90 protein-coding genes, 1 tRNA gene and 4 pseudogenes are annotated in these 98,500 nt (G+C 65.1%); 27 read left to right on the forward strand and 68 right to left on the reverse strand.

Annotation, left to right across the window (positions count from 1 at the left end; translation table 11 throughout):
• Positions 1 to 1,545: energy-dependent translational throttle protein EttA (gene ettA / locus L810_RS28820; protein WP_042976600.1), on the forward strand; the 1,545-nt coding region annotated here is incomplete at its 5' end.
• Between the two features lie 136 nt (positions 1,546 to 1,681).
• Here ettA and L810_RS28825 read toward each other — a convergent pair.
• The 4 genes from L810_RS28825 to L810_RS28840 all read right to left on the reverse strand — a co-directional run bounded on the left by L810_RS28825 (position 1,682) and on the right by L810_RS28840 (position 5,018).
• A complete protein-coding gene (locus L810_RS28825; protein WP_021161781.1) occupies positions 1,682 to 2,305 on the reverse strand; it encodes an HAD family hydrolase in 624 nt (207 codons plus the stop codon).
• Entirely contained in the window at positions 2,302 to 2,853 is a 552-nt protein-coding gene (locus L810_RS28830; RefSeq protein ID WP_021161782.1) for a cysteine hydrolase family protein, read from the reverse strand. The genes L810_RS28825 and L810_RS28830 overlap by 4 nt, the downstream gene beginning before the upstream one ends.
• 77 nt (positions 2,854 to 2,930) lie before the next feature.
• Positions 2,931 to 4,745: an aminopeptidase P family protein gene (locus L810_RS28835; RefSeq protein ID WP_042976603.1), complete on the reverse strand. Its 1,815-nt coding sequence runs from the start codon at positions 4,743 to 4,745 to the stop codon at positions 2,931 to 2,933.
• An 18-nt stretch (positions 4,746 to 4,763) separates the two neighbouring features.
• Entirely contained in the window at positions 4,764 to 5,018 is a 255-nt protein-coding gene (locus tag L810_RS28840; RefSeq protein WP_021161784.1) for a hypothetical protein, read from the reverse strand.
• A 171-nt stretch (positions 5,019 to 5,189) separates the two neighbouring features.
• On the opposite strand from L810_RS28840, the gene L810_RS28845 reads away from it, so the two are divergent.
• The 7 genes from L810_RS28845 (at position 5,190) to L810_RS28875 (ending at position 11,309) form a co-directional block, all read left to right on the forward strand.
• The gene (locus L810_RS28845; RefSeq protein WP_021161785.1) at positions 5,190 to 5,951 is read left to right on the forward strand and encodes a response regulator transcription factor; all 762 of its coding nucleotides are present in this window, start codon (positions 5,190 to 5,192) and stop codon (positions 5,949 to 5,951) included.
• A 26-nt stretch (positions 5,952 to 5,977) separates the two neighbouring features.
• Complete coding sequence (gene hemA / locus L810_RS28850; RefSeq protein ID WP_021161786.1) at positions 5,978 to 7,276, forward strand: glutamyl-tRNA reductase; 1,299 nt, start codon at positions 5,978 to 5,980, stop codon at positions 7,274 to 7,276.
• Positions 7,277 to 7,369: 93 nt separating this feature from the next.
• Positions 7,370 to 8,452, forward strand: coding sequence for a peptide chain release factor 1 (gene prfA, locus L810_RS28855; protein WP_021161787.1), 1,083 nt, complete (start codon positions 7,370 to 7,372; stop codon positions 8,450 to 8,452).
• 7 nt (positions 8,453 to 8,459) lie between these two features.
• Positions 8,460 to 9,302: a peptide chain release factor N(5)-glutamine methyltransferase gene (gene prmC / locus L810_RS28860; RefSeq protein WP_021161788.1), complete on the forward strand. Its 843-nt coding sequence runs from the start codon at positions 8,460 to 8,462 to the stop codon at positions 9,300 to 9,302.
• A 67-nt stretch (positions 9,303 to 9,369) separates the two neighbouring features.
• Entirely contained in the window at positions 9,370 to 9,681 is a 312-nt protein-coding gene (gene grxD / locus L810_RS28865) for a Grx4 family monothiol glutaredoxin (RefSeq protein WP_021161789.1), read from the forward strand.
• Between the two features lie 20 nt (positions 9,682 to 9,701).
• Positions 9,702 to 10,298 (forward strand): UbiX family flavin prenyltransferase, encoded by a 597-nt coding sequence (locus L810_RS28870; protein ID WP_021161790.1) that lies wholly within the window; start codon positions 9,702 to 9,704, stop codon positions 10,296 to 10,298.
• Between the two features lie 219 nt (positions 10,299 to 10,517).
• A complete protein-coding gene (locus L810_RS28875) occupies positions 10,518 to 11,309 on the forward strand; it encodes a DODA-type extradiol aromatic ring-opening family dioxygenase (protein WP_042976606.1) in 792 nt (263 codons plus the stop codon).
• Positions 11,310 to 11,420: 111 nt separating this feature from the next.
• On the opposite strand, the gene L810_RS28880 is transcribed toward L810_RS28875, so the two are convergent.
• Positions 11,421 to 13,019 (reverse strand): APC family permease, encoded by a 1,599-nt coding sequence (locus L810_RS28880; RefSeq protein ID WP_021161792.1) that lies wholly within the window; start codon positions 13,017 to 13,019, stop codon positions 11,421 to 11,423.
• Positions 13,020 to 13,439: 420 nt separating this feature from the next.
• On the opposite strand from L810_RS28880, the gene L810_RS28885 reads away from it, so the two are divergent.
• Entirely contained in the window at positions 13,440 to 13,643 is a 204-nt protein-coding gene (locus L810_RS28885; RefSeq protein ID WP_006477070.1) for a cold-shock protein, read from the forward strand.
• Between the two features lie 99 nt (positions 13,644 to 13,742).
• Here L810_RS28885 and L810_RS28890 read toward each other — a convergent pair whose 3' ends face one another.
• The 3 genes from L810_RS28890 to L810_RS28900 all read right to left on the reverse strand — a co-directional run bounded on the left by L810_RS28890 (position 13,743) and on the right by L810_RS28900 (position 17,234).
• On the reverse strand, positions 13,743 to 14,993 hold the full coding sequence (locus L810_RS28890) for an Hsp70 family protein (RefSeq protein WP_021161794.1): 1,251 nt from the start codon (positions 14,991 to 14,993) through the stop codon (positions 13,743 to 13,745).
• Between the two features lie 186 nt (positions 14,994 to 15,179).
• Positions 15,180 to 15,785 carry a nitroreductase family protein gene (locus L810_RS28895; protein ID WP_021161795.1) on the reverse strand — a complete coding sequence of 202 codons (606 nt, stop codon included), beginning with the start codon at positions 15,783 to 15,785 and terminating at the stop codon, positions 15,180 to 15,182.
• Between the two features lie 165 nt (positions 15,786 to 15,950).
• Positions 15,951 to 17,234 carry an MFS transporter gene (locus tag L810_RS28900; RefSeq protein ID WP_021161796.1) on the reverse strand — a complete coding sequence of 428 codons (1,284 nt, stop codon included), beginning with the start codon at positions 17,232 to 17,234 and terminating at the stop codon, positions 15,951 to 15,953.
• Between the two features lie 220 nt (positions 17,235 to 17,454).
• On the opposite strand from L810_RS28900, the gene L810_RS28905 reads away from it, so the two are divergent.
• Both L810_RS28905 and L810_RS28910 read left to right on the forward strand, forming a co-directional pair.
• The gene (locus L810_RS28905) at positions 17,455 to 18,075 is read left to right on the forward strand and encodes a TetR/AcrR family transcriptional regulator (RefSeq protein WP_021161797.1); all 621 of its coding nucleotides are present in this window, start codon (positions 17,455 to 17,457) and stop codon (positions 18,073 to 18,075) included.
• A gap of 76 nt (positions 18,076 to 18,151) precedes the next feature.
• Positions 18,152 to 18,724 carry a DUF1415 domain-containing protein gene (locus L810_RS28910; RefSeq protein WP_021161798.1) on the forward strand — a complete coding sequence of 191 codons (573 nt, stop codon included), beginning with the start codon at positions 18,152 to 18,154 and terminating at the stop codon, positions 18,722 to 18,724.
• 62 nt (positions 18,725 to 18,786) lie between these two features.
• Here the strand turns inward: L810_RS28910 and L810_RS28915 are convergent, their stop codons facing one another.
• The 4 genes from L810_RS28915 to L810_RS28930 all read right to left on the reverse strand — a co-directional run bounded on the left by L810_RS28915 (position 18,787) and on the right by L810_RS28930 (position 22,031).
• Positions 18,787 to 19,677: a class I SAM-dependent methyltransferase gene (locus L810_RS28915; RefSeq protein ID WP_021161799.1), complete on the reverse strand. Its 891-nt coding sequence runs from the start codon at positions 19,675 to 19,677 to the stop codon at positions 18,787 to 18,789.
• A gap of 89 nt (positions 19,678 to 19,766) precedes the next feature.
• Positions 19,767 to 20,900, reverse strand: a complete 1,134-nt coding sequence (locus L810_RS28920; RefSeq protein WP_021161800.1) for a methyltransferase — start codon at positions 20,898 to 20,900, stop codon at positions 19,767 to 19,769.
• Positions 20,901 to 21,056: 156 nt separating this feature from the next.
• A complete protein-coding gene (locus L810_RS28925) occupies positions 21,057 to 21,389 on the reverse strand; it encodes a YegP family protein (RefSeq protein WP_021161801.1) in 333 nt (110 codons plus the stop codon).
• A gap of 147 nt (positions 21,390 to 21,536) precedes the next feature.
• Positions 21,537 to 22,031 (reverse strand): LEA type 2 family protein, encoded by a 495-nt coding sequence (locus tag L810_RS28930; protein WP_042976607.1) that lies wholly within the window; start codon positions 22,029 to 22,031, stop codon positions 21,537 to 21,539.
• Positions 22,032 to 22,671: 640 nt separating this feature from the next.
• Between L810_RS28930 and L810_RS28935 the strand changes: the two genes are divergently transcribed.
• Entirely contained in the window at positions 22,672 to 24,840 is a 2,169-nt protein-coding gene (locus tag L810_RS28935; protein ID WP_021161803.1) for a M1 family metallopeptidase, read from the forward strand.
• Between the two features lie 154 nt (positions 24,841 to 24,994).
• Here the strand turns inward: L810_RS28935 and L810_RS28940 are convergent, their stop codons facing one another.
• Entirely contained in the window at positions 24,995 to 25,915 is a 921-nt protein-coding gene (locus L810_RS28940) for a LysR family transcriptional regulator (RefSeq protein ID WP_021161804.1), read from the reverse strand.
• Between the two features lie 161 nt (positions 25,916 to 26,076).
• Here L810_RS28940 and L810_RS28945 point away from each other — a divergent pair, with 161 nt between their 5' ends.
• Positions 26,077 to 27,054: a quinone oxidoreductase family protein gene (locus tag L810_RS28945; RefSeq protein ID WP_021161805.1), complete on the forward strand. Its 978-nt coding sequence runs from the start codon at positions 26,077 to 26,079 to the stop codon at positions 27,052 to 27,054.
• A 24-nt stretch (positions 27,055 to 27,078) separates the two neighbouring features.
• Positions 27,079 to 27,228 (forward strand): annotated as a pseudogene (locus L810_RS45830) (DUF1427 family protein); the annotation flags it as partial.
• 16 nt (positions 27,229 to 27,244) lie between these two features.
• On the opposite strand, the gene L810_RS28950 reads toward L810_RS45830, so the two are convergent.
• Positions 27,245 to 28,270, reverse strand: a complete 1,026-nt coding sequence (locus L810_RS28950; RefSeq protein WP_042976619.1) for a transporter — start codon at positions 28,268 to 28,270, stop codon at positions 27,245 to 27,247.
• A 204-nt stretch (positions 28,271 to 28,474) separates the two neighbouring features.
• On the reverse strand, positions 28,475 to 29,440 hold the full coding sequence (locus tag L810_RS28955) for a hypothetical protein (RefSeq protein WP_021161808.1): 966 nt from the start codon (positions 29,438 to 29,440) through the stop codon (positions 28,475 to 28,477).
• 121 nt (positions 29,441 to 29,561) lie between these two features.
• Here L810_RS28955 and L810_RS28960 point away from each other — a divergent pair, with 121 nt between their 5' ends.
• The 4 genes from L810_RS28960 to L810_RS28975 all read left to right on the forward strand — a co-directional run bounded on the left by L810_RS28960 (position 29,562) and on the right by L810_RS28975 (position 36,573).
• The gene (locus L810_RS28960; RefSeq protein WP_021161809.1) at positions 29,562 to 30,407 is read left to right on the forward strand and encodes a M15 family metallopeptidase; all 846 of its coding nucleotides are present in this window, start codon (positions 29,562 to 29,564) and stop codon (positions 30,405 to 30,407) included.
• A gap of 301 nt (positions 30,408 to 30,708) precedes the next feature.
• Positions 30,709 to 34,653 (forward strand): type VI secretion system membrane subunit TssM, encoded by a 3,945-nt coding sequence (tssM, locus tag L810_RS28965; RefSeq protein WP_021161810.1) that lies wholly within the window; start codon positions 30,709 to 30,711, stop codon positions 34,651 to 34,653.
• The gene (gene tagF / locus L810_RS28970; protein ID WP_021161811.1) at positions 34,650 to 35,639 is read left to right on the forward strand and encodes a type VI secretion system-associated protein TagF; all 990 of its coding nucleotides are present in this window, start codon (positions 34,650 to 34,652) and stop codon (positions 35,637 to 35,639) included. The genes tssM and tagF overlap by 4 nt, the downstream gene beginning before the upstream one ends.
• A 4-nt stretch (positions 35,640 to 35,643) precedes the next feature.
• Positions 35,644 to 36,573 carry an OmpA family protein gene (locus tag L810_RS28975; RefSeq protein ID WP_021161812.1) on the forward strand — a complete coding sequence of 310 codons (930 nt, stop codon included), beginning with the start codon at positions 35,644 to 35,646 and terminating at the stop codon, positions 36,571 to 36,573.
• An 85-nt stretch (positions 36,574 to 36,658) separates the two neighbouring features.
• Here L810_RS28975 and tssA read toward each other — a convergent pair whose 3' ends face one another.
• From tssA to L810_RS29020, 9 genes are all read right to left on the reverse strand, one after another.
• Positions 36,659 to 37,780, reverse strand: coding sequence for a type VI secretion system protein TssA (tssA, locus tag L810_RS28980; protein ID WP_021161813.1), 1,122 nt, complete (start codon positions 37,778 to 37,780; stop codon positions 36,659 to 36,661).
• Positions 37,781 to 37,819: 39 nt separating this feature from the next.
• A complete protein-coding gene (gene tssH / locus L810_RS28985; protein ID WP_021161814.1) occupies positions 37,820 to 40,489 on the reverse strand; it encodes a type VI secretion system ATPase TssH in 2,670 nt (889 codons plus the stop codon).
• 404 nt (positions 40,490 to 40,893) lie between these two features.
• Positions 40,894 to 41,994: a type VI secretion system baseplate subunit TssG gene (tssG, locus tag L810_RS28990; RefSeq protein WP_021161816.1), complete on the reverse strand. Its 1,101-nt coding sequence runs from the start codon at positions 41,992 to 41,994 to the stop codon at positions 40,894 to 40,896.
• Positions 41,958 to 43,793, reverse strand: a complete 1,836-nt coding sequence (tssF, locus tag L810_RS28995; protein ID WP_021161817.1) for a type VI secretion system baseplate subunit TssF — start codon at positions 43,791 to 43,793, stop codon at positions 41,958 to 41,960. The genes tssG and tssF overlap by 37 nt, the downstream gene beginning before the upstream one ends.
• A gap of 77 nt (positions 43,794 to 43,870) precedes the next feature.
• Complete coding sequence (gene tssE, locus L810_RS29000) at positions 43,871 to 44,356, reverse strand: type VI secretion system baseplate subunit TssE (protein ID WP_021161818.1); 486 nt, start codon at positions 44,354 to 44,356, stop codon at positions 43,871 to 43,873.
• 62 nt (positions 44,357 to 44,418) lie between these two features.
• Complete coding sequence (locus L810_RS29005) at positions 44,419 to 44,922, reverse strand: Hcp family type VI secretion system effector (protein WP_006477093.1); 504 nt, start codon at positions 44,920 to 44,922, stop codon at positions 44,419 to 44,421.
• Positions 44,923 to 44,992: 70 nt separating this feature from the next.
• On the reverse strand, positions 44,993 to 46,483 hold the full coding sequence (gene tssC, locus L810_RS29010) for a type VI secretion system contractile sheath large subunit (protein WP_006477094.1): 1,491 nt from the start codon (positions 46,481 to 46,483) through the stop codon (positions 44,993 to 44,995).
• Between the two features lie 15 nt (positions 46,484 to 46,498).
• On the reverse strand, positions 46,499 to 47,014 hold the full coding sequence (gene tssB / locus L810_RS29015; RefSeq protein WP_006484395.1) for a type VI secretion system contractile sheath small subunit: 516 nt from the start codon (positions 47,012 to 47,014) through the stop codon (positions 46,499 to 46,501).
• A 46-nt stretch (positions 47,015 to 47,060) separates the two neighbouring features.
• Complete coding sequence (locus tag L810_RS29020; RefSeq protein WP_042976611.1) at positions 47,061 to 47,699, reverse strand: tetratricopeptide repeat protein; 639 nt, start codon at positions 47,697 to 47,699, stop codon at positions 47,061 to 47,063.
• Positions 47,700 to 48,072: 373 nt separating this feature from the next.
• Between L810_RS29020 and tssJ the strand changes: the two genes are divergently transcribed.
• From tssJ to icmH, 3 genes are all read left to right on the forward strand, one after another.
• On the forward strand, positions 48,073 to 48,684 hold the full coding sequence (gene tssJ, locus L810_RS29025) for a type VI secretion system lipoprotein TssJ (protein WP_042976613.1): 612 nt from the start codon (positions 48,073 to 48,075) through the stop codon (positions 48,682 to 48,684).
• 102 nt (positions 48,685 to 48,786) lie between these two features.
• Positions 48,787 to 50,133 (forward strand): type VI secretion system baseplate subunit TssK, encoded by a 1,347-nt coding sequence (tssK, locus tag L810_RS29030; RefSeq protein WP_011350756.1) that lies wholly within the window; start codon positions 48,787 to 48,789, stop codon positions 50,131 to 50,133.
• Complete coding sequence (gene icmH / locus L810_RS29035; RefSeq protein ID WP_021161821.1) at positions 50,130 to 50,912, forward strand: type IVB secretion system protein IcmH/DotU; 783 nt, start codon at positions 50,130 to 50,132, stop codon at positions 50,910 to 50,912. Before tssK ends, icmH begins: the two co-directional genes overlap by 4 nt.
• 92 nt (positions 50,913 to 51,004) lie before the next feature.
• Here the strand turns inward: icmH and L810_RS45835 are convergent, their stop codons facing one another.
• The 10 genes and pseudogenes from L810_RS45835 to tssI form a co-directional block, all read right to left on the reverse strand.
• Positions 51,005 to 51,700, reverse strand: a complete 696-nt coding sequence (locus tag L810_RS45835; protein ID WP_021161822.1) for a DUF7716 domain-containing protein — start codon at positions 51,698 to 51,700, stop codon at positions 51,005 to 51,007.
• On the reverse strand, positions 51,697 to 52,062 hold the full coding sequence (locus tag L810_RS29045; protein ID WP_021161823.1) for an immunity protein Imm33 domain-containing protein: 366 nt from the start codon (positions 52,060 to 52,062) through the stop codon (positions 51,697 to 51,699). The genes L810_RS45835 and L810_RS29045 overlap by 4 nt, the downstream gene beginning before the upstream one ends.
• On the reverse strand, positions 52,059 to 52,499 hold the full coding sequence (locus tag L810_RS29050) for an SMI1/KNR4 family protein (RefSeq protein ID WP_021161824.1): 441 nt from the start codon (positions 52,497 to 52,499) through the stop codon (positions 52,059 to 52,061). Before L810_RS29050 ends, L810_RS29045 begins: the two co-directional genes overlap by 4 nt.
• A gap of 52 nt (positions 52,500 to 52,551) precedes the next feature.
• A complete protein-coding gene (locus L810_RS29055) occupies positions 52,552 to 53,040 on the reverse strand; it encodes a DUF4265 domain-containing protein (protein WP_021161825.1) in 489 nt (162 codons plus the stop codon).
• Positions 53,041 to 53,143: 103 nt separating this feature from the next.
• Complete coding sequence (locus L810_RS29060) at positions 53,144 to 53,920, reverse strand: hypothetical protein (protein ID WP_042976615.1); 777 nt, start codon at positions 53,918 to 53,920, stop codon at positions 53,144 to 53,146.
• 92 nt (positions 53,921 to 54,012) lie between these two features.
• Positions 54,013 to 54,336 carry a DUF7716 domain-containing protein gene (locus tag L810_RS29065; protein WP_021161827.1) on the reverse strand — a complete coding sequence of 108 codons (324 nt, stop codon included), beginning with the start codon at positions 54,334 to 54,336 and terminating at the stop codon, positions 54,013 to 54,015.
• A gap of 451 nt (positions 54,337 to 54,787) precedes the next feature.
• Positions 54,788 to 55,024, reverse strand: a pseudogene (locus L810_RS49805) (RHS repeat-associated core domain-containing protein); the annotation flags it as partial.
• Between the two features lie 103 nt (positions 55,025 to 55,127).
• Positions 55,128 to 55,463 (reverse strand): hypothetical protein, encoded by a 336-nt coding sequence (locus L810_RS47590; RefSeq protein WP_155644055.1) that lies wholly within the window; start codon positions 55,461 to 55,463, stop codon positions 55,128 to 55,130.
• Entirely contained in the window at positions 55,453 to 60,138 is a 4,686-nt protein-coding gene (locus L810_RS29070; RefSeq protein WP_021161830.1) for an RHS repeat-associated core domain-containing protein, read from the reverse strand. The genes L810_RS47590 and L810_RS29070 overlap by 11 nt, the downstream gene beginning before the upstream one ends.
• 53 nt (positions 60,139 to 60,191) lie before the next feature.
• Positions 60,192 to 63,371, reverse strand: a complete 3,180-nt coding sequence (gene tssI / locus L810_RS29075; RefSeq protein ID WP_021161831.1) for a type VI secretion system Vgr family protein — start codon at positions 63,369 to 63,371, stop codon at positions 60,192 to 60,194.
• 363 nt (positions 63,372 to 63,734) lie between these two features.
• Here tssI and L810_RS29080 point away from each other — a divergent pair, with 363 nt between their 5' ends.
• Positions 63,735 to 64,535, forward strand: a complete 801-nt coding sequence (locus tag L810_RS29080; protein WP_021161832.1) for a transporter substrate-binding domain-containing protein — start codon at positions 63,735 to 63,737, stop codon at positions 64,533 to 64,535.
• A gap of 59 nt (positions 64,536 to 64,594) precedes the next feature.
• On the opposite strand, the gene L810_RS29085 is transcribed toward L810_RS29080, so the two are convergent.
• A complete protein-coding gene (locus L810_RS29085; RefSeq protein ID WP_027788527.1) occupies positions 64,595 to 64,798 on the reverse strand; it encodes a hypothetical protein in 204 nt (67 codons plus the stop codon).
• A 354-nt stretch (positions 64,799 to 65,152) separates the two neighbouring features.
• A complete protein-coding gene (locus tag L810_RS29090) occupies positions 65,153 to 65,695 on the reverse strand; it encodes a DUF6622 family protein (RefSeq protein ID WP_021161834.1) in 543 nt (180 codons plus the stop codon).
• A gap of 414 nt (positions 65,696 to 66,109) precedes the next feature.
• Between L810_RS29090 and L810_RS29095 the strand changes: the two genes are divergently transcribed.
• The 3 genes and pseudogenes from L810_RS29095 to L810_RS49300 form a co-directional block, all read left to right on the forward strand.
• A complete protein-coding gene (locus tag L810_RS29095) occupies positions 66,110 to 67,195 on the forward strand; it encodes a sensor histidine kinase (protein WP_081712921.1) in 1,086 nt (361 codons plus the stop codon).
• A gap of 1 nt (position 67,196) precedes the next feature.
• Complete coding sequence (locus tag L810_RS29100) at positions 67,197 to 67,931, forward strand: LytR/AlgR family response regulator transcription factor (protein WP_021161836.1); 735 nt, start codon at positions 67,197 to 67,199, stop codon at positions 67,929 to 67,931.
• An 18-nt stretch (positions 67,932 to 67,949) separates the two neighbouring features.
• Positions 67,950 to 68,039, forward strand: a pseudogene (locus tag L810_RS49300) (transposase); the annotation flags it as partial.
• A gap of 547 nt (positions 68,040 to 68,586) precedes the next feature.
• Here the strand turns inward: L810_RS49300 and L810_RS29105 are convergent.
• Genes L810_RS29105 through L810_RS29115 form a run of 3 tightly spaced genes read right to left on the reverse strand, consistent with a single transcriptional unit; the run spans position 68,587 to position 75,784 of the window.
• Positions 68,587 to 73,200: a DUF6531 domain-containing protein gene (locus L810_RS29105; protein ID WP_021161837.1), complete on the reverse strand. Its 4,614-nt coding sequence runs from the start codon at positions 73,198 to 73,200 to the stop codon at positions 68,587 to 68,589.
• A 7-nt stretch (positions 73,201 to 73,207) separates the two neighbouring features.
• On the reverse strand, positions 73,208 to 73,630 hold the full coding sequence (locus tag L810_RS29110) for a DcrB-related protein (RefSeq protein WP_021161838.1): 423 nt from the start codon (positions 73,628 to 73,630) through the stop codon (positions 73,208 to 73,210).
• Positions 73,631 to 73,651: 21 nt separating this feature from the next.
• Positions 73,652 to 75,784 carry a type VI secretion system Vgr family protein gene (locus tag L810_RS29115; protein WP_021161839.1) on the reverse strand — a complete coding sequence of 711 codons (2,133 nt, stop codon included), beginning with the start codon at positions 75,782 to 75,784 and terminating at the stop codon, positions 73,652 to 73,654.
• 377 nt (positions 75,785 to 76,161) lie between these two features.
• Here L810_RS29115 and L810_RS48540 point away from each other — a divergent pair, with 377 nt between their 5' ends.
• Positions 76,162 to 76,524: a hypothetical protein gene (locus tag L810_RS48540; RefSeq protein ID WP_021161841.1), complete on the forward strand. Its 363-nt coding sequence runs from the start codon at positions 76,162 to 76,164 to the stop codon at positions 76,522 to 76,524.
• A 362-nt stretch (positions 76,525 to 76,886) separates the two neighbouring features.
• Here L810_RS48540 and L810_RS29125 read toward each other — a convergent pair.
• The 7 genes from L810_RS29125 to L810_RS29155 form a co-directional block, all read right to left on the reverse strand.
• A tRNA-Thr gene (locus L810_RS29125) sits at positions 76,887 to 76,962 on the reverse strand.
• A gap of 18 nt (positions 76,963 to 76,980) precedes the next feature.
• Positions 76,981 to 77,508: a ClpXP protease specificity-enhancing factor gene (locus L810_RS29130; protein ID WP_021161842.1), complete on the reverse strand. Its 528-nt coding sequence runs from the start codon at positions 77,506 to 77,508 to the stop codon at positions 76,981 to 76,983.
• A gap of 71 nt (positions 77,509 to 77,579) precedes the next feature.
• Positions 77,580 to 78,191, reverse strand: a complete 612-nt coding sequence (locus L810_RS29135; protein ID WP_006400565.1) for a glutathione S-transferase N-terminal domain-containing protein — start codon at positions 78,189 to 78,191, stop codon at positions 77,580 to 77,582.
• A gap of 93 nt (positions 78,192 to 78,284) precedes the next feature.
• Entirely contained in the window at positions 78,285 to 79,043 is a 759-nt protein-coding gene (locus L810_RS29140) for a cytochrome c1 (RefSeq protein ID WP_021161843.1), read from the reverse strand.
• A 21-nt stretch (positions 79,044 to 79,064) separates the two neighbouring features.
• Positions 79,065 to 80,447, reverse strand: a complete 1,383-nt coding sequence (locus L810_RS29145; protein WP_124589816.1) for a cytochrome b — start codon at positions 80,445 to 80,447, stop codon at positions 79,065 to 79,067.
• A complete protein-coding gene (gene petA, locus L810_RS29150; protein ID WP_021161845.1) occupies positions 80,444 to 81,064 on the reverse strand; it encodes a ubiquinol-cytochrome c reductase iron-sulfur subunit in 621 nt (206 codons plus the stop codon). The genes L810_RS29145 and petA overlap by 4 nt, the downstream gene beginning before the upstream one ends.
• 218 nt (positions 81,065 to 81,282) lie before the next feature.
• Positions 81,283 to 82,029, reverse strand: a complete 747-nt coding sequence (locus tag L810_RS29155) for a Nif3-like dinuclear metal center hexameric protein (RefSeq protein WP_021161846.1) — start codon at positions 82,027 to 82,029, stop codon at positions 81,283 to 81,285.
• Between the two features lie 21 nt (positions 82,030 to 82,050).
• On the opposite strand from L810_RS29155, the gene L810_RS29160 reads away from it, so the two are divergent.
• Positions 82,051 to 83,256 (forward strand): Do family serine endopeptidase, encoded by a 1,206-nt coding sequence (locus L810_RS29160; RefSeq protein WP_021161847.1) that lies wholly within the window; start codon positions 82,051 to 82,053, stop codon positions 83,254 to 83,256.
• Between the two features lie 204 nt (positions 83,257 to 83,460).
• Here L810_RS29160 and tatC read toward each other — a convergent pair whose 3' ends face one another.
• The 22 genes and pseudogenes from tatC to L810_RS49305 all read right to left on the reverse strand — a co-directional run.
• A complete protein-coding gene (gene tatC, locus L810_RS29165) occupies positions 83,461 to 84,249 on the reverse strand; it encodes a twin-arginine translocase subunit TatC (RefSeq protein ID WP_021161848.1) in 789 nt (262 codons plus the stop codon).
• Positions 84,250 to 84,290: 41 nt separating this feature from the next.
• Positions 84,291 to 84,821 carry a Sec-independent protein translocase protein TatB gene (gene tatB, locus L810_RS29170; protein WP_021161849.1) on the reverse strand — a complete coding sequence of 177 codons (531 nt, stop codon included), beginning with the start codon at positions 84,819 to 84,821 and terminating at the stop codon, positions 84,291 to 84,293.
• 26 nt (positions 84,822 to 84,847) lie between these two features.
• Entirely contained in the window at positions 84,848 to 85,078 is a 231-nt protein-coding gene (gene tatA, locus L810_RS29175; protein WP_021161850.1) for a Sec-independent protein translocase subunit TatA, read from the reverse strand.
• A gap of 93 nt (positions 85,079 to 85,171) precedes the next feature.
• Entirely contained in the window at positions 85,172 to 85,537 is a 366-nt protein-coding gene (locus tag L810_RS29180) for a histidine triad nucleotide-binding protein (RefSeq protein ID WP_021161851.1), read from the reverse strand.
• Between the two features lie 31 nt (positions 85,538 to 85,568).
• Positions 85,569 to 85,961, reverse strand: coding sequence for a DUF4870 family protein (locus L810_RS29185; protein WP_011350734.1), 393 nt, complete (start codon positions 85,959 to 85,961; stop codon positions 85,569 to 85,571).
• 69 nt (positions 85,962 to 86,030) lie between these two features.
• On the reverse strand, positions 86,031 to 86,396 hold the full coding sequence (locus L810_RS29190; protein WP_006485344.1) for a phosphoribosyl-ATP diphosphatase: 366 nt from the start codon (positions 86,394 to 86,396) through the stop codon (positions 86,031 to 86,033).
• Positions 86,393 to 86,809: a phosphoribosyl-AMP cyclohydrolase gene (hisI, locus tag L810_RS29195; RefSeq protein ID WP_021161852.1), complete on the reverse strand. Its 417-nt coding sequence runs from the start codon at positions 86,807 to 86,809 to the stop codon at positions 86,393 to 86,395. Before hisI ends, L810_RS29190 begins: the two co-directional genes overlap by 4 nt.
• Positions 86,809 to 87,582 (reverse strand): imidazole glycerol phosphate synthase subunit HisF, encoded by a 774-nt coding sequence (gene hisF / locus L810_RS29200; protein WP_011350732.1) that lies wholly within the window; start codon positions 87,580 to 87,582, stop codon positions 86,809 to 86,811. Before hisF ends, hisI begins: the two co-directional genes overlap by 1 nt.
• 106 nt (positions 87,583 to 87,688) lie before the next feature.
• Positions 87,689 to 88,444 (reverse strand): 1-(5-phosphoribosyl)-5-[(5-phosphoribosylamino)methylideneamino]imidazole-4-carboxamide isomerase, encoded by a 756-nt coding sequence (hisA, locus tag L810_RS29205; protein WP_021161854.1) that lies wholly within the window; start codon positions 88,442 to 88,444, stop codon positions 87,689 to 87,691.
• Between the two features lie 163 nt (positions 88,445 to 88,607).
• On the reverse strand, positions 88,608 to 89,249 hold the full coding sequence (gene hisH / locus L810_RS29210) for an imidazole glycerol phosphate synthase subunit HisH (protein WP_014898304.1): 642 nt from the start codon (positions 89,247 to 89,249) through the stop codon (positions 88,608 to 88,610).
• On the reverse strand, positions 89,246 to 89,866 hold the full coding sequence (locus tag L810_RS29215; RefSeq protein WP_021161856.1) for a MarC family protein: 621 nt from the start codon (positions 89,864 to 89,866) through the stop codon (positions 89,246 to 89,248). Before L810_RS29215 ends, hisH begins: the two co-directional genes overlap by 4 nt.
• Positions 89,867 to 89,932: 66 nt before the next feature.
• Positions 89,933 to 90,520 carry an imidazoleglycerol-phosphate dehydratase HisB gene (gene hisB, locus L810_RS29220; RefSeq protein WP_011350728.1) on the reverse strand — a complete coding sequence of 196 codons (588 nt, stop codon included), beginning with the start codon at positions 90,518 to 90,520 and terminating at the stop codon, positions 89,933 to 89,935.
• Between the two features lie 65 nt (positions 90,521 to 90,585).
• Positions 90,586 to 91,659 carry a histidinol-phosphate transaminase gene (gene hisC / locus L810_RS29225; RefSeq protein WP_021161857.1) on the reverse strand — a complete coding sequence of 358 codons (1,074 nt, stop codon included), beginning with the start codon at positions 91,657 to 91,659 and terminating at the stop codon, positions 90,586 to 90,588.
• A 145-nt stretch (positions 91,660 to 91,804) separates the two neighbouring features.
• Positions 91,805 to 93,121, reverse strand: coding sequence for a histidinol dehydrogenase (hisD, locus tag L810_RS29230; RefSeq protein ID WP_021161858.1), 1,317 nt, complete (start codon positions 93,119 to 93,121; stop codon positions 91,805 to 91,807).
• Between the two features lie 24 nt (positions 93,122 to 93,145).
• A complete protein-coding gene (gene hisG, locus L810_RS29235) occupies positions 93,146 to 93,799 on the reverse strand; it encodes an ATP phosphoribosyltransferase (protein ID WP_027788540.1) in 654 nt (217 codons plus the stop codon).
• An 8-nt stretch (positions 93,800 to 93,807) separates the two neighbouring features.
• Positions 93,808 to 95,157: a UDP-N-acetylglucosamine 1-carboxyvinyltransferase gene (murA, locus tag L810_RS29240; RefSeq protein ID WP_021161860.1), complete on the reverse strand. Its 1,350-nt coding sequence runs from the start codon at positions 95,155 to 95,157 to the stop codon at positions 93,808 to 93,810.
• Between the two features lie 14 nt (positions 95,158 to 95,171).
• Positions 95,172 to 95,411, reverse strand: coding sequence for a BolA family protein (locus L810_RS29245; RefSeq protein ID WP_006477131.1), 240 nt, complete (start codon positions 95,409 to 95,411; stop codon positions 95,172 to 95,174).
• 56 nt (positions 95,412 to 95,467) lie between these two features.
• Positions 95,468 to 96,223 carry an ABC transporter permease gene (locus L810_RS29250; RefSeq protein WP_021161861.1) on the reverse strand — a complete coding sequence of 252 codons (756 nt, stop codon included), beginning with the start codon at positions 96,221 to 96,223 and terminating at the stop codon, positions 95,468 to 95,470.
• Positions 96,220 to 97,146, reverse strand: a complete 927-nt coding sequence (locus L810_RS29255) for an ABC transporter ATP-binding protein (RefSeq protein ID WP_021161862.1) — start codon at positions 97,144 to 97,146, stop codon at positions 96,220 to 96,222. The genes L810_RS29250 and L810_RS29255 overlap by 4 nt, the downstream gene beginning before the upstream one ends.
• A 192-nt stretch (positions 97,147 to 97,338) precedes the next feature.
• Positions 97,339 to 97,614, reverse strand: a complete 276-nt coding sequence (locus L810_RS29260) for an STAS domain-containing protein (protein ID WP_021161863.1) — start codon at positions 97,612 to 97,614, stop codon at positions 97,339 to 97,341.
• On the reverse strand, positions 97,611 to 98,240 hold the full coding sequence (locus L810_RS29265) for an MlaC/ttg2D family ABC transporter substrate-binding protein (RefSeq protein ID WP_042976633.1): 630 nt from the start codon (positions 98,238 to 98,240) through the stop codon (positions 97,611 to 97,613). Before L810_RS29265 ends, L810_RS29260 begins: the two co-directional genes overlap by 4 nt.
• 111 nt (positions 98,241 to 98,351) lie before the next feature.
• Positions 98,352 to 98,500, reverse strand: a pseudogene (locus L810_RS49305) (MlaA family lipoprotein); the annotation flags it as partial.

The raw sequence follows: 98,500 nt of genomic DNA on the forward strand, positions 1-98,500 counted from the left end.
GGCTCGGGCAAGTCGACGCTGATCCGCATCATGGCGGGTGTCGACAAGGACATCGAAGGCGAAGCCACGCCGATGCCGAACCTGAACATCGGCTATCTGCCGCAGGAACCGCAGCTCGACCCGACGAAGACCGTGCGCGAAGCCGTCGAGGAAGGCCTCGGCGACCTGTTCCAGGCCAACAAGAAGCTGGAAGAAATCTACGCGGCGTACGCCGAGCCGGACGCCGACTTCGACGCGCTCGCCGCCGAGCAGGCGAAGTACGAAGCGATCCTCGCGTCGAGCGACGGCGGCAGCCCCGAGCAGCAGCTCGAAGTGGCCGCCGACGCACTGCGCCTGCCGTCGTGGGACGCAAAGATCGAGCACCTGTCGGGCGGTGAGAAGCGCCGCGTCGCGCTGTGCAAGCTGCTGCTCGAAAAGCCCGACATGCTGCTGCTCGACGAACCGACCAACCACCTCGACGCCGAATCGGTCGACTGGCTCGAGCAGTTCCTGGTGCGCTTCCCGGGCACCGTCGTCGCGGTCACCCACGATCGCTACTTCCTCGACAACGCAGCCGAATGGATTCTCGAACTCGACCGCGGCCACGGCATTCCGTGGAAGGGCAACTACAGCAGCTGGCTCGACCAGAAGGAAGAGCGGCTGAAGCAGGAAGAAGCGTCGGAATCGGCACGCCAGAAGGCGATCAAGAAGGAACTGGAGTGGGTGCGCCAGAACCCGAAGGGCCGCCAGGCGAAGTCGAAGGCGCGTATCGCGCGCTTCGAGGAGCTGAGCAGCCAGGAATACCAGAAGCGCAACGAGACGCAGGAAATCTTCATTCCGGCCGGCGAACGCCTCGGCAATGAAGTGATCGAGTTCAAGAACGTCAGCAAGTCGTTCGGCGACCGCCTGCTGATCGACAACCTGAGCTTCAAGATCCCGGCCGGCGCGATCGTCGGCATCATCGGCCCGAACGGCGCCGGCAAGTCGACGCTGTTCAAGATGCTGACCGGCAAGGAACAGCCGGATTCGGGCGAAGTCGTGATGGGCCCGACGGTGAAGCTCGCGTACGTCGACCAGAGCCGCGACGCGCTCGACGGTTCGAAGACGGTGTTCGAGGAAATCTCGGGCGGCGCCGACGTGCTGACGGTCGGCAAGTACGAAACGCCGTCGCGCGCGTACATCGGCCGCTTCAACTTCAAGGGCGGCGACCAGCAGAAGATCGTCGGCAACCTGTCCGGCGGTGAACGCGGCCGCCTGCACCTCGCGAAGACGCTGATCTCGGGCGGCAACGTGCTGCTGCTGGACGAACCGTCGAACGACCTCGACGTCGAAACGCTGCGCGCGCTGGAAGACGCGCTGCTCGAATTCGCGGGCTCGGTGATGGTGATCTCGCACGATCGCTGGTTCCTCGACCGGATCGCGACGCACATCCTAGCATTCGAAGGCGATTCGCAGGTCACGTTCTTCGACGGCAACTACCAGGAATACGAAGCCGACAAGCGTGCGCGCCTCGGCGAGGAAGCCGCGAAGCCGAAGCGTCTGCGCTACAAGCCGATCAGCCGCTGAGCGGCGCGGCCCCGGCGCCCGGCACTGCGGCAACGCAGGAACGGGCGCCGAGGCTGGTCTCGCTCCGGAAGCGGAACAACAAAAAACGGGCCGCTGGCCCGTTTTTTTATCCGGCGGCTGGCTGCCCGCTTGCCGCTTACGCCAGCGCGCCCAGGTCGCGCAGCCGTGCCTCGGTCGCCGCCGCACTCGTGTGATGAATGCCGTGCCAGCCGAGCGCCGTCGCGGCCGCGGCGTTCTTCGCGTTGTCGTCGATGAACACGAGTTCGTGCGGCGCGATGCCCGGCAAGTGCGGCTCGATCCGCGCATGCATCTCGCGGTAGATCGCCGGATCGGGTTTCACGAGCTTCACACGGCCCGACACGACGATGTCCCTGAAACGCCGCAGCACCGGGAAGTTGTCCCACGCATACGGAAACGTCTGCGCGGACCAGTTCGTCAGCCCGAACAGCGGCATCCCCTGCGCGTCGAGCCGGTCGACGAGCGCGGCGCCTTCGTCGAGCACGCCGCCGATCATCTCGTGCCAGCGCGCATAGAACGCGCGGATCAGCCCCTCGTGCGCCGGAAACTTCGCGACGAGTTCGGCCGTCCCCTCTTCGATCGTCTGCCCGCCGTCCTGGCGGACCACCCAGTCCATCGTGCACACATGCGTGAAGAACCAGCGACGCTCGGCGTCGTCGGGAATCAGTTCCCGGTAAAGGTACTCGGGGCTCCAGTCGATCAGCACGCCGCCGAAATCGAATACCACGGCCTTGATCGTCATGCGAACTCCGTCGCAAGGACGTCCGCGAGCGGGCGCGGCGTCACCGGGTTGCCCGACAGCGAATTGTTTTCCCATACGAAGTGATGATGCGCGACGATCTGCGCGGCCGACAGGTGCGTGCGCTCGTTCGTGGTGTGCAGGTCGGACACGACGGTCGTCCGGTAGCCGAGCAGCGCTGCGCGGCGCGCGGCCGAATCGACGCAGAACTCGGTCGCATAACCGCAGATCAGCACCGACCGAATGCCGTGGCGCTCGAGTTGCGCCGCAAGCGGCGTATCGTGAAACGAATCGCTCATCTGCTTGCGCACCCGCCAGTCGCCGTTCCCGACGACCAGCCCCGCGTGCAGCTCCCAACCCGGCGTGCCGGGCACGACGTCGTCGTCCGCGTCGCCGTCGTGCTGCACGAAGCACACGGGCGCGTTCGCCGCACGCGCCGCCGCCGTCAACCGGTTGATGCCCGACACCACGTCATCGAGCCGGTACGCGGGCCTCGCCCGCTCCACCAGCCCGCGCTGCATGTCGACCACGATCACTGCAGTGTCCGCCATTGCTTGCCCTCGTCGTTATTGTCCGGCCGTCGTTCGACCGCTATCCAATCGTTACTCGGCCGCTACCGCGCGTTGCATCAGATCGGCTGCGTGCGCGCGTCGAGCCACGCCTTCGCGTCGCCGCTCAGGTGCCGGCCGACGCGCTCGCGCACCGTTGCGTGATATGCGTTCAGCCACGCGCGTTCTTCTTCATGCAGCATCTCGATCAGCACGCAGCGCGTGTCGATCGGGCACAGCGTCAGCGTCTCGAACGCGAGGAAATCGCCGAACTCGGTCTGCCCGGCCGCGCGGTTCACGACCAGGTTCTCGATCCGGATGCCCCACTGGCCGGGACGGTACACGCCCGGCTCGATCGACGTGATCATGCCCTCTTCCATCGCCGTGTACGGCTCGGCCGGCGCGTAGTGCGAGATCACCTGCGGGCCTTCGTGCACGTTCAGGAAGTAGCCGACGCCGTGCCCCGTGCCGTGCCCGTAGTCGAGCCCGGCCGCCCACATCGGCGCGCGCGCGATCGCGTCGAGCATCGGCGAGCGGATACCGCGCGGGAATCGGGCACGCGACAGCGCCATCATCGATTTCAGCACGATCGTGAAATCGCGCCGCTGCAGGTCGCTGACGGTGCCGACCGGCACGACGCGCGTGATGTCGGTCGTACCCGTCACGTACTGGCCGCCCGAATCGATCAGCAGCAGCCCGTCGCCGGCGATCGTCGCGTGCGACTCCGGCGTCGCGCGGTAATGCGGCATCGCGCCGTTCGCGTTGAAGCCCGCGATCGTCGCGAAGCTCGGCGACACGTAGCCGGGGCGTCGCGCGCGCGCGGCAGTGAGCTTCTCGTCGATCGTCAGCTCGGTGATCGTCTCGCGGTTCACGGCCTGTTCGAACCAGGTGAAGAATTCCGCGAGCGCGGCGCCGTCGTGCTCCATCGTCACGCGCACATGCTCGATCTCGGTGGATGTCTTGCGCGACTTCGCGAACGTCGACGGATTCACGGCCTCGACGAGCTTCACGCCGGCCGGCACGGCCTCGAGCGTGCCGAACGTCACGCGGCGCGGATCGATCAGCAGCGTCGCGCCGTCGGGCAGTGCCGCGAGCGCGGCGCGCGCGGCGTCGTAGGCGCGAACGTCGACGCCGTCCTGCGCGAGCGACGCGGCCAGTGCCGGCGACACCTTGCCGTCGGCGACGAACAGCGTCGCGCGATCGGCGCCGATCATTGCGTGCGCAACGAATACGGGATTGAAGTTGACGTCGGCGCCGCGCAGGTTGAACAGCCATGCGAGATCGTCGAGCGTCGAGACGAAATGCCACTGCGCGCCCTGCGCACGCATCGCGCGGCGCACTTCGGCCAGCTTGCTCGCGCGCGTCGTGTCGGCCTGCGGCGCCGCGTGCTCGAACACCGCATCGCCGGGCAGCCCCGGCCGCTCGGGCCAGATCGCGTCGAGCAGGTCGAGATCGGTGCGCAGCGCGATGCCGCGCGCGTTCAGCGCGGCCGTCAGCCCGCGTGCGGCCGCGACGCCGAGCACGGCGCCATCGACGCCGACGGTTGCACCCGCCGCCACGTTCTGCGCGAGCCAGTCGACGTGCGGCGCGCTCTGCTGCCCGCCCGTCATCTTCATCAGTTGCACGCCCGTGCCGGCCAGTTCGGCGTCGGCCTGCACCCAATAGCGGCTGTCGACCCACAGCCCCGCGAAATCCGCGGTTACGACCAGCGTGCCGACCGAGCCCGTGAAGCCGGACAGCCAGCGGCGGGCCTGCCAGCGCTCCGGCAGATACTCGGACAGATGGGGATCGGCGGACGGCACGAGATAGGCGGCCAGGTTCTCGCGGACCATCGCGCCACGCAGCAGCGCGAGACGGGCCGGCACCGGCGAGACTTCGGGAAGACGGGCATTCATGATTTCACCTGAGAGCATTCAGCGACGGGCCGACAGCGCAACCGTCACGGCTACTGCGAGGAACGCGACGCCGGTGCAGACCGGCCATTCGAGCGTCTCGCCATCGTAAAACAGTCCAGAGAGATTGCCGGCCATGCGGGCCGCGGCCGCGCCGACGATACCGGCGAGCACCGCGATCCACCACGCCGGCCGGGCCGTGCGCCGCATCGGATGCAGCCATCGGCCGAACAGCCCGACGGCCGCTCCCAGGACAAGGATTCCAAACCAGTTCATTCAACGCCTTCGATAAATTCGGATTCGTCCCATAGGCGTGAACGTTGCCAGCGGCTAGCATCGATTCATCCATCGAACCCAAGACCAGCCGGGTGCCGCGAACGTTCGAGTGTAGGGGCCGACTCGACGTTATGGCAAGCGCGCACCAGCTGCCGTATTGAAGAAATTCTCATGCGAATCGCTCTGATCGATCCGGACGCGCGCCATGCCGCGCTCCTGAACCGCCTGCTCTTTGCGGGCGGTCACGTATGCCACGCGTTTCCGTCCAGTACGGCGTTCTTCGAGTGGCTCGCCGCCAATACCTGCGACATGCTGATCACCGGCCACTGGGCCGGCGACCAGCCGGCCGAGGAAGTCATTCCGCGCGCGCAGGCAGTCCTGCCCGGGCTGCCGGCGATCGCCGTGATGCAGATGCCGCGCGAAAGCGAGATCGTATCGTGCCTGCACGCGGGCGCCGACGATTGCCTCGTGCGCCCGGTGAGCGGGCCCGAGCTGCTCGCGCGCGTCAACGCGCTGAGCCGGCGCGCCGGCGTGCGCCGGCCGCCGGCCCGCTCGCGCGAAATGTATGGCGAATACGCTTTCGACGCCACGCACTGCCTCGTTCGCTTCGGCAACGCAATCGTTTCACTCACGCCGAAGGAGTTCCGTTTTGCGCAGTTGCTGTTCGCGAACCTGTCGCGGCCCGTGTCGCGCGCCCATATTCTCGAAACGGTGTGGGCGCGCCGCCGCGACACGAAGTCGCGCACGCTCGATACCCACGCGTCCCGGCTGCGCAGCAAGCTGCACCTGCTTCCGGAGCGCGGCTACCGGCTTCTGCCGCTCTACGGCTATGGCTATCAGCTCGACCGCGTGCCGATCGAGCCCCCAAATTCCCGGCCCCGCCACGCCGATGCCCGGTATGCCGCGAGTGAGGAAATCGCTGAAACGCTATAATATGGGGCTAAACGATAGCCCTCGATATGCAACTCCTCACGATCGGAATCAATCACCACACTGCGCCTGTCGCCTTGCGCGAACGCGTGGCGTTTCCGCTCGAGCAGATCAAGCCGGCTCTCGTCACGTTCAAGAACGTGTTTCTCGGCCCCCAGGCGCCCAACACGCCCGAAGCGGCGATCCTCTCCACCTGCAACCGAACCGAACTGTATTGCGCGACCGATGATCGCGCCGCACGCGAAGGCGCGGTCCGCTGGCTGTCGGAGTATCACCGGATTCCGGTGGACGAGCTCGCACCGCACGTCTATGCGCTGCCGCAGTCGGAAGCAGTCCGGCACGCGTTCCGCGTCGCATCCGGCCTCGATTCGATGGTGCTGGGCGAAACCCAGATTCTGGGCCAGATGAAGGATGCCGTCCGCACCGCGACGGAAGCCGGTGCGCTCGGCACCTACCTGAACCAGCTGTTCCAGCGCACGTTCGCGGTGGCGAAGGAAGTGCGCGGCACGACCGAAATCGGCACGCAGTCGGTGTCGATGGCCGCCGCCGCGGTGCGCCTCGCGCAGCGGATCTTCGAAAAAGTGTCCGATCAGCGCGTGCTGTTCATCGGCGCCGGCGAGATGATCGAGCTGTGCGCGACGCACTTCGCCGCACAAGGCCCACGCGAACTCGTCGTCGCGAACCGCACGGCCGAACGCGGTCAGCGCCTGGCCGAACGCTTCAGCGGCCGCGCGATGCCGCTCTCGGATCTGCCGACCCGCATGCACGAATTCGACATCATCGTGTCGTGCACGGCGTCGACGCTGCCGATCATCGGCCTCGGCGCAGTCGAGCGCGCGGTGAAGGCACGCCGCCACCGGCCGATCTTCATGGTCGACCTCGCGGTGCCGCGCGACATCGAGCCCGAAGTCGGCAAGCTGAAGGACGTGTTCCTCTATACCGTCGACGATCTCGGCGCGATCGTGCGCGAAGGCAACGCATCGCGCCAGGCTGCGGTTGCGCAGGCCGAATCGATCATCGAAACGCGCGTGCAGAATTTCATGCAATGGCTCGACACGCGCAGCGTCGTGCCGGTGATCCGTCACATGCATACGCAGGCCGACGCGCTGCGCCGGGCCGAAGTCGAGAAAGCGCAGAAACTGCTCGCGCGCGGCGACGATCCGGCTGCCGTGCTCGAAGCACTGTCGCAAGCGCTGACCAACAAGCTGATCCACGGCCCGACGAGCGCGCTCAATCGCGTGAACGGCGCCGATCGCGATTCGCTGATCGACCTGATGCGCGGCTTCTACCAGCACGCGCCGCGCTCGAACGACCAATCCGGCCACTAGCGCCGCCCGGTCGCCCTGCCGCCGGCCGGTCGTTGTCCCGCCGCCGGCCTATCCTTTCCGAATACCCCTTGCCCGGGAGCGCCGCTCCACACCATGAAGACGAGCATGCAACGCAAGCTCGACCAGCTTTCCACACGGCTGGCCGAACTGAACGACCTGCTGAGCCGCGAAAACGTCACGGCCGACCTCGACCAGTACCGCAAGCTGACACGCGAACATGCGGAACTCGGCCCGGTCGTCGAACAGTACGCGCTGTGGCGCCAGGCGCGCAACGACGAGACGGCCGCGCAGGAGCTGCTCGGCGATCTGTCGATGCGCGACTTCGCGGAAGACGAAATCCGCAGCGCGCGCGAGAGCATGACCCGCCTCGAGACCGAGCTGCAGAAGATGCTGCTGCCGAAGGATCCGAACGACGACCGCAACATCTTCCTCGAAATCCGTGCGGGCACGGGCGGCGACGAATCCGCGCTGTTCGCCGGCGACCTGCTGCGCATGTACCTGCGCTTCGCGGAACGCCAGCGCTGGCAGGTCGAAATGATGTCGGAGAGCGCATCGGATCTCGGCGGCTACAAGGAAGTGATCGTGCGGATCGCGGGCCAGGGCGCGTATTCGCGCCTGAAGTTCGAATCGGGCGGCCATCGCGTGCAGCGCGTGCCGGCAACCGAGACGCAAGGGCGCATCCACACGTCCGCGTGCACGGTCGCGGTGATGCCGGAAGCCGACGAAATCGGCGAGGTCGAGATCAATCCGGCCGACCTGCGGATCGACACGTTCCGCGCGTCCGGCGCGGGAGGCCAGCACATCAACAAGACCGATTCGGCGGTGCGCGTCACGCACATCCCGACCGGGATCGTCGTCGAGTGCCAGGACGACCGTTCGCAGCACAAGAACAAGGATCGCGCGCTGAAGGTGCTCGCCGCGCGCATCAAGGACAAGCAGTATCACGAGCAGCACGCGAAGGAAGCCGCGACGCGCAAGAGCCTGATCGGCTCCGGCGACCGCTCGGAACGGATCCGCACGTACAACTTCCCGCAGGGCCGGATGACCGACCACCGGATCAACCTGACGCTGTACCGGCTCGAGGCGATCATGGACGGCGACCTCGACGAACTGATCAGCGCGCTGGTCAGCGAGCACCAGGCCGAACTGCTCGCGTCGCTCGGCGACGCCGACTGAGGTCACGATGCCCGACACGACCGCCGACGAACTGCTGCGCGCGTCCGCGCTCGACGCGGTCGATGCGCGCGTGCTGCTCGCGCACGCGCTTGGCTGGACCCGCACGCAACTGATCACGCGCGGCGACGCGCCGCTCGACGCGACCGCGGTCGAACGCTACCGCACGCTCGAGGCGCGCCGCATGGCCGGCGAGCCGGTCGCGCAGCTCGTCGGGATGCGCGAATTCTTCGGCCGGCCGTTCGACGTGACGCCCGACGTGCTGATCCCGCGCCCTGAAACCGAACTGCTCGTCGAAGCCGCACTCGATGCGATCGACGGGCTGCCGCATCCGGCGGTGCTCGATCTCGGCACGGGCAGCGGCGCGATTGCCGTCTCCATCGCCGCCGAGCGGCCCGACGCCCGCGTGTGGGCGCTCGACCGTTCGCCGGCCGCACTCGAGGTCGCGCAACGCAACGCAAGCAAGCTGCTCGACGCGCACCGCCCCGGCGGCCCGCTGCACTGGCTGCAGAGCGACTGGTACGCGGCGCTCGATCCTGCGCTCGCCTTCGACACGATCGTCAGCAATCCGCCGTACATCGCGCAGCACGATCCGCACCTCACGCAGGGCGACCTGCGTTTCGAGCCGCGCGGCGCACTCACCGACGATGCCGACGGCCTCAGCGCGATCCGAACGATCGTCGCGGGCGCCGGCACTTACCTGAAACCGGGCGGCACGCTCTGGATCGAGCACGGTTACGACCAGGCCGAGGCCGTGCGCGCCATACTCGCATCGCACGGCTTCGTCGCGGTCGAATCGCTCGCCGATCTGGCCGCAATCGAACGCACGACAGGCGGCCGCCTGCCGGGCTGATGCCCGGCCCGTCCGGTTGAAATCCGCTATCATTTCGATCTAACGCCCCGCAAACGCAAGGTCAGTCATGGACACCCAACAACGTATCAAGCAAATCGTCGACGAAAACCAGGTCGTGCTCTTCATGAAGGGCAACGCGCAATTCCCGATGTGCGGCTTTTCGGGCCGCGCCATCCAGGTGCTGAAGGCCTGCGGCGTCGATCAGTTCAAGACGGTCAACGTGCTCGAAGACGACGAGATCCGCCAGGGCATCAAGGAATTCTCGAACTGGCCGACCATCCCGCAGCTCTACGTGAAGGGCGAATTCATCGGCGGCTCGGACATCATGATGGAGATGTACCAGTCGGGCGAACTGCAGCAACTGTTCGCCGCCGCGTAATACGCCCCGCCCCCTTTTCGATGGCATCTCCCAGCGCGCCGCCACGCCGGCTGATCGTCGCGATCACCGGCGCCACCGGCGCGATCTACGGCGTACGGCTGCTCGACCTGCTGCGCGCCGCCGGCGGCGTCGAAACGCACCTGCTGATTTCGAACGCCGGCTGGCTCAACATCCAGCACGAACTGAAGCTGTCGAAGGCCGAAATCGAAAGCCGTGCGGACGTCGTGCACTCGGTGCGCGACGTCGGCGCGACGATCGCATCGGGGTCGTTCGCGACCGACGGGATGGTGATCGCGCCCTGCTCGATGAAGACGCTCGCGAGCGTCGCGCACGGGCTGTCCGACAACCTGATCACGCGCGCGGCCGACGTCACGTTGAAGGAGCGCCGCCGCCTCGTGCTGATGGTGCGCGAAACGCCGTTCAACCTCGCGCATCTGCGCAACATGACCGCCGTGACCGAAATGGGCGGCATCGTCTTCCCGCCGCTACCCGCGTTCTACGCGATGCCGAAGACGATCGAGGAACTCGTCGACCAGACCGTCACCCGCGTGCTCGACCTGTTCGCGCTCAGTACACCGATGACGGCGCCGTGGGCCGGCATCCGGCCGGCGCAGTAAGCCGCTCGCCGCGGCGCTTCTGTGCCGTTCTTCGCGCATCTTCGTCGATTCACCTGCCTTCCGGTCTGATTCGGCCATCTCAAGCCCCCGTCCGCCCTCGCGTTCGTGAAATTGGCCCGATTATCAACCAATACGACTCAATCAAATTCCACGCGACGGATTTATCAATGCCCGGTGCGCGCCTATAGTCACAGGCAAATCCCTTTGCAGGCCACCACCATGAACCGCTTGCCTTCGCTTTACCTGTCCCACGGCGCCCCGACGCTGCCGATCGACCCGACGCTGCCGTCCGGCGCGTTCACCCACCTTGGCGCCGAATTGCCGCGCCCGCGCGCGGTACTGATGCTGTCCGCGCACTGGGGCACGCAGCGTCCCGTTGCCAGCGTCGCCGCGCATCCCGAAACGATCCACGACTTCTACGGCTTTCCGCAGGCGCTGTACGACATCCGCTACCCGGCGCCCGGCGCGCCCGACGTCGCCGAGCGCGCGGCCGGACTGCTGAATGCGGCCGGCATCGCCACCGCGACGACCGAGCACGGCCTCGACCACGGCGCGTGGGTACCGATGCTGCTGATGTTCCCGGAAGCCGACGTGCCGGTGGCACAGCTGTCGATCCAGCCGCGCGCGGATGCGGCGCACCACTTCGCGCTCGGCCGCGCGCTGCGACCGCTGCGCGACGAAGGCGTGATGGTGATCGGCTCCGGCCAGATCACGCACAACCTGCGCGCCGCCGATTTCGGTGCGGCACCGGAAGATGCGGACCCGCGCGTCGCGGAATTCACCGACTGGTTCGAGGCGAAGCTGGCCGCGCGCGACGTCGACGCGCTGCTCGACTACCGTCGGCAGGCGCCGCATGCCGCGCTGATGCATCCGACCGACGAGCATCTGCTGCCGGTGTTCACGGCGCTCGGCGCGGCGGACGACGACTACCAGCTTGGCATCCAGTCGCTCGGTACGTACCAGCGAGTGCTCGCGATGACGAACTACGTGTTCGCGAGCGCGGCCGCCTGAGCGTCGCGCGACAACCGTCGACCGCCAATAAAAAGCCCGCCCGAGCGATGCTCGGGCGGGCTTTTTTTCCGCTGCTGGCTGCCGCCGCCGAATCCGGCGACAGGTCACGCGTCAGGCACCGACCCCCTCGAGGATCTCGTCGTGCGATTCACGCTCGTCGAGATACTGGGTCCGGTAGCCGGTATTCACGCCCCAGAAGTAGAACACCAGCGAGATTGCGGCGACGATCAGCATGTCCCAGCCGTACGGCAGCACGCCGTAACCGCCGAACTCCTTGCTGCCGATCAGCGACAGCACGGCCATCGTCGGCAGGTACGCGACCAGCCACCATGCGGCCTTCAGGTCGGCACCCCAGCCGGTCCAGCCCGACTTCGCCTGGAAGTAGAAGTACACCGGCAGTGCGACGATCATCAGCAGGATGATCTCGCCCGTCAGCGGCCACTTCGCCCAGTAGAGGATCAGCGACGCGCAGACGAACGCGAACGGCGCGATCAGCTTCATCAGCGGAATCGACAGCGGACGCTCGATGTCGGTCGCCGAGCGGCGCAGCGCCATCAGGCTGATCGGGCCGGTCAGGTACGAGATCACCGTCGCGACCGAGATCACCGCCGCGAGCGAGCTCCAGCCGCGGAAGAAGAACAGGAAGATGAACGAGACCAGCAGGTTGAACCACATCGCCTGGCGCGGCACGCCGTAGAGCGGGTGCACGTTGCCGAACATCTTCGGCATCGTGTTGTTGCGCTCCATCGCGTAGATCATGCGGGTGGTGGTCGCCATGTACGTCGTGCCGGTGCCGCTCGGGCTGACGAACGCGTCGACGTACAGCAGGATCGCGAGCCAGTTCAGGTTCAGCGCGATCGCCAGTTCGGCGAACGGCGACTTGAAGTTGAAGTGCGACCAGCCCTGCGCGACGTCAGCCGGATTCACCGAGCCGATGTACGCCATCTGCAGCAGTACGTAGATCACGAGCGCGATCAGGATCGACGTGATCACCGCGAACGGCACGCTGCGCGACGGGTTGCGCGCTTCGCCCGCGAGGTTCACCGGGCTCTGGAAGCCGTTGAACGCGAACACGATGCCGCTTGTCGCGACCGCGGTCAGCACCGCCGACCAGCCGTACGGCGCAAAGCTTGCATTGGATGCGGTGCCGAGGTTTTCCGGATGGTAGCTCGTCAGCATCAGGCCGAGGATCGTGAGGCCGGGGATCAGGAACTTGAAGATCGTGATCGTGGTGTTCGCCCGGGCAAACGCCTTCACGCCCCAGTAGTTCAGCAAGAAGTAGATGACGACCAGCACGGCCGACAACAGCAGGCCGGGTGTCGTCAGCTCGCCGTTCACGAACAGCGCATGCGCCCACGGATACGGCCACGTGCTCATGTACTGGATCGACGCTTCAGCCTCGATCGGGATCACGGATACGATCGCGATCCAGTTCGCCCACGCGCTGATGAAACCGACCAGCGAGCCATGCGAGTAGCGCGCGTAGCGCACCATGCCGCCCGACTCGGGGAACATCGCACCCAATTCCGCATACGTCAGTGCAATCGCGAGAATCACGACCGCGCCGATGATCCATGCGCAGATCGCTGCCGGACCGGCGATCTTTGCGGCCTTCCAGGCGCCGAACAGCCAGCCCGAGCCGATAATCGAACCCAGCCCCGTCAGCATCAATGCAAACGGGCCGATGTTCCGTTGAATAGAACTCTTCACATCCTCTCCTGTGTCTCAAAAAGCATGGTCGGCCCGCGGTCCGGGATCGGCTCGGACTGCACCGCGCACGCATTCTTGGGGGGACGCGTCACCCGATCAGGGCAACCCGTCCGCGCGGCGCGTAGTTTAACGGTTGCACCTCGGGCGTGGCGCCAAAATCGTTCGGCCCCTACAAAAAATTCGCATCGTTTGCAAGCTTTGTAAACCTGATCTCCGCAATAACCCTGAGTCCATGGAAATACGGTTGACCACGCGGGTGATAAGCCGTATAAAGGACTTCGCAGGATTTCAAGTGGCGAGTGAATTGGTTCTTTCGTAGTTCGCCCATCAACGGTACTCCGGTTGGTCCTATTACCCCTTCCTTGATTTTCCGCACACCATGGGCTTCGGCCCCGTTTTATCTTTTTAGGAACAAGTAACATGGCAACCGGTACCGTCAAGTGGTTCAATGACGCAAAGGGCTTCGGCTTCATCACCCCGGAAGGCGGCGGCGACGATCTGTTCGCGCACTTCTCGGAAATCCGCGTCGAAGGCTTCAAGACGCTGCAAGAAAACCAGAAGGTTGAATTCGAAGTGAAGACGGGCCCGAAGGGTCTGCAAGCTGCGAACATCCGTCCGGTCTAAGCTTGGCGCGATAATTCGTGTAAAAAAGCCCCGCTTCGGCGGGGCTTTTTGTTTTTCGGCGCCGGTCGCCCGGCATGACGGCCTTTCAGCCGCCCGCATTCAGCCGAACAATCGCTGCGCGTGAATGCCGAGCCCCGTCGCGACACTCGCGAGGCGGTCGCCGAACACCGGCTGCGCATCCGGGAATGCACCTGCGAGCGCCCCCGACAGGAATGCGAGCCCCGTCGAGCCGCCGGTGAAATACAGTGCGCCGACATCGCGCGGCGCGACACCCGCAAGCCGCACCGTCTCGCGCGCGGCATCGACGATGCGGGCGGTGTCGTCGTGGCTCGCATCGACGAGGCGCTCGGCATCGAACGCGATCTGCAGATCCTCTTCCACGTCGTTCAGGTCGATCATCGTCTCCCCGCCCGCCGCGACGCCGATCTTCGCTTCCTCCGCGCGCGCCATCAACGCATGCCCGAGCCGCTGCTCGACCACGGTCGTGAGCCGGTCGTACTGCTGCACATCGCGGTACAGGTGCTTCATCAGCTTCAGCTCGCCGAGCCGCTTCGGCGTGTAGACCGTGTTGATCAGGTGCCAGGTCGCGAGATCGAAGTAGATCTTGTTCGGCAACTCGCGCCCTTCGGGATCGAGCGAACGGTAGCCGAATGCGGGCAGGATCGCGGCCAGCTCGACACGCCGGTCGTAGTCGGTACCCGCGACGTGCACGCCGTGGTGGGCCAGCACGTCGTCCTTGCGCTCGAGCCGCGCCATCCGCTCGGGCCCGACGCGCACCAGCGAGAAGTCGGACGTGCCGCCGCCGATGTCGGCAACGAGCACGAGGCGCTCCGCCTGCTGACGCGATTCGTAGTCGAACGCGGCCGCGATCGGTTCGTACTGGAACTGAACGTCCGTGAAGCCGACCGATCGCGCGGCAGCCTCGAGCTGGTCCTGTGCAAGGCGGTCGGCGCGCGGATCGTCGTCGACGAAGAACACGGGCCGGCCGAGCACCGCACGACCGATCGGCGCAGCCGCGCGGGTTTCGGCCTTGCGCTTCAGGTGCGTCAGGAAGCGCGCGATGATGTCGGTGTACGCGATCGCGCTGCCGTCGCCGAGATCGGTCGTCGTTTCCGCGAGCGGCGAGCCGAGAATGCTCTTCATCGAGCGCATCAGCCGGCCGTCGAAACCGTCGATGTAGGAAGCCAGCGCCGCACGGCCGTATTCGACCGTCTCTTCGTCGTTGTTGAAGAAGATCGCGGTGGGCAGCGTCAGGTGGTCGCCCTCGACGGGCGCGAGGCGCATGCCATCGCCGTCGGGCAGCGCCACGGCGGAATTGGACGTGCCGAAATCGATCGCGCAGTAAGTCATGGGAAATTGCCGCAGCAGGGCCGGCGCGAAAACGGAAAGGACGGGCTTTTTAACATGAAGCCCGCGGGATCACAACCGGGGCCGGCCACCGGTACCGCGCAGCGGGCCCCGGTGGCGACGGCGCGCAGACGGGCGCGCCGGGAAGACAGGCGGACGGGATGCGCGACGCAGCCCCCTCCGGGCAGGTCAGGCCGCCGCGTCGAAGCCCTTCTTCCACGCGCCCGCATAGACGACCTCGCCGATCGCATGACGCGTGCGCGGCGCCTTCTCGCGATCGCGCAACACGGGATCGAGCTTGTCGACGTTGCCGTAGTGACCGAGCGAGATGATCGCGGGAATCGCAACGTCGGCCGGGATCGCAAACGCGTCCCGGAACGCCTTCGCGTCGAAGCCGCTCATCTGGTGGGCGGCCAGGCCCAGCGCGTGCGCCTGCAGCACCAGCGACATCGCGGCGGCGCCCGCGTCGTACAGCGCGGTCGGTGCCGGTTCCCCCTTCGGCGTGAGCGTGTGCGCGGTCACGGCGATCAACACGGGCGCCGGCGCATTCCAGCCCTGGTTGAACGGCACCAGCGTCGCGAACGCGCGCTTGAATGCGTCTTCGTCCTGCGTGCGGTCGAATACGATGAAGCGCCACGGCTGCGCGTTGTACGCAGACGGTGCCCAGCGGGCAGCCTCGAGCACCGCATGCAGATCGCCGGCGCTGACAGGTTCATCCGAATACGCGCGCGGGCTCCAGCGGCCCGCGATCAGATCGTGAATCGAAACAGTGGTGGGAGCAGGTTTGACGGACATGCGGATCCTCGCTGACATCGATGAAGGGGCGCGAACGCCTGGCGAACCGCAAGCATACCCGCTTGAGCCGATCCGCGCCCGATCCTGCCGCGCTATGCAAATCTCCGTGCGTGCAATGGCCGGCCGCCCGCCGCGCGGGCCGGCCGGACTGCCGGCTTGCCACGATCAGGCCGCCTGCGCAGCCGCGCGCGACGGGCCGCGGTTGATGCGCAGCACGATCAGCGCGCCGACGATGCAGAGCCCGCCCGAAATCATCGACGCGATCGTATAGGTGCCGAGGCTCGCGCGCAGCAGCCCCGCGCCGAGCGCCGCGAACGCCGCGCCGAGCTGGTGGCCGGCGACGATCCAGCCGAACACGACCGGCGCCGCGGCCTTGCCGAACACGTCGGTCGCGAGGCGCACGGTCGGCGGCACGGTCGCGATCCAGTCGAGCCCGTAGAACATCGCGAACAGCGGCAGCCCGAAGAAATCGATCCCGAACGCGTGCGGCAGGTAGATCAGCGACAGCCCGCGCAGCCCGTAGTACCAGAACAGCAGCACGCGATTGTCGTAGCGGTCGGACAGCCAGCCCGACAGCGTCGTGCCGAACAGGTCGAACACGCCCATCGCCGCGAGCAGCGATGCGCCCTGCACTTCCGTCATCCCGTAGTCGCTGCACATCGCGATCAGGTGCGTGCCGACGTAACCGTTGGTGCTTGCGCCGCAAATGAAGAAGCTGAAGAACAGCAGCCAGAAATCGCGCGAGCGGCTGGCCGTCAGCAGCGTACGGAACGCGACCGCGAGCGGGTTCTCCTTGGTCGCATCGGGCGCGGGCGGCGCATCGGCCGGCTCGCCGTACGGACGCAGCTGCACGTCGGCCGGCCGCTCGGGCAACAGGAACGCAACGAGCGGAATCACGATCGCGGCCGCCACCGCGACGACCAGCACGACCGGCCGCCAGCCATGGCGCTGCGCGATCGCCGCGAGCATCGGCAGGAACACGAGCTGGCCGGTGGCCGTGCTCGCGGTCAGGATCCCCATCACGAGGCCGCGCCGCGCATGGAACCAGCGCGTGACGAAGGTCGCGGACAGCGTCAGCGCGACGACACCTGTCGAGCAGCCGACCATCAGGCCCCAGATCACCACCATCTGCCAGCTCTGCGTCATCATCGACGACAGCGCGACGCCCGCGCTCATCGTCACGAGCGCGGTGAGGATGGTCGGGCGCAGCCCGAAGCGCTGCATCGCGGCGGCCGCGAACGGGCCGGTCAGGCCATACAGCGCGATGTTCACCGAGATCGCCAGCGAAATCGCCGCGCGGCTCCAGCCGAGCTCGCGTTCGAGCGGCACCATCAGCACGCTCGGCGTCGCGCGTGTGCCGGCGGCCGCCAGCAGGATCAGGAATACCACCGCCGCCGCGAGCCATCCGTAGTGGAAGCGCCCGCCGATTCGTGTCACCGCCCAGTTCATCTTCGCGTTCTCCAGTTGGCGGCGCCGGCACTTCCGCGCCCGCTCCGCCCCACCCAGCCAGGCCACCTCCGCCGCACGCTGCATCGGCTGACCCGGGCCGACGCTTGGCATTTGTCTGTCGACCCGGTCGGCATTGTTACCGACCGGTCACAAGTGTGTTGCGATCGTAGTGACCAATCGGTAACATGTCAAGCAATCCAATATGCAGTCGAGGGTCATCATGTCGGGCATCGAGATCGCCAAGCCGCCGGCGCGCCGTACGCGCCGGCCGATCGACGGCGCCACCGCGCAGGAGCACCTGCTGCGCGCCGCCGAGGAGCTGTTTTACAGGGAAGGCGTTCGGACGGTGGGCGTCGAGGCGGTCGTGGAACGCGCGGGCGTCAACAAGATGAGCCTGTATCGGCAGTTCTCGTCGAAGGACGACCTGATCCTCGCGTATCTGGAGCGGATGGATGCGTGTTTCTTCGAGCGTCTCGACACAAGCACCGCGAAGCATCCGGGCCAGCCGAAGGCGCAACTGATCCAGTATTTCGTCGACCTGGCCGAGCGCGCGACGCAGAAGGACTATCGCGGCTGCCCGTTCGTCAACGTCGCGGCGGAGTTTCCGGATGCATCGCACCCGGCGCGCGAGCGCGTCGCGCAGAACAAGGAACAGTTGATGAAGCGGCTCGTCGCGCTATGCGAAGGCGCCGGCGCGCGGCAACCGCAGGCGCTCGCCGATGCGCTCGCGCTGGTGATCGAGGGTATCTACGCGGCGAGCCAGACCTACCGGCACGGCGAAACGCCGATCGGCACCGCACCCGCGCTCGTCACGCAATTGATCGAAGCCGCGTGCGCGTGACGGGCCGCGCGCGTCCGCACCCTGCGCACCCGCTACAATGCGGCCCTCGCCGCCCTTCCGCCCGACTGGTTTCACGATGACCGACACCCGCCCCGAATCGCACGACGACATCCTCGCCGCCACGCGGCACTGGCTCGCGCGCGCGGTGATCGGGCTCAATCTGTGCCCGTTCGCGAAAAGCGTCTACGTGAAGGAACAGGTGCGCTACGCGATCAGCGAAGCGACGACGCTCGAAGACGCGCTCGCCGAACTCGAAACGGAACTGCGCGCGCTCGACGCGGCCGACCCGCAGCAGGTCGACACGACGCTATTGATCTTCCCGCATGCGTTCGCCGACTTCGTCGACTACAACGATGCGCTGTTCTTTGCCGACCGCCTGGTGCGGCAACTGCGGCTCGACGGCGTGCTGCAGATCGCGAGCTTCCATCCGCTCTACCGGTTCGAAGGCAGCGAGCCCGACGACATCGAGAACTACACGAACCGCGCGCCGTATCCGATCCTGCACCTGCTGCGCGAGAACAGCATCGCGCGCGCGGTCGACGCGTTCCCGGACGCGTCCGCGATCTACGAAAGAAATCAGGAAACACTGCGCCGCCTCGGCCACGACGGCTGGCGCGAATGGATGCGCCGGCCGGGCGACGACGTCTGACGCGGCGTGCAACGTGCGGCGTGCAACGTGCGCCGCGCCGCGTGCCGCCGCCCGCCCGTGCGTCAGCCTTCAGCCGGCTCCGCAACCTCGCCGCCCGCCGCCGCGGCTTCCGGCACGAAGAAACGTGCGTTCAGCTCGGCAAGCCCGAACATCCCCAGGATCTCGTTCAGCCGCTCGCCGGGCCGCCGACGCGGCAGGTTCTTGTACTGCGCGATGATCAGCTCGTTCTTCATCGAATGCTCCCAGCCGACCAGCTCGGTCACGCTGACCTGGTAGCCGTGCGCTTCGAGCTGCAGGCAGCGCAGCACGTTGGTGATCTGGCTGCCGAATTCGCGCGTATGCAACGGATGCCGCCACACTTCCGTCAGCGCGTTCGCGAGCGATTTGCCCTTGTTCTTGCGCAGCACGCCCGCGACTTCCGCCTGGCAGCACGGCACGAGCACGATGTGCTGCGCGCGCTTCGCGAGCGCGAAGCGGATCGCGTCGTCGGTCGCCGTGTCGCACGCATGCAGCGCGGTGACGACGTCGACCGTTTCGGGCAGCTTCGGCGACGTGATCGAATCGGCGACCGACAGGTTCAGGAACGACATGCCGCCGAACCCGAGCCGCGCGGCCAGCTCGGCCGAACGCGTGACCAGCTCCTCGCGGGTCTCGATCCCGTACACGTGCGACGCAAATGCCGCCGTGCCGTGCCCCGGCTGCTGCTTGAAGAACAGGTCGTACAGGATGAAGCCGAGATACGACTTGCCGGCGCCATGATCGACGAGCGTCACGCTGCCACGGTCGGCCTGCACGCCGGCAAGCAGCGGCTCGATGAACTGGAACAGGTGATAGACCTGTTTCAGCTTGCGGCGGCTGTCCTGGTTCAGCTTCCCGTCGCGGGTGAGGATGTGCAGTTCCTTCAGCAGCTCGACGGACTGCTCCGGGCGGATTTCGTGGGTCTTGTTCGACATCGTGATGCGGCGCCGGGCCACGGTCGGCAGACCACGGCCCGGCGGCGGGAATTCGTGAGGAATGGCGATAGTTTACCGAAAATGCGCGGTCAGGCTCGTGCGCCGAGCCGCCAGAGCGACGTGACCTCGGCGCGGCGTGCCGCATGCAGCGGATCGTCTGCGTCGGCGGACTTCGGGTGTGCGGGGCGGATGTCTTCGCGGCCGAGCACGACGAGGCCGGCTTCGTCGATCCACTGCAGCAGGGTGTCGCGCGGCCGCAGGCCGAGATGCTCGGCGAAATCGGACAGGATCAGCCAGCCTTCGCCGCCTGGCTCGAGATGGTCGGCGAGCCCCGCGAGGAAACCGCGCAGCATGCGGCTGTCCGGATCGTAGACCGCGTATTCGATCGGTGCGCTCGGACGGGCCGGCACCCATGGCGGGTTGCAGACGACGAGCGGTGCGCGGCCGGCCGGAAACAGATCCGCCTCGACGACCTCGACGCGGCCCGCGTGGCCCAGCCGCTCGACGTTCTCGCGCGCACAGGCGAGCGCCCGCGGATCCTGATCGGTCGCGACGATGCGCTCGACGCCGCGCGACGCCAGCACGGCCGCGAGCACGCCGGTGCCCGTGCCGATGTCGAACGCGAGCGACGTCGCCGGCAGCGGCGCGCGCGCGACGAGTTCGACGTATTCGCCGCGTACCGGCGAGAACACGCCGTAGTGCGGATGGATCGGCGCGCCGCCCAGCGCCGGGATCGGCACACCCTTCTTGCGCCATTCGTGCGCGCCGACGAGGCCGAGCAGCTCGCGCAGCGACACGACCGACGGTTCGCCGCCCGGGCCGTACGCTTCCTCGCATGCGGCGCGTACGTCGGGCGCGCGGCGCAGCGGGATCGTGTAGTCGGCATCGAGCGGGATCAGCAGCATCCCGAGCGTGCGGGCGCGCTGCGATTGCGCAAGACGATGCAGGTTGAATGCGTCGACGCCCACCGCGGCCTTCGCCTTCTTCGGCTTGCGCTCGACGCGGCGCGCCATCGCCTGCACGAGCTGGCGCGCATTCTGGAAGTCGCCCTGCCAGACGAGCGCGGTGCCCTCGCAGGCCAGGCGGTAGGCCGCGTCGGCGGTGAGACGGTCGTCGGCGGGCACCGCGCGCTTCGGCGGCTGCACGCCGGCTTCGGAGCGCCAGCGCACGGCATGTTCGGCGCCGTCGGCGTCGGTCCAGTGGAAAACGGGGAAATCGGTCACGCGAGCTCGGCTACGGTTGGCTTCAGACAGGCGGCGCTACAGGCATGCGCCGCGCGGACCACACCATACCGCGCTTTGCCCGCGCGGCAAAGCGCGGGCGACCGCCCCGACTGCCACCCGCGCGATGCTCGCGGCGTATTGGCGCTATCGGGCCGCTCAGCTCTGGTCGTCGAGCGCGGCATCCGGCGCGTTCTGCTTCACCGACGCGATGCCGTTCTCGCGGCTCGCTTCGGCCTTGTACAGCTCGCTCGTGCCGATGATCTCGTGATTGCCGGCCTTCAGGTTGAACATGAACTGGCCGTTGGTCGCGGTCTTGCGCTCGTAGCGCGCGTCGTCCGGCGCGTTCTTGCGCACCGACGCGACGCCGTTTTCCGCCGACGCCTTGGTCTTGTACAGCTCGCTGCGCAGAATGATCTCGCCGTTGGCGGCCTTCAGGTGGAACAGGAACTGCCCGTCGCTCGCTTTCTTGATGACGAATTTCGCTGCCATGGTGCCCTCTCGAAAAAGTCGCCCGGCCCTCCGGACTGAGGCAGTCTAAACGCGATTGACGCGCAAAACGTAAGGCATTCGAAGCCCGATCGTCAGGAATCGTCAGACGGCGCCGCGATCGCGACGCTTCGTCCGGCCCGGCATCGTCTACCCGCCCCACCCGGGCGTCGCCGGCATGCGCAGCGTGCCCGCATCGCTGAAGCGCACGGTGCCGAGCACGCCGCCCGCGAGCCGGCCGCGCAGCGCATACGGCAACTCGCCGCTGGCAGCCGCGCCGGGCAGGTTCCACGCCTGCCGCGCGGCGGCGAACGCCGACACGGAAACCGGCACGTCGAGCACGGCCTCGCCGAAGCGCGGCACGACGCCCGAGCGGTCGCTCACGCCGCTCGCGAACGGCGTGCCGTTCAGGTCGAGCGCCACCGAGATGCCGTCGTATTCGATCGGCGTGTCGTTCGGGTTCTGCACGCGCAGCTTCAGGTTGAAACGCATCTCGAGGCCCTGCCCGACGAGCGGGTCGAGCCCGGCGACCGACACGCGCACGGAATCGCGCGTGAGCCCCGCGCAGCCGCCGAGCAGGAGCACGGCGGCGAACAGCAGCAGCACGGCGCGCAGCGGCGCGATTCGGAACAGGGTTCGTGGCATGGGGGCCTCCTCGCGGCAATCGGTGAGCGGATCGTCGCTGCATTGTACCGAGTGCGCCCCCGCACACCGGATTTCGTAGTTTTCGCGGCCTCGCCGGATCGTTAATAGATTAAAACTACGAAAATACCAGCCAAACGGAAAGCGCATTAATGCTTTCCAGCATTCAATGAAGCGCGGCGAATTCAATAGATGCAATTTCTAAATTTTTCGTTTCCTTTACCTAAAACCATCAAGTATATTTACGCATCCTTCGAGCAAGCCGACAAAGCTTGAAGCCGCATGACGGCGATTTTACGGAACGGCGACACGCCTTCCGGCCATCCTGCGGCCCGGCCCGGCCAGCCCCGTAGGTCGTCGGTTCAAGGGAATCGCGCGCCCGCGCAGGGCGTGCGGCTCCGTGTCGTGCGCGCGAAATCAACTCAGTACAACACGCGCCCGGCCATTTTGAACCGGCAAGTTAACCGACATCCGGAAATCCAGAGGGGGCAGTAAACCATGATTACCTTCACGTAGTCAGCCGCCGCGTTTTCGAATAATCCGTCATTGGCATTTTCATCGCTGTTGATTAACGGCGAGGGGATTGTTTTTGCCGGCGTTTTCGCAGCACTGAACGATTCTTTCAACAATCGAGGTTTCAGTCATGTCGATCGATATTCGCAAGATGCGTTATCTGCCGCTCGTCGCCGCGCTCGCACTCGCCGGGTGCGGCGGTGACGACGGCGGTGCAGGCTCCGCTTCCGCGCTCAGCTCCGCCGGCGCACCGCACTCGGGCTCGTCGCCCACCGTCAACGCGCCGCCGAGCGCATCCAACGTCGACAAGAGCGTGTCGCCTGTCGAGTTGCCGGACACCGTGGTGCCCGTGAACTACCGGCTGTGGTTCCGCCCGAACGACGCGCTGAACGCGTTCGACGGCCGCGCCGACGTCGAGATCAAGGTGCTGAAGCCGGTCAACAACATCGTGATCGCCGGCCACCGGATCAAGTTCACGAACGGCCGCATCACGCTGCAGCCGGGCAACATCCAGCTGATCGCGACGCCGCAGGACAAGGGCGACTTCTACCAGCTGCGCCCCGTGAGCGGCACGATCTCGCCGGGCAACTATTCGCTGCACATGGAGTGGTCGGGCATCATCAACTTCAAGTCGTATGACGATCCGGGCACGAAGACGGGCGGCAGCTGCGGCGACGATCCGTATCCGGGCTGCTCGGCCGCGGAAGGCGTGTTCCGCGTCGACCTGAAGGGCACCGACGGCAAGACGAGCGGCGCGATCCTCACGCAGGGCGAAACCAACCTGTCGCGCCAGTGGTTCCCCGGCTGGGACGAGCCGGCGTTCCGCCCGACCTATGAAGTGACGGCCGAAGTGCCGTCGAACTGGCGCGTCGTGTCGAACGCGGCCGAGAAGCCGTCGACCAACGTCGGCGGCGGCTACAAGCTCGTGCAGTTCGAGAAGACCCCGCCGATGCCGTCGTACCTGCTGTTCTTCGGCGGCGGCCAGTTCGACACCTATGAAGACGACTTCACGAGCCCGCTGCCGGGCGGCAAGGGCGGCCTGCACCTGCGCGTGTTCACGCCGCCGGGCATGAGCGACTGGGCGAAGCCGGCGATGGACCGCACCAAGCAGGCACTCGACTTCTACTACCGCTACACGGGCATTGCGCTGCCGCTCACGAAGTTCGACACGGTGGCCGCGAACGATGCGTTCAAGGAGCAGAAGGACCTGAACTTCGGCGGGATGGAGAACTGGGGGTCGATCCTCGAGTTCGCCGACGACATCCTGCCGCAGCCGGGCCAGCCGATGTCGCACTACGGCAACGAGGTGCTGACGCACGAAGTCGCGCACCAGTGGTTCGGCGATCTCGTCACGACCGACTGGTGGGACAACGTGTGGCTCAACGAGTCGTTCGCGACGTTCTTCGAGACGAAGACGACGATCCAGTTCTTCCCCGACGAGTTCAGCTGGCTCGACCAGGTGAAGAACAAGTACCGCGTGATCAATCGTGACATCGGCCCGAACGCCTTCCCGGTCGCGCCGAACTTCAACGGCTGGGCCTCGAACGACTTCGTGCTGAGCGCCAGCGCGTTCACGTACGACAAGGGCGGCCACGTGCTGAAGACGCTCGAGAACTATCTCGGCGAACAGACGCTGCGCAAGGGTCTGCAGCAGTACCTCGTCGACTACTCGTTCGGCAACGGCACACCGAAGCGGCTGTGGGATGCGCTGTCGAAGGAAAGCGGCCAGGCGATCGGCGCGATCGGCGACAGCTACGTCCGCCAGACCGGCGTGCCGCTGATCTCGCTCGACACGCAGTGCGACCTGACGAAGAACCAGACGGTCGTCACGCTGAAACAGCAGCCGTTCCCGAACAAGAACGCGTATCCGGGCCTGCAGTGGACGGTGCCGATCACGCTCGCGTACGGCCAGGGTCTCGCGAAACGCACGACGCTCGCGCTGAAGGATACGCAGACGCAAACGCGGATCGACGGCTGCACGGGCGTGGTGGCCGACCCGAGCGGGCTCGACTACTACGTCGTGAACTACAGCGACGCGGCCTGGAGCGGGCTGCTCACGCAGGTCAACGGCTCGACCGATCCGGTGCTGCTCGCGAACCTGAAGAGCGAAGCCGCGCTGCTCGTCGCGAACAACCTCGCGCCGGCATCGCGCTCGACGTCGATCGGCTCGGTCGCATCGCCGGCCGCGATGAAGCTGCGCCAGACGCCGACCTTCGGCGGCATCGAACCGGTGACGAAGGAACGCCCGGCACTGCAATACCAGGGCATCTTCAAGCCGCGCAAGGTAGTCACGCAGTAACGGTGCGTGCCCGGCCGGTGCCGCGCAGCCTGCGGCGGCCGGCCGGCGTACCGGTTTCTCCGACCTTTGACGGGCCTCGCGTGCGAGGCCCTTTTTCATGCCCGGCGTGCTTCGGGCCCGGCGACACGCCGCCGGCCGTCGCCCGCCGTCGTCGTCACGCCCACGCGGCATCCCACGCCGGCTGCGCGAACCACGTCGCGAGGAACGCAACGAGCCGCGACGCGCGTGCGGTGCCGCGCGCCGGCTGGCGCAACACGTGGATCGTCGCCGGCTCGGGCGCCGCCGCGAACTGCGGCAGGACCGCGCGCAAGCGGCCGTCGCGCAGCGCGTCCCCCGCGAGCCAGGTCGGCAGGTGCGCGAGACCGAGCCCGTCGATCGCGGCTTCGAGCAACGCTTCCGAATGATTGCTGCGAAACCGTGGCTGCGCCGGCGCGTGGCGGCGCTCGCCGAAGCGCCACGCGCCCGGCGGCGGCACGCCGTGCCAAGCGAGGCAGTCGTGTCCGGCGAGTGCGTCGGGCGTATCCGGCTCGCCGCGCCGCGCCAGATACGCCGCGCTCGCGCACAGCACGCGCCGCTGCGGCGCCAGCACGGTTGCGACGAGGCGCGTGTCCTCGAGCGGGCCGATACGCACCGCGAGATCGACGTCCGAGCCGAGCCGCGCGCCCTGCAGGTCGACCATGCTGTCGGTCAGCACGAGGTCGACCTGCAGCGCCGGATGACGCTGCATGAACGCGGCCAGCGCGGCCACCAGGTGCCGCCGGCCGAACGGCGCCGGACAGTCGACGCGCAGCAGCCCGCTCGGCTCGTCGTGCTGGCTGTGCAGGTCTTCCTGCAGGCCGCGCAGCTCGGCCAGCATCCGCGTCGCGCGCCCGTACAGCAACTGCCCGGCCTCGGTGGGCCGCAGCGCATGCGTGGTGCGATGCAGGAGGCGGATGCCGAGCTGTGTCTCGAGCCGGTCGATGCGCCGCGTGACCGACGACGCGGCGACACCCAGCCGGCGGGCGGCCGCCGAGAAGCTCTGCTGGTCGACCACGTCGACGAACAGCGCCAGATGCGGGGAAAGGAAATCGTCCATTCGGTGCCTTCGGATTTGGCTATGCGTTTATCGCAAAACAATCATCTGCCTTTGCGGGTTTCCGCGTCAAACCGGGCCGACTAGACTGCGTTCATCCATTTCATTCGCTGCACGCACCGCCCCACCGGGCCGCGCGGCAGCCAACCGCCACGGAGATCACCATGCGCAGCATCCGCTTCGACGCCCCCGCCGCCGACATCGAGTCGCTCGACGCGCGGGTCAGGGAAATCGACACGCCCGTACCGGGCGACGGCCAGATGCTGATCGAGGTGCACGCGGCCGGCGTGAACCCGAGCGACGTGAAGGCCGCGCTCGGCCGCATGCCGCACGCGGTGTGGCCGCGCACGCCCGGGCGCGACTGGGCCGGCATCGTGCGCAGCGGCCCGGAAGGCTGGATCGGCGCGCCAGTGTGGGGTTCGGGTGGCGATCTGGGCGTCGGGCGCGACGGCTCGCATGCGCAATGGCTCGTGCTCGACGCGGCACTGGTGCGCCGCAAGCCCGCCGTGCTGACGCTCGACGAAGCGGCCGGCGTCGGCGTGCCGTTCGTCACAGCCTACGAGGGCTTGCGCCGCGCCGGCATGCCGACGGCCGGCGACGTCGTGCTCGTGTTCGGCGCGAACGGCAAGGTGGGCCAGGCCGCGATCCAGCTCGCGACCGCGCACGGCGCAACCGTGATCGGCGTCGAGCGCAGCGCCGGCGGCTATCGTGGCCACGCATCGAGCGACGTGCACATGATCGACGCGTCGAAAGAACCGGTGGCCGACGCGGTGCGCGCGGCGACCGGCGGACGCGGCGCGGACATCGTCTACAACACGGTCGGCAGCCCGTACTTCGAAGCGGCGAACGCGTCGATGGCGATCGGTGCGCGGCAGATCTTCATCTCGACGATCGAGCGCAGCGTGCCGTTCGACATCTTCGCGTTCTATCGCGGCCAGCACACGTTCGTGGGCATCGATTCGCTGCAGCTCGGCGGCGCCGCGGTCGCGCAGATCCTCGACACGCTCGCGCCCGGCTTCGGCAACGGCACCCTGCGCCCGTTCCCGATCGGCGACGACTACGTTTATCCGCTCGAGCGCGCGCACGATGCGTATCGCGCGGTGCTGGCCGGTGCGCGCGAGCGCGTCATCCTCAAACCCTGACGCCGGATCACACGGGAGACCGCCATGACGGATTACGTGACCTCGCTCGCGGTGGGCCTAGGCGTCGGCGTGTTGTATGCGCTGCTGCACGTGCGCTCGCCGGCCCCGCCGCTCGTCGCGCTCGTCGGGCTGCTTGGAATGGTGATCGGCGAACGCGCGATTGCGCTGTTGCGCTGACGGGTCGATGCCGCTAGCGGTCGTCGCGCCGGCGGAATGCCCACCACGCGGCGAGTGCCGTGAAGCCCGCCACGAGCAGCACCATCAGCCAGAAGCCGTGCTTGTTCTCCGAGAACGGCACGCCGCCGACGTTCATCCCGAAGAAGCCGGCGACGATGTTGATCGGCAGCGCGATCACGGTCACGAGCGTCAGCGTGAACAGCGTCCGGTTGTTCTGCTCGTCGAGACGCGAGCCGATCTCTTCCTGAAGCAGCTTGATCCGCTCGTTGAGCCCGGCCAGGTCGGCGAGCACCAGCGAAAACTCTTCGGTCGACTCGCGCAGCTCCTGCACGTCTTCCGTATGCAGCCACGCGGGCGGCTTCGCGAGCAGCCGGAAGATCGACCCGGGCTCGGGCGCGAGCATGCGCTGCAGGCGCGTCAGCGTGCGGCGCATCGCGCCGAGCTCGATGCGGCTCGACGTGAGCCGCTGCGACAGGAAGCGGTCCTCGATGCGATCGACGTCGACGCTCGTGCGCCGCATGATCTGGATCAGCAGGTCGGCCTGGTCGCGCAGCAGGTGCACGAGCAGCTCCGCCGGCGACCGGAACTGCTCGCCGTCGCGCACGCACGCGCGCAGCGTGTCGACCGAGCGCAGCGGCTTGAGCCGCGCGGTGACCATGATGCGCCGCTCGACGTGGACGAACAGCGTCGCGATTTCCGACGGCGTCAGTTCGAGGTTGAACATCACGTCGTTGACGATCGCCCGCAGTGCACCGTCCTCCTGCTCGATGCGCGTCGAGCGCGACCCTTCGTGGAGGAATTCGAAGAAGCTGTCGGGCAGATCGAGGTGCGTGCGCATCCAGCGCTCGCTCGCGCCGTGTGCGAGATTGAAGTGCAGCCAGACGAAATCGTCCGACGCGCCATCGTGCTCGCGGCACGTGCGCAGCCACGCGGCGGCCGTGTCGGCGTCGAGCGTCGCGCCGGATCCGCCCGGATCGAAGCGGAATCCGCACACCATGCCGGACGTATCGGCGCCGTAAGTCTGTACGATCAGGTCCATCGTGTCGAAGGTCGTGCGGCGCGCGGCGCGCCGCGCATCGCGGGTCGCGAACCCGCGCCGGAAAAGGAAAGGAAACGTATGCCCGACGGGCATGACGCGCCGGTGACAGCGCCACGCCGCATCATACCGGCCGATTCCGCACCCCAAAAGCAACGCGCCGCCCAACGGGCGGCGCAGGTGCGGCAGGCCGGCACACGAGACGCGTTACTGCCGCGTCTCCGACTGCGCGGCACTCGGGCACGCGGGATCCTTGCCCCAGTGACCTTCGCAGACGCGCCAGCGGCACAGTTGATCCTCGAAGAAACCGCGCTCCGAACATTCCTTCACGCGCGACGCCAGCGAGCCGGCCGTCGCGGCCGTCTTGGTCGGCACGGCCTGCGCCTTCTGCGCGGCGAGTTTCTTGTCGGCGGGCTTCGTGCGCGCGACGAGCGCCGCGAGCAGATCCGCATCCGGATCGTCCTTCCCGGCCGCCTTCGCACTTGCGGTGCGGGTCGACGTCGCGTCGCGACGCTTCTTCGCCTGCGCGAGCTCGGCCTGCTGTTCCTTGCGATGCTTGCGGGCCTCGGCCTTTGCGTCAGCCTTGGTTTCGGCCTTCGTGTCGGTCTTGCCGTGCGCCGCGACCTTCGCGTTCTTCGCTGCGTCGGCCTTCGCGGTCTTGGTCGCAGCAGCGGCGGCGGCGGCCGCCGCACCGGCCGTGGCCGTGCCCGATGCATCATCGGCGCCGTTGGCGAGCGCACGCGACAGGCGGCTGTTGTCCGCGGCGGACGCGGACGATGCGGAAGCAACGGTTCGGGAAGCTGCGTCGTCGTTGACGATCGTGGCCGGCTGCGCGGCGGATGCCGCATTTTGCGCGACCTGCACGGCAGCGTCGCTGGCCGCGGCGGCCTTCGCCGGCGCGGCGGCCGCGGGTGCGGCCTCGGCCGTGACGGCAGCGGCCTGCTCGTTCGAATGCTGCATGCGCCATGCGCCCCAGCCACCGACGGCAACCACCAGTGCAACGACGGCTGCGATCGGCGCCTTCAGCGAACGGCGCGGCGGTTCGGCCGGCGGCGTGACACGTCCTTCCAGATTCGCGAGAATGCGCGACTGCTGAGCTCCGTCGCCTGCCGGTTTGGTATCGGACAGCAGGCTGGGCGGAGATTTCGAATTTGAATTTTCCGGCGCACTCATTCAGCGTCTCATTGAATCCTGGTTTAATTCACCGCGATAATATAGCCCGGCCTCTCGAAGCAGCCTGATTCTAAGAGCAAGCATTGCAAAACACAATCAATTCCAATTTCCGGGGATTTCGTTGATTGCCGTCGCACTCGTCGCCTATTTCGCCCTTGCCGTAGCAGTTGCGGCACTGTTGCTTTTACCGGGTATCCGCGCGACCGTTTTCGAATCCGTCGCCCAGTTTCACGGCCGTCTTACACGCCGTGCGAACGATCGCGCCGCGCGTACGCGAAGTCAGATTGTTAAATCGGCAAGCGTTACGCGCGGTGCTTTAAACGATGTGCAAAATTTACTGGTTCGACGGCGCTTGATGATTATGGTATCGGCAGGTATTCTTGCGACGCCGCCATTGGTCGCCATTGCGTTACGCGGCCGGCAATTGTTCCAGTACGACGACACGGCGCGCGTGCCCGACGAGAAGATCGCCGCCCTGCTGCAGGGCGAACAGCTCGTACCGCCCCCGCCGCTGCCGCCGGAAGTCTTCGCCACCAAGGAAGTCGAACAGGTACGTCCGGCGCTGAAGGATGCAAGCCGTGACTGGAACCTGCTGGATCCGGATTTCCGTACGCGTTTGCTGCTGGTCTACAAGATCATGCACGAACAATATGGATATGAAATGGCGTTGCTGGAAGGTTACCGGAGCCCGGAACGGCAGAACCGGCTGGCGGCAATGGGCGGCAACGTGACCAACGCGGCGGCCTTCCAGAGTTATCACCAATTCGGGCTGGCGGCCGACAACGCATTCCTGCGCGACGGCAAGCTGGTCATTTCCGAGAAAGATCCGTGGGCGATGCGCGGCTACCAGTTGTACGGCCAGGTCGCCGAACAGGTTGGCCTGACCTGGGGGGGCCGCTGGAAAATGATGGATCTCGGGCACGTGGAATACCATAAACCCGGTTTTAAACTGGGACGCGGCAGCTAGCCAGGGCTGCCGGACAGGAAATAATGAGGGCGGCATGGGGCTTTTTAATATCCCGGCAGGAAACGATATGGGCGGCGCAAAAAATCATGCATTCCGGTGCGCGATTTTTTCCGGCCGCCGCTTCCGTTTTAAATCTCACAGCGTCCTTTCGTTAATGCGCGCGCCTTCTCCGATGCCGCGGGCGCATTGATGCCAGCCCCCTTCATCCCGTTTGACAGCATGGCGACACATCGCGGCGCCACCCTTGCCGCTCGACGCGCCTGCGTCGCCTCACCGAATCGCACCGGAACCTGAACGTCCTATGCAACGCATCCTCAACGTGCTGACTCATCCGCGTACGCTCTCGATCGTCGGGATCGTCGCGCTAGCGGCCATCCTCTTCATCGTCGCCGACATGCTCCAGCTGCCGCTCCTGTGGGCGGCGATCGCGTTCGCGGCGATCCTCGCGCTGTGGCTCGTCGTCGCGCTGTGGCGCCGCTGGCGCGTGAAGCGCGCGAACCAGCAGCTCGGCCAGGTGCTGGAAGAGCAGGCGGAAACCGGCAAGATCGCCGCGCCCGCCGCCGCCGCGCTCGCCCCCGACGCGAAGACGGCCGATCTCGACGTGCTGCGCACGCGGCTGTCGGACGCGGTGAAGACGATCAAGACGTCGAAGATCGGCCAGGTGTCGGGCGGCTCCGCGCTGTACGAACTGCCGTGGTACATCGTCATCGGCAACCCGGCCGCGGGCAAGAGCAGCGCCGTGCTCAATTCCGGCCTGCAGTTCCCGTTCGCGGACAAGAACAGCGCGGTGATCCACGGCATCGGCGGTACGCGTAACTGCGACTGGTTCTTCACGACCGAAGGGATCCTGCTCGACACGGCCGGCCGTTATTCGGTGCACGAGGAAGATCGCAGCGAATGGCTCGGCTTCCTCGGCCTGCTCAAGCGCTATCGCCCGAAGGCGCCGATCAACGGCATCATCGTCACCGCGAGCATCGCCGAACTCACCGGCAACCGCCCCGAATTCGCGATCAACCTCGCGAAAAACCTCCGCCAGCGCGTTCAGGAGCTGACGGAGAAGCTCGAGGTGTTCGCACCGGTCTACGTGATGTTCACGAAGGCCGACCTGATCACCGGCTTCACCGAATTCTTCAGCAGCAGCGACAAGCACGAGTACGACCGCGTGTGGGGCGCCACCCTGCCCTACGAACCCGACGACAAGCGCGACGTGGTCGCGCAGTTCGACACGCACTTCGAGGAACTGTACGAAGGGCTGAAGGAAATCAGCGTCGCGCAGCTGTCGCTGTCGCGCGGCAACCAGCTGTCGCCGGGCCAGCTGAGCTTCCCGCTCGAATTCTCGACGATCAAGCCGTCGCTGCGCGCGTTCCTCGCGACGCTGTTCGAGAACAACCCGTTCCAGTACAAGCCGATCTTCCGCGGCTTCTACTTCACCAGCGCATTGCAGGAAGGCGAAACCAACAGCGCGGCCGCGCAGCGCATCGCGCAGCGCTTCGGCCTCGACGGCAGCGCGCTGCCGAAGCCGCACAGCGCGTTCTCGAAGAACGGCTTCTTCCTGCGCGACCTGTTCTCGAAGGTGATCTTCGCGGACCGCCAGACGGTGCGGCAGTTCGCGAGCCCGACCAAGACCCGGTTGCGCTACGCGACCTTCTTCGGTTTCGTCGCGGCGCTCGCGCTCGCGCTGGGCGGCTGGACCTGGTCGACGATCGGCAACCAGCAGCTCGTCGCGAACGTGCAGGCCGACCTCGACAACGTCACGCGCCTGCAGCAGGGCCGCAACGACCTGCAGTCGCGCCTGCAGGCGATGGACATCCTCGAGGACCGGATCGAGCAGCTCGAGCAGTTCCGCCGCGACAAGCCGGTCTCGGTGTCGCTCGGCCTGTACCAGGGCGACCGTCTCGAGCAGCACCTGCTGACCGAGTACTACAACGGCGTGCGCCAGATCCTGCTGGCCCCCGTGTCGCAGAATCTCGCGTCGTTCATGAAGGACGTGAACGCGCACCCCGAGCAGCTCGTGCCGATGACGCGCCCGCCCGAATCGGGCGCCGTGCAGGGTGGCGCGATTCCGGTCTCGACGAACGCGGCAGGCGCCGCGCCGCAGGCCGGTGCCGCACTGGCCGCGTCCGGCACCGCGCCGGCCGCAGCGCAACAGCCGGCCGCTCCGCAGGGCGGCCTCTACAGCGACGCGTCGCCGACCAACGTGCAGGACGCGTACAACGCGCTCAAGACGTACCTGATGCTGTCCGACAAGCGTCACGTCGAACAGGCGCACCTGACCGACCAGCTCGCCCGCTTCTGGCGCGGCTGGCTCGAGACGAATCGCGGCAACATGCCGCGCGACGAGATGATCAAGAGCGCGGAGCGCATGATCTCGTTCTACCTGTCGCGCGTGAACGACGACGACTGGCCGATGATCGACGCGAACCTCGCGCTCGTCGACCAGACCCGCGAGAACCTGCGCCGCGTCGTGCGCGGCATGCCGGCCCGCCAGCGCGTGTACGAGGAAATCAAGGCACGCGCGTCGACCCGCTTCGCGCCGATGACCATCGCGCGCATCGTCGGCGACGGCAACCAGGGGCTCGTGGCAGGCAGCTACGCGATTCCGGGCACGTTCACGCGCGAAGCGTGGTTCGACTACGTGCAGCCGGCGATCCGCGACGCGGCAACCAAGGAACTGCAGGCGAAGGACTGGGTGCTGAACACGTCGACGCAGGACGACCTGACGCTCGAGGGCAGCCCCGAGCAGATCCAGAAGACGCTCGTCGGCATGTACAAGACCGAGTATGCGCAGCACTGGCAGAAGTTCATGCAGGGCATCGCCGTGCAGGGCTTCAGCAGCTTCGGCCAGGCCGTCGACGGGATGAACCGCCTCGGCGACCCGCAGGATTCGCCGATCCGCAAGATCCTCGAGACCGCGTACGACCAGACGTCGTGGGACAACCCGTCGCTCGCGAACGTGACGATCAAGAAGGCGCAGACGGGTGTCGTGAACTGGGTCAAGCAACTGTTCTCGCACTCGCCGGCCGGCCAGGTGGCGGCCGCCAACATCGACATCAACGGCAATCCGGCCGAGGTGCCGATGGGTCCGATCGGCCAGGAATTCATCGGGCTCGCGCGGATCGTCGCGGTGCATGACGGCACGTCGATGCTCAAGGGCTACATGGAGTCGCTGTCGAAGGTCCGCACGCGCTTCAACGTGATCAAGAACCAGGGCGACCCGGGCCCGGGCGCGCGCCAGCTGATGCAGCAGACGCTCGACGGCAACGGTTCGGAACTCGCCGATTCGCTGAAGCTCGTCGACGAACAGATGCTGACCGGCCTCACCGATTCGCAACGCAAGTCGCTGCGTCCGCTGCTCGTGCGGCCGCTGATGCAGGCGTTCGCGGTCGTGATCCAGCCGGCCAGCGCCGAAGTCAACAAGGTGTGGAACGCGCAGGTCTACCAGCCGTTCCAGAACTCGCTCGCGACGAAGTACCCGTTCGCGGCGAGCGCGAAGGTCGAGGCCGGCGCCGGTGAAATCGCGCAGGTGTTCGGTCCGGACGGCTCGATCGCGAAGTTCGTCGGCACGACGCTCGGGCCGCTCGCGGTGCGCCGCGGCGACACCCTCGCCGCCCGCACGTGGGGCGACATGGGCATCGGCCTCACGCCGGACTTCACGAACGGCTTCGCGCGCTGGGTCGCGCCGCTCGCGGGCGGTGCGGCAGGCGGCGCGGCCGCGTCGTCCGAGCCGCAGACGGTGTTCCAGATCCTGCCGCAGCCGAGCACGGGCACGACGGAATACACGATCGCGATCGACGGCCAGCAACTGCGCTACCGCAACACGCCGCCGCAGTGGACCAACTTCGTGTGGCCGAACCCGCAGGGCTCGCCGGGCGCGACGCTGTCCGCGACGACCTTCGACGGCCGCACGGTGCAGCTCGTCAACGAGCCGGGCCGCTACGGCCTCGAGAAGCTAATCAACTCGGCGCAACGCAAGCGCCGTCCGGACGGCACCTTCGACCTGACGTGGGCGCAGGGCAGCGTGAACGTGTCGGTGACGATGCGTATCATCAGCACGTCGCAACCGTCCGGCGGCGGGGGCAGCGACCAGCCGCAGCAGCAGAGCCTGCGCGGCCTGCAGCTGCCGTCGTCGGTCGCCGACGCGAGCGCGGGCGCCGCGCAGAACGCGACCCAGTCCGGCACGGGTACGCCGGCCGCAGCGCCGGCCGTCGCGGCCGCCAACGCAACGAATGCACAGGGGGCGCAATGACGCAAACCGTACAGGCGCAAATCGCCTACTTCGGCAAGATTCCGTCGCGCGGCGACTTCGTGAAGAGCCCGCACAATCCGCAGTTGCTGCAGACGCTCGATCGCTGGATCGCGCAGGCGCTCGAACTGCTCGCGGAAGATCCGCGCTGGAAGCTCGTCTACGAGGATGCGAAGCCGATGCATTTCGCGTTCCTCGGCTCGCGCAGCAAGCTCGCGATCGCGGGCCACATGGTCGCGAGCCACGACGTGTCGATGCGCCGCTTCCCGTTCCTCGGCGCAACGGCGCTCGAGGTCGACCGGCCGCTCGCGTTCCTCGCGCGCAGCCCGCTGGCGTTCGCGCGGCTGTGGTCGCGCGTCGCCACGCAGATCCCGCCGCTGCTCGGCAAGGACGAGCCGCCCGGCGCGCTGCAGGCGCTCGGCGACACGCAGGTGCCGATCGACGTCGGCGGCCCCGGCACGTCGCATGACGGCACCTTCAACGATTTCGTCGAACACCAGTCGCTGTACGGCCTCCAGGAGATGCTGCTCGACAGCGGTCATCCCGTGCGGCTGCGCGGCGCGATGCTCGCGCTCGGCTCGCTGCTGCGGCCGGTGATGCAGAGCGGTTCGTCGCACATCGAGCGCGGCCTCACGCTGCCGCTGCCGGTCGATCCGTTCTACCGCAGCCTCGTCGCCGCGTTCTGGCTCGAACTGATCGCGCCGTTCGTCGCGCAGGCCGATTTCGAGCTCGCGATCTTCATCGGCACGATCGCCGAACGCGAACGGCTCATCATCGGCTTCAACGGCGCGTCGGCCAAGACGCTGCTGAGCGTCGTCGACCCACAGACCTACGCCGCCCACAACATCGACATCGACGATCCCGAGTGGATCGACGCCCATGCGCAAAACGATCACCAGATCAGCAAGCTCGTCAGCTACCTCGAACAACCGCAACTCTCGCTGCGCGTCGCCATCGACGCGTTCCGTGAAGCGTTCATCGGAGGCTGACGGGATGCATCGCATGAATCACGTCCTCGCCGCCCTCCTCGCCTCCGGCCTGCTCATCGGCAGCGGCACGGCCTTCGCGCAGAACACGGGCGCGACGGTCACGCCGGTCGGCACCGGCACGGTCGCGACGACCGCGCTGCCCGCGAACCCCGGTGCCGCACCGGGGACGGCGTCAGGCGCCGTCGTGCACGGCACGGCCGGCACCGCGAGCACCATCACGCCGCCGCCCGCGGCCGCGACACCCGGCCAGGTGGTCGTCGGCGGCAAGGTGCCCGACGAGGCGACCAAGGCCGCCGTGCTGCAGAAGCTGCGCGACACCTACGGCGCGACGAACGTCGTCGACCAGATCGAGGTCGGCGACGTCGCAACGCCGCCGAACTGGAGCGCGAACGTGCAGAAGCTGCTCGGCGCGCAGCTCAAGCAGATCAGCAAGGGGCAGCTGAAGATCAACGGCACGCAGATCGAGATGAAGGGCGAGGTGCACAACGAAGCGCAGCGCCAGCAGCTCGCGAGCGACATGGCGAACACGCTGAACCCGACGTATACGATCAGGAACGGGCTGCGCGTATCGGCATCCGAACAGGGCGTGCTCGACCAGACGCTCGCGAACCGGACGATCGAGTTCGAGACGGGCAGCGCGACGCTCACACCGCAGGGCAAGCTGATCCTCGACCAGATGGCGGCCGCGCTCGCGAAGATGCAGAACCGCACGGTCGACATCATCGGCCACACCGACAACTCGGGGAACCGCACATCGAACATCGCGCTCAGCCAGGCGCGCGCGGATGCGGTGAAGGGTTACCTGATCACGAAGAGCATCCCGCCGCAGCAGATGACGACGACGGGTGTCGGGCCGGATCAGCCGATCGCGCCGAACGATACGGCGGACGGGCGCGCGCGGAACCGACGGATCGAGTTCCGGGTGGGGCAGTAAGCGTAGAGGGGTGTCACGGGCCGCTTCGTGCGAAGCGGCCCGGCAGGCGACGGGCGGCGGCAGCGATGCGCCGCCCGTTTCGCGTTTACGACTGCTCGTCCGGCCTCACGCCCAGCAGTTCGCGAATATGCGACAGCGAGCCGTCGTCCTTCACGACGCTCTCGAGCCACTTGTGCAGCGGCATGTCGGCCCATTCGGCCGCCTTGTCGGCGAGATACGCGACCGGGCTGTGCGGCTCGGTCTGGCGGAAATAGCGGGCGACCGCGCGCAGCTGGTCGACGGCCTGCGCACGGTTCTGGATGCCGGCGATCATCTGCGTCACCGGGGCGCGCGGAACGGGCTGCGGCTGCACGTGAGTCTCCTCGGTCTGAATCGGATTGCCGAACACCGGCTCGATGCGCTCGGGTTGCGCCTGCGGTGCCGACTGTGTGTGCGGCGCGCTGCCCGTATAACCCTGCTCGCGCGCAAAGCGCTCGGCGAGCCGGTACACGGTCTCGAACGCGTCGCGCGCCTGCCGGAAGCTCGGCGCCGAATCGCCCGCGCGCTCGACGAGCCGCTCCTCGAACGCATCGAGCGCAAATTCGAATGCCTTCAGGTTCGCGAGCAGCGCCGTGTAGAACGCGATCGACGTCACGCGCCGCGACGAATCGATCTGCTCGATCGACGGCTTGCCGCGTGCGATGTCGTCCGCGTGTTCGGGGTCACGCTTGATGGCCTGCGCGACGTGCTGCGCCACTTCCCAGTCGAGCGTGCTGAACGCGTTCGACGCGCCGTCCGTCAACGGCACCGCGCGCAGCAGCTCGGCCGTGCGGCCGGACAGCCACGCGACGTTGCCGAGCCGGTGCTCGATGTCGTCGTCTTCGGGCAGCGGGTGGAAGGTGTCCCAGAAGTCGCGGCACAGGCCCTCGAGCAGCGCATAACCTTCGGTGAGGCCGGTGATGCCGTCCTCGAGCGCGAGCGCCTCGGTCAGCCACACGGCGAGCCGCAGGTCCTTCGTGCGCGTGCGCAGCAGCTCGCCCGCGTGATCGACGACGAAGCCCCAGTCGGCCTCCTTGATCTCGGTCACCCATTCGCCCTGGTCGAGCGTCGGATCGTCGTAGCGCCGCGCGTCCTGGATCGCGTCGAATTCGTTCGAAAACAGCAGGTCGTCGCCGCTGGGCGACGCATCGCTGATCGGCGTCAGCAGCTCGGGGAGATTGATCGGCATGGTTTCAGTTCATCAATGCTGGGTGATGCGCGGCCGCGCTCATTCGACGGTGTACGTGAATTCGCCGGCCTCGTCCGCGCGCACCGCGATGCGCGCGATGGCCGCGCCGTCGGCGATCCGGCCGAGCACGTGGCCCGCGATCTCCGGCAGCAGCGTGCCGTTCAGGATATGGTCGACGTTGCGGGCGCCCGAATCGACTTCGGTGCAGCGCGCGAGCACCGCGTCGACAAGCGACTCGTCCCATTCGAACGCCGCCTTGTGGTTCGCCTCGATCCGGCGGCGGATCCGCTCGAGCTTCAGCTCGATGATCTCGGCCAGCACGTCGTCGGAAATCGGGTAGTACGGCACGACCTTCATCCGCCCGAGGAACGCGGGTTTGAACGTCTTGTACAGCTGCGGGCGCAGCGTCTCGGCAAGGGCATCCGGATCGGGCAGTTCCTCGGCCGGCTTGTTCAGGCACGCCTGCATCACCGCGGCGGAACCGACGTTCGACGTCAGGATGATCAGCGTGTTGCGGAAGTCGATCTCGCGCCCTTCCGCATCGTCCATCGCGCCCTTGTCGAACACCTGGAAGAACATCTCGAGCACGTCGGGGTGCGCCTTCTCGACTTCGTCGAGCAGCACGACCGAATACGGGTTGCGGCGCACCGCCTCGGTCAGCACGCCGCCTTCACCGTAGCCGACGTAGCCCGGCGGCGAGCCCTTCAGGCCCGATACGCTGTGCGCTTCCTGGTACTCGCTCATGTTGATCGTGACCATCTTGCGCTCGCCGCCGTACAGGATGTCGGCCAGCGCGAGTGCCGTCTCGGTCTTGCCGACACCCGACGGCCCGACGAACATGAACACGCCGCGCGGCTTGTTCGGATCCTCGAGGTTCGCGGTCGCGGTGCGCACGCGCTGCGCGATCGCGTCGAGCGCATGATCCTGGCCGATCACGCGCGCGGTGAGCAGCGGCTGCAGGTTCAGCACGGTGTCGATCTCGTCCTTCACCATCCGGCCGAGCGGAATGCCCGTCCACGCGGCGACGATCTCGGCGACGACATGGCCGTCGACCTGCAGCGGCACCATCGGCTCGCCGCCCTGCAGCGCGTGCAGCGCCGCGACGCGCTCGGCGAGCTTGTCGCGGGTCGCCTGCATGTCGACCGGCTGGCCGTCTTCCGACGGGCCGCGTGCCTTGTCGAGCGTATCGCGCAGCTCGGTGATCTCGGCGACGATCACGCGCTCGGCTTCATAACGCGCTTCGTCCTTCGCCAGTTGTTCGAGCGCCGTGTCGCGCGCGCCGCGCAGCTCGCCGAGCCGCTCGTCGTGCGCCGCGCCACCCGCCGCCTCGCGCTCCAGCGACGCGATTTCCGCGTCGATCCGCTCGATGCGCTTCTTCGTGTCGTCGATCGCCGCCGGCGTCGCGCTGTGCGCGAGCGCGACCTTCGCGCACGCGGTGTCGAGCACGCTGATCGCCTTGTCCGGCAGCTGGCGGCCGCTGATGTAGCGGTGCGACAGACGCACGGCCTCGGTGATCGCATCGTCGAGGATCCGCACGTTGAAGTGCTTTTCCATCAGGCCGGACATCCCGCGCAGCATCGCGGCCGCGAGCGGCTCGCTCGGCTCCTCGACCTTCACGACCTGGAAGCGCCGCGCAAGCGCCGCGTCCTTCTCGAAGTACTTCTTGTATTCGCTCCACGTCGTCGCGGCGATCGTGCGCAGCTCGCCGCGCGCGAGCGCCGGCTTCAGCAGGTTCGCCGCATCGTTCTGGCCGGCCTGGCCGCCCGCGCCGATGATCGTGTGCGCCTCGTCGATGAACAGGATGATCGGGTGCGCGCTCTTCTTCACCTCGTCGATCACGCTCTTCAGGCGATTCTCGAACTCGCCCTTCACGCTCGCGCCGGCCTGCAGCAGCCCCATGTCGAGCACGTGCAGCGCGACGCCGCGCAACGGCGGCGGCACGTCGTCGGCCGCGATGCGCAGCGCGAGGCCCTCGACGACCGCCGTTTTGCCGACGCCGGCCTCGCCGGTCATGATCGGGTTGTTCTGGCGGCGACGCATCAGGATGTCGATCGCCTGGCGGATCTCGGCTTCGCGGCCGATCACCGGGTCGATCTTGCCGTCGCGTGCGCGCTGCGTGAGGTTGGTCGTGTACGTGTCGAGCGCGGGCGTCTTCGACGGACCCGCCGCGGGCGCCGCGCCGTCGGCCGCCGGCGCAAGGCTGCCGTCTTCCGTATCGCCCTGGCGCGGTTCGGCCTCGCTCGATCCGGCCATGATTTCGTCGAACTTGTGCTTCAGGTCCGTCACGTTCACTTCCGCGAACTGCGACGACATCCGCTGCGCGAACTGCGCGAGATCCGGCGCGGTCAGCAGCGCGAGCAACAGGTGCCCGGAACGGATGCGGCCGAGCTGCGAATCGAGCGACGCGATCAGCCACGCCTGCTCGAACAGCGCGATCAGGTGCACGGAGAACACCGGCGTGCGCGTGTTGCCGGTCTTCAGGCGCGTCAGTTCGCGCTCCAGATCGGCGCGCAGCGCATGCGGATCGACACGGCTCGCGCGCAGCGCGAGCGGCAGGTCGCCCGCCGGCTCCTCGAGCAACGCGAGGAACAGGTGCTCCAGATCGACTTCGTAGTGGCCGCGCGCCAGGCACGCGCTCGCCGCACGCTCGGTCGCGTGGCGGCACAGCGGGTTCAGTTTCGTGATCAGGGTCTTCAGAGGCGTGCTCATGGCGTCGATCTCAGGTTCGATTGCGTGTTTGTTGTTAGGGTCTGTTTACATATGGAACGCGCATGCGTTGCCACGAGAACGGCCGCTCGCGAGGCGCGCGACGACCAACGGAAGTCCCCGTGGGACGCCGCGAATACTGACGTATTCGCAAGGAGCGCAACGCGGCGAGCGGCCGTTCTCGTGGCAACCCCAAATCAAAAAATTCATATCACGGGAATGCCCGAAATCGCCCGCATGGCGGCGTCGCTCGTCACTTGTCCCCCAAGGGGACTTCCTGCGGGGCGTTTGGCTCGGCCAAACGGCGCTCCTCACTTCTTGCCTGCGCCCCGTTAGGAAGTCCCCTTGGGGGACGAGCGATTTCGGGCATTCGCATGCGCGTTCCATATGTAAACAGACCCTTGGAATCAGTGAATCACGTGCAGTTCGTAGCGCGCGTCGGAGCGATCCTCGAGCGCGTCTCGCGTGCACAGGAACGCGTCCCAGCCGAGCCGCGAGCCGGCGCCGAGCACGCTCGCACCGACCTCGGTGCGCTTGAGCACGAGCTTCACCTCGTATTCGAGCGTGACGCCGGCCAGCAGCGTCAGCATCCGCTCCAGTGCGACGGCCTGCGCGCCGCCGGGCAGGAACGCCTCGTAGTCGCGCTTGGACAGCGGGCCGACGACGATCCGCGCGCGCATGTCGCGCTGCCATACGCGTTCGCCGACGAGCGCCGTCGCGCCGAGCACCGCGTTGACCTCGCCGAGCACGCTCAGCTGGTCGGGCGGCACGTCATACCACTTGCCGACGAACTGGTCGATCTTCACCGGCACGCGGAAATAGTCGGACAGCGTGCGCTGCAGGTATGCGGCCGACATCGGCCGGTGCCGCGCGGCCAGCGCATAACCGGCAACGGCCTCGTCGAGCACGCCGCCCACGCCGGCCGCGAGGCTGTCGCGCACTTCGTCGCTCGGCACGCCCGCGATCGCGAGCAGCAGCGGCAGATAACGTTCGTCGCGATCGAGCTCGTAATGGAACGGCAGCCGGTATTTCTTCCACGCGGCATAGAACAGCGCGGTCGCGCGGTTCGAGAACACGTCGAAGAATGCGCGCGCCGCGTGGTCGCGCTTCAGGTGCTCGCGCGCGATGATCTGCTCGGTGTAATGCAGCGGCAGCGCGCCCTGCCCGCCCAGCAGCCCGAAGAACGCGGGCGTCAGCTCGACGTGGCCGAGCTCGCCGGCCGCGAGCGCGGCGCCGCGCTGCTCGTCCGTCTTCAGTTGCGTGCCGTCGCCGTCGAACGAGCGCGCGCCTTCGATCTCGCTCGGCGGAAAGCCGAGCGACAGCGTGTTGCGGAATTCGATGCGCTGCGCGACCACGTCGCCCTGCCGCCACGCGCCGGGCGCATCCGACGCCTGCCGCGCGAACAGCCCTTCGAGCACGCGCACGGCCTGGAAGAACTCGAAGCGGTGCGGTTCGTCGAGCAGTGCGTCGACTACGCCAGGATCGATTCGCCGGTCCGGGGCTTGCATCGGATGATCTCCTCGCCGGTGCGCTTCGACACGACGACTAGTTGAACGAAACTGTTGAGGTGGACGTACAGCCCGAAGAAGCTGTCGAGCACGCGCACGAACGAGGCCAGGCTCGCGCCGACGAAGTGCTCCTCGTCGATCGTCAGGCGGATCTCGATGCCGCGCACGAAGGTCGCGAACGGCTTGCCGGGCAGCCACTGCACGGCGCCGCGCTGCTCGACGCCGGCGAGGCCGTCGATCTGGCGCATCGACACGGCGGTGCGCCGCAGGTCGTACAGCGTCAGCATTTCCTTCAGCGGCGCGAGGCCGTGCGCGACCAGCGACACGTGATTGAGCGCGAGGTGCGACACGAGCCGCCAGTGCGCGGCGCGGCCGCGCTCGAAGCGCACGCTCTGCGTCGGGCGGCGCAGCATCGAGATGCCGCTCGTCTGCGCGCCGCCTTCCTGGAACAGGTCGCCGCCTTCGAGCCCGAACGCGAGCATGGCCGGCAGGTCGCGGTTCGTGCAGGTGAGATCGAGGCTCAGCGTGTCGGTCTGCGGCGACGTCGGCTCGAAATCGATGTCGACGATCGAGATTTCGGTTTCATAACCGGGGCTCTTCTGCGCGACCCAGTCGTTGCGGCGCGCGAACCAGTAATGGCCGATCCGCGCCGATTCGCCGTGATGCAGCGAGTAGAACGGCCGGAATTCGATCACCGATTCCTCGTGCGCCTGCTGCCTGACGAGCTTCACCGAATCGATCGAGTACACCTCGTACGCGAACGCGCGCCGCGCCTCGGCGATCACCGGGTAGGACACCGCGCGGTGCGTGATGCGGATCGGCTCGCCGTGCTGGCGGAACAGGTTGACGATCGGCGTGCAGAACAGCCGGAAGTGGCTCGCCGTCAGCAGCTCGAGCAGCCGCGCGACGTGCGAATCGCTGCGCACGTCCTGCAGCACGAGGTGCAGCGTCGCCCGCTGGCAGCGGCCCGTCGCGCGCGCGATCGCCGCGATGTCGAAATCGACGAAATCGAACTTGTCGGGGAACGCGAAGTATTCGGTGAGCAGGCGATACGCGGGATGCGATTTCGCCGGGTAGTCGATCAGCGCGTCGTCCTCGTCGAAGCCGGCGTGCGCGATCGGCAGCTTGCGCAACGCGGTCCAGCGGCCGTTGCGTTCGGGCTCGACATACGCGCCGAGCACGTTGACGAACAGGCAGTCGGTCAGCGCGGCGACGAACGACTGCTCGCCGTGCAGGTGCGCGCGCAGCGTCGGCAGCTTCAGCGCACCGAGATCGAGCTGCGCGGCGAGCGACTCGAACGTGATCGAGATCACGCCCGTCGCGTTCGACGGCAGCACCGTCGCGCTCGGCGCGAGCGCGACCGGCGTGTAGCGCGCTTCCGAGATGCGGATCGGTGCGAGCGTCACGTCATAGGCGGTGCGGAACCGGCACTGCACGCCGCGGATCGGGCGGCTCTTCAGCTCGGTTCCGCGATCGATCACGACCGGCTCGGTCTGCTGGCCGGGCGAGGCCGGCGTGAACTGCGCGATCGAGCACGACGGGAACGGCCGCAGGTAGTGCGGATAGAGCACTTCCAGCAGCGCTTCGGTGAATTCGGGGTAATCGTCGTCGAGCTTCTTGTTGATGCGCGCGCCGAGCAGCGCGAACGACTCGATCATCCGCTCGACGTGAGGGTCCTCGCAATGCTCGCCGGACAGCGCGAGCCGCGCCGCGATCTTCGGATAACGTTCGGCGAAATCTCGCGAATAGCGCCGCAAAAACGATAATTCGCGCTCGTAATACGGCAGCAATTCTTCCATCGACGACCCCGAACCTCAATATTTCCTGCCGGACCCTGAACCATCACCGGGCGGTCCGGCCCGCTCGGCGGCTTGATTTACTGCATTCTGGCGGCACGTGCGCGCGTGACCGAATACTGCAGCGTCGACGGCTGCAGCATCGCGTCGAAACTCACCGGCTCCTCGGCCGGGTGCACGACAAGCAGCGCCTGGATCGCGAAATAAAGCGCGTTGGTGGCCTGCTCGTTCAGCTCGAACGTCACCTGCACCTGCTGCAGGCGCGGCTCGTGGCGCGCGATGGCCTGCTGGATCGACTTGCAGATGAACGCGCGGTCGTAGTGACTCGCCAGGCTCAGCCCTGCAAAATCGTTCAGCCCGTAGGTCAGCACCGACTTCTGGCACTCCGGCAGCGTGGCCAGCTCGTTCTCGGTGTGGGCGATACGGGTGTTGAGGATCGCCTCGACGTCGCGGGCGACCGTGTTCTTGAGCTCGTCCAGCGACAATTGCCGCATCGCTGCCGAGGCCGGCAGGTGCGGTTCGTCGTCGAACAGCTTGTCGAGAAAACTGGGTTCGAATCGTTTCATCGGCCGGTATTCACAGCGAAAACGGCAACGGGACGCCGAGCGCCCCGCTGCCGCAACCGACCTTAGACCGCGTAGGTCTTGTCGTTCTTCGTCAGACTCCAGGCGCCTTGCGTGTTGCCGCCCTGGTTGCCGCCGATCTTCTGCTGGGTTTGCTTCCACTGCACGGCTGCGTACTTCAGCGAGAACGTCTCGAGCGGCAGACCTTCCTCGCGAACGCTCGGGGCGATGCTCGAGATGATCACGTACTTGAGCTTGACTTCCAGATACTGCACGCGCTTGCCTTCACCGTCAGCGCGCGAGAAATGAACCGTCACCTCGTCGAACGTGGTACCGCCCGAAGCGTGTTGGTACAGCAGCGGGCTCGACGAATCGATTTCCTTCGTGAAAATCATGTCGCCGTGCTCGCAACGCGTCATCGTGTGACCGCCAGCGGTCGATGCGGTTGCCGAACGCGGCTGAACGATCGAGTGATCCCACGATTTCAGTTCGATCCAGCCCTGGTGGTCCTTGTCCGCGGACTCGCCCTTCACCGCGGGACTACCAAACTGCAAGTGCATATGTAACATGGCCCTTCGACTCCCCAAAGAGGTGGTTTTAACGTCCTACCCAGGCGGCCCGCCCGGGCGATTTACTCGCTTATGAATTTGCCGGTTTGGGCAGATCAGCGACAAGTCGCAGAGAAATCGAGAGTTCGTCGAGCTGAAAGTGCGGGCGCAGGAACGCGACCGAACGATACGAGCCCGGCTTGCCCGGAATCTCCGACACTTGTATGGATGCCTCGCGCAGCGGGAATTGCGCCTTCTGTTCCTGCGACGCGTTGTCGTCGAGCAGGACGTACTGCGAAATCCACCGGTTGAGGAAAGTCTCTACGTTCTGCGCCGATGCGAAGCTGCCGATCTTGTCCCGCATCATCGCCTTCAGGTAGTGCGCCACGCGCGACACCGAGAAGATGTACTGAAGCTGGGCGGACAGGACGGCGTTCGCATTCGCGCTGTCGGTGCTGTATTTTTTCGGTTTCTGCACCGATTGCGCAGCGAAAAACGCAGCGTAATCCGAGTTCTTGCAATGAACGAGCGGGATGAAGCCGAGGTCGCTCAGTTCCTTCTCGCGGCGATCGGTGATCGCGATTTCGGTCGGGCACTTCAGCGCGACTTCACCGTCGTCGGTCTTGAACGTGTGGGTCGGCAGGTCCTCGACGAGGCCGCCGCCTTCGACGCCGCGGATCGCCGCGCACCAGCCGAAGTCGTCGAATGCGGCCGTCAGGCGCGCAGCGAACGCCCACGCGGCGTTGCACCACAGGTACTTGTCGTGGTCGGTGCCGTCGACGTCTTCGACGAAGTTGAAGTTCTCCGCGGTCTGGCCGTCCTTCGGATTGAACGGCAGGCGACCGAGGAAGCGCGGCAGCGTCAGGCCGACGTAGCGCGAATCCTCTGCGTCGCGGAACGACTTCCACTTCGCATATTCGACCGTATCGAACACCTTGCCGAGATCACGCGGCTTGCCGAGGTCGGAGAACGACTCGAGGCCGAGCAGCTCGGGCGACGCCGACGCGATGAACGGCGCGTGCGCGGCCGCCGCGACGTGCGACATCTGTTCGATGAAGTACATGTCTTCGGGCTGGCGCGAGATCTCGTAATCGCCGATCAGCGCACCGAACGGCGAGCCGCCGAACGTGCCGAATTCCTCTTCGTAGACCTTCTTGAACAGCGCGCTCTGGTCGAATTCGCTCGCGCCCTTGAAATCGCGCACGAGGTCGCGTTTCGGTGCGTGCAGCGCCTTGATCTTGATCGTCTGGCCGGTGTTGCTTTCCTTGACCAGATAGTCCATCCCGCGCCACGTGCTTTCGAGGCGCTGGAATTCCGGCGCGTGCATCACCGCGGAAAGCTGCGTGGAAATCAGGCGGTCGAGTTCCGCGACGCGCGCGTCGATCGTGGCCGACAGGTTGTCCGACACGATCACCGTGCCGTCGAGCACCTGGTGCACGAGTTCGCCGATCAGGTCCTTCGCACGCGCATGCTCGGAATCGGATTTCGCGACCTTGCTCTTCTCGACGATGTCGTCGAGCAGCGAAGTCCCGGCGGCGTATTCCGCGCCGCTCGCTTGGGCCGCAGCCGTTTGCTGGTTCATCTCAACACTCCGTCGTCATTCGCCGTCTTTGTCGCCGCCGGTGCCCTTCGCGAGCTCCTGCAGCTGCTGCGTGTTCTTCAGCACCTCGGACAGCAGATCCTCGAGCTTGTCGTTGCCGGCGAGCTTGTTGCGCAGGTCGGCGAGCTTCGAGCGCGCCTCGAGCAGGCGGCGCAGCGGCTCGACCTGTTCGACGACTTCGTCCGGGCTGAAATCCGACAGCGAGCGGAACTTCAGGTCGACCGCGAACTTGCCGCCTTCCGGGCTCAGGCGGTTTTCCACCTGGAACGCGGCACGCGGCTCGATCGCCTTCATCACGTCGTCGAAATTGTCGCGATCGATATTGACGAACTTGCGGTCGCGCAGCTTCGGCTGCTCGATTTCGGACTGGCCCGCCAGATCGCCGACGACCCCGACGACGAACGGCAGTTCCTTCACCTCGATCGCATCGCCCTTCTCGACCTCATAGGTCAGCTGGACGCGCGGCGGCCGTATTTTCTGCAAGCTTTTCTGAATGCTTTCTTTCTTGGCCATCTCGACGGCTCCCAGGTTAGTTGTGGTTATCGCGTCAGTTGCGGTTTCAGTTGCGCAGTGCGCCGAACGGATCGCCGCCCTTCGGCGCGGCGCCGCCCGACGACGTGTTCGCCGGCGGCACCGTAGCGGTGGTTTCGGCGGCCGGCGTCGTGCCTTTCTTGTGCACGACCGTGCGGGTCCTCTTGATTCGGCCGCTGGGGCGGGCAGTCGTCTCCGGCGGGAACAACGCCGATTCGCCCAGCGTGTCGCGCAGTTGCTTCGCGAGCGCCTGCGCATCGGACTTCGCGTCGCCCGCGAGCGACGAATCCTGACGCAGCTCGCCGAGCGACTGCGTCGCGATCCGCAGGCCGGCCACGGCCAGCACGCTCTTCGCCTGACGGTCGGTCGCGTCGCGCTGCAGCGCTTCCTGCGCGGCAACGATTGCCTGACCGTAGTGGTTCTGTGCGAACTGGATTTGCGCGATGCGCGACCACGGCTCCTCGCGCGTCGGATCCGACTTCGCGAGCTGCTGATACAGGCCGAGGGCCTTGTCCTGGTCCCCCGCCTTCGCAACTGCGTCCGCATCGGCCAGCGACTTGTTGAACACCTCTGCAGTCGGCGGCGCGGGAGGCTGGCTCGCACAACCGGCGATCACGCCGCAAGCCACTACTACCCCAGACAGTTTTGCGAAGAGACGGTCTTTCATCGTTATATCCACCGGCGCGTGAGTTTTAAATCGTTGAGAATCTGGTTCTTTTGCTTTGCAAGAAGCGCGCGGGTATAGTACCGATCAATTTTTCATAATTCAATCGTCGTGTGAAGAGTAATTCCTTTTAAAACCGGGCGCTACCCCCTCCAATGGCCGCTCGCCGCGGGCTCGCAGCGATTTTTCTTTCGGCCGGAATGGGCAAGTTTTACTGGTTGCACGACGCGCCGCCGGGGCGGCGGAAAAAATTTCCGGGCGCTCGCCACGACGCGGGCGTGCTTAATAGTTGAACAGTGCAATGTCGGGGATACGCAACGCGCGCGGAAATACCCGGCAGATTTGACAGGGATAAAGGCAGCACGCCGGAAATACGATGAGATCGTTGATGATTCGCTATGCGCTGCCGCTGGTTGCCTGCGCCCTTCTGGCCGGATGCGCGGCCGCCCCGCTGCTCGGCTCGGCCGCGAGCGCCGTGATGTCCGCGGCCGGCATCGGCAAGCCCGAGGTGCCCGACGCGCAGAAGCCGCCGCGCAACCTCGGCATCACGCTCGCCGCGGCGCCGAACCTGAACGCCGCGACCGACAACAAGCCGCTCGCGCTCGTCGTGCGGCTCTATGCGCTGAAGGACCCGACGTCGTTCCAGCAGGCGCCGTTCGACGCATTTACGGATCCGACCAAGGAAAAAGCCGCGCTGGGCGCGGATTTGCTGAACGTGCGTGAAATCACGCTGATTCCGGGCCAGCGCTATACGGCGACCGAGAAGGTTTCGCGCGAAGCGCAAGCGTTCGGCATCGTCGCGCTGTTCCGCGATCCCGCACTACAACGATGGAAACTGACGTTCGATCCGGTGAAGTCGGAGAAATCCGGCATAATCATCGGCCTGCATAATTGCGCGATGACGGTCACCGATGGCACCGTCATCGCACCGCAACAGGGTGCGCCTTCGCAACCGCTGAATTTGCTTTCTTCGGTCTCCTGCGGTTAAACATGACGCACGAATGTCAATTAACAAGAGTTAACAATTGGCGATTTAATTCGGGCACGAACGAATCGATTACATCGCAACGCGACATTAACCGGATTTGACATGAGTTATTCGGCCAAGGTGCTGTGGGGGGAAGGGCTGTTCCTCCGGCCTCAACACTTTCAGCGACAGGACGCGTACCACGAAGCGCGCCTGTTCGAATCGATCCAGGCGATCCAGCCGTACAACTGGGGCGTGCGCTCGGTGCGCATCGACCGCGACGCACTCGGCAGCAACGTGCTGCGGGTGGCCGAGCTCGCGCTCGTGTTCCCGGACGGCGCGCTGTATGCCGCGCCGCAGGCCGACGACCTGCCGCCGCCGATCGCGCTGGACACGCTGCCTGACGGCATCAACGAATTCGTGTTCTATCTCGCGCTGCACCCGCTGCGCGAGAACGGCACCAACTACAGCGACGATCCGGCCGCCGGCTTCATGACGCGTTTCGTCAGCGAGCAGACCAGCGTCGGCGACAACTTCACCGATGCAGCCGAAGCCGACATCACGTTCCTGAAGACGCAGGTCAAGCTGATCGCGCACAGCGAACCGCGCGACCAGCTGCTGTCGGTGCCGCTCGTACGCGTGCGCCGCACCGCGACGTCCGGTTTCGAGATCGACGACAGCTTCGTGCCGCCGTGCCTCGCGATCGACGCATCGCCGATCCTGCACCAGCGGCTGCGCCAGCTCGTCGATGCGCTGCAGGCGAAGGTGAACGCGCTGTACGGCTTTCACCGCGAGCCGTCGAAGAACATCATCGAGTTCCGCTCGGGCGACATCGCGTCATTCTGGCTGCTGCACACCGCGAACGCCGCGTTCGCGACGCTCGCGCACCTGCACCAGCATTCGGCGCTACATCCCGAGCGGCTGTTCCAGGAACTGCTGCGCCTCGCGGGCCAGCTGATGACGTTCTCGAAGGGCTACACGCTCGCGGACCTGCCGGTGTACCGCCACGACGATCCGGGCCCGAGCTTTGCGCGTCTCGACCTGATGCTGCGCGAGCTGCTCGACACCGTGATCTCGACGCGCTACTTCGCGATCACGCTCGACGAGGTGCGCCCGTCGTTCCACCTCGGCCGCCTCGATTCCGGCAAGATCGACGACAAGACCGAGTTCTATCTCGCGGTGTCCGCGGACATGCCGAGCGTCGAGCTCGTCGATGCGGTGCCGGCCCGCTTCAAGGTCGGTGCGCCCGACGACGTCGACAAGCTCGTGCTGTCGGCGATGCCCGGCGTGCGGCTGTCGTACACGCCGCAGGTGCCGCCCGCGATTCCGGTGCGCCCCGGCGCCTGCTACTTCGCGCTCGATTCGCGCGGCGCGCTGTACGAGCGCATGCTGCAGGCCCAGTCCGCGATGATCTACGCGCCGACTGGCATCAATGACCTGAAGTTCGAACTGATCGCGGTCACATCATGAGCTACGCGCCTTCCCTGTTCGGCGACAACGCGCCGCCTCCCCTGCATACCCCGGCGTCGACGGATGCCTCGTTCCAGGCCCGTTCGCTGCTCGACCTGCTGTACGACGGGTTCTTCATGCTGTTCCTGCTCAAGAACAGGCGGGAGCCGGATAGCGCGAGCGAGTTCAGCACGCGGATCCAGGAATTCCTGTCGGATTTCGAGCGTGGCGCGAAGAAGCTGAATATCGCGGCCGAGGATGTGTACGGCGCGAAGTTCGCGTTCTGCGCGGCCATCGACGAGATGGTGCTGTCGTCGCAGTTCAAGATCCGTGCGGACTGGGAACGCCGACCGCTGCAGCTCGTGCTGTTCGGCGAGCAGCTCGCGGGCGAGAAGTTCTTTCAGTATCTCGAGGAGTGCCGCGCGCAGGGTGCGGCGCGGCTGCAGTCGCTCGAGGTGTTTCATATGTGCCTGCTGCTCGGGTTCCAGGGCAAGTATCTGCTCGAAGGGCCGGAGAAGCTGGCTTACCTCACCGCGCGGCTGGGGGACGAGATCGCGCATATGAAGGGCAAGCGGGCGCCGTTCGCGCCGCATTGGCCGTTGCCGGATCAGATTGCGCATCGACTCAAACGCGAAGTGCCGGTTTGGGCGATCGGGGCGGTTTTTGCGCTGGTGGCGCTCCTCGGGTATCTCGGGCTCAATACGTATCTGAAGGACAAGACGCTGCAGGCGTTGGCGCCTTATTCGCAGGTCATCAAGGTCGGGCCGGAATCGGCCAATTTGACGATTTCGCTGCCTTGAGGAGCGGAGGCTTCTCTGCCTCGCTTCCCGATGAGAAAGGACCGCCCCGGCGGTCCTTTTTTGCTGCGACGTCCCGTTCGTCGTGCTCGCGGCTACTCGCCGTTCGAATCCAGATCGAGGAAGTCGTCGTGGCGATCGAAGTGGTTGAGACAGCGGACGAGGTCGTCGATCGATGCGCCCGGTTTCTGACGACAGGCCAGATCGACGACGTCCTGGAAGTGCTCGCACGAGTAGCGGAATACGTAACCGAGCTCGGTGACCCGCTCGGGGTAGCGCTCGCGATCGTCGTCGTCGACCTGTACCTTGTCGCCGATATAGATCGTCTGCCGAGGACACCAGTCTGCATCGCCGTCATTTCCGTACACATCGTATTGCCACGCCGGATCGTAGCCCTCCGGCCGTTCGGCCTTCGCGCGCACAACCGCGATGAAGTCGGCAAGCGTGAATGTCCTGTCCTTGAAATCTTCCGGGCCGCGAATCTGCAATCCGATGCGCTCGCATTCGATACGCGCCAGCAATCGTTCGGCCCTGTCACGCTCGCACGCCAGCAGGCCGGCATCGAGGTCTCGTGCCGCCGCAAGCGCCCGCTCCAGGAACGGACGCGCCGATCCGCTGCGCGACGTCTCGCACATCAGGTCGCCCAGCGCGACGAGCGACTGGGCGAGTACAACGCGATCGCCCTCCTGCTCGGCCTCGGTCAGCGCAAGATGCAGCACGGCTTCGCCCCGATCCGTCATGCCATGATCGAGCAGCATCAGCGCCTTGCGAAAGGTCTGCCGCGCACTCACCGCGACGCCTCGTTGCCGGGGAGATTCATCCAGACGTCTTCGTAGCCGGCGTCGTCGATGATGAAACGCGCGCCGGGCGGCAGCATCAAATAGGGCAAGACCAGCGGCAGGTAGGTGGGCAGATGTGCGGCGTGCAGCGGCTGGTAGAAGGCGGGCGCCTCTGAATATTCGCCGCAGTGGAAAAACCAGCCGATGTCATCGCCTTCCGACAGCACGATGCGCGTGCCATAGACAGGCATCCGCCCGAGCGTCGATATCGCGACCGCAACCTTGTGCCCGGGTTCGGCAGCACGCAGAGCGTATCGCGCACACACGGCCTCCTGGCGTTCACGTAACCCCGCCGGATCATCCGTCAGGTTCATTTCCCGCTCCCCTCCATGCCGTCCTGCATCGACAGAAAAGCCGTGAAACTGTCGGATACCGGCGTCGTCTCGCCCGTCTCGTGCGACCAAAGGACGACGGCCGGTTCGCACGATGCCCCTGTCCGGTCGTAGTCGAAGCAATAGTAGTCACCCGTCCCGAACTCGGCAAACGGTAACAGATTCGAGAAATCGGCATCCGTGTGGTCGAAGTTGTCTCGCCACGCGCGCCAACCCTCACTGTAGTGCCGAACGATCGAATTCCAGGTCTTGCGCGGATTGCGCGCATCGAAGACGGGGAACACGGACAATCCGCCAAGCGACCTGCCGTTGTTGAGCAGCAGCCATGTCGCGAACGAATGCGGCAACGCGCGGCCGAGTGATGCTTCGGCTGCTTCGATTTCGGCCACGGTCGTGCCGATGGTCGGTGTGCGGGTCATCGGTTGATCTTCCTGTCGGTATCTCCGACGTACACGTGTTCGATGTTGCGCGTCACGGCTTGAGCCACCAGTCGAGCAGCGTTTCGTCGTCCGGATCCTCGAAGTTCCGGTAGATGTTCGCGTAATACCAGGCAAGGCCGGTTCTTGCCGTGAAGCCGTCGAAGACAGTACGGATTCGCTCGCCTCCCGCACCGGACGGCACCGATAGCGCGAGCGATCCGCCGTAACGACCGTCGAGCGTACCGCTCAGTTCGGATTCGACCTCGCTCGCAAGCCGGTCGATCTCGTGATCCGGAATCGCGTCGCCATAGATCTGGATGCAGTAGTTTCCGCCGCGCTTCAGTACCATGGCTGGACGATCGGGGTCATCGATGCGGACAAGATCGCCTTTCGCGAGATTCAGCGCCAGGCCGGGCGATGCCAGCAATTCGTAAATGCCCGGCTCGACCTGACGCGCGGGAAGTTCTTCATGAACCGGTGCATCTCCGGAGCTACCTGCGTAGACGTGGATCAGGTCGTCATCCTGGTCGGGGTCAAGCATGTCGTTCTCGCCGTAAGTAAGACCGTGTTTCGGTCAATCACTTCTGTCACCCGGGGCTGCTTGCGGATTGGCCTGCGCATTGCTCGAGACTGCTCGCCCGCACTCACCCGCCGACCATCTCCATGAACACCGCCGCTTCCGCATCGGGCAGCGCCTCGCCTATCCGCGCCCGGACTTCAGCAAGGAATGCCGGGCGGATTTCATACGTGTCGTCGAAGATATCGCGTGAGTACCTTCCAACGTACAACTCGCACCAGATACACAGCGCGTGGGCGAAGTGCGTGAGGGATGACGCAACGCGCAATGGTGCCCAGGAGCCCGCGCCGTGGCGGTCGAACAGCACATCGCCTCCCGGGACGACGATGACGGGATCGCCGCCCATCTGACCCAGCACGATCCAGTCGTCGTGCCATCCGGACAGACGCCGGCCCGATGCGTCGACACGATAGCCGGCCTGGCCACGCGCGAGACTCGCCTGGTTGCCGTACAACAGGAGGTCGTCAGCGGTCCAGGGAATCGACAGATCGACATCGTCGAGTGCGCTGAACCATGCGGCAATTTCATCGCTCACGGAGAGGGAACTCGCGTGCATTGCATGATCGGGCGCAGGTGCGCCGATGCTTGCGTGCACGCCCACAGTGTCGCGAATTCCGACGAGGAACTGCTTCAGATCCCGATTGTGCATCGTGCCTCCCGGCGACATGGCGCCCTGTCGAATCGCTTGCGAACGATACAGGTCTCGGGTCTCTCTGTCAGCCGCATGACGGCACTTGAATTCACCGAAATCGTCGATGGAGTCATCGGTCGCTAAACGACTTGCGACCATCGCATCCTGGACAACGTAATGCGCCGCGGGATTGCCGAGATAGACGGTGCCCAAAATGCATCCTCCTCGAGAAATCGAACGAGCGGATTGGCTGCAATCAGGATGTCCCGCCAGGATTTCAAGACGACGTGTGGCAAACCACGTCGTCAGAACAGGATGAATTCATCGTTCTCTACGTAAAAGACGAATGCGTCGAGCAACTGCGAAACGCTCGGTTCGTCGATTTGGTCGTGGGCGTTGATCACGATATCTTCGATCGTCGCACTGTTCAGCGTGATGCTCCAGTCGGGTTGCAGCGCGATCGAGGACGATGCATCGTCTTCGGCATGTTGCGCGTCTGCCGAGAATGCGCCCTCTGTATCGAGCGTCCACGGCTTAGGCGGTAGATGGAGCCAACCAGAGAAGTCGCCGGGCGTTTCGAGGATCTGCTTCAGGCTGACTGTGGTCGTCAGGTCGGTTGTTGCGAGCATCGGTTGTAGGGGTGGGAGTGACGTTTGGCGGCGCGGACTACACGACGCCGTGACATGCATGTGCGATATCGTCGGTGGATTCCCGTGAGCGCCGCAAAGCGCGTACGTAGTTCGTCAGCATCACGGAATCGGACATCAGCGCTCGCGCACGATACCGCAAAAGGTCGTGATTATGCCAATGAAGCGAGGGGCGAAACCTGCCACCATTTTTGTGGCGGGGCGATTGAACAACGTGTTGGCTGCACGCTGCGGCCGGTCACTCAGACCCTTGAAGCACGATCGCTGGCGTATCGAAGTAACCGTACTTCGGCAATGAACTCGTCGCGGCGTCCTGATAGATGTGATGCGACTCATACAATCCCTCTGCCTTTTGCGTGTCGCGATGGCTCCCCACCTGAATGCCGGCCTCGTCGAGAATCCTCTCGCAGTCCTTGGGGCAGGGGCGGCATTTCGCCAGTCTGAGCGGATCAACCCAATCGACTGGATTGGGCGCGTATTGATACCCGTTCAGTCCACCTGCCAGCCCGATCGGGTCCTTAGACAGGAATCGGCCGCTGTAGCGATCTTAGTACCGATGCCGGTTGTAGTGCAGCCCCGTCTCGTGGTCGAAGTACTGCCCTTGGAAGCGGATCGGGTTACGGATACTCGCCTTGCGCGCCGCCTCGCTGATGACTTCCTTTGCTTCGCCTCAAGGCCAGAGGCAAGGGAGCTTCAAAATTCACGTTGTACTGGAACTGCTGATCACCACCACGACATGAACAAGGGACCGCATCTGCGCCCCCTTTTTTCTACTAACGCATGTAGATTGTCTTTAGAAGCTCCCCGTTTTCAACGGCGTACACATATGTCACTCCACGCCCGTTCTTATACATCCCTTGATCTGCGATCTCAAACGGCACTCCATTGACCTCGTAAGCCGGAAGAGGAGCAAATGAAACAGCAACTAAACTCTCATTTTTCCCAAAATCAATCGAAACCTTATAGTCTCCCAAAGACCACTTACCCTTTGATAGCCTTCCAAATTCCGCCAAAGCCAGACCAAATATCTCGAAACAATCTCCACGAAAAGAGAAATCACTTGGATACTTAGTTGCCAACTCGAGAATATCGTCTTGACTATAGATCACGAGCACCTCCCATGACTGTATAGACCTTGATCTTACCACTTGGCGTACCCAAGTATGAGCGATGACATTTGTTTTTGAGCGCTGCAAGAGCACTGATTTCTTTATCTCTTCTTGAGAAATCGTCGCTATTGAAATCATCCCTACTTGGATCTGATGTTCTGACAACCTCTCCGTTCGCTCCCAGTACGGAATAATCTCCATGCGTATGATAATCACCTACGATGGTCGCACCCTTCGGTACTTGTGGTAATGCCAAAGCAGGGATGAAGGTTCGGCCCGTACCAGGAACAGGGACCGTCGCAAAATACTTCCCCCCTTTTTCATAGACTAAGCCACCGAATTCTTTATTCATCCGGATAGACTTACCCATGACCGATTCGAGCGCGCTACGTGCGGCAGCATCGGCGCACCCTCCGCTATGGGGCGTTCGAGCCAGTCCAAGCGGATCAGTCCAATGAACGGGATTGTTGGCGTATTGAGAGACGTTGATGCCGCCCGCCAACCCAATCGGGTCTGTCGAGATGAACCGTCCCGAGTTCGGGTCGTAGTACCTGTGTCGGTTATAGTGCAGTCCCGTCTCATCATCAACCTGCTGCCCCTGGAACCGCAACGGATTCCGCGCCACGATCCCCGCCGCCGTCGACACCCGCGCGATTACTTCCCGCGCTTCACCCCACGCCTTGTACGACGCTTCCCACACGACGTCACCATCGGCATCCGTCAGCAACTGCGGCGTCCCGATCTGGTCGCAGTGGTAATAAAACAATTCGGCATCCACCCGATGCTCCGGCATCTTCTGCAACGGATCGTCCTCCGGCACGTACCGATCGGTACTCTTCCACTCGGGCGTAGCAATTCCTTCCACCGGCTCGGCCACGTACTGCGCCAGGGGCACGAACGTCCCGGGCTCATAGATATAGTGCGTGCCGTGCTCTCTATTGCTTTCATAGGCCAGCGTGTCCCCATCCCACCCGAACACCGTCCGCTCACCGTTCACCTCCTTTGCAATCCGGCGGCCGAACGCATCGTAGAAGTAGCGCGACTGACTCTGCCTCGACGTTTCCGCAACCCGAGCGGACAACAACCGATTGAACTCGTCCCACTCATACTTCTGCTCACCGGCGGGCGTGCGCTTGTGATTCAGGTTCCCCCGCGTGTCGTATTCGAAGTGCATCCCCGCATACGTCTTCAGCAGGTTACCGAGTACCTTCGGCACCTCGGGCGGCAATGTACTTTCCGGCCTCACCGGACTCGGCCGTGACGCAGCCACCTCCCTCGACTGAACCGGATCGATGAAGTTGCTCGCCGGATCAAACGCAAACCGCTCCTTCGCAACCGGGCCAATCGCCTCGATCAGTCGCCCGACCGGGTCATAGCGGTAGTCGATCCCACCCTTGCGGCTATCCTCGATTCGCGAAAGTTGCCCTGCCGCGTCGTAGCGATACCGCTGCTCTGCGAGCGGTGCGGGCGACATCGACCGCTGAATTGTCTGTTGCAGCAAGCGTCCTGCAGGATCGTATTGTGTGCGCTGTCCGACCTTGCTCGATAGCACCCGCACTGTCTCGCGGTGCAGGTCATCGCGTTCGAACTGCACACGCTCCTCACCATCGAGCAGCATTCCGTGCACATGACCCGAGCCATACCTCAGCCAGTCGATCGCATGGCCATCCGGCCGCACGGTACGTCGTCGGTTGCCGAGTTCGTCGTATTCGTGGTGCCAGACATAGCTGCGCCGCTCGCCGAACAGATCGTAGGCGTGATGCTCACGCACCAGATTGCCAACCGGATCGAAGAAGAACTGCACGCGACTGCACCGGTTCACCGCGTCGATCAATCTACCGCTCGGGTCGTACGCAAACCGTTCCTCGCTTTCCCCCGCCACACGCTTCGTCAGGCGGCCATTCGCGTCGACGTTAATCGACGTCACGCAACCCGCTTCATCAACCGAAACAAGGCTGCCGCTGTCCCGGTCGTATTGATAACGCGTCGACTTGCCGTCAAAACCGATTTCCTCGATCAACCGCCCCGCCGGATCGTAGTGGAACTGGTACGTCGCAAGGTTCGCATCGGTCAGCGCGGTCAAGCGGCCGAGACGGTCGTAGCGATACGCAATCGTCTGCCCGAGCGCATCCGCGCGGCTCGCAATACGACCCACTGCATCGTAGCCGTATCGGGTCGATCGATTGAGTTGATCCGTATGCCGCAACAACCGACCCTCAGCGTCGTATTGCACGTGCTCGACGCCGGCCGGCGAACGCGTCTCCGTCAATTGGCCGTTCGGGCCATAACCATAGGCAACCACGCCACCGGACGCGTCCTTTGTCTCGATCACGCGGCCGATATCGTCGTACCGCCACTCCGTCTTCTTTCCGGAGCAGTCCGTGTAGCTCGTCAATTGCCCGGCGTCGTTGTATTCGAGTGCCTTCGAGCCGCCCTTCGCATCGGTGATCTGCGTAGGCAACCCTTGGTCGTTGTAGGCGTACTTCGTCGCATGCTCGAGCGGATCGATTTCCTCGACGACATTTCCGGCGGCGTCGTACTTGCGCTGCCAGACATGACCGTTCGGATCGACGAGCCGGATCATCCGATCCTTCTCGTCGTACGCCATCTCGACAATGCTGCCATCCGCGCGCTCGTGCCACGTCCGGTTACCACGCGCGTCATAACGCATCTGCTCGATGCTACCGTCTTGCAGAATGTGCAGCGTCAGATTGTCGTGCTCGTCACGCCGGAACCATTCCTCGCTTCCGTCCGGATAGGCGATTCGATAGACGTACCCCTTGATATTGAAGTAATAGCGTGACATCTGACCGAGCGCATCGGTCACGTAGGTCAGTCGAATGTTCGGATGCCATGCAAGGCGGATATCGAGGCTGCCGTCGTCCGCGTACTCGCGCACGCATTTCGCGTTCGCGTTGTCTTCAGCGTCCGCGCCGTCCCATACAAGCGTCATTCCGCGGCCGGTGCGATCGGTATAGCGTGTCACAAGATGGCGGTGGTACTGATAGCTCCACGCGTTGCCGTACCGGTCGGTTGCGCGCACGAGATCGCCCGCTTCGTCATAGGCGTAACTCGCAAGCGTACGACGTTTCCCGTCCTCGAGCACCTGCTCGATCAGCACGACTCTCCCTTGCTTGTCGTGCTCGAACGACAGCACGTTGCCACTCGCATCGATCAACCGTGCCACGCGGTCGAGCGCGTCGTAATCGAGCGTGATCGTATTGCCCGCACGGTCCTTCTGCATCGCCAGCCGGAACGCATTGCCGCGCCGTTCATACGCGTGAAGCTGGTCGTGACCGTATGCAATCGTGACCCACGTCTCGTCCAGACGCGTCAGCGTCAGGTTTTCCGCGAGATCGTCATGCGCACCTCCGACTGGAAGCGCTCGATATTCGATGCTGCGCCCGCTGGCGTCGCGAAAGAACCATGTATCGCCTTCGACATCGATGCGCGTCGTATAGGGCGTGAGCCATCGCGCGCCAAGTTCCCCGTTGTCGTATGCGGAGAGGCGCGACCGATAAGTACGCGCCCAGACGAGCGGCAGTGCGCCGGGCAGTTCAAAGTCCGCGTGAGTGAAAGTCTCATCGCCGAAAGCGAAATCGATCGACCCAGTCGACGCGCCAACCCCACAACCTTTACAAGGACTCTGGCCAGCACCTCCCGCATGCGCCTGTTGTCCGGTCGCACCTGCCGGCTCCTGAGGCCGCTCATGCTGCGCCCGCCCCTTGCCGCCGGGCGGTACGTCGGCGGTCTTTTCATGAAGCTTCCCGCGCGCGCGCACCCTTGCCACGGCCTCGATCACTTGCGCGATCAGCCACAGCATCTTGCCTTCTTCACTGCCGTTCAGATCGCGGATCGCCTTCGCGACTTTCGGTGCCTCGGTCTTCAGGAACGCAACGATATCGCGGAACGGTTGCAGCCACGAATCCGGAGCAAGCTTCGCAGCAGTCCCGGCCGTCGCGTTTCCGGCTTCCTTCCCCAACGCGATCGAACCTTCGTACCCGTACTCGATCGCGTCGACCACCAGCATCGGGTTGTACCAGGACCGCTTGTCCATCTTCTGAGCGATCTGCGCAGTACGCCGCACGTTCGCGCTACTGTCGAAAATTTGCCCTTTGAGGGCGAGTTCCAGTCCGGTCGCAATACCGACCATCAATTCCTGCGCCTTGTGCGCGCAGTCGTTCAGCAGTTCAACAAGAACGTCCTGCAGGGTCTTCAGGAAGTTTTCGATTTCGGTCGCGGCAGCGGCGTTGACGTGCGTTACAAGCACAGAAATGAGCGCCGCCCCAAGATTGCCTCGCGAAATCAGCAATTGATTGCGCACGAGCGCCAAAAGCGGGCGCGCCGACAGGCGAAACGATGCCAGCGGCGGCGGAACCGGAATGACGCCGATCAGGTTGATTGCAAGCCCAAGGTAGTCGAGCAGATTGGCGTGGCGCTTCTCGACGATCATCACGATGTCGCAAACCGCGTCGTAAAACGCCATCAGGTTGCCGATGATCGGCACCGCGCTCGCGAACGTTTTGAGATCCTCGAACGAAATGTGATTACCGCTGATCTTGAGCAACCACTTATTGAAACGGTCGCCCCCCGCCGCCACATCTTTCGGCGAAATATCGCTGAGCCAGGAAACGGCCTGTTCCTTCTCGGCGCCCGGTGGAAGTTGTTGTGCCATGTCGTTCTTCGTTCAGTTCGTTATATTAGGGCGGCTGACGAGCCGCCGCTCTCTCAGGATTTCAGCGGTCCACCGAATCCGCTCGTGGGCAGCTTCATGCCGGTTGCCCCTGCAGCGGATGCCGCCGTCGTAGCGCCCTTGCCGGCGATCCCCGCGACACCGGGCAGCGCCCCCTGCAGCATCCCAGATGCCGCATTCGCCGCCGGGGCGGCCAGCGCCGCGAGCCCGCCTTGCCGTGCCGCCTGCACCATCCCGGCCACCTGCTTCGCGGCCCCGCTCAGGCTCGAAGCCGTCTGCAACGCCGATGCCGCACCCGCGCCACCGAGCGCAGTCGCAGCAGCCGGCAACGCGGAACTCGCGAGCCCGCCCAGCGCCGCGCCGGCACCGCCGCCGCTCAGGAGCCCCATCGCGACATTCGCCGCAGCTGGCGCCATCCCCTGCAAGTGGCTGGCAAGCTGCCCGGTCGCCGCAGTCTGCGCGGCCTGCGGCGACGGCTCGATCGGCTCGGCCGGCCATTTCGCCTGCTTGAAATAATTCGCCGGCTGATCCGACTCGCGTGGGTCCTTCCCGAACTCGACGCGTACCGCGCCGGGCGGCAGCCCGCTCACGACCGTATAGCCGCTGTTGTCGAGCGCCCCTTTCTTCAGTATCGAACCGTTCACGTCCTTCACCGTGAACAGTCCGCCCTTCACCGCCTCGCCGTTCACATACTTGTGAAACAACTCCAGTTGCCCTGGCTGATCCGGCCGCGGGCTCGGTAACGGATACCCCATGCTCGCCGGCCCCGCGAACGTATGCGACGCTCCCTTGATGTCAATCTTTCCAGGAGCATGAATCTCGACATTGCCGTCCTTGATCCGGATGTATGCCCCGCCACTCGTCAGCAGAATCCCCTGGTCGGCCGCGATCTCGATCTGCCCCGTCGCCGACACCACCTTCACCGCCTTCTGCGCGATTACTTCGATGTTGTCCGACTGCGCCTGGATCTCGACCTTGCCCTTGCCGGCAAACAGCTTCATCCCCGCGTTCTGCACGAACAGGCTCAACTTCTGCCCGATGCTCCCGATCAGCGACTTGCCCGCGGCCACGTGCACGCTCTGCCCGCTCGCCACGTTCACATGATCGTTCGCGACCACATGCACCGACTGCTGCGTCGACATCCCGATCCCCGACGGGCTGCCGAACAGCATCACCGGTTCCTTGAACGCGTTCGCGTTACCCGTGCCGCCGCCTGCCGTGCGCCCGCCGGATGCGCTGCCCGATACACTGTCCTGCGTCGCATCGGTGAACGCGCGCATCGTGTCCTGCGCGTCCTTCAGGCTTTCCGCCTGATGCTGCTCGCTCACGCCCGACATCGCCTCGACAAGGCTCTCGCCCGTCACGAGCTGCTGCTGCGCTTCCTTCACGTCGAGCGGCTGGCTGTTCGCCGCCTTCGGGTGCGTCGTCACGTACAGGCCCTGGCTGGCTCGCACCGCGCCGTATGCGTCCGAGCGCAGGTCGAACCCGCTGCCGAGGTACGATCCACGCGAATTGCCGTTCTGGTCGATGATGTAGCCCAGATGCAGCAAGCTGTTCGCGCTGCTGCTCATCAGCTGCACGCGGTTCTGCCCGGTTGCATCATCCATCACGAGCTGGTTGTACCCGCCGCCGGAATACTCTTTCGATCGGTAACCGGACAGGATCCCGTCGGTATGCCACTGCGGCTGGTTCGCGCCGTTATACACGCGCCCGACCGCCAGCGGCCGATCGCAGTCGCCGCCGACGTAGTCGATCAGCACTTCCTCACCGATGCGCGGCACGTGCACACCGCCGTAGCCGCCGCCGGTATCCGACTGCACCACGCGCACCCAGCACGACGCGTTCTCGTCGCCCGGATTCATCCGATCCCACACGAACTGCACGCGAATCCGGTTCAGCGAGTCGGTATAAACCTCTTCGCCCTGCGGCCCGACGACGATCGCCGTCTCGAGGTGCATCTCCGGCTTGTGATGCTCGAACGGGCTGCGATATGGCACGTTCACACGCTGCGCCTCGACCTCGACGAGATAGAAGCCGGTCGAGCCGTCGTCATGCGGCACGCGAAACATGGGACTGGCGCCGTAGCCTTCCTGTGCGCCTGCCAATGCCTCGCGCAGGCAATACGGAAAATCCGCGCTGTCGCTCGCAACGGGCAGGTTGTTCTCGATCCACCACGCGACCTCGATCACGGCGAATTCGCGCTGATCGGCGGAATCGCGATCATGCTCGGGATGCTCGGTCAGCGTGAAGCGCCGGCCCGCGTCGATCGCGCGCACGCCGCCTGCGGCATGGAAGCGCTTCGCCTGCGACTCCCATTCCTCCATCTTGACCTTCGTCAGATGGTCGCCGCGCGTCTGGTCCAGATATGTATAGGCGCCCGTGTACTCGTATACCTCGAGCTGGTCGGGCAGTTCGCCCTGGCCGGCCATCGTCGGCAGCGACGTACCTTTCGGATTCGACGGCTGCGCAGGATTCTTGTAGTCGAACGTGCGCGTCGATCGCGTGACGCTCTGCAGCGTGCGCGTGCCCGACCATTGCGTGAACGCGTCGGCTTCGCTGGCCGAGCCGCCACGATAGAAGCTCACCGTCTCTGGTGACAGCGGCGCAAACGCCTGCAGGTTGTCGGTGATCACGAGCGTGTGCGACTTGCCGTCGTCGGCCTGCTGCCATGCGCAGTAGAGTCCCTCGTCCTCCATCAGGCGATGCACGAAATGCCAGTCGGTGTCGTGCTGGCGCGTGTACGAGCGATTCGGCAACGGCTTTGACAGCGCGAAGCGGAAATGGCCCTTGGCCTGCGGATGCTGGTTCAGCACATCGCTGATGATCTGGTCGACGGTCGTGTCGTTCCAGAACCGCTGGTCGCGACGGAACTTCAGGAAATGGGTGAAATCGGCGAACGTGAGCTGATAGGTTGTGAGCCCGCCGTCGGCGCCCAGCCGGCGCGCAGTATGTACGTATCCGCTGATCGGACGATAGCTGCGGTTGCCTTGCTCGATCCACAGCGTGACAGGCTGCGCGATCAGCTTTTTAAGCTCCAGATCGCCTTCGGTCGACAGCACGTCGAGCGTGAACTCGTACGCGCGCCCGATACGCGAGCGGCCGACTGCCCGCTGCACGGTCAGGACGTTGCCTCCCAACGGAGTATCGAGCTTCAGCAACCGATCCTGCTGAAGCAATCCGCCGCGCAATGCGGCAATTGTGTTCTGCATGTTCATGAACGGCCCTTGTTCTTATGACGCACCCTCGGATGGCGCAGTATTCGATTTATTTCGCGCGATTTTACAGACAAATTACAAAGCGAATCTGAAAAATGACCGGACTTAAAAGAGCATTTTCCAGGCAATCGAAACAAATCAGAGGAGGCACGGCAGGCCGGTTACTCACCACCAGCCATCCCCGCCCTCGACGATCCCATCCGTCGTCTAGCGCGCTCCCATGAAATCGATCTCAATCAGGGCCAATTCGACTTCCGGCGCGGCGCGGTTGCGAGTAGTGTCTACATGCCCGTATTCCGGCCGCCCCCGGGTTCGACCGATACCCGGCGCTCACCACACGACATTGACCTCTGGAGATCTGCGATGAAACGTTCGAAGTTCCTGCTGTCGGGCCTGCTGCTCGCGTCGGCCCTCGGCTTCACGGCCGTCGCCGCGCACGCCGACGACCTGCTCGACTCGGTCAAGAAAGCCGGCGTGCTGCGCGTCGGCCTCGAGGGCACGTATCCGCCGTTCAACTCGCGCGGCACGTCCGGCCAGCTCGAGGGTTTCGACGTCGACGTCGCGAACGCGGTCGCCGGCAAGCTCGGCGTGAAGACGCAGTTCATCCCGACCGAATGGAGCGGCATCATCGCCGGCCTGCAGGCCGGCAAGTTCGACGTGATCGTCAACCAGGTCACGATCACGCCGCAGCGCAAGGAAGCGCTCGACTTCAGCGAGCCGTACACGTACTCGGCCGCCCAGCTGATCCAGCGCAAGGACGACACGCGCAACTTCAAGTCGCTCGACGATTTCAAGGGCAAGAAGCTCGGCGTGACGCTCGGCACCAACTACGACCAGATGGCGCGCACCGTGCCGGGCATCGAGGTGCAGACGTATCCGGGCGCGCCGGAGAAACTGCGCGACCTCGCCGCCGGCCGGATCGAGGCGACGCTCGACGACCGCCTGATGCTGCCGTACATGATCAAGACGTCGAACCTGCCGCTGCGCGCGGGCGCAGTGCTGAACGGCGGCAAGCAGGAAATGGCGATCCCGTTCCGCAAGGGCAACCCGAAGTTCGAGAAGGCGATCAACGACGCGCTCGACTCGCTGCACAAGGACGGCACGCTGAAGAAGATCTCGATGCACTGGTTCGGCAGCGATGTGACCGTGCCGGTCGCGCAGTAAGCGGCCAGGCGCTTGAACGCGTCACGCCATTCGCTTCGGTGAATGCGTGACGCCTCCCCTCAAGCCGCTTCGTCGAAGCGCGCCAGCAGCATCTGGCCCACCGGTGTCAGCGCCGGGCGCGCGGCCACGGCGTTCATGCGCATCTGCGTATCGTCGACCAGCCGCTTCTCGACCAGCACGGCAAAAGCCGGATTCGACGGATCGACGCTGTCCGGCGCACGTGCAACACGCAACAGCATCGAGAATTCATGCGGGCTCAGCATGGTCCCTGTCTCCTGATCGTCCGCGATCCGGTTCGAACCGGCGTCGATCGCATTTTCGAATGTAATGGCGCGTGGCATGACCGCCGCGCCGCCGGGAGCGAGATCCCGGCAGGCCTGCCTGCGACGCGGGCACGTCGTCGCTAGGGGGGTTGCTTGCGCACGCCGCGGTTCCGGCGATGCCGCCGCGACGGGAACGTGCAACGTTATGGGCGCACCATGACGCGACCATGACAGGAAAACAGGGCGCAAGACAGCGCGCGTTACATGCCGCGTCGATTCGATGCCGATCCAATTGACGAAGACGGATCGCATGCTCGGCCGGCGGTTTTCTGCGCGCCGGTTGTTTCGCGCCCTTCATCGGGGGTCGACCGAATACGGGAACCCGCCGCTTGCGGAGCCGCTCGCATGGCGCATGCAGCGCACGACCACGTTCACCGCGCGCCCGAGCGTCATCCCGACGAGCACGCCCCATACCGCGAACGACAGCATCACGAAGCCGCTCGTCGCCGCCCACGGCGCGTGCACGGCGACCGCGTAATGGATGCCGGTCTCGGCGACGAACGTCAGCATCAGCGTGACGAGCAGGCTGGCGTCGCCGGGCAAGCGCACGCGCAGGCCCGACGACGCCGGACGATACTCGAGCCGCCACCGGCTCGCGTGCAGCCAGCCCAGCGCTGCGCCGCCCAGGACGGCCGCCAGCGCAATCGCGTTCGCGTCGATGCCGGCATGCGGAAAAAGCCCGTTCAGGCTGACGATGCCGAGCATCCCGAACGCGATCGGCGAAATCAGCGGTCGTGCCGCCGGCACCTCTCGCGGGAAACAGCGCTTGATGCCGATGTAGAGCAGCACGCAGAACATGACGTACACGTAAGGCTTCAGGTGAAGGAGCGCGGACATGGTCGAAGTCGCCTGATCGGAGTGGACACGGCAACACCGTACTGCGCCGCTCAGGCAGACGGCACCGCTTGCGACGGGCGGCCGGAATTTGCGGACGAGTTGCGCGTCGCGGCGATGATCGTCCGGCGAATCGGGACGAATGACGCGCCACCGAATCCGGCCGCCGGCGACGTCCGAGCTGAATGGTCCGCGCTCTCCCGCCAGCCGGCGATTCGTGCTCGACGCGCAATCGGCAACACCCCGTGTCCTTCCGCAGCGCCTTCCACTACACTCGTGGCGGAAACCGGCCAACCGTCGGCAGCCGAAGCGCTTCGTCGAAGCCGCGCGCCGTTCGTCGCAACGCGCGCGTTATCGGCCCGTCCGGCAGTAAGGTCAGGCCATCGGCGCAGCGCGCGCCCACCTTCACCCGACACCATGCGAGCCACGTCCGACCCGTCGCCGATTCCGCAGCCACCCGCCGGCGCCCCGCCGCGGCTGCTGCGCGATCCGGCCGCGCTGCTTGCGTTCGCGTGCTTCAACTCGGTCGTCGGCCTCGGGTTCTGGGCGATCCATTTCAACGAACCGCTGTTGCCCTACCTCGTCGTCGCCAACACGATCGGCTTCTGCGCGCTGCTGTTCAGCCACGCCGCCGACCGGCTGCTGCCGCGCAAGCCGGGGCTCGCGCTGAAGACCGTCGTGATTGCGCCGGCCAGCGTGCTCGTCGGTTTCGAGATATCGGCAGCGATCGTCCGCGGGAACGTGCCGCACGTGTTCGGGCGCGCCCGCGTCGGAACGTGGGACAACTATGGGCCGTCGTTGCTCATCTCGGCGATCCTGTTCGTGTGCGTATCGTTGTTCCTGCAATCGATGCGCATGCGTACGACGCTCGAGACCGAGCGCCGCGAAGCCGCCGAAGCGCGCCAGGCCGAGACGGCCGCGCGCCTGGCACTGCTGCAGGCGCAGATCGAGCCGCACTTCCTGTTCAATACGCTCGCGAACGTGCAGAGCCTGATCGAACGCGACCCGGCCCGCGCATCAACGATGCTCGACAGCCTGAACCGCTACCTGCGCGCGAGCCTGCGACGCACGCGCGATGCGACGTCCACGCTCGGCGAGGAACTCGAACTCGTTGAAGCACTGCTGAAGATCGCATCGATCCGGCTCGGCGAGCGGCTTTCTTATACGATCGACGTGCCGGCCGATCTGCACGCGCTGCCGTTCTCGCCGCTGCTGCTGCAACCGCTCGTCGAGAATGCCCTGCTGCACGGGATCGAGCCGTCCATCGACGGCGGCGTGATCGTGATTCGCGGCAGGATGCGTGGCGACAAACTCGAACTCAACGTGATCGACACGGGCGTCGGCCTCGGCAAAAGCGACACGCGCCTGCATGGCGGCGTCGGGCTCGCCAACGTCGCAGCGCGCATCCGGACGCTGCACGGCGAGCGTGGCCGAGTCTGCGTCGAAACGAACGCCGCCGCCGCGCATGGCGTCATCGCTACCCTGCTGATTCCGATCGACTGACATGCCGACCGCCCTCATCGCCGACGACGAACCGAACCTGTCCGCCTCGCTCGCGCAGCGGTTGGGGCAACTCTGGCCCGAACTGGAAATCGTTTCGATGCCGCGCAACGGCATCGAAACGCTGGCCGCGCTGAACGCGTCGCCACGCCCGGACATCGCGTTTCTCGACATCAGGATGCCCGGCATCGACGGGTTGAAGCTGGCCGCGCTGGTGCCGGACGTGCATGTCGTGTTCGTCACGGCCTACGACGAATATGCGGTCGATGCATTCGATCGCGCGGCCGTCGACTACCTTTTGAAGCCGGTGACGGACGAGCGGCTGCTGCGGTGTATCGCGAAGCTTCAGCGCGGCGGGCCGGCGCTTGCGCAGGCCGATGCGCTTGCGCAGGCGGCACAAGCAAGAGAAGCGGTGCCGATCCGCTGGCTGACGGTAGGCGTGAAGGATGCGACGCGACTCGTTTCGGTCGACGATGTGCTGTATTTCCAGGCATCGGAGAAATACACGGAAGTCGTCACGGCCGGCGAACGGCTCGTGATTCGCACGCCGCTGAAAGAGCTGATGCAGCGGCTCGATCCGGAGCGGTTCGCGCAGGTGCATCGCGGCGTGATCGTTGCGTATGCAGCGATCGATCGTATCGAGCGCGACTTGCTCGGGAGATTGCGGATTCGCGTGCATGGGCAGCGGGAAATGCTGCCCGTCAGTCGTGCGTATGCGGGGTTGTTCAGGCAGATGTGAGGGGCATGCATGAAGATCGCGGATCTGTGCCCCAAGCACGGCATATCGGATGCGACGTTCTATAGCTGGCATAGCCGCTACGGCGGCATGGATGAGTCAGGAGCACGATCACACTTCGCGAATTACTCGCATCGATCATCAAGAGGGCACGCGCATTAGGTATTCGCGCAGAGGCTTAGTCAACTTTGAATCGCCAGCACAATCAATGGGGCGAATACCGTCGAATGCGGGGACATTGGAGTTTATTCACTTTTTGGCAGATTCCGGACCGGCAACCCGGTAAATTGGGTAAGCAAGATCGAGTCGCTCACGAAGGTCTCTGGCCAGCTCTTGGACCTCCGGCAAATCCTCGTATTTCGAGAAGAGATCGGAGAACCTCCCCCAGCCATCATCGCCAGCCTAGTACCTACCCTTCGAGCATACTCGTGCGGTCACATTCATGGTGCGAGATTTTCGAGATCTTTTCGGGCATCCGGAAAGTGCTCTTTGGCCTGCTCAAGCGTAAGAAAATATGGCGCTCTCGCTTCCGCAACAATCTCTAGAAGTTGGCCACAATTCTTGCACCGGTACAACTCCGCATGCCTGGAAATATTTATACCCAGATACTCATAGTTGGAACTCGTTCCGCTAAAGCTTCGACACTTTTCACACGACATCAAAATCTCCTGATCGGGGTCCAGCTTCCATCTGGATTCATCTCAAAAAATACCGAGCCTTCCGGCATTGGCTTACCACCATCGGTAATAACCTCTCTAACGTTACTGCTCGTCCATTCCCCCGTCTTCGAATTCTGAACACCGGTAAATCCGCCTGGTCGCCAATGTTCGTTAGCGCCCCCATCCGTTGCTGCGGGGAGACGTACAGAGACCGCATCTTTTGGAACAGCGATTCCGTATATCGGTTCACCCGTCCGATAAGACTGAACAACGCTGGGAGCCTTACCCGTCGCCGTTACCGCTGCTGCCCTGTTGGTCACGCCAGCATAGTCTTCCGCGGGAGCAAGCCACATCTGGTACCCGGGGGCACCGAGCGTCGCGTTGGGATTGTCATAATACTTCGGACCTCGTGCACCCATAAGCGAAGCAAAGTAACCCTCCTGCATGCCTTTCGACATTTTCGCGGCGTCTTGGGCCGAAAAGCCTGCATCGCGATACATTTTGTAGCGCTCGTATCGGAGCGGACAAACAGCAAGGCCAAGTGGATCGAAATATTCCGATGGGTCATGGACATAACCCTGTGTTCGAATGCCGCCCTCGAGTCTGATGGGATCGACCGAGAGATATTGCCCCGAATCCGGATCGTAATAACGGTTCAGATTGTAGTTCAGCCCGGTCTCATCGTCGGCCCACTGGCCGGGAAAGCGCAGTGTCGTGTCGATCGCCACGCTGTGCCCGTCATTCGCAGCGCGCCTCGCCGGCAGCAGTTTCCCCCAAAGGGAGTACGCGGCTCTCCATACCGGCTTGCCGTGTTTATCGAACACTGCCTTCGGCAAGCCGACCTGGTCCGTCAGGATCGGATGGAGGCCGTCGTCAGCCTCCTGCGCAAGCGGCGAGAAACTACCCGGCTCGATATGCCACGTCACCACCTGCCCTGTCGTGCCGTCCCGCTGCTCAACCCAGCGCTCGGCAAGCGTCTGCCCATCCCACAAGAACCTCACCGTTTCGCTGCCGCCGACCTGCTGCTTCGCGACGCGGCGATTAAACGCATCGTAGCGATACCCCCAAACACCACGTTCGGGCGTCACTACCTTTACGAGACGGTTAAGACCATCCCATGTGTATTGCCACGTCTTCGGCCGAAAACCGGGCTGTTCGATCGTCTTCTCGATCGTGCGGCCACGTGCGTCGTACCGGTACCGCGCATAGCCGATCCGCTCCGGCAGGCCACCCCGGGCGTAGTGATGAGTATCCACGGGAGCCTGCTGCCCGTGCGCGGCGATATTCATCGCCGCGTCATAGCGGAAATGCTCGGCGGGCTGCAGCAGACTTCCGGCCGTGACAATCTGGCCGCGCGTATCGCGCCCGTACGTAAGCGTATCGGTATCGGTGTCGACCCGCTCAAGCCGTCCAGCCGTGTCGTAGTGATAAACCTGCCGTGTCAGTTGATCGAGCGCACGTGCCGGGTCGGTTTGCAACGTTTCGAACGCTACGGCAGGCCCCGCAATCTGCCGGCGAATGCGGCCGAGCGCATCGTACTGTTGCTGTGCGACATAATCTCCAGCCTGCCGGCCGATCTCGCGTCCCAGGCCATCGCGCTGGATCGTCAGTTCGCCGACCTGTGTCAGCGCGCCCGAGAGATCGTACGCATACGCCGTCTCGCGCCGCGGCGTCATCCGCAAGCAGCGTTGTCCATCGGCATCGTAGACATGACGCAACAGTTCGCCATGCTGATCTTCACCGATCAGCCGACCATTCCGGTCATAAGCAAAGTGCGTCACGTGAGCATGCTCGCCTTGCACCTCCGCAGATGCCAGTCTTCCACCCGTATCGTAGCGATAGACAAGCTTGACGTCGCCAGCATCAACCTCGGCGAGCCGGTCGTTCACATCGTACGAATAGCGCCACTGTTCCCCGTCGGGCAACGTCTTCGCCAGCAGACGACCGCCGGCATCGCGCTCGTATCGTGTCGCTCGACCGCCCCAGTCGATCTCGGCCGAGAGACGCCCGGCTGCATCGTAACGGTACGTGTAGGTCTCGCCCAGCGCATTGATGACCTTTGTCAGCCGGGTTGCATGGTCGTACTCGAAATGTGTCGCGTGGCCGGCGGCATCGATCGATTTCGTAAGTAAGTCGAATGGACCGTAGGTTCGTTGGATCGTGCGGCCGAGCGGATCGGTCAACTCGACGGGCAAGCTCTCGCCGTTGTATTTCACGCGCGACAACGAGCCATCCGGGAGCATGATCGCGCGCGGTAGACCACGCGGGTTGTCCGGGCCGTCAGCATAGTCGAAACGGGTCATATGCCCGTCGGGCGACGTTTCCGCCAACACCCGCCCTAATACGTCGACCTCGCGCCGGAAGTGCGCTCCGCCGGGCAACACGATGTCGGTCAATCGCAACCGATCGTCATAGTCCAGACGCGTCTCGCGATTGCCCTGAACCACGCGCAGCAATTCGCCTCGTGGACCATAACGATAGTTTGTATTGACGCCGTCCGGCTCAGTGCGTGTAATCAACCGGCGCAGATGATCGTACTCGAGCTTGATGCGGCCGCCGTCGGGCTGACTCACCGCCGTGAGGCGCTGCTCGCCGTCGTATTCGAAGCCGATCGTGCGCCCGGAGCTTTCCCTCGTAGCGATCAGTTGGCCCAGATCGTCATAGTCGTACTCGGTCCGCCGCCCAAGCGGATCGATCCGAGCCATCAGGCGGCCGAGTTCCCATTCCGAGTGAGTGCACTGGCCGAGCGGATCGGTTTCGGCCGTGACGAGACCTTCGTCGTTGTAGTCGTAGATCCGCTCGCCGTCGGCGTCCATCACACGCGTGCGGCCGGCTTCGTAAATGAACCGGCCAGTGTGATAGCCCTGCCGCGTGCCGGTCTCGACGACACGTCCGGCGGTGTCGTACTGATATCTGACATAGGTCTGGTCCGTATCCCGCCACTGCGTGATCCAGCCATGCTCTTCATAGGCGTAGTGGAACTCGCCAAACTGGAAGCTCGCCACGTGGGTGAGCATGCCGTCCTGATAGCCGTAGTCGACGAGTGTCCGAAACTCGCCGTCGGCGTCATGTAGAACGATCCGTTCAGGCCGATGGTCGCTCCCATGGTAGGCGACTTCCAGCCAATAGCCGTGGCTATGGCTCAGGCGGTTCAACCGACCGCCCGTGTCGTACGCAAAGACGATCGCGTTGCCGTCGAGATCCTCGATCCGGCTGAGGCGCGACGAACGGCCTTCGACGAGTGGTGAAAAAATGCGCAGTTGCCGGGTGTCGCGGTCGAAGATGCGCGGTTCGAGTCGGCTGCCGACCAGCCGATAACGCGGCTCGCGCAAGTTGATACCGTCAAGTGCCATGTCCGGCGCATCAAAGCCGAGAGCAAGGCCGGCGCCGTCGTGAAATCTCACGAAGCGGTCACCGTCGAATGTCAGGTGCTGCGACCAATTGTCCGACCAGCGGTGCCCGAGTAGTCCGTGATCGTCCGATCGAGTCCGATAGCGGCGTTTTAGCTCAAGCGGCAGGATGCCGGGAATGGCGATATCCGTTCGGATTTCTAACATTTCACCGGATACCGGGTCGACCGGATCCTGGCACATTGGACGATTCTCGTCCTTGATCCCCGTCTGTTCGGCGGATCGTGTCGGCTCCGGTCTGAATCTATCGCGCAACCCCTTGCCGGCAAATTTTCCTACTCCACCGCCTACGATCCCCCCGAGCAAACCTGCCAGGAATTCCTGAGTCGCGGACAACTCCGGATTCTTCGGGCCATAGTGGCCCGTCGTCTTGTCGATCCAGATGCTGTTGCGCCCCGAATTGACTTTGCCGCTACAGTAAGTCTCGTGGCCGATCCGCACCAGCGGCAGGCCATTGACGAATACGGTTTTGCTGCCGTCGACGAGCGCCTGCGGTGCGCTCGAATGGTGATCACACTTCACGAGATCTGTGACACGCGCGACCTTTTTGCCCTCGAAGTACACATTGTCCGATCCAGTCTTGATCTCCCCACAGTTGTTGCCGATGCTCTGGCTGGCCGACGCAAGCGCACCGCCGAGCGTCAGGCCGCCCGCCAGGCACGCCCCGACGATCAGCCCGCCGACGAGTCCACCTGTCGCCACAGTGGCCGCCACCGCAACACCGATCGCCACCCCGACGGCAATGCCGGTGAGGATTCCCATAAACCCCGACGAATGCGCAATCCGATCGCCGACGCAGGCGGGATGCGGATCGCCGCGGCCGATCGTTAAACCGAAGGCGTCACCCGCTTGTGTGAATTTCCCTGCAAGCCAACCGGTCAGGCCGAACCTGTCCGCCGCCCATGCCCCACCGACCGCAATCGCCAGCGGCAACATCACGGTGCCTGCCGCAATCGCGCCGGCGCCCAACGCGGCCCCGCCGGTTGCGCCGCCCGCGAGCGCCGTGCCTGCAGCACTTAGCCCCGCAGCCGTCCCCTCGAGCGCAGTCAGGCCCGCGTCGGCGCCCAGCATCCCGTAGTTGAGGTGCTCATAGAACGGCTGCTCGGCCGCTTTCGCGGCTTCACCATCCTCCAGCTTGGCGATCTGATCGAGACGCTCCTGCGCGGTGCCGCTCGGCTCGTTGTAATTCGGCGTGTCCGACATCGCGACCTCAGATCGGGTCGCGCAACTGAAGGCTCTGAATGACAGCCTCGATTTGCTTGCGCTGGGTGTCACTCAGCGTGCCGGGCGCTGTGAAGGTCAGCATCATCACCACCTGTCCGTACTCCACCATCGTCAGCCGCTGATGAATCGTTGCCTGATTGTTCGTCCACGTAAACTCGTGCACGTGCGCAGCGCGCCCAGACACCGTGGCATCTTCGTTTGCTACCTCGGAATAGTCCGGCACCTGCTTTGCCACCTTCCGAATCTCGCTCGCCACATATTCATTGAACTTCATGCCCCACGGCAGCCGCTCGCGCGTGATGACGAAACTGACGCCTTCCGTACCGCTGGCGGCTGACACGAACACGTTCATCGTCTTGTCCTGCCACTCGGCCGGCAGCGCCAGCGTGCCTTCATGCATCTGGTACATGTTTTGTTTTCCTGATGGGTGTTAGCCGTTCTTCGGGTTGATGTCGGTTCGGGATGCCTGGATATTGATGTTGCTGTCGTCGAGGTGAATCACCGAATCGCCCTTGTAGATGTCGATCGAGTCAGCTGTCATGTGGATTCGCGTGCCTCCATCGCCGCCAATCTTGATCCAGAGTTCTTTGGCTTCGAGCGTATGCACGCCCTGCGGAGTCTGATGCAGTGTATTGCCCTGCACGACAACGTCTGACAGGTTGCCAACCGCAATGGCCGTCGTATGGTTGCCCTTCCCGACCTCGACGGTCCGATCGCCTTTGAGAACTTGAGTCCACTGCGCGTCCTCGACAACGGTATGCATATCCTTCTGCGCATGCATGTAGAGCATCTGCGCACCGTTGACGTCGCTCATCAGCAACTCATTCGACCCCTGCCCCTTGTGCGTCTGGCTCTTGATCCCCATCGTCTGGCCGGCCGCACCGTGATACGGGTTGCCTTGCTCGCCGTTGAACACGCGGCCGACGATCACCGGGTTGTCCGGATCGCCCTGGTTGAACGCGACGAGCACTTCCTGCTTGATCCGCGGAATCGCGGCCGCACCCCAGCCGTCGCCGGCCCACGGTTGCGACACGCGCACCCACATCGAATCGGATCCGTCCTTCTTGCCGCGCCGGTCCCACGGGAAATGCACCTTCACCGCGCTGCCGTTGGTATAGATTTCCTCGCCCTTCGGCCCGACGACGATCGCCGACTGCGTGCCGTGAATCACCGGCTTCGGCGTGCTGCGCGGCGCGCGATACGGCACCTTCTTCGGCAGCAGCGCAAAGCTGTTGCGGTACGGCAGCTTCGCGCTGTGCTGCGTGTAGTCGTTCACCGCCTCGTGACGCACGTGCAGGATCACGTATTCCTGGTTGTTCTCGAGCACCGGATGATTCGCCACGGTGACCGCGCCCGCCGTGGTCATGCGCCACGCGTAGCCGCCGCCGGTATAACGGTGGGCCTGCGCCTCCTCGGCCTCCATCGCAAAACGGGCGTAGCGGTTGCCGTCGTCGCCGTGGTCGTACAGCGACTGGTGCTCGAACCGCTCGGTCGCGTCGAGCCGCGCATGCTTGAGGTTCTGCGGCCCGGCTTCCACCAGCATCAGCGGCGACGACGGGTTCTGGTGGTTGAAGTCGCGGAACGTGACCTTGCCGACGCCGAAGCGCCGGCCTTCGTGCAACTGATCGATCCCGCTGTCCTCACTCGCCTCGGTGGCCGCGAACGGCACCGTGGCGAGCCCGTCGATCGGGCGGAACAGCAGGTTCGAATCGCCGATCACCAGGATGTGCTTGTCCTTCTCGTAGCGGTGCGTCCAGACGAGCCCCTCCTGCTCCATCAGCCGCGCGCAGAAGTTGTAGTAGCTCTCCTGGTACATCACGACATACTCGAGCGGCTTCTGGCTCGTCCGGATATCGAACACGAAGTCGGAAAACCCGTGCTCCTGGAAGATCTCGGTGAGGATGTCCTGCGCGGTCTTGTTCTGGAAGATCCGGCAGTCGGTCGAGCGCGTCAGGAACCAGAACCACGGCACCGCCGTCAGGTGATACTGCGTGACGTTCCCGGGGTTGCCCGCGCGGTCGAACGACGCCACGTAGCCGTCGAAGTAACGATCGTTGTCGCCGGTACCCGATGCGACGACGCGCTCAAGCGTCGACAGGCGCGCCTGCTGGTCGAACCGGATCTTGACCTGCTGGCCGATCAGGTCTTCCGGGCGAAGGTCGTGGCGATGGGACAGCAGGTCGAGGTGGATCTCCGGCAACCGGTTCACGTGCTCGTCAACGACGGCGGCGCTGACCAGCAACACATCCGGGCCGAGCGGCGTATCGAGCGTCACGTAGCGGTTGAGCTGGGTCAGGCGCGCGGGGTTGGCGGCGCCGTTGATCGCCTCGGCGATCGCGCCGGGCGTCTTGTCCATCAGCGAGAAGCCGGTCTGCGCGAGCTGCATCGCGCGCTGGACGGTGTCGACGTGCCCGGCCAGCCCCGCGAGCGGGCCAAGCTGTCCGGCGACACTGGAAGCGAGCGAGCCGCCGAGGCCGCCCAATGCACTGCCAATCGACGTCAAGGCGCCCAGCGGGCTGCCGCCGAGCCCGGTCGGAGGACCGCCATTCGGAGCGAAACTCATTTTTTGTTCATTCCTTCTCAGGTTCTGCCCGGCGGGCCAGCAGGCCCGAGGCCCCGCTACTGTAGGAGAAAGTCCGACAAAACAAAAGACACTATCTGGCCCCTGATTTCATGGATGTACCGATCGGCTATGTGATCTGCGGCGGAATGATTTGTTGAAGTTCGATCTTTCCGCTCGCCCTCGCGGTGACCACACCGGTCATCGGTCCCGCCGCAGCACTCTCCATGTTTCGATATATAGAGCATTCGCAGTACTGGGAACAGACATCGAGACAATGCGACGGAAGCGCCTTGTATCCGGCTCCGTGAGCACGGTTAGTCGAATGGAGTTTCTGGCCAACGCCGCGCGCGACGAAATGGAGCGAACGAGCACCGGCTTTGCCTGCAATTTCCAGCGGCAAAGATTCGCTCGCTTGCCAGTATCTGCTGCGTCGATACTGGGATCGATTGACGGTCATGTGGTCGAGCCGCGGCGACGCCTATCCGAAAGCCCGAGAGCTATTCGAAGACGTTCTCCGGATGGTGCGCGAGGTCGTTGAAGTTGGCGGCAACGCGCAGTGGCGCGCAACGTCCACCAATACGTGGCCGGCGGATTGCGTCCCGATTCGCGCGACTTGGTTCGGTCGAATGGTTGAACCACCCGATGATCGGTTCGGGCTCCTGAATCGCTACGACTGCTGCCTGGCGAACTTCTGGAAACCAATGGCCAAGGCAACCGCGACCGGCAACTTCGCTTGGTGATACGAGGCCAAGCGGGCGCCACTCACATCGGGGCCACTGACGGCGATGGCCGCGTCTATTTACTCCCGATCCAGCACTGGACGAAGAGCGACTTGCTGACGTATCTACAGGCTCATCGCTTTGAGGTTTCTCGACAATACGACGACGGCATGGCGTCGCCCGACTGCCTGCTTGCACTGCACTAAACGGCGGCAAGCTGCGCTACCTACGCAACTTTCACCCTGAAGTGGCGCTGGAATAAGAACGACGGCTACACATCACGTAGCTGAACAAGCCTGTTCGCCAATGCAGATTGGAAATGCCGAGGGGGAATTGGAAACGCGAAGGGGCTACGCAAACATCGCGTAACCCCTTGTCAGATATGGTGCCGGCTGCAGGACTCGAACCCGCCACCTGATGATTACAAATCAACTGCTCTACCAGATGAGCTAAGCCGGCGTAGCGCGAGATTCTACCTCATTTCACGATCTTGAGGCGAGGTCTGTTGCCACCTTTCGAACCTTCGCCATCACCGTCGGTTTTCGGCGGTTCGTCGGCGCCTTCGGAGGGTTCCTCGTTCGCGCCGCGGTCGGCAACCGGCGTCAACACAGCAGGCGACTCGTCGCGCTGCGCGTCATCCGCCTGCGCGGCTTCTTCGTCGAACGCGCCCGAATCCTCGCCTTCACCCGCAACCGCATCGACCTGGAACGCCATCCCCTGCCCGTTCTCGCGCGCATAGATTGCGAGCACGTTGGCAACCGGAATCTCGATCTTGTGCGCCTTCCCGGAGAACCGGGCCGTGAACTCGATCCACTCGTTGCCCATCTGCAACTGGCTCGTCGCCTCGAAGCTGATGTTGAGCACGATCTCGCCGTCACGCACGAACTGACGCGGCACGCGCGTCGAGTTGTCGACCCTCACCGCGATATGCGGTGTGTAACCGTTATCGGTGCACCACTCGTACAGCGCGCGCAGCAGATAAGGCTTCGTTGAAATCTCTTGCATCACAATCCTCGAACCCGGAGCGGGCGCGCGGCACGCCGCGCCGCCCTCCCCGTCTTGCCTTCATTGCATCATCAACGACGCATGACCTTTTCGGACGGCGTCAGTGCTTCGATATAGGCCGGACGGCTGAAGATCCGCTCGGCGTACTTCATCAGCGGCGCGGCGTTCTTCGACAGCTCGATGCCGTAGTGATCCAGACGCCACAGCAGCGGCGCGATCGCGACATCCAGCATCGAGAACTCTTCGCCGAGCATGTACTTGTTCTTCACGAAGATCGGCGCGAGCTGCGTCAGGCGATCGCGGATCGCGAGGCGTGCCTTCTCGTGATTCTTCTCCGCTGCCTTGCCCTTCTCGTTCTCGAGCGTGCTGACGTGGACGAACAGCTCCTTCTCGAAGTTGAGCAGGAACAGGCGTGCACGTGCGCGCTGCACGGGGTCGGCCGGCATCAGTTGCGGGTGCGGGAAGCGCTCGTCGATGTACTCGTTGATGATGTTCGATTCGTACAGAATCAGGTCGCGCTCGACCAGGATCGGCACCTGACCGTACGGGTTCATCACCGAAATGTCTTCCGGCTTGTTGAACAGGTCGACGTCACGGATTTCGAAGTCCATGCCCTTCTCGAACAGCACCAGCCGGCAACGCTGGGAGAACGGGCAAGTTGTGCCGGAATACAGAACCATCATGTTTGCGTTTCCTCAAAAAAGCCGAGGGCCGGCACGCGGCGAACCTCCTTCCGGGGTTCCACCTTGCGCCGGCCCCACGCCGGTCAGGCGTGATTACTTGATATCTTTCCAGTACGCGGCATTGAGCCGCCAGGCCAGGAAAGTCAGGACACCGAGAAAGATCAGCACCCACACGCCGAGGCGTTTGCGGGTCTGCTGAGCCGGCTCGGACATCCAGGTCATGTACGCCACCAGATCGGCAACCGCAGCATCATAATCCACCGCGGACAGTGTCCCCGGCGTGACCTGCTGGAAGCCGACGAGCGTATGGACCTTCTCGCCCGTCTCCTCGTCCGTCTTGTCTTCGAATTTGGCGGTGCGCTGCCCCTGCAGTTGCCACAATACATGGGGCATGCCGACGTTCTCGAACACCGCGTTGTTCCAGCCGGTCGGCCGCGTATCGTCACGGTAGAAGCTGCGCAGATACGTATACAGCCAGTCGCGGCCGCGCGCGCGCTCCTCGACCGACAGGTCGGGCGGCGAGGTGCCGAGCCAGTTCTTCGCGTCTTCAGGCCGCATCGCGACGGACATCGTGTTGCCGACCTTGTCGGTCGTGAACAGGAGATTCTTTTCGATCTCCTTCTGGGATATGCCCAGATCCGTCAGACGGTTGTAGCGCATCAGGTTCGCGCTGTGGCAGTTCAGGCAATAGTTTACAAACAATTGCGCGCCGTGCTGAAGCGAAACGAGATTTTCCGTGTTATCGGGCGCCCGGTCGAGCGGAAAATTACCTTCCGCCCGCACCGCCGGCGCCACCAGCAGCGCACACGCGGTCGCCCCGATCAGCGCGAGTGTCGAAAGCAGTTTCTTCATGTCGTTCTCTCCTCGCTCACGTTAATGGGGCTTGAAGCGCACCCGCTCCGGCGGCTGCTTGAACGTGCCAAGCGGCGTCCAGACGGGCATGCCGAGGAAGAACGCGAAGTAGATCAGCGCGCAACACTGCGCGATCAGCGTGGCCGCCGGCGATGGTGGCCGCGTGCCGAGGAACGCGAGGGTCAGGAACGCCGCGACGAAGATCCCGAGGAACACCTTGTGGAACAACGGCCGGTAGCGGATCGACTTCACCGGGCTGCGGTCGAGCCACGGCAGGAAGAACAGCGTGATCACCGCCGAACCCATCACGACGACGCCCCAGAACTTCGACTCCGTCAGGTACATGAAGACGACGATCGCCGCGGCCAGCACCGGCAACCCGGCCTTCCACTTGCCGCGCGCGCGGATCAGCGCGAGCACGCCGAGCAGCGCGATGACGATCATCAGGACGATCTTGAACGGGTCGGTGGTCGCGCGCAGCATCGCGTAGAACGCGGTGAAGTACCAGACCGGCGCGATCTCGGGCGGCGTCTGCAACGGGTTCGCCGGGACGAAGTTGTTCGCCTCGAGGAAGTAGCCGCCCATCTCGGGCGAGAAGAACACGATCAGTGCGAACACCATCAGGAACACGCACACGCCGAGGAAATCGTGCACCGAGTAGTACGGGTGGAACGGGATGCCGTCGAGCGGAACGCCGTTCTCGTCCTTCTTCGCCTTGATCTCGATGCCGTCCGGGTTGTTCGACCCGACTTCGTGCAGCGCAACCAGGTGAGCGACGACGAGGCCGACCAGCACGAGCGGGATCGCGATCACGTGGAACGCGAAGAAGCGGTTCAGCGTGACGTCCGACACGACGTAGTCGCCGCGAATCCACAGCGACAGGTCGGGGCCGACGAACGGGATCGCCGAGAACAGGTTCACGATCACCTGCGCGCCCCAGAAGGACATCTGGCCCCACGGCAGCAGGTAACCGAAGAACGCCTCGGCCATCAGGCACAGGAAGATCGCGCAGCCGAAGATCCACACGAGCTCGCGCGGCTTGCGGTACGACCCGTAAAGCAGCCCGCGGAACATGTGCAGGTAGACGACCACGAAGAACATCGACGCGCCCGTGGAGTGCATGTAGCGGATCAGCCAGCCCCACGGCACCTCGCGCATGATGTACTCGACCGACGCAAACGCGAGCGTCGAGTCGGGCTTGTAGTTCATCGTCAGGAAGATGCCGGTGACGATCTGGTTGACGAGCACCAGCAGCGCGAGGGAACCGAAGAAGTACCAGAAGTTGAAGTTCTTCGGCGCGTAGTACTCGGAAACGTGCTTTTTCCAGGTGGACGTGAGCGGGAAGCGCTGATCGATCCAGCCGGTGAGACCTGTCGTGGAGACTTCCTTGTTGTCGGCCATCACGCTTCTCCTTTCTCGTCCTTGCCGATCACGAGGGTCGTCGCCGACGTGAACATGTAGGGCGGGATGTCGAGATTCTGAGGCGCCGGCTTGTTCTTGAACACACGGCCGGCGAGGTCGTAGGTCGAACCGTGGCACGGGCAGAGGAAACCGCCCGGCCAGTCGTCCGGCAGGTTCGGCTGCGGACCCGGCGTGAAGCGCTGGCTTGGCGTGCAGCCGAGGTGCGTACACACGGCCATCACGACGAGAATGTTCTTGCGATCGGCCCGCGAGCGATATTCGTTCGCACAATACGCGGGCAACGGCATCGTATAGGGCTTTTCGGTGGTCGGATCGGCCACTTCCTTGTCGGCCTTGACCACGTCGGCAAGCATCGAGTCGGTGCGGTTCAGGATCCACACCGGCTTGCCGCGCCACGGCACGGTCACCATTTCACCGGGCTTCAGCCCGCTGATGTCGACCTCGACCGGTGCTCCGGCCGCTTTCGCTTTCGCGGACGGCGCAAGCGACGCCGCGAAAGGTATGACGGTGGCTACGCCTCCCACGCCACCTGCTACGGATGTCGCAATCAGCCAGGTACGGCGGCCGCTGTCGACGCGTTTCTCTTCCTTGTCTCGCATCACACGCCCCACTTCTGAGTTGGATTTTCCGTCACGACTTTCCATTCCGCCGCTAGTTTGCTCGAATGGAGTCGCCATTTACAAGGCCCGGAGATGAAAATCCCTTCGAAGTGATTGATAGTTAAGGGTTTTCCCCCACTATCGGAGCGATTAAATCATTTCACTATTAAGCATCCGCTACATTGAGAAATTTCGATGCGCTGCCGCAAATCCGGCACTCAGACCGGGTTATGAATATCGATAAAAAGGTGTTCGATACCGAATTCTTCGGACAAGTGGGTGCCGAGTGCCTGGATTCCGTAGCGTTCGGTCGCATGGTGCCCTGCCGCAACGAACGCGACGCCGCTCTCCGCGGCCGTGTGCGTCACGTGTTCGGACACCTCGCCGGTCAGGAACACGTCCGCGCCGGCATCGATCGCCGCGTCGAAATAGCTCTGCGCGGCGCCCGTGCACCACGCGATGCGCCGCAGCTGCATGTCCGGATCGCCGAGCACGAGCGGCGTGCGGCCGAGCGTGCGCTCGACCTTCGCGACGAAGTGCTCGAGCGAGACGGGCATCGGCAGCGTGGCCATCCAGCCGAGCTCGCCTTCGCCGAAACGCTGCTCGCCGATCAGCCCGAGCCGCTCGCCGAGCTGCGCGTTGTTGCCGAATTCGGAATGCGCGTCGAGCGGCAGGTGGAACGCGAACAGGTTCAGGTCGTTCGCGAGCAGCAGCTTCAGGCGCTGATACTTGCGGCCCGTGATCTGCGGCGGCTCGTTGCGCCAGAAATAGCCGTGGTGGACGAGCACGGCATCCGCACCCCATTCGAGCGCGGCTTCAAGAAACGCGACCGACGCCGTCACGCCGGTGGCGATCTTCTCGATCTTGCGACGCCCCTCGACCTGCAGGCCGTTCGGGCAATAGTCCTTGAAGCGCGCGGTTTCAAGGGTATTGTTCAAGTACAATTCAAGTTCGATCCGATCCATATAAACCTCTAATCCATTCAGATGCTTAGACGCTTCTGGCTGTTCTTCGCGCAGGCGGTTACCGTGCTGCTCGCGCTGATGTTCATCGTCGTGACGCTCAAGCCGCAATGGCTGCAACGGCAAGGACAGCTCGGCAAGCAGCTCGCCACGCCGATCGTTGCGTTGCGGGAAGTCGCGCCGGGCATCGGCGGCGCGCCGGCGACCACGTCGTACGCGGAAGCCGCGCAGAAGGCGATGCCGGCCGTCGTCAACGTCTTCTCCAGCAAGGACGGCTCGCTGCCGCCCGATCCGCGCGCGAAAGATCCGCTGTTCCGCTACTTCTTCGGCGACCGCAACGCCCGCAAGCAGCAGGACGAACCTGCCGCCAACCTCGGCTCGGGCGTTATCGTGAGCCCTGAAGGTTACATTCTAACGAACCAGCACGTCGTGGATGGCGCCGACCAGATCGAGGTCGCGCTCGCCGACGGGCGCACGGCCACCGCGAAGGTGATCGGCAGCGATCCCGAAACCGACCTCGCCGTGCTGAAGATCAACATGACGAACCTGCCGACGATCACGCTCGGCCGCTCCGACCAGTCGCGGGTCGGCGACGTCGTGCTCGCGATCGGCAACCCGTTCGGCGTCGGCCAGACCGTCACGATGGGGATCATCAGCGCACTGGGCCGCAACCACCTCGGCATCAACACGTTCGAGAACTTCATCCAGACCGACGCGCCGATCAACCCCGGCAACTCGGGCGGCGCACTGGTCGACGTGAACGGCAACCTGCTCGGCATCAACACCGCGATCTACTCGCGCTCGGGCGGCTCGCTCGGCATCGGTTTCGCAATTCCCGTGTCGACCGCGCGCACGGTGCTCGAAAGCATCATCACGACGGGCTCGGTCACGCGCGGCTGGATCGGCGTCGAGCCGCAGGACGTCACGCCGGAGATCGCCGAATCGTTCGGGCTTCAGCAGAAATCGGGCGCGATCGTCGCCGGCGTGCTGCAGGGCGGCCCGGCCGACAAGGCCGGCATCAAGCCGGGCGATATCCTGGTCTCGGTCAACGGCGAGGACATCACCGACACGACGAAGCTGTTGAACACGGTCGCGCAGATCAAGCCGGGCACGCCGACCAAGGTGCACGTCGTCCGCAAGGGCAAGGAGTTCGACATGAACGTCGTGATCGGCAAGCGCCCGCCGCCGCCGAAGCAGACGCTCGACGAGCAGGACAGCGATACCGAATGACGTCGGGCGGGCGGCACACAGCCGCGTGCCGAACTCCGCCGGAAACGCAAAAGGGCAGCCTCCTGGCTGCCCTTTTGCTTTGCATCGAACGACCTTCGTTGCCGGGACGCTGGCCTCGCCGCACGCGCTCCGGTCAGCCATGCCACCCGGCCGCTCAGGCCTGGCCGGAAATCCGCCTGCCGTGCATTGCCCGGCGCGCCGCCATCAGCTGGCGGCTTCGCCGTTCCCCGCCTCGCCTTCCTCGGCCGGCTTCTTCGGCACGAAGAACCGCGCGGCCAGCAGCCCGATCTCGAACAGCACGATGAGCGGCAACGCGAGCATCAGTTGCGAGAATACGTCCGGCGGCGTGACGACCGCCGCGACGATGAACGCGCCGACGATCACGTACGGCCGCATCTCCTTGAGCTTCTTCAGCGACAGCACGCCCATCCGGACGAGCAGCACGACGACGATCGGCACCTCGAACGTGACCCCGAACGCGATGAACATCCCGAGCACGAAGCTCAGGTAGTTGTCGATGTCGGTGGTCATTTCCGCCCCGAGCGGCGCGTTGTAGTGCGCCATCACGCGGAAGATCGTCGGGAACACGAGGAAGTACGCGAATGCCATCCCGCACAGGAACAGGAAGTAGCTGCTGCCGACGAGCGGCGCGACGAGCTTTTTCTCATGCTGGTACAGCCCCGGCGCGACGAACGCCCAGATCTGGTACAGCACGATCGGCAGCGCGATCACCAGTGCGACGAGCATCGTGACCTTCATCGGCACGAAGAACGAACCGGTGACGTCGGTGACGATCATCTTGCCGTCTTTCGGCAGGTTCTCCATCAGCGGCCGCGCAAGCAGCCGGAAGATGTCGGGCGCCCAGTAGACGAGCCCGAGGAACACGACGATCACGGCCGCCCCCGCGCGAATGATGCGATCGCGAAGCTCGACGAGATGGGAAATGAAAGTTTCTTCCGGGGCGTCGCCCGGGTTCTGCTGGGGGTCGCTCACACCGGCCCTCGGTAGGATTGACGAGCGAGCATGCGCTCGGCTCAGAAGAAGCGCGTCGGCCGGCGCAGGCTGGCCGGCTGGTGGCGCGCGACGCGCGCGGCGCCCGACTGCACATGAGTGCGGCGGGTGGTCGCGCGCTTGTACCAGACAGGCGCAGCCGCCTGCTTGACGCGCCAGTTGCGGCGCTTGGGCGCGAGCGCGGCCGTACTGCCTCGCCACGACGGCGCCGCGGGCGTGTCGGAATCATGGGACCCGGTGCTGCCCGACGCTTCGTCAAGGCCGCCAACCGCGGAATGCCACGTGTCGTTCAGTTCCTTTTCCTGCTCGCGCAGGTTGTCGTGAATCGTCGTCTCGACATTGCGCGCGGCCGATTCGAAATCGGTCTTCATCGTCCGCAGCGCGTCGAGTTCGATTTCGCGCGAGACCTCGGCCTTCACGTCGTTGATGTACCGCTGCGCGCGGCCGAACAATGCGCCTGCCGTACGCGCGACGCGCGGCAGGCGCTCGGGGCCGAGCACCACGAGCGCGACGACGCCGATCAGCGCCATCTTCGAAAGACCGAGATCCAGCATCGCGAATGCCTGTCAGCGTGCCGGCGTTACGCCTTGTTCGAATCGGAACGCGTCGTTTCCTTCGCGTTGACGTCGACCGAGCCCGAGCGCGGCAGTTGCTGCGCGTCAGCCGGTGCTTCACCGTCCTTCATGCCGTCCTTGAAACCCTTCACGGCGCTGCCGAGATCGTTGCCGATATTGCGCAGCTTCTTCGTACCGAAAACCAGCGCGACGATCAGCAGCACGATCAGCCAGTGCCAAATGCTCAATCCACCCATGATGAAACCTCTCCTCAACCACGCCGCTACGCGGCGCAAATCGCCGGCAACGTGCCGGCTTCGACTATCGATGCGGGGAAACGCCCCGCGCCGTCAACCCATCCGCTGCCAGGGGCGCGGGCCGGCCAGGATATGCGCGTGCAGGTGGTAGACCTCCTGCCCGCCGCCCGGGCCTGTATTGATCACAGTACGGAAACCGGTTTCGCCACCCGTATAGGCGACGCCGAGCTGGCCAGCGAGACGCGAGACGAGCAGCATCAGCCGGCCGAGCATCGGCGCATCGGCCTCGCTCGCCGCCGACAGCGTCGGCAGGTGCTGGCGCGGAATCACGAGCACGTGCGTCTCGGCCGCCGGGCGGATGTCGCGGAACGCGACGAATTCGTCATCCTCGTGCACCTTCGTGCTCGGGATCTCGCCTGCCGCGATCTTGCAGAACAGGCAATTCGGATCGTGACTCATGTTGCTCCTGCAGACGCCCGAGCGCGGCCGGTCAGAACCAGGCCTGCGGATCGAGCGGCTTGTTGTCGTTCAGGTACAGCCAACCCTTGATGATACGGTACAGCGTCCAGATCCATGTGACAAACATCACTGCGAATCCGATCACCACGAACATCAGCGCGAACCCGATCACGTACGCGATCAGCGCGCGCCAGAACGTGCGGATCTGCCACTCGAAGTGGGCGGCATACGGCGTGCCGGCCACATCGTCGCGCTTCACGTAGTTGATGATGATCGCGATGATGCCCGTGACGCCACCCGTGAGCCAATGAAACGCGTAGAGGCCGTAGAGCACGTGAGTCAACGTGCGCAGCCCGTTCAGGCGTTCGGCGTCCGCGGCCCCCGGCACCGACGGCGGCGGAAACTGACTTGGCGTATCGGTCATGATGCTACCCCCGTTAGATGACAATTCTTACAGCTTACCGCACTGTGGCCATCCCGCGACAAGGGTCCGTCACCCGCCGTTTTCCTCGCGCTCACGACGCTTGCGCAGGGCCTTCTCCTCGATCCCCGACAGCCCTTCGCGGCGCTCGAGCTCGGCGATCACGTCGGCCGGGCTCAGGTCGAAATGCGACAGCATCACGAGGCAGTGGAACCACAGGTCGGCCACCTCGCCGACCAGCGCGGTCGGCGCGCCGCCCTGACGCACGTCCTTCGCGGCCAGCACGACTTCCGTCGCCTCTTCGCCGATCTTCTTCAGCACCGCGTCGTCGCCCTTGTGGAACAGGCGCGATACGTACGATTGATCGGGGTCGCCGCCCTTGCGGCTATCGATCACGGCCGCGAGGCGCAGCAGCGTGTCTTCGGTCGATTGCGTCATTTGTAGATGTGTTCGGGATCTTTCAGCACCGGCTCGACCGCGACCCAGTCGCCGCTGTCGACGGTGCCTTCGAATTTCTGGAAGAAGCACGAATGCCGGCCGGTGTGGCACGCGATGCCCGACACCTGCTCGACCTTCAGCAGCACGACGTCCTCGTCGCAATCGAGCCGCACTTCGTGCACGTGCTGCACGTGGCCCGACTCCTCGCCCTTGAACCACAGGCGCTTGCGCGAACGCGAATAGTAGACCGCGCGGTGCGTCTCGATCGTCTTCGCGAGCGCCTCGCGGTTCATCCACGCGAACATCAGCACGTCGTTCGTCGACGCCTCCTGCGCGATCACCGGCACGAGGCCGTTGTCGTCCCAGCGGACCTTGTCGAGCCACGCGGGCAATGCATTCGTTTCCGTATTCATCACAGCCTCACCGGGATGCCCTGGTCGGCCATGAAGCGCTTCGCCTCGCCGACCGTGTGCTCGCCGTAGTGGAAGATGCTCGCGGCCAGCACCGCATCGGCGCGGCCGTCCTTGATGCCGTCGGCCAGGTGCTGCAGCGAGCCGACACCGCCCGACGCGATCACCGGCACCGGCACCGCATCCGACACGCCGCGCGTGAGCGCGAGGTCGAAGCCCGACTTGGTGCCGTCGCGATCCATGCTCGTGAGCAGGATCTCGCCCGCGCCGAGCTCGGCCATCTTGCGCGCCCATTCGATCGCGTCGAGGCCCGTGTTCTTGCGGCCGCCGTGCGTGAAGACTTCCCAGCGCGGCGTCTCGCCGTCGGCCGACACGCGCTTCGCGTCGATCGCGACGACGATGCACTGCGAGCCGTACTTGTCGGCCGCGTCGCGCACGAGCTGCGGGTTCGCGACTGCCGACGAATTCATGCTGACCTTGTCCGCGCCCGCGTTCAGCAGGCGCCGCACGTCCTCGACGGCGCGCACGCCGCCGCCGACGGTCAGCGGAATGAAGACCTGCGACGCGACGGCTTCGATGATCGGCAGGATCAGGTCGCGCTGGTCGGACGTCGCGGTGATGTCGAGGAACGTCAATTCGTCGGCGCCCTGGTCGTCGTAGCGGCGGGCGATCTCGACGGGGTCGCCGGCATCGCGCAGTTCGACGAAGTTGACGCCCTTGACGACACGCCCGGCAGTCACGTCCAGGCAGGGGATGATGCGTTTAGCTAGAGCCATGATGTTGCGCCAAATGCCGCGATGGGACGGCCGGTTGCGGAAAGCCTCGCGCGAGGCTTCCGGTGGGGCCGCCTGCTGGCAGCCCCGGCGAGCGGGACAACCGCGCTTACGCGTTGTCGAGTTCGCCGTTCAGTTCGTCCGCGCGCTTTTGCGCGGCCGCGAAATCGAGATCGCCGGAGTAGATCGCACGGCCGCAGATCACGCCTTCGACGCCGTGCTCTTCCACTTCGCACAGATTCTCGATGTCCGTGAGGTTCGACAGGCCACCGCTGGCAATCACCGGGATGCCGACCGCCTGCGCGAGCTTCACGGTCGCCTCGATGTTGATGCCCTGCAGCATCCCGTCGCGGCCGATGTCCGTGTAGACGATCGATTCGACGCCGTAGTCCTCGAACTTCTTCGCGAGATCGACCACTTCGTGGCCCGTGAGCTTGCTCCAGCCGTCGGTCGCGACCTTGCCGTCCTTCGCGTCCAGCCCGACGATGATGTTGCCCGCGAACGCGGTGCAGGCGTCCTGCAGGAAACCCGGATCCTTCACGGCCGCGGTGCCGATGATCACGTAGGACAGACCCGCGTCCAGATACTTCTCGATCGTCTCGAGGCTGCGGATGCCGCCGCCGAGCTGTACGGGGATTTCATCGCCGACTTCGTCGAGGATCGCTTCGATCGCCTCGAGATTCTTCGGCTTGCCGGCGAATGCGCCGTTCAGGTCGACCAGATGGAGCCGCCGGGCGCCGAGATCGACCCACTTGCGGGCCATCGCCGCCGGGTCCTCGGAGAAAATCGTGGCCTGGTCCATGTCGCCCTGTTTGAGGCGCACACACTGACCGTCTTTGAGATCGATGGCCGGAATCAGCAACATAGCAATCGGGTGTCGTCGTGGAAGAAGAAAAGAATCCGGCGCGTACCGGCCAATCCGGTACCGCGCCGTCTCGCTAGTTTAGTACAACTCTTTCGGCGCTTAGGCGCGCGAGCCCCGTAAGACGGGCCTCTGCGGCCCGCCGACTGTGGCACGCACGCGACGTTCACGGTTTCCAGTGTACGAAGTTGCGATACAGACGCAACCCGACCTCCGCGCTTTTCTCGGGGTGGAATTGGGTCGCGAAGAGGTTGTCCCGCGCGACCGCGGACGTAAACGGCGCGCCGTAGGCCGTTTCGCCGACCGTATGCGCCGGGTTGTCCGGCGTCACGTAGTAGCTGTGCACGAAGTAGAAATACGCGTCGTCGGGCACGCCGTCCCACAGCGGATGCGGCTGCGACTGGCGCACGCGGTTCCAGCCCATCTGCGGCACCTTGAAGCGCGAGCCGTCGTCCTGCAGGCGGCCGTCGAGTTCGAAACGCACGACCTTGCCGGGCAACAGGCCGAGGCCCTTCGTGTCGCCTTCCGCGCTCCAGTCGAACAGCATCTGCTCGCCGACGCACACGCCGAGCAGCGGCTTCGTGCGCGAGGCCTCGATCACGGCCTCCTGCAGGCCCGACTCGCCGAGGCAGCGCATGCAGTCGGGCATCGCGCCCTGGCCGGGCAGCACGACACGGTCGGCCGCACGGATCGCGGCCGGCGTGTCGACGATCGCCACGTCGGCGGCCGGTTCGGCCTTCTTGAGCGCCTGCGCGACCGAGCGCAGGTTGCCCATCCCATAATCCACAATCGCAATCGAAGTTTTCATCTCAGTGCAGGCAGTAGCGCCCTCAGTCCATTGACGATGAATTCCACCGCCAGCGCCGACAGCATCAGACCCATCAGCCGCGTGGCGATGTTGATGCCCGTGCGGCCGATCCAGTTCGCGATCGGCTCGGCGAGCCGCATCGCGACGAAACACAGAAAAGCCAGGACCGCGCCGATCGCGACCAGCCCGGCCCGTTCATACCAGTGACGCGAGTTCGCCGCGTAGATGATGACCGTGCTGATCGAGCCGGGGCCCGTGAGCAGCGGAATCGCCAGCGGCACGACCGCGATGTTGTCCTTCAGCTCGGCCTCGTGGCGCTCCTCCGGCGTCGATCGCGTGTTGCCGATCTGCGCGTTCAGCATGTTGATCGCCATCAGCAGCATGATGATCCCGCCGCCCACCTCGAGCGACCCGACCGAAATGCCGAAGAAGTCGATGATCTGCTGCCCGAGCAGCGCCGTCACCGTCATCACGCAGAACACCGACACCGACGCGATCCGGATCGTACGCCGCCGCTCGAGGTCCGTCTGCTGCGCCGTCAGGCTCAGGAAGAACGGCACCGCGCCGATCGGGTTGATCAGCGCCAGCAGCGAAATGAACGATTTGAGCAGATCCATCGCAAGCCGGCGCCGCGCGCCGAAGCCGTGAGGTTGTCCTAGACGCTCCGTCCGGTCAGTTCAGGTTCAGAGGCTGCCCTTCGTCGACGGGATCTGCCCCGCCGCACGCTCGTCCAGCTCCACCGCCGCGCGCAGCGCACGGCCGAAGGCCTTGAACACAGTCTCGAGCTGATGGTGCGCGTTGATCCCGCGCAGGTTGTCGATGTGCAGCGTGACGCCCGCGTGGTTCACGAAACCGCGGAAGAACTCGATCGACAGGTCGACGTCGAACGTGCCGATCCGCGCACGCGTGAACGGCACGTGGAATTCGAGGCCCGGCCGGCCGGAGAAGTCGATCACGACGCGCGACAGCGCCTCGTCGAGCGGCACGTACGAATGGCCGTAGCGACGGATGCCCTTGCGGTCGCCGATCGCCTTCGCGACGGCCTGCCCGAGCGTGATGCCGACATCCTCGACCGTGTGGTGGTCGTCGATATGCGTATCGCCATGCGCTTCAACCTCGAGATCGACCAGACCGTGTCGAGCGATCTGGTCGAGCATATGGTCGAGGAACGGCACGCCGGTAGCCAGCTTCTGCTGGCCCGTGCCGTCGAGATTGAGCTTCACACGGATCTGCGTTTCGCTGGTATTGCGAACGACTTCCGCCACACGCATGGCAATTCCTTGACTGAGTCGATGTAAATGGGGATTGATCGTTTCGCGCCGCGGCGCCCGCAGGCTCAACCGGGCAGCGCGAGTTTCAAAGCGGCCAGCAGGCGCGCGTTTTCGTCGGGAGAACCGACGGTGAGCCGCACGCATTCAGCCAGCAACGGATGCATTTTACTCACGTTTTTGACCAAAACCCGCTCGGTGAGCAGCGCGTCGAACACGGCGGCCGCGTCCGGCACCCGCACCAGCAGGAAATTGCCGGCGCTCGGGAACACCGTCGCGCCCGGCAGCGCGGCCACCGCCTGCGCGAGACGCGCGCGTTCCGCCCGCAGATCGGCCGCCTGCGCGTCGAGCACGCCGAGGTGGTCGAGCAGGAAATCGGCGGTCGCCTGGGTCAGCACGTTGATGTTGTACGGCGGGCGCACCTTGTCGAATTCGGTCAGCCATGCGGGCGAACCGACCAGATAACCGAGGCGGATGCCCGCGAGGCCGAGCTTCGACACCGTGCGCATCACGACGACGTTGTCGAATTCGGCGGCGCGCGGCAGCCACGAGCGCCCCGCGAACGGCTGGTACGCCTCGTCGATCACGATCAGGCTGTGCCGCGCGGCCGCGACGATCCGTTCGATGTCGGCATCGTCGTACAGCGTGCCGGTCGGGTTGTTCGGATAGGCGAGATAGACGAGCGCCGGACGATGCTCGGCGATCGCCGCGAGCATCGCGTCGACATCGAGCGTCAGGTCGGCCTTCAGCGGCACGCCGACGAATTCGAGCTGCGCGAGCTTGGCGGACAGTTCGTACATCACGAAGCCCGGCACCGGCGCGAGCACCTTCGCGCCCGGCTTCGCGCAGGCCACCGACATCATGCTGATGATTTCGTCCGAGCCGTTGCCGAGCAGCACGTCGCAGGCGGCCGGCACGCCCATCGCGTGGCGCAGCTTGTCGATCAGCGCGGCCGGGCGCGGCGCCGGGTAGCGGTTCAGCGCGACCTGCGCGAGACGCTCGCCGAGCGCCGCGGCGAGCGGTTCGGGCAGCGGGTACGGGTTCTCCATCGCGTCGAGCTTTACGAATCCGCTCGCGTCCGGCACCGGATAGCTCGTCATCGCGAGCACGTCGCGGCGAATGATGTCTTGTGGCGTCGTCATGATCTCAAGCCGGCGTGCGTCGCGCCGGCGTCAAATGATCGGCAAGGCGGAGGCCGCCGCCCTGCACAGGTGTCTCCAGCCCCGGCCTTCGGGGTGCGGGCCGGGCGGCACATCCGCGCCTGCCCCGGCCCCGCGCTGCGTGCGCTCAGTTCTTCATCCGGAATTCGGCGCTCTTCGCGTGCGCCTGCAGCCCCTCGCCATACGCGAGTTCGGATGCGATCTCGCCGAGCGTCTGCGCGCCTTCGGCGCTGACCTCGATCAGGCTCGAGCGCTTGATGAAGTCGTACACGCCGAGCGGCGACGAGAAACGCGCGGTGCGCGACGTCGGCAGCACGTGGTTCGGGCCCGCGCAGTAGTCGCCGAGGCTCTCGCTCGTGTAGCGGCCGAGGAAGATCGCGCCCGCATGGCGGATCTGCTGGCCCCATTGTTGCGGCTCCAGCGCGGAAATTTCCAGGTGCTCGGGCGCGATGTCGTTCGCGATCCGGCAGGCTTCGGCCATGTCGCGCACCTTGATCAGCGCGCCGCGGCCTTCGAGCGACGCGCGGATCACGTCCTGGCGCGGCATCGACGGCAGCAGCTCGTTGATCGCCTTCTCGACGCGCTCGAGGAACGCACCGTCCGGACACAGCAGGATCGACTGCGCGAGTTCGTCGTGCTCGGCCTGCGAGAAGAGATCCATCGCGACCCAGTTCGGGTCGGTCGTGCCGTCGCACAGCACGAGGATTTCCGACGGCCCGGCGATCATGTCGATGCCGACCGTGCCGAACACGCGGCGCTTCGCCGACGCGACGTACGCATTGCCGGGGCCGCAGATCTTGTCGACGGCCGGCACGGTCGCCGTGCCGTACGCGAGCGCGCCGACCGCCTGCGCGCCGCCGATCGTGAACACGCGATCGACGCCGCCGAGCAGCGCCGCGGCGAGCACGAGGTCGTTCTTCACGCCGTCCGGCGTCGGCACGACCATCACGATCTCGCCGACGCCCGCGACGCGCGCGGGAATCGCGTTCATCAGCACCGACGACGGATACGCCGCCTTGCCGCCCGGCACGTACAGGCCGACGCGGTCGAGCGGCGTGATCTTCTGGCCGAGCACCGTGCCGTCGCTTTCCGTGTACTGCCAGCTATGCGTGCCGCACTCGATCTTCTGCTTCTCGTGGTACGCGCGCACCCGCGCGGCCGCCGCTTCCAGCGCCGCGCGCGCCTTCGGCGCGAGGCCGTCGAGCGCCGTCTGCAGCGCGTCCTGCGGCAGCTCCAGCGCGGCGACGCTGTTCGCGCTCAGCCGGTCGAAGCGGTTCGTGTATTCGAGCACCGCGGCGTCGCCGCGCGACTTCACGTCGGCGAGGATCTGCGCGACCGATTGCTCGATCGCCGCGTCTTCGCTTGCCTCGAATGCGAGCAGCGCGCGCAGCTCGGCGCCGAAGCCTTCGCTCGTCGAATCGAGCTTGCGGATGGTGATGGACATGGGGGTTCCGTTACGGTGATGCGCTCAACCGCCATTCTGCGACGCGCGTTCGAACGCGTCGAGGATCGGCTTGAGCGCCGTGCGCTTCAACTTCAGCGCAGCCTGGTTCACGACGAGGCGCGACGAGATCGCCATGATCTCCTCGACCTCGACCAGATTGTTCGCCTTCAGCGTGCCGCCCGAGCTGACGAGGTCGACGATCGCGTCGGCCAGCCCCACCAGCGGTGCGAGTTCCATCGAGCCGTACAGCTTGATCAGGTCGACGTGCACGCCCTTCGCGGCGAAGTGTTCGCGCGCCGTTTCGACGTACTTCGTCGCGACGCGCAGCCGCGCGCCCTGGCGCACGGCGCTCGCGTAATCAAAGCCGGCCGATACGGCCACCGACATCCGGCAGCGCGCAATGTTCAGGTCGATCGGCTGGTACAGGCCCGAGCCGCCGTGCTCGACCAGCACGTCCTTGCCGGCCACGCCGAAATCGGCCGCGCCGTATTCGACATAGGTCGGCACGTCGCTCGCGCGCACGATGATCACGCGCAGGTCCGGGTTCGTCGTCGGCAGGATCAGCTTGCGCGACGTTTCCGGATCCTCCGTCACCTGCACGCCGGCGGCGGCGAGCAGCGGCAGGGTTTCCTCGAAAATCCGGCCCTTCGACAACGCAAGGGTCAACGGCGGGGTCAGCGGCGCGGTCATGCTTGGCTCCCGGAAAGGCGGCGCACGTTCGCGCCGACAGCGGTCAGTTTGGCTTCCATGCGGTCGTAGCCGCGGTCCAGGTGATAGATGCTGTCGACGAGCGTTTCGCCGTCGGCACGCAGCCCGGCGATCACGAGGCTCGCCGACGCACGCAGGTCGGTCGCCATCACGTTCGCGCCCGACAGCTTCTCGACGCCCGTCACGAGTGCGGTGTTGCCGTCGATCGTGATGTTCGCGCCGAGCCGGTTCAACTCCTGCACGTGCATGAAGCGGTTCTCGAAAATGGTTTCGACGACCTGCGCGGTGCCCGTCGCGACCGTATTGAGGGCCATGAACTGCGCCTGCATGTCGGTCGGGAACGCCGGGTATTCCGACGTGCGGATCGTGACCGCCGACGGCCGGCGGTCCATCTTCACGCGCAGCCAGCTGTCGCCTTCCTCGATCGACACGCCGGCTTCGCGCAGCTTGTCGATCACCGCGTCGAGGATGTGCGGGCGCACGCCCGTCAGCATCACGTCGCCGCCCGCCGCCGCGACCGCGCACAGGAACGTGCCGGCCTCGATGCGGTCGGGGATCACCGAATGGCGCGCGCCGTGCAGCCGCTCGACGCCCTGGATCACGAGGCGGTCGGTGCCGATGCCGTCGATTTTCGCGCCCATCGCGACCAGCAAGTGCGCGAGATCGCTCACTTCCGGCTCGCGCGCCGCGTTTTCGATCACCGTCTCGCCGTCTGCCAGCGTCGCGGCCATCAGCAGATTCTCGGTGCCCGTCACCGTGATCATGTCGGTCACGATGCGCGCGCCCTTCAGCCGCTTCGCGCGCGCTTCGATGAAGCCGTGCTCGATGCTGATCTCGGCGCCCATCGCCTGCAGGCCCTTGATGTGCTGGTCGACCGGCCGCGCGCCGATCGCGCAGCCGCCCGGCAGCGACACCTTCGCCTCGCCGAAGCGTGCGAGCAGCGGCCCGAGCACGAGGATCGACGCGCGCATCGTCTTGACGAGCTCGTACGGCGCCACGAGGTTGTCGACGCGCGACGCGTCGAGCTGCACGCGGCAGCCGTCGGTCTCGCTCTTCACGCCCATCTGGTTCAGCACCTTCAGCGTGGTGCGCACGTCTTTCAGGTTCGGCACATTGTCGAGGTCGACCGGATCGGCGGTGAGCAGCCCCGCGCACAGGATCGGCAGCGCGGCATTCTTCGCGCCCGACACGACGATCTCGCCCGACAGGCGGTGGCCGCCTTCGATCACGAGCTTGTCCATCCCATGGCCATGCGATTCCCCGTTGGCGGCCGGGTGTGCCGTGGCGACGCTCTGGACGGCGTCGCGCTCGTTGACGGTGACTTGCACTCAGTGAGTTCCGGTTATGCGTTCTGCCATTCGGCGGGCGTCAGCGTCTTCATGCTGAGCGCGTGAATTTCCTGCTTCATGCGATCGCCGAGCGCCGCGTAGACGAGCTGGTGCCGCTGGATCGGGCGCTTGCCTTCGAAGGCCGCCGACACGATCGTCGCGAAGAAATGCTGGCCGTCGCCTTCGACTTCCAGATGCGTGCAGGCGAGACCGCCGGCGATGTATTGCTTGACCTGTTCGGGAGTCGGCAACATGGTGTAAGGCTCCTGTCGGCGCGCGCCGCCTGGATGGCGGCCGCTGCCTGTCGATATCAATGACGCAGTTTGTAGCCGGTCGCGAGCAGCCGCATCGCGATCAGCGCGAGCAGCACGAAGAAACCGGTGACGATCGCGAGGCTCGCGAACGGGTTGATGTCGGACGCGCCGAAGAACCCGAAACGGAAGCCGTCGATCATGTAGAAAAACGGATTGAGACGCGAGATCTCGCGCCACACGGGCGGCAGCGAATGCGTCGAATAGAACACACCGGACAGGAACGTCAGCGGCATGATCAGGAAGTTCTGGAACGCGGCGAGCTGGTCGAACTTCTCGGCCCAGATCCCGGCGATCAGGCCGAGCGTGCCGAGGATCGCCGAGCCGAGCAGCGCGAACGCAATGATGAACAGCGGCGCCGCGAAATGCATCGGGATAAACCAGATCGTCACGACGAACACGCCCGTGCCGACCGCGAGGCCGCGCATCACGGACGCGAGCACGTACGCGCCGAAGATGTCGCGGTACGACAGCGGCGGCAGCAGCATGAACACGAGATTGCCGGTGATCTTCGACTGGATCAGCGACGACGAGCTGTTCGCGAACGCATTCTGCAACACGCTCATCATCACGAGGCCCGGTACGAGAAAACTCACGTACTCGACGCCCGGATAGACCTCGACGCGGCCCGACAGCGCGTGGCCGAAGATCGTCAGGTACAGCAGCGCCGTGACGATCGGCGCGAGCACCGTCTGGAACGACACCTTCCAGAAACGCAGCAGCTCCTTGTAGAACAGCGTTTGAAACCCGCTCATGCCAGTCCCTCGATCACCTCGGCCCCGTTCATCACCTGGACGAACACGTCTTCGAGGTCGGCCTTGCGGACCTCGATCTCGTCGAATGTGCAGCCCGCCGCGCGGCATTGCGCGAGGATCCGCTCGACATCGTCGTAGCTCGTCAGGCGCAGCAGGTGCTCGCCCGGCGCGCGCGCGGCCGGATCGGTCTCCAGCCCGCGCAGCTCGGTGGGCAGCGCGCCCGTTGCCAGCCGCAGGTACAGCTGCAGCCCGGCGAAGCGGCGCAGCAGCGCGTCGGTGCGGTCGAGCGCGACGACTTCGCCACGGCGCAGCATCGCGATGCGGTCGCACAGCGACTCGGCTTCCTCGAGGTAGTGGGTGGTCAGCACGATCGTGTGACCTTCGCGGTTCAGGCGCGAGATGAATTTCCACAGCGTCTGGCGCAGCTCGACGTCGACGCCGGCGGTCGGCTCGTCGAGCACGATCACGGGCGGCCGGTGCACGAGCGCCTGCGCGACCAGCACGCGGCGCTTCATCCCGCCGGACAGCGCGCGCATGTTCGCGTCGGCTTTCTCGGTGAGGTCGAGATTGGCCATCACCTCGTCGATCCAGTCGTCGTTGCGGCGCAGCCCGAAATAGCCGGACTGGATCCGCAGCGTCTCGCGGACGGTGAAGAACGGGTCGAACACGAGTTCCTGCGGCACGACACCGAGCGCGCGGCGCGCGCCACGGAAGTCCTTGACGACGTCGTGACCGCGTACCGAGATACTGCCTTCGTCGGCCCGGGCGAGCCCGGCGAGGATACTGATGAGCGTGGTCTTGCCTGCGCCGTTGGGGCCGAGCAGACCGAAAAACTCGCCTTCCTCGACCGACAGGCTGACGCCCTTGAGCGCCTGAAGCGATTTGTAGCGCTTCTTGACGTGACGGATTTCTATGGCTGACATGACTGTGCGCGGCGCAAGGGCCGCGACGCCTATTCTGTGCTTGCTGCGAATGAAAATGGGGGCCGGACGCCGATTGGCTGCCCCGCAAAACGCTTGATTATAGGGCAAACCGGCTGGTGGAGCCGGTGCCGGAGGCACGCGGCCTGAAGCGTGCGCGCGCCGGCTGGCGCGGCAGGCTCCGGTCGGACAGGGTCAATGTCGCCCGGTGCCTTCGATGAGCGCGTCGACGCCGTAGGCGCGCGCGAGGCTGGCGAGCTTCGGGGGGAGATTGAGGATGTCGAGGGTCGCGCCGCGCGCCTTGGCGGCACGTTGCCATGCGAGCAGCACGGCGAGCGCGGACGAGTCGAACTGCGTCAGCGCCGCGCAATCGACGGCGGTCGCGCCCTCGCCGATGCGCGCAAGACCGTCCGCGAGCGCGGACTTCGCGCTCGCGACGGTCAGCGAGGAGCCGGCTTCGAAACCGCTCACGACGCTTGCTTGCCGGCGGCAAGTTGCTGGTTGCGCTGCGTGAGGAACTGGATCAGGCCGTCCACGCCGCTTTGCTGGATCTTCTCGTTGAACTGCTGCTGGTACGTCTGGATCAGCCATGCGCCGAGCACGTTCAGGTCATACACCTTCCAGCCGTTCGCCGTCTTGTACAGGCGGTAGTCGATCTGGACCGGCTGGCCGTTGTTCATCGCGACCGTCTTGACCACGACGTCGGTATCGGCCGAATCGGCACGGAACGGCGGGTACTGGATCTGCTGGTCCGGCTTCAGTTGCGCCAGCGCGCCCGAATACGTGCGGATCAGCAGCAGCTTGAACTGCTCCTGAACCTGCTGCTGCTGTTCGGCCGTCGCCGTGCGCCAGTTGCGGCCCATCGCGAGCTGCGTGGTGCGGCGGAAATCGGTGTACGGCAGGATGTCCTTGTTGACGATCGAGATGATGCGGTTGGTGTCGCCCTGCTTGATCGTCTGCTGCTTGACTTCGTCGAGCACCTGCTGCGTCGCCGTCTTGATCAGCGCCTGCGGGTTCGACTGGTCGACTTGCGCGTGGGCTGCGCTGCCGAACGAGAACAGCGCCGCGAAAACGGGGATCAGGAATAGTTTTTTCATCATAGTGACCTGCATGAATAAGTCGATGCGAAGGTTGGAGCAGGTAGCTTACGCGCAAGTTCGCGCACGCTACCGACTGAATCGTTTCTGGCTGTAACGAATGTAAATCCGTCAGTGCAGACGAATGCTCGGGAAGCGGAACCCGCCCGGCGACGGCGGCGCCACCTGCATCGGCGGCACGTTCGTCTCGCTGGCCGGGTTCGGCGATTCGGCCGCGCCCGATGCGCCTGCCGGCGCCGTCGCGCCGCCCACCGCTGCCG

This window comes from Burkholderia sp. AU4i (genome assembly GCF_000466765.1).
Lineage (GTDB): Bacteria > Pseudomonadota > Gammaproteobacteria > Burkholderiales > Burkholderiaceae > Burkholderia > Burkholderia cepacia.

What these genes read in the sequence shown, in the direction of transcription:
- L810_RS28825 (WP_021161781.1), bottom strand. Translation starts at nt 2,305, where the DNA reads ATGACGATCAAGGCCGTGGTATTCGATTTCGGCGGCGTGCTGATCGAC.
- L810_RS28830 (WP_021161782.1), bottom strand. Translation starts at nt 2,853, where the DNA reads ATGGCGGACACTGCAGTGATCGTGGTCGACATGCAGCGCGGGCTGGTG.
- L810_RS28835 (WP_042976603.1), bottom strand. Translation starts at nt 4,745, where the DNA reads ATGAATGCCCGTCTTCCCGAAGTCTCGCCGGTGCCGGCCCGTCTCGCG.
- L810_RS28840 (WP_021161784.1), bottom strand. Translation starts at nt 5,018, where the DNA reads ATGAACTGGTTTGGAATCCTTGTCCTGGGAGCGGCCGTCGGGCTGTTC.
- L810_RS28845 (WP_021161785.1), top strand. Translation starts at nt 5,190, where the DNA reads ATGCGAATCGCTCTGATCGATCCGGACGCGCGCCATGCCGCGCTCCTG.
- hemA (WP_021161786.1), top strand. Translation starts at nt 5,978, where the DNA reads ATGCAACTCCTCACGATCGGAATCAATCACCACACTGCGCCTGTCGCC.
- prfA (WP_021161787.1), top strand. Translation starts at nt 7,370, where the DNA reads ATGAAGACGAGCATGCAACGCAAGCTCGACCAGCTTTCCACACGGCTG.
- prmC (WP_021161788.1), top strand. Translation starts at nt 8,460, where the DNA reads ATGCCCGACACGACCGCCGACGAACTGCTGCGCGCGTCCGCGCTCGAC.
- grxD (WP_021161789.1), top strand. Translation starts at nt 9,370, where the DNA reads ATGGACACCCAACAACGTATCAAGCAAATCGTCGACGAAAACCAGGTC.
- L810_RS28870 (WP_021161790.1), top strand. Translation starts at nt 9,702, where the DNA reads ATGGCATCTCCCAGCGCGCCGCCACGCCGGCTGATCGTCGCGATCACC.
- L810_RS28875 (WP_042976606.1), top strand. Translation starts at nt 10,518, where the DNA reads ATGAACCGCTTGCCTTCGCTTTACCTGTCCCACGGCGCCCCGACGCTG.
- L810_RS28885 (WP_006477070.1), top strand. Translation starts at nt 13,440, where the DNA reads ATGGCAACCGGTACCGTCAAGTGGTTCAATGACGCAAAGGGCTTCGGC.
- L810_RS28890 (WP_021161794.1), bottom strand. Translation starts at nt 14,993, where the DNA reads ATGACTTACTGCGCGATCGATTTCGGCACGTCCAATTCCGCCGTGGCG.
- L810_RS28895 (WP_021161795.1), bottom strand. Translation starts at nt 15,785, where the DNA reads ATGTCCGTCAAACCTGCTCCCACCACTGTTTCGATTCACGATCTGATC.
- L810_RS28900 (WP_021161796.1), bottom strand. Translation starts at nt 17,234, where the DNA reads ATGAACTGGGCGGTGACACGAATCGGCGGGCGCTTCCACTACGGATGG.
- L810_RS28905 (WP_021161797.1), top strand. Translation starts at nt 17,455, where the DNA reads ATGTCGGGCATCGAGATCGCCAAGCCGCCGGCGCGCCGTACGCGCCGG.
- L810_RS28910 (WP_021161798.1), top strand. Translation starts at nt 18,152, where the DNA reads ATGACCGACACCCGCCCCGAATCGCACGACGACATCCTCGCCGCCACG.
- L810_RS28915 (WP_021161799.1), bottom strand. Translation starts at nt 19,677, where the DNA reads ATGTCGAACAAGACCCACGAAATCCGCCCGGAGCAGTCCGTCGAGCTG.
- L810_RS28925 (WP_021161801.1), bottom strand. Translation starts at nt 21,389, where the DNA reads ATGGCAGCGAAATTCGTCATCAAGAAAGCGAGCGACGGGCAGTTCCTG.
- L810_RS28930 (WP_042976607.1), bottom strand. Translation starts at nt 22,031, where the DNA reads ATGCCACGAACCCTGTTCCGAATCGCGCCGCTGCGCGCCGTGCTGCTG.
- L810_RS28935 (WP_021161803.1), top strand. Translation starts at nt 22,672, where the DNA reads ATGTCGATCGATATTCGCAAGATGCGTTATCTGCCGCTCGTCGCCGCG.
- L810_RS28940 (WP_021161804.1), bottom strand. Translation starts at nt 25,915, where the DNA reads ATGGACGATTTCCTTTCCCCGCATCTGGCGCTGTTCGTCGACGTGGTC.
- L810_RS28945 (WP_021161805.1), top strand. Translation starts at nt 26,077, where the DNA reads ATGCGCAGCATCCGCTTCGACGCCCCCGCCGCCGACATCGAGTCGCTC.
- L810_RS28950 (WP_042976619.1), bottom strand. Translation starts at nt 28,270, where the DNA reads ATGGACCTGATCGTACAGACTTACGGCGCCGATACGTCCGGCATGGTG.
- L810_RS28955 (WP_021161808.1), bottom strand. Translation starts at nt 29,440, where the DNA reads ATGAGTGCGCCGGAAAATTCAAATTCGAAATCTCCGCCCAGCCTGCTG.
- tssM (WP_021161810.1), top strand. Translation starts at nt 30,709, where the DNA reads ATGCAACGCATCCTCAACGTGCTGACTCATCCGCGTACGCTCTCGATC.
- tagF (WP_021161811.1), top strand. Translation starts at nt 34,650, where the DNA reads ATGACGCAAACCGTACAGGCGCAAATCGCCTACTTCGGCAAGATTCCG.
- L810_RS28975 (WP_021161812.1), top strand. Translation starts at nt 35,644, where the DNA reads ATGCATCGCATGAATCACGTCCTCGCCGCCCTCCTCGCCTCCGGCCTG.
- tssA (WP_021161813.1), bottom strand. Translation starts at nt 37,780, where the DNA reads ATGCCGATCAATCTCCCCGAGCTGCTGACGCCGATCAGCGATGCGTCG.
- tssH (WP_021161814.1), bottom strand. Translation starts at nt 40,489, where the DNA reads ATGAGCACGCCTCTGAAGACCCTGATCACGAAACTGAACCCGCTGTGC.
- tssG (WP_021161816.1), bottom strand. Translation starts at nt 41,994, where the DNA reads ATGCAAGCCCCGGACCGGCGAATCGATCCTGGCGTAGTCGACGCACTG.
- tssF (WP_021161817.1), bottom strand. Translation starts at nt 43,793, where the DNA reads ATGGAAGAATTGCTGCCGTATTACGAGCGCGAATTATCGTTTTTGCGG.
- tssE (WP_021161818.1), bottom strand. Translation starts at nt 44,356, where the DNA reads ATGAAACGATTCGAACCCAGTTTTCTCGACAAGCTGTTCGACGACGAA.
- L810_RS29005 (WP_006477093.1), bottom strand. Translation starts at nt 44,922, where the DNA reads ATGTTACATATGCACTTGCAGTTTGGTAGTCCCGCGGTGAAGGGCGAG.
- tssC (WP_006477094.1), bottom strand. Translation starts at nt 46,483, where the DNA reads ATGAACCAGCAAACGGCTGCGGCCCAAGCGAGCGGCGCGGAATACGCC.
- tssB (WP_006484395.1), bottom strand. Translation starts at nt 47,014, where the DNA reads ATGGCCAAGAAAGAAAGCATTCAGAAAAGCTTGCAGAAAATACGGCCG.
- L810_RS29020 (WP_042976611.1), bottom strand. Translation starts at nt 47,699, where the DNA reads ATGAAAGACCGTCTCTTCGCAAAACTGTCTGGGGTAGTAGTGGCTTGC.
- tssJ (WP_042976613.1), top strand. Translation starts at nt 48,073, where the DNA reads ATGAGATCGTTGATGATTCGCTATGCGCTGCCGCTGGTTGCCTGCGCC.
- tssK (WP_011350756.1), top strand. Translation starts at nt 48,787, where the DNA reads ATGAGTTATTCGGCCAAGGTGCTGTGGGGGGAAGGGCTGTTCCTCCGG.
- icmH (WP_021161821.1), top strand. Translation starts at nt 50,130, where the DNA reads ATGAGCTACGCGCCTTCCCTGTTCGGCGACAACGCGCCGCCTCCCCTG.
- L810_RS29045 (WP_021161823.1), bottom strand. Translation starts at nt 52,062, where the DNA reads ATGAACCTGACGGATGATCCGGCGGGGTTACGTGAACGCCAGGAGGCC.
- L810_RS29050 (WP_021161824.1), bottom strand. Translation starts at nt 52,499, where the DNA reads ATGACCCGCACACCGACCATCGGCACGACCGTGGCCGAAATCGAAGCA.
- L810_RS29055 (WP_021161825.1), bottom strand. Translation starts at nt 53,040, where the DNA reads ATGCTTGACCCCGACCAGGATGACGACCTGATCCACGTCTACGCAGGT.
- L810_RS29065 (WP_021161827.1), bottom strand. Translation starts at nt 54,336, where the DNA reads ATGCTCGCAACAACCGACCTGACGACCACAGTCAGCCTGAAGCAGATC.
- L810_RS29070 (WP_021161830.1), bottom strand. Translation starts at nt 60,138, where the DNA reads ATGGCACAACAACTTCCACCGGGCGCCGAGAAGGAACAGGCCGTTTCC.
- tssI (WP_021161831.1), bottom strand. Translation starts at nt 63,371, where the DNA reads ATGAACATGCAGAACACAATTGCCGCATTGCGCGGCGGATTGCTTCAG.
- L810_RS29080 (WP_021161832.1), top strand. Translation starts at nt 63,735, where the DNA reads ATGAAACGTTCGAAGTTCCTGCTGTCGGGCCTGCTGCTCGCGTCGGCC.
- L810_RS29085 (WP_027788527.1), bottom strand. Translation starts at nt 64,798, where the DNA reads ATGCTGAGCCCGCATGAATTCTCGATGCTGTTGCGTGTTGCACGTGCG.
- L810_RS29090 (WP_021161834.1), bottom strand. Translation starts at nt 65,695, where the DNA reads ATGTCCGCGCTCCTTCACCTGAAGCCTTACGTGTACGTCATGTTCTGC.
- L810_RS29095 (WP_081712921.1), top strand. Translation starts at nt 66,110, where the DNA reads ATGCGAGCCACGTCCGACCCGTCGCCGATTCCGCAGCCACCCGCCGGC.
- L810_RS29100 (WP_021161836.1), top strand. Translation starts at nt 67,197, where the DNA reads ATGCCGACCGCCCTCATCGCCGACGACGAACCGAACCTGTCCGCCTCG.
- L810_RS29105 (WP_021161837.1), bottom strand. Translation starts at nt 73,200, where the DNA reads ATGTCGGACACGCCGAATTACAACGAGCCGAGCGGCACCGCGCAGGAG.
- L810_RS29110 (WP_021161838.1), bottom strand. Translation starts at nt 73,630, where the DNA reads ATGTACCAGATGCATGAAGGCACGCTGGCGCTGCCGGCCGAGTGGCAG.
- L810_RS29115 (WP_021161839.1), bottom strand. Translation starts at nt 75,784, where the DNA reads ATGAGTTTCGCTCCGAATGGCGGTCCTCCGACCGGGCTCGGCGGCAGC.
- L810_RS29130 (WP_021161842.1), bottom strand. Translation starts at nt 77,508, where the DNA reads ATGCAAGAGATTTCAACGAAGCCTTATCTGCTGCGCGCGCTGTACGAG.
- L810_RS29135 (WP_006400565.1), bottom strand. Translation starts at nt 78,191, where the DNA reads ATGATGGTTCTGTATTCCGGCACAACTTGCCCGTTCTCCCAGCGTTGC.
- L810_RS29140 (WP_021161843.1), bottom strand. Translation starts at nt 79,043, where the DNA reads ATGAAGAAACTGCTTTCGACACTCGCGCTGATCGGGGCGACCGCGTGT.
- petA (WP_021161845.1), bottom strand. Translation starts at nt 81,064, where the DNA reads ATGCGAGACAAGGAAGAGAAACGCGTCGACAGCGGCCGCCGTACCTGG.
- L810_RS29155 (WP_021161846.1), bottom strand. Translation starts at nt 82,029, where the DNA reads ATGGATCGGATCGAACTTGAATTGTACTTGAACAATACCCTTGAAACC.
- L810_RS29160 (WP_021161847.1), top strand. Translation starts at nt 82,051, where the DNA reads ATGCTTAGACGCTTCTGGCTGTTCTTCGCGCAGGCGGTTACCGTGCTG.
- tatB (WP_021161849.1), bottom strand. Translation starts at nt 84,821, where the DNA reads ATGCTGGATCTCGGTCTTTCGAAGATGGCGCTGATCGGCGTCGTCGCG.
- tatA (WP_021161850.1), bottom strand. Translation starts at nt 85,078, where the DNA reads ATGGGTGGATTGAGCATTTGGCACTGGCTGATCGTGCTGCTGATCGTC.
- L810_RS29180 (WP_021161851.1), bottom strand. Translation starts at nt 85,537, where the DNA reads ATGAGTCACGATCCGAATTGCCTGTTCTGCAAGATCGCGGCAGGCGAG.
- L810_RS29185 (WP_011350734.1), bottom strand. Translation starts at nt 85,961, where the DNA reads ATGACCGATACGCCAAGTCAGTTTCCGCCGCCGTCGGTGCCGGGGGCC.
- L810_RS29190 (WP_006485344.1), bottom strand. Translation starts at nt 86,396, where the DNA reads ATGACGCAATCGACCGAAGACACGCTGCTGCGCCTCGCGGCCGTGATC.
- hisI (WP_021161852.1), bottom strand. Translation starts at nt 86,809, where the DNA reads ATGAATACGGAAACGAATGCATTGCCCGCGTGGCTCGACAAGGTCCGC.
- hisF (WP_011350732.1), bottom strand. Translation starts at nt 87,582, where the DNA reads ATGGCTCTAGCTAAACGCATCATCCCCTGCCTGGACGTGACTGCCGGG.
- hisA (WP_021161854.1), bottom strand. Translation starts at nt 88,444, where the DNA reads ATGTTGCTGATTCCGGCCATCGATCTCAAAGACGGTCAGTGTGTGCGC.
- hisH (WP_014898304.1), bottom strand. Translation starts at nt 89,249, where the DNA reads ATGAAAACTTCGATTGCGATTGTGGATTATGGGATGGGCAACCTGCGC.
- L810_RS29215 (WP_021161856.1), bottom strand. Translation starts at nt 89,866, where the DNA reads ATGGATCTGCTCAAATCGTTCATTTCGCTGCTGGCGCTGATCAACCCG.
- hisB (WP_011350728.1), bottom strand. Translation starts at nt 90,520, where the DNA reads ATGCGTGTGGCGGAAGTCGTTCGCAATACCAGCGAAACGCAGATCCGT.
- hisC (WP_021161857.1), bottom strand. Translation starts at nt 91,659, where the DNA reads ATGACGACGCCACAAGACATCATTCGCCGCGACGTGCTCGCGATGACG.
- hisD (WP_021161858.1), bottom strand. Translation starts at nt 93,121, where the DNA reads ATGTCCATCACCATCCGCAAGCTCGATTCGACGAGCGAAGGCTTCGGC.
- L810_RS29245 (WP_006477131.1), bottom strand. Translation starts at nt 95,411, where the DNA reads ATGTTGCCGACTCCCGAACAGGTCAAGCAATACATCGCCGGCGGTCTC.
- L810_RS29250 (WP_021161861.1), bottom strand. Translation starts at nt 96,223, where the DNA reads ATGAGCGGGTTTCAAACGCTGTTCTACAAGGAGCTGCTGCGTTTCTGG.
- L810_RS29255 (WP_021161862.1), bottom strand. Translation starts at nt 97,146, where the DNA reads ATGTCAGCCATAGAAATCCGTCACGTCAAGAAGCGCTACAAATCGCTT.
- L810_RS29265 (WP_042976633.1), bottom strand. Translation starts at nt 98,240, where the DNA reads ATGAAAAAACTATTCCTGATCCCCGTTTTCGCGGCGCTGTTCTCGTTC.